This is a genomic window from Roseovarius sp. TE539, from assembly GCF_003298505.1.
Classification (GTDB): Bacteria; Pseudomonadota; Alphaproteobacteria; order Rhodobacterales; family Rhodobacteraceae; genus Roseovarius.
Window position 1 is genome coordinate 1 of sequence record NZ_QNGB01000007.1, and the last position, 111,518, is coordinate 111,518.

At 64.4% G+C, this 111,518-nt stretch carries 105 protein-coding genes and 2 tRNA genes (1 of these 107 running past the window's edge); 65 read left to right on the forward strand and 42 right to left on the reverse strand.

Annotation, left to right across the window (positions count from 1 at the left end):
* Positions 1-250 precede the first annotated feature (250 nt).
* The 6 genes from DQW77_RS06460 to DQW77_RS06485 form a co-directional block, all read right to left on the reverse strand.
* Positions 251-1,396 (reverse strand): iron-containing alcohol dehydrogenase, encoded by a 1,146-nt coding sequence (locus tag DQW77_RS06460; RefSeq protein WP_113257389.1) that lies wholly within the window; start codon positions 1,394-1,396, stop codon positions 251-253.
* Between the two features lie 61 nt (positions 1,397-1,457).
* Positions 1,458-2,819, reverse strand: coding sequence for a glutamine synthetase family protein (locus tag DQW77_RS06465; RefSeq protein ID WP_113257390.1), 1,362 nt, complete (start codon positions 2,817-2,819; stop codon positions 1,458-1,460).
* A gap of 74 nt (positions 2,820-2,893) precedes the next feature.
* The gene (locus DQW77_RS06470) at positions 2,894-3,931 is read right to left on the reverse strand and encodes a TRAP transporter substrate-binding protein (protein ID WP_113257391.1); all 1,038 of its coding nucleotides are present in this window, start codon (positions 3,929-3,931) and stop codon (positions 2,894-2,896) included.
* A 48-nt stretch (positions 3,932-3,979) separates the two neighbouring features.
* Positions 3,980-5,302, reverse strand: a complete 1,323-nt coding sequence (locus DQW77_RS06475; RefSeq protein ID WP_113257392.1) for a TRAP transporter large permease subunit — start codon at positions 5,300-5,302, stop codon at positions 3,980-3,982.
* Positions 5,292-5,897 carry a TRAP transporter small permease subunit gene (locus DQW77_RS06480; RefSeq protein WP_113257524.1) on the reverse strand — a complete coding sequence of 202 codons (606 nt, stop codon included), beginning with the start codon at positions 5,895-5,897 and terminating at the stop codon, positions 5,292-5,294. Before DQW77_RS06480 ends, DQW77_RS06475 begins: the two co-directional genes overlap by 11 nt.
* Positions 5,890-6,663 (reverse strand): N-formylglutamate amidohydrolase, encoded by a 774-nt coding sequence (locus tag DQW77_RS06485; protein WP_113257393.1) that lies wholly within the window; start codon positions 6,661-6,663, stop codon positions 5,890-5,892. Before DQW77_RS06485 ends, DQW77_RS06480 begins: the two co-directional genes overlap by 8 nt.
* Before the next feature lie 187 nt (positions 6,664-6,850).
* Here DQW77_RS06485 and DQW77_RS06490 point away from each other — a divergent pair, with 187 nt between their 5' ends.
* The 9 genes from DQW77_RS06490 to DQW77_RS06530 all read left to right on the forward strand — a co-directional run bounded on the left by DQW77_RS06490 (position 6,851) and on the right by DQW77_RS06530 (position 15,424).
* A complete protein-coding gene (locus tag DQW77_RS06490; RefSeq protein ID WP_113257394.1) occupies positions 6,851-7,717 on the forward strand; it encodes a MurR/RpiR family transcriptional regulator in 867 nt (288 codons plus the stop codon).
* Between the two features lie 131 nt (positions 7,718-7,848).
* On the forward strand, positions 7,849-8,919 hold the full coding sequence (locus tag DQW77_RS06495) for an extracellular solute-binding protein (RefSeq protein ID WP_113257525.1): 1,071 nt from the start codon (positions 7,849-7,851) through the stop codon (positions 8,917-8,919).
* A gap of 161 nt (positions 8,920-9,080) precedes the next feature.
* Positions 9,081-10,205, forward strand: a complete 1,125-nt coding sequence (locus DQW77_RS06500) for an ABC transporter ATP-binding protein (protein ID WP_113257395.1) — start codon at positions 9,081-9,083, stop codon at positions 10,203-10,205.
* A gap of 3 nt (positions 10,206-10,208) precedes the next feature.
* Positions 10,209-11,072: an ABC transporter permease gene (locus tag DQW77_RS06505; protein WP_113257396.1), complete on the forward strand. Its 864-nt coding sequence runs from the start codon at positions 10,209-10,211 to the stop codon at positions 11,070-11,072.
* Positions 11,073-11,085: 13 nt separating this feature from the next.
* On the forward strand, positions 11,086-11,934 hold the full coding sequence (locus DQW77_RS06510; protein ID WP_113257397.1) for an ABC transporter permease: 849 nt from the start codon (positions 11,086-11,088) through the stop codon (positions 11,932-11,934).
* Positions 11,935-12,307: 373 nt separating this feature from the next.
* The gene (locus tag DQW77_RS06515) at positions 12,308-12,502 is read left to right on the forward strand and encodes a hypothetical protein (RefSeq protein ID WP_113257398.1); all 195 of its coding nucleotides are present in this window, start codon (positions 12,308-12,310) and stop codon (positions 12,500-12,502) included.
* Positions 12,503-12,711: 209 nt separating this feature from the next.
* Positions 12,712-13,710: a tRNA dihydrouridine(20/20a) synthase DusA gene (gene dusA / locus DQW77_RS06520; protein WP_113257399.1), complete on the forward strand. Its 999-nt coding sequence runs from the start codon at positions 12,712-12,714 to the stop codon at positions 13,708-13,710.
* Between the two features lie 89 nt (positions 13,711-13,799).
* Positions 13,800-14,636, forward strand: coding sequence for a sulfite exporter TauE/SafE family protein (locus DQW77_RS06525; protein ID WP_113257400.1), 837 nt, complete (start codon positions 13,800-13,802; stop codon positions 14,634-14,636).
* Positions 14,630-15,424, forward strand: a complete 795-nt coding sequence (locus DQW77_RS06530) for a hypothetical protein (protein ID WP_113257401.1) — start codon at positions 14,630-14,632, stop codon at positions 15,422-15,424. Before DQW77_RS06525 ends, DQW77_RS06530 begins: the two co-directional genes overlap by 7 nt.
* Positions 15,425-15,456: 32 nt before the next feature.
* Here the strand turns inward: DQW77_RS06530 and DQW77_RS06535 are convergent, their stop codons facing one another.
* The 4 genes from DQW77_RS06535 to DQW77_RS06550 all read right to left on the reverse strand — a co-directional run bounded on the left by DQW77_RS06535 (position 15,457) and on the right by DQW77_RS06550 (position 19,553).
* Entirely contained in the window at positions 15,457-16,659 is a 1,203-nt protein-coding gene (locus DQW77_RS06535; RefSeq protein WP_113257402.1) for an endonuclease/exonuclease/phosphatase family protein, read from the reverse strand.
* A 400-nt stretch (positions 16,660-17,059) separates the two neighbouring features.
* Positions 17,060-18,040, reverse strand: a complete 981-nt coding sequence (locus tag DQW77_RS06540) for a threonine/serine dehydratase (RefSeq protein ID WP_113257403.1) — start codon at positions 18,038-18,040, stop codon at positions 17,060-17,062.
* Positions 18,037-18,867, reverse strand: coding sequence for an alpha/beta fold hydrolase (locus tag DQW77_RS06545; protein WP_113257404.1), 831 nt, complete (start codon positions 18,865-18,867; stop codon positions 18,037-18,039). The genes DQW77_RS06540 and DQW77_RS06545 overlap by 4 nt, the downstream gene beginning before the upstream one ends.
* Positions 18,864-19,553, reverse strand: a complete 690-nt coding sequence (locus DQW77_RS06550) for a haloacid dehalogenase type II (protein ID WP_113257526.1) — start codon at positions 19,551-19,553, stop codon at positions 18,864-18,866. Before DQW77_RS06550 ends, DQW77_RS06545 begins: the two co-directional genes overlap by 4 nt.
* A gap of 200 nt (positions 19,554-19,753) precedes the next feature.
* Here DQW77_RS06550 and DQW77_RS06555 point away from each other — a divergent pair, with 200 nt between their 5' ends.
* The 3 genes from DQW77_RS06555 to DQW77_RS06565 all read left to right on the forward strand — a co-directional run bounded on the left by DQW77_RS06555 (position 19,754) and on the right by DQW77_RS06565 (position 23,669).
* Positions 19,754-20,182, forward strand: coding sequence for a peptidylprolyl isomerase (locus DQW77_RS06555; protein ID WP_113257405.1), 429 nt, complete (start codon positions 19,754-19,756; stop codon positions 20,180-20,182).
* Between the two features lie 120 nt (positions 20,183-20,302).
* Positions 20,303-20,932: a hypothetical protein gene (locus DQW77_RS06560; protein ID WP_113257406.1), complete on the forward strand. Its 630-nt coding sequence runs from the start codon at positions 20,303-20,305 to the stop codon at positions 20,930-20,932.
* 307 nt (positions 20,933-21,239) lie between these two features.
* The gene (locus tag DQW77_RS06565; RefSeq protein ID WP_113257407.1) at positions 21,240-23,669 is read left to right on the forward strand and encodes an FAD-dependent oxidoreductase; all 2,430 of its coding nucleotides are present in this window, start codon (positions 21,240-21,242) and stop codon (positions 23,667-23,669) included.
* A 162-nt stretch (positions 23,670-23,831) separates the two neighbouring features.
* Here the strand turns inward: DQW77_RS06565 and aroB are convergent, their stop codons facing one another.
* Positions 23,832-24,950 carry a 3-dehydroquinate synthase gene (gene aroB / locus DQW77_RS06570; protein ID WP_113257408.1) on the reverse strand — a complete coding sequence of 373 codons (1,119 nt, stop codon included), beginning with the start codon at positions 24,948-24,950 and terminating at the stop codon, positions 23,832-23,834.
* Positions 24,947-25,456 (reverse strand): shikimate kinase, encoded by a 510-nt coding sequence (locus DQW77_RS06575; RefSeq protein ID WP_404947927.1) that lies wholly within the window; start codon positions 25,454-25,456, stop codon positions 24,947-24,949. The genes aroB and DQW77_RS06575 overlap by 4 nt, the downstream gene beginning before the upstream one ends.
* A gap of 125 nt (positions 25,457-25,581) precedes the next feature.
* On the opposite strand from DQW77_RS06575, the gene DQW77_RS18010 reads away from it, so the two are divergent.
* From DQW77_RS18010 to DQW77_RS06590, 4 genes are all read left to right on the forward strand, one after another.
* Entirely contained in the window at positions 25,582-25,767 is a 186-nt protein-coding gene (locus DQW77_RS18010; protein WP_147094937.1) for a hypothetical protein, read from the forward strand.
* On the forward strand, positions 25,754-27,274 hold the full coding sequence (locus tag DQW77_RS06580; protein WP_113257528.1) for a hypothetical protein: 1,521 nt from the start codon (positions 25,754-25,756) through the stop codon (positions 27,272-27,274). The genes DQW77_RS18010 and DQW77_RS06580 overlap by 14 nt, the downstream gene beginning before the upstream one ends.
* A complete protein-coding gene (locus DQW77_RS06585; protein ID WP_113257409.1) occupies positions 27,271-28,224 on the forward strand; it encodes a site-specific tyrosine recombinase XerD in 954 nt (317 codons plus the stop codon). The genes DQW77_RS06580 and DQW77_RS06585 overlap by 4 nt, the downstream gene beginning before the upstream one ends.
* Before the next feature lie 137 nt (positions 28,225-28,361).
* Positions 28,362-29,669, forward strand: coding sequence for an HlyC/CorC family transporter (locus DQW77_RS06590; RefSeq protein WP_113257410.1), 1,308 nt, complete (start codon positions 28,362-28,364; stop codon positions 29,667-29,669).
* 104 nt (positions 29,670-29,773) lie between these two features.
* Here the strand turns inward: DQW77_RS06590 and arsB are convergent, their stop codons facing one another.
* Positions 29,774-30,826: an ACR3 family arsenite efflux transporter gene (gene arsB, locus DQW77_RS06595; RefSeq protein WP_113257411.1), complete on the reverse strand. Its 1,053-nt coding sequence runs from the start codon at positions 30,824-30,826 to the stop codon at positions 29,774-29,776.
* 127 nt (positions 30,827-30,953) lie between these two features.
* The gene (gene tyrS, locus DQW77_RS06600) at positions 30,954-32,207 is read right to left on the reverse strand and encodes a tyrosine--tRNA ligase (RefSeq protein ID WP_113257412.1); all 1,254 of its coding nucleotides are present in this window, start codon (positions 32,205-32,207) and stop codon (positions 30,954-30,956) included.
* Positions 32,208-32,270: 63 nt separating this feature from the next.
* Between tyrS and DQW77_RS06605 the strand changes: the two genes are divergently transcribed.
* Both DQW77_RS06605 and DQW77_RS06610 read left to right on the forward strand, forming a co-directional pair.
* Entirely contained in the window at positions 32,271-33,371 is a 1,101-nt protein-coding gene (locus tag DQW77_RS06605) for an anhydro-N-acetylmuramic acid kinase (protein WP_113257413.1), read from the forward strand.
* 21 nt (positions 33,372-33,392) lie between these two features.
* Entirely contained in the window at positions 33,393-34,148 is a 756-nt protein-coding gene (locus DQW77_RS06610; protein WP_113257414.1) for an aspartate/glutamate racemase family protein, read from the forward strand.
* 147 nt (positions 34,149-34,295) lie between these two features.
* Here the strand turns inward: DQW77_RS06610 and DQW77_RS06615 are convergent, their stop codons facing one another.
* The 3 genes from DQW77_RS06615 to DQW77_RS06625 form a co-directional block, all read right to left on the reverse strand.
* Positions 34,296-34,871 (reverse strand): polymer-forming cytoskeletal protein, encoded by a 576-nt coding sequence (locus DQW77_RS06615; RefSeq protein ID WP_113257415.1) that lies wholly within the window; start codon positions 34,869-34,871, stop codon positions 34,296-34,298.
* Complete coding sequence (locus DQW77_RS06620; RefSeq protein WP_113257416.1) at positions 34,861-36,180, reverse strand: M23 family metallopeptidase; 1,320 nt, start codon at positions 36,178-36,180, stop codon at positions 34,861-34,863. Before DQW77_RS06620 ends, DQW77_RS06615 begins: the two co-directional genes overlap by 11 nt.
* 193 nt (positions 36,181-36,373) lie before the next feature.
* Positions 36,374-36,835: a peroxiredoxin gene (locus DQW77_RS06625; protein ID WP_113257417.1), complete on the reverse strand. Its 462-nt coding sequence runs from the start codon at positions 36,833-36,835 to the stop codon at positions 36,374-36,376.
* A 129-nt stretch (positions 36,836-36,964) separates the two neighbouring features.
* Between DQW77_RS06625 and DQW77_RS06630 the strand changes: the two genes are divergently transcribed.
* The 7 genes from DQW77_RS06630 to uvrA all read left to right on the forward strand — a co-directional run bounded on the left by DQW77_RS06630 (position 36,965) and on the right by uvrA (position 48,715).
* Positions 36,965-40,375: a DUF3971 domain-containing protein gene (locus DQW77_RS06630; protein WP_258523728.1), complete on the forward strand. Its 3,411-nt coding sequence runs from the start codon at positions 36,965-36,967 to the stop codon at positions 40,373-40,375.
* Between the two features lie 14 nt (positions 40,376-40,389).
* A complete protein-coding gene (queA, locus tag DQW77_RS06635; protein WP_113257419.1) occupies positions 40,390-41,454 on the forward strand; it encodes a tRNA preQ1(34) S-adenosylmethionine ribosyltransferase-isomerase QueA in 1,065 nt (354 codons plus the stop codon).
* Positions 41,455-41,557: 103 nt separating this feature from the next.
* Positions 41,558-42,823, forward strand: a complete 1,266-nt coding sequence (locus DQW77_RS06640) for an MFS transporter (protein ID WP_113257420.1) — start codon at positions 41,558-41,560, stop codon at positions 42,821-42,823.
* Positions 42,824-42,914: 91 nt separating this feature from the next.
* Entirely contained in the window at positions 42,915-43,499 is a 585-nt protein-coding gene (locus tag DQW77_RS06645) for a DUF924 family protein (protein WP_113257421.1), read from the forward strand.
* 148 nt (positions 43,500-43,647) lie between these two features.
* Positions 43,648-45,042 (forward strand): dihydrolipoyl dehydrogenase, encoded by a 1,395-nt coding sequence (gene lpdA / locus DQW77_RS06650; protein ID WP_113257422.1) that lies wholly within the window; start codon positions 43,648-43,650, stop codon positions 45,040-45,042.
* Between the two features lie 137 nt (positions 45,043-45,179).
* Positions 45,180-45,749 (forward strand): class I SAM-dependent methyltransferase, encoded by a 570-nt coding sequence (locus DQW77_RS06655; protein ID WP_258523740.1) that lies wholly within the window; start codon positions 45,180-45,182, stop codon positions 45,747-45,749.
* 107 nt (positions 45,750-45,856) lie between these two features.
* Entirely contained in the window at positions 45,857-48,715 is a 2,859-nt protein-coding gene (uvrA, locus tag DQW77_RS06660) for an excinuclease ABC subunit UvrA (protein ID WP_113257424.1), read from the forward strand.
* 103 nt (positions 48,716-48,818) lie between these two features.
* Here the strand turns inward: uvrA and DQW77_RS06665 are convergent, their stop codons facing one another.
* The 7 genes from DQW77_RS06665 to DQW77_RS06695 form a co-directional block, all read right to left on the reverse strand.
* Positions 48,819-49,022 (reverse strand): DUF2892 domain-containing protein, encoded by a 204-nt coding sequence (locus DQW77_RS06665; protein ID WP_113257425.1) that lies wholly within the window; start codon positions 49,020-49,022, stop codon positions 48,819-48,821.
* 69 nt (positions 49,023-49,091) lie between these two features.
* Positions 49,092-49,751: a Crp/Fnr family transcriptional regulator gene (locus DQW77_RS06670; RefSeq protein WP_113257426.1), complete on the reverse strand. Its 660-nt coding sequence runs from the start codon at positions 49,749-49,751 to the stop codon at positions 49,092-49,094.
* Positions 49,748-50,623 carry a 3-hydroxyisobutyrate dehydrogenase gene (mmsB, locus tag DQW77_RS06675; RefSeq protein ID WP_113257427.1) on the reverse strand — a complete coding sequence of 292 codons (876 nt, stop codon included), beginning with the start codon at positions 50,621-50,623 and terminating at the stop codon, positions 49,748-49,750. Before mmsB ends, DQW77_RS06670 begins: the two co-directional genes overlap by 4 nt.
* Positions 50,620-51,669, reverse strand: coding sequence for an enoyl-CoA hydratase/isomerase family protein (locus DQW77_RS06680; protein ID WP_113257428.1), 1,050 nt, complete (start codon positions 51,667-51,669; stop codon positions 50,620-50,622). The genes mmsB and DQW77_RS06680 overlap by 4 nt, the downstream gene beginning before the upstream one ends.
* Positions 51,666-52,808, reverse strand: a complete 1,143-nt coding sequence (locus DQW77_RS06685) for an acyl-CoA dehydrogenase family protein (RefSeq protein WP_113257429.1) — start codon at positions 52,806-52,808, stop codon at positions 51,666-51,668. The genes DQW77_RS06680 and DQW77_RS06685 overlap by 4 nt, the downstream gene beginning before the upstream one ends.
* Before the next feature lie 85 nt (positions 52,809-52,893).
* Positions 52,894-54,027: a carboxylate-amine ligase gene (locus tag DQW77_RS06690; protein ID WP_113257529.1), complete on the reverse strand. Its 1,134-nt coding sequence runs from the start codon at positions 54,025-54,027 to the stop codon at positions 52,894-52,896.
* Positions 54,028-54,244: 217 nt separating this feature from the next.
* On the reverse strand, positions 54,245-55,744 hold the full coding sequence (locus tag DQW77_RS06695; RefSeq protein WP_113257430.1) for a CoA-acylating methylmalonate-semialdehyde dehydrogenase: 1,500 nt from the start codon (positions 55,742-55,744) through the stop codon (positions 54,245-54,247).
* A gap of 101 nt (positions 55,745-55,845) precedes the next feature.
* On the opposite strand from DQW77_RS06695, the gene DQW77_RS06700 reads away from it, so the two are divergent.
* From DQW77_RS06700 to coaD, 3 genes are all read left to right on the forward strand, one after another.
* Positions 55,846-56,742 (forward strand): LysR family transcriptional regulator, encoded by an 897-nt coding sequence (locus tag DQW77_RS06700; RefSeq protein WP_113257431.1) that lies wholly within the window; start codon positions 55,846-55,848, stop codon positions 56,740-56,742.
* Positions 56,743-56,798: 56 nt separating this feature from the next.
* Positions 56,799-57,233, forward strand: a complete 435-nt coding sequence (locus tag DQW77_RS06705) for a CBS domain-containing protein (protein ID WP_113257432.1) — start codon at positions 56,799-56,801, stop codon at positions 57,231-57,233.
* 223 nt (positions 57,234-57,456) lie between these two features.
* Positions 57,457-57,948: a pantetheine-phosphate adenylyltransferase gene (coaD, locus tag DQW77_RS06710; protein WP_113257433.1), complete on the forward strand. Its 492-nt coding sequence runs from the start codon at positions 57,457-57,459 to the stop codon at positions 57,946-57,948.
* Here coaD and gap (DQW77_RS06715) read toward each other — a convergent pair.
* From gap (DQW77_RS06715) to gap (DQW77_RS06720), 3 genes are all read right to left on the reverse strand, one after another.
* On the reverse strand, positions 57,941-58,942 hold the full coding sequence (gap, locus tag DQW77_RS06715) for a type I glyceraldehyde-3-phosphate dehydrogenase (RefSeq protein ID WP_113257434.1): 1,002 nt from the start codon (positions 58,940-58,942) through the stop codon (positions 57,941-57,943). The genes coaD and gap (DQW77_RS06715) overlap by 8 nt on opposite strands.
* 95 nt (positions 58,943-59,037) lie before the next feature.
* Positions 59,038-59,181 (reverse strand): hypothetical protein, encoded by a 144-nt coding sequence (locus DQW77_RS18180; RefSeq protein WP_181711205.1) that lies wholly within the window; start codon positions 59,179-59,181, stop codon positions 59,038-59,040.
* A 71-nt stretch (positions 59,182-59,252) separates the two neighbouring features.
* A complete protein-coding gene (gene gap, locus DQW77_RS06720) occupies positions 59,253-60,254 on the reverse strand; it encodes a type I glyceraldehyde-3-phosphate dehydrogenase (protein WP_113257530.1) in 1,002 nt (333 codons plus the stop codon).
* A 291-nt stretch (positions 60,255-60,545) separates the two neighbouring features.
* On the opposite strand from gap (DQW77_RS06720), the gene DQW77_RS06725 reads away from it, so the two are divergent.
* Positions 60,546-61,355 (forward strand): hypothetical protein, encoded by an 810-nt coding sequence (locus DQW77_RS06725; RefSeq protein WP_113257435.1) that lies wholly within the window; start codon positions 60,546-60,548, stop codon positions 61,353-61,355.
* Positions 61,356-61,360: 5 nt separating this feature from the next.
* On the opposite strand, the gene DQW77_RS06730 is transcribed toward DQW77_RS06725, so the two are convergent.
* Positions 61,361-62,098, reverse strand: coding sequence for a FadR/GntR family transcriptional regulator (locus DQW77_RS06730; RefSeq protein WP_113257436.1), 738 nt, complete (start codon positions 62,096-62,098; stop codon positions 61,361-61,363).
* A gap of 85 nt (positions 62,099-62,183) precedes the next feature.
* Between DQW77_RS06730 and DQW77_RS06735 the strand changes: the two genes are divergently transcribed.
* The 22 genes from DQW77_RS06735 (at position 62,184) to DQW77_RS06840 (ending at position 83,347) form a co-directional block, all read left to right on the forward strand.
* Positions 62,184-62,921 carry a DUF2182 domain-containing protein gene (locus DQW77_RS06735; RefSeq protein WP_113257532.1) on the forward strand — a complete coding sequence of 246 codons (738 nt, stop codon included), beginning with the start codon at positions 62,184-62,186 and terminating at the stop codon, positions 62,919-62,921.
* A 63-nt stretch (positions 62,922-62,984) separates the two neighbouring features.
* Positions 62,985-63,626, forward strand: coding sequence for a DUF1326 domain-containing protein (locus tag DQW77_RS06740; protein WP_113257531.1), 642 nt, complete (start codon positions 62,985-62,987; stop codon positions 63,624-63,626).
* The gene (locus tag DQW77_RS06745) at positions 63,623-64,138 is read left to right on the forward strand and encodes a DinB family protein (protein ID WP_258523746.1); all 516 of its coding nucleotides are present in this window, start codon (positions 63,623-63,625) and stop codon (positions 64,136-64,138) included. Before DQW77_RS06740 ends, DQW77_RS06745 begins: the two co-directional genes overlap by 4 nt.
* A gap of 8 nt (positions 64,139-64,146) precedes the next feature.
* The gene (locus tag DQW77_RS06750) at positions 64,147-65,286 is read left to right on the forward strand and encodes a dimethylsulfoniopropionate demethylase (protein WP_113257437.1); all 1,140 of its coding nucleotides are present in this window, start codon (positions 64,147-64,149) and stop codon (positions 65,284-65,286) included.
* A 107-nt stretch (positions 65,287-65,393) separates the two neighbouring features.
* Positions 65,394-66,389 carry an acryloyl-CoA reductase gene (gene acuI / locus DQW77_RS06755; protein WP_113257438.1) on the forward strand — a complete coding sequence of 332 codons (996 nt, stop codon included), beginning with the start codon at positions 65,394-65,396 and terminating at the stop codon, positions 66,387-66,389.
* Positions 66,390-66,396: 7 nt separating this feature from the next.
* A complete protein-coding gene (locus DQW77_RS06760) occupies positions 66,397-66,912 on the forward strand; it encodes a GNAT family N-acetyltransferase (RefSeq protein ID WP_181711207.1) in 516 nt (171 codons plus the stop codon).
* A 199-nt stretch (positions 66,913-67,111) separates the two neighbouring features.
* Positions 67,112-67,528 (forward strand): universal stress protein, encoded by a 417-nt coding sequence (locus tag DQW77_RS06765; protein ID WP_113257439.1) that lies wholly within the window; start codon positions 67,112-67,114, stop codon positions 67,526-67,528.
* 757 nt (positions 67,529-68,285) lie between these two features.
* On the forward strand, positions 68,286-68,750 hold the full coding sequence (locus DQW77_RS06770; RefSeq protein ID WP_258523778.1) for a division/cell wall cluster transcriptional repressor MraZ: 465 nt from the start codon (positions 68,286-68,288) through the stop codon (positions 68,748-68,750).
* Positions 68,751-68,753: 3 nt separating this feature from the next.
* Positions 68,754-69,752 (forward strand): 16S rRNA (cytosine(1402)-N(4))-methyltransferase RsmH, encoded by a 999-nt coding sequence (rsmH, locus tag DQW77_RS06775; RefSeq protein WP_113257440.1) that lies wholly within the window; start codon positions 68,754-68,756, stop codon positions 69,750-69,752.
* Entirely contained in the window at positions 69,752-70,099 is a 348-nt protein-coding gene (locus tag DQW77_RS06780; RefSeq protein ID WP_181711208.1) for a cell division protein FtsL, read from the forward strand. The genes rsmH and DQW77_RS06780 overlap by 1 nt, the downstream gene beginning before the upstream one ends.
* Positions 70,099-71,892 carry a penicillin-binding protein 2 gene (locus DQW77_RS06785; protein ID WP_113257442.1) on the forward strand — a complete coding sequence of 598 codons (1,794 nt, stop codon included), beginning with the start codon at positions 70,099-70,101 and terminating at the stop codon, positions 71,890-71,892. Before DQW77_RS06780 ends, DQW77_RS06785 begins: the two co-directional genes overlap by 1 nt.
* A gap of 34 nt (positions 71,893-71,926) precedes the next feature.
* Positions 71,927-73,411, forward strand: a complete 1,485-nt coding sequence (locus DQW77_RS06790; RefSeq protein ID WP_113257443.1) for a UDP-N-acetylmuramoyl-L-alanyl-D-glutamate--2,6-diaminopimelate ligase — start codon at positions 71,927-71,929, stop codon at positions 73,409-73,411.
* Positions 73,408-74,856, forward strand: coding sequence for a UDP-N-acetylmuramoyl-tripeptide--D-alanyl-D-alanine ligase (gene murF, locus DQW77_RS06795; RefSeq protein WP_113257444.1), 1,449 nt, complete (start codon positions 73,408-73,410; stop codon positions 74,854-74,856). Before DQW77_RS06790 ends, murF begins: the two co-directional genes overlap by 4 nt.
* Positions 74,857-75,939 (forward strand): phospho-N-acetylmuramoyl-pentapeptide-transferase, encoded by a 1,083-nt coding sequence (gene mraY / locus DQW77_RS06800; protein ID WP_113257445.1) that lies wholly within the window; start codon positions 74,857-74,859, stop codon positions 75,937-75,939. It begins immediately after the preceding gene.
* Between the two features lie 360 nt (positions 75,940-76,299).
* On the forward strand, positions 76,300-77,124 hold the full coding sequence (locus tag DQW77_RS18015; protein ID WP_147094938.1) for a hypothetical protein: 825 nt from the start codon (positions 76,300-76,302) through the stop codon (positions 77,122-77,124).
* Complete coding sequence (locus DQW77_RS06810) at positions 77,121-77,951, forward strand: tetratricopeptide repeat protein (RefSeq protein WP_113257447.1); 831 nt, start codon at positions 77,121-77,123, stop codon at positions 77,949-77,951. Before DQW77_RS18015 ends, DQW77_RS06810 begins: the two co-directional genes overlap by 4 nt.
* 76 nt (positions 77,952-78,027) lie before the next feature.
* A complete protein-coding gene (gene murD, locus DQW77_RS06815; RefSeq protein WP_113257536.1) occupies positions 78,028-79,428 on the forward strand; it encodes a UDP-N-acetylmuramoyl-L-alanine--D-glutamate ligase in 1,401 nt (466 codons plus the stop codon).
* Between the two features lie 138 nt (positions 79,429-79,566).
* Complete coding sequence (ribB, locus tag DQW77_RS06820) at positions 79,567-80,703, forward strand: 3,4-dihydroxy-2-butanone-4-phosphate synthase (RefSeq protein ID WP_113257537.1); 1,137 nt, start codon at positions 79,567-79,569, stop codon at positions 80,701-80,703.
* Between the two features lie 11 nt (positions 80,704-80,714).
* On the forward strand, positions 80,715-81,260 hold the full coding sequence (locus DQW77_RS06825; protein WP_113257448.1) for a 6,7-dimethyl-8-ribityllumazine synthase: 546 nt from the start codon (positions 80,715-80,717) through the stop codon (positions 81,258-81,260).
* Positions 81,257-81,745, forward strand: a complete 489-nt coding sequence (nusB, locus tag DQW77_RS06830) for a transcription antitermination factor NusB (RefSeq protein WP_113257449.1) — start codon at positions 81,257-81,259, stop codon at positions 81,743-81,745. Before DQW77_RS06825 ends, nusB begins: the two co-directional genes overlap by 4 nt.
* A 477-nt stretch (positions 81,746-82,222) precedes the next feature.
* Complete coding sequence (locus DQW77_RS06835; protein WP_113257450.1) at positions 82,223-82,561, forward strand: hypothetical protein; 339 nt, start codon at positions 82,223-82,225, stop codon at positions 82,559-82,561.
* Between the two features lie 342 nt (positions 82,562-82,903).
* Entirely contained in the window at positions 82,904-83,347 is a 444-nt protein-coding gene (locus DQW77_RS06840) for an MmcB family DNA repair protein (RefSeq protein WP_113257451.1), read from the forward strand.
* On the opposite strand, the gene DQW77_RS06845 is transcribed toward DQW77_RS06840, so the two are convergent.
* Positions 83,342-83,530: a DUF6324 family protein gene (locus tag DQW77_RS06845; RefSeq protein WP_113257538.1), complete on the reverse strand. Its 189-nt coding sequence runs from the start codon at positions 83,528-83,530 to the stop codon at positions 83,342-83,344. The genes DQW77_RS06840 and DQW77_RS06845 overlap by 6 nt on opposite strands.
* 307 nt (positions 83,531-83,837) lie before the next feature.
* On the opposite strand from DQW77_RS06845, the gene DQW77_RS06850 reads away from it, so the two are divergent.
* Positions 83,838-83,914 (forward strand) — tRNA-His (locus DQW77_RS06850).
* A 41-nt stretch (positions 83,915-83,955) separates the two neighbouring features.
* On the opposite strand, the gene DQW77_RS06855 is transcribed toward DQW77_RS06850, so the two are convergent.
* A complete protein-coding gene (locus DQW77_RS06855) occupies positions 83,956-84,273 on the reverse strand; it encodes a DUF6476 family protein (RefSeq protein ID WP_113257452.1) in 318 nt (105 codons plus the stop codon).
* Between DQW77_RS06855 and DQW77_RS06860 the strand changes: the two genes are divergently transcribed.
* The 4 genes from DQW77_RS06860 to DQW77_RS06875 all read left to right on the forward strand — a co-directional run bounded on the left by DQW77_RS06860 (position 84,272) and on the right by DQW77_RS06875 (position 87,848).
* Positions 84,272-85,324, forward strand: coding sequence for an RluA family pseudouridine synthase (locus DQW77_RS06860; protein ID WP_113257453.1), 1,053 nt, complete (start codon positions 84,272-84,274; stop codon positions 85,322-85,324). The genes DQW77_RS06855 and DQW77_RS06860 overlap by 2 nt on opposite strands.
* 136 nt (positions 85,325-85,460) lie before the next feature.
* Complete coding sequence (rpoH, locus tag DQW77_RS06865; protein WP_113257454.1) at positions 85,461-86,357, forward strand: RNA polymerase sigma factor RpoH; 897 nt, start codon at positions 85,461-85,463, stop codon at positions 86,355-86,357.
* A gap of 60 nt (positions 86,358-86,417) precedes the next feature.
* The gene (locus DQW77_RS06870) at positions 86,418-87,494 is read left to right on the forward strand and encodes an alpha/beta hydrolase (RefSeq protein ID WP_113257455.1); all 1,077 of its coding nucleotides are present in this window, start codon (positions 86,418-86,420) and stop codon (positions 87,492-87,494) included.
* 84 nt (positions 87,495-87,578) lie between these two features.
* Positions 87,579-87,848, forward strand: coding sequence for a DksA/TraR family C4-type zinc finger protein (locus tag DQW77_RS06875; protein ID WP_113257539.1), 270 nt, complete (start codon positions 87,579-87,581; stop codon positions 87,846-87,848).
* Positions 87,849-88,095: 247 nt separating this feature from the next.
* Here DQW77_RS06875 and DQW77_RS06880 read toward each other — a convergent pair whose 3' ends face one another.
* The 3 genes from DQW77_RS06880 to DQW77_RS06890 form a co-directional block, all read right to left on the reverse strand.
* Positions 88,096-89,916: a M3 family oligoendopeptidase gene (locus DQW77_RS06880; RefSeq protein WP_113257456.1), complete on the reverse strand. Its 1,821-nt coding sequence runs from the start codon at positions 89,914-89,916 to the stop codon at positions 88,096-88,098.
* A 124-nt stretch (positions 89,917-90,040) separates the two neighbouring features.
* Positions 90,041-91,636 (reverse strand): ATP-dependent DNA ligase, encoded by a 1,596-nt coding sequence (locus tag DQW77_RS06885; protein ID WP_113257457.1) that lies wholly within the window; start codon positions 91,634-91,636, stop codon positions 90,041-90,043.
* Complete coding sequence (locus tag DQW77_RS06890) at positions 91,633-92,634, reverse strand: ligase-associated DNA damage response exonuclease (protein ID WP_113257540.1); 1,002 nt, start codon at positions 92,632-92,634, stop codon at positions 91,633-91,635. The genes DQW77_RS06885 and DQW77_RS06890 overlap by 4 nt, the downstream gene beginning before the upstream one ends.
* Before the next feature lie 98 nt (positions 92,635-92,732).
* Between DQW77_RS06890 and DQW77_RS06895 the strand changes: the two genes are divergently transcribed.
* A complete protein-coding gene (locus tag DQW77_RS06895) occupies positions 92,733-93,563 on the forward strand; it encodes a fumarylacetoacetate hydrolase family protein (RefSeq protein ID WP_113257458.1) in 831 nt (276 codons plus the stop codon).
* Here DQW77_RS06895 and DQW77_RS06900 read toward each other — a convergent pair.
* Together DQW77_RS06900 and DQW77_RS06905 are read right to left on the reverse strand one after the other, a co-directional pair.
* Positions 93,502-94,503 (reverse strand): alpha/beta fold hydrolase, encoded by a 1,002-nt coding sequence (locus tag DQW77_RS06900; RefSeq protein WP_113257459.1) that lies wholly within the window; start codon positions 94,501-94,503, stop codon positions 93,502-93,504. The two genes, DQW77_RS06895 and DQW77_RS06900, sit on opposite strands and share 62 nt — an antisense overlap.
* Positions 94,504-94,507: 4 nt before the next feature.
* Positions 94,508-94,798, reverse strand: coding sequence for an SCP2 sterol-binding domain-containing protein (locus DQW77_RS06905; RefSeq protein ID WP_113257460.1), 291 nt, complete (start codon positions 94,796-94,798; stop codon positions 94,508-94,510).
* A gap of 72 nt (positions 94,799-94,870) precedes the next feature.
* Here DQW77_RS06905 and DQW77_RS06910 point away from each other — a divergent pair, with 72 nt between their 5' ends.
* From DQW77_RS06910 to DQW77_RS06930, 5 genes are all read left to right on the forward strand, one after another.
* Positions 94,871-95,434 (forward strand): tetratricopeptide repeat protein, encoded by a 564-nt coding sequence (locus tag DQW77_RS06910; protein WP_181711209.1) that lies wholly within the window; start codon positions 94,871-94,873, stop codon positions 95,432-95,434.
* A gap of 18 nt (positions 95,435-95,452) precedes the next feature.
* Positions 95,453-98,347 carry a helicase-related protein gene (locus DQW77_RS06915; RefSeq protein WP_113257461.1) on the forward strand — a complete coding sequence of 965 codons (2,895 nt, stop codon included), beginning with the start codon at positions 95,453-95,455 and terminating at the stop codon, positions 98,345-98,347.
* A gap of 13 nt (positions 98,348-98,360) precedes the next feature.
* Positions 98,361-98,750, forward strand: coding sequence for an RNA-binding S4 domain-containing protein (locus tag DQW77_RS06920; protein ID WP_404947926.1), 390 nt, complete (start codon positions 98,361-98,363; stop codon positions 98,748-98,750).
* 49 nt (positions 98,751-98,799) lie between these two features.
* The gene (gene fdxA / locus DQW77_RS06925) at positions 98,800-99,138 is read left to right on the forward strand and encodes a ferredoxin FdxA (protein WP_113257462.1); all 339 of its coding nucleotides are present in this window, start codon (positions 98,800-98,802) and stop codon (positions 99,136-99,138) included.
* A 274-nt stretch (positions 99,139-99,412) separates the two neighbouring features.
* Entirely contained in the window at positions 99,413-99,922 is a 510-nt protein-coding gene (locus tag DQW77_RS06930; RefSeq protein WP_113257463.1) for a CarD family transcriptional regulator, read from the forward strand.
* 77 nt (positions 99,923-99,999) lie between these two features.
* On the opposite strand, the gene cobS is transcribed toward DQW77_RS06930, so the two are convergent.
* Positions 100,000-100,752 carry an adenosylcobinamide-GDP ribazoletransferase gene (cobS, locus tag DQW77_RS06935; protein ID WP_113257543.1) on the reverse strand — a complete coding sequence of 251 codons (753 nt, stop codon included), beginning with the start codon at positions 100,750-100,752 and terminating at the stop codon, positions 100,000-100,002.
* A 76-nt stretch (positions 100,753-100,828) separates the two neighbouring features.
* Between cobS and cobT the strand changes: the two genes are divergently transcribed.
* On the forward strand, positions 100,829-101,845 hold the full coding sequence (gene cobT, locus DQW77_RS06940) for a nicotinate-nucleotide--dimethylbenzimidazole phosphoribosyltransferase (RefSeq protein WP_113257464.1): 1,017 nt from the start codon (positions 100,829-100,831) through the stop codon (positions 101,843-101,845).
* Here the strand turns inward: cobT and DQW77_RS06945 are convergent, their stop codons facing one another.
* Complete coding sequence (locus tag DQW77_RS06945; RefSeq protein ID WP_113257465.1) at positions 101,846-103,741, reverse strand: monovalent cation:proton antiporter-2 (CPA2) family protein; 1,896 nt, start codon at positions 103,739-103,741, stop codon at positions 101,846-101,848.
* A gap of 18 nt (positions 103,742-103,759) precedes the next feature.
* Positions 103,760-104,215, reverse strand: coding sequence for an Lrp/AsnC family transcriptional regulator (locus tag DQW77_RS06950; RefSeq protein ID WP_113257544.1), 456 nt, complete (start codon positions 104,213-104,215; stop codon positions 103,760-103,762).
* A gap of 151 nt (positions 104,216-104,366) precedes the next feature.
* Here DQW77_RS06950 and hppD point away from each other — a divergent pair, with 151 nt between their 5' ends.
* The gene (gene hppD, locus DQW77_RS06955; protein WP_113257466.1) at positions 104,367-105,473 is read left to right on the forward strand and encodes a 4-hydroxyphenylpyruvate dioxygenase; all 1,107 of its coding nucleotides are present in this window, start codon (positions 104,367-104,369) and stop codon (positions 105,471-105,473) included.
* Between the two features lie 109 nt (positions 105,474-105,582).
* Here the strand turns inward: hppD and DQW77_RS06960 are convergent, their stop codons facing one another.
* The 4 genes from DQW77_RS06960 to DQW77_RS18185 form a co-directional block, all read right to left on the reverse strand.
* Positions 105,583-108,306, reverse strand: coding sequence for a hypothetical protein (locus DQW77_RS06960; protein ID WP_113257467.1), 2,724 nt, complete (start codon positions 108,304-108,306; stop codon positions 105,583-105,585).
* Between the two features lie 144 nt (positions 108,307-108,450).
* Positions 108,451-109,731 carry an O-acetylhomoserine aminocarboxypropyltransferase/cysteine synthase family protein gene (locus tag DQW77_RS06965; RefSeq protein WP_113257468.1) on the reverse strand — a complete coding sequence of 427 codons (1,281 nt, stop codon included), beginning with the start codon at positions 109,729-109,731 and terminating at the stop codon, positions 108,451-108,453.
* A 117-nt stretch (positions 109,732-109,848) separates the two neighbouring features.
* The gene (locus DQW77_RS06970) at positions 109,849-110,853 is read right to left on the reverse strand and encodes a hypothetical protein (RefSeq protein ID WP_113257469.1); all 1,005 of its coding nucleotides are present in this window, start codon (positions 110,851-110,853) and stop codon (positions 109,849-109,851) included.
* A gap of 288 nt (positions 110,854-111,141) precedes the next feature.
* Positions 111,142-111,225: transfer RNA gene (locus DQW77_RS18185), tRNA-Tyr, on the reverse strand.
* Between the two features lie 134 nt (positions 111,226-111,359).
* Here DQW77_RS18185 and DQW77_RS06975 point away from each other — a divergent pair.
* On the forward strand, positions 111,360-111,518 hold the beginning of the coding sequence (locus tag DQW77_RS06975) for an RNA methyltransferase (protein ID WP_113257470.1). The gene runs 621 nt beyond the window's last position; 159 of the gene's 780 nt are visible here — the first part of the coding sequence; it begins with the start codon at positions 111,360-111,362; its stop codon lies off the right edge, out of view.

Consider the following 111,518-nt stretch of genomic DNA (forward strand, 5'->3'; position numbering starts at 1 on the left):
ACCAAAGGTTCGATGATCGCCCACTGCCTGTCTGTCAAAGTCCGTCTGCTCAAGATCGCCTCCCGTTTTTGATCTTGAATCAAACGAGAACCGATTTGGGAATCCCCTAAATGCAGACGCCGCCTAGCCCCCGTTGCCGTTAGCGTTGCGGCAGCGCTGCATCATCCGCACCGGTTGGGGCTGGTGCCGGTGCAGCCGCGCCGCCATCGGACGCACGGCCTTTCCCGCCCCGTCTACATCGCGGCCCCGTCTACATCGCGGCATTGAAAAGCGCGGTGAGATTCTCCTCAGTCAGCGTGACAGGGTTGCCGCCGCAGGACGGGTCCTTGATCGCCCCCTTGACGAGTGCGGGGACAGCATCCGAGGTCACGCCGAGCGCGGCAAGGCCGCGGGGCACGCCGAGGCTCTGGTTGAACCGGTCCACGAAGCTGCGGAAACCTGCGAAACCGCCTTCGAGTCCCAGGTAACCGGCAGCCCGATCAAACCGCGCACTGATCTCCGGCGCGTTGAGGTCAAGCACCGCCGGCATGCACACGGCATTCGTGGTGCCGTGATGGGTATTGAAATGCGCGCCAACGGGATGGCTCATGGCGTGGATGGCACCCAGTCCCTTCTGGAACGCGGTGGACCCCATCGCCGCCGCGCTCATCATGTGGGCACGCGCCTCGATATCGGTGCCATCCTTGAAGGCGCGGGGAAGGTTCTCGATCACCAGCCGCATCCCTTCGAGGGCGATCCCCGCGCTCATCGGATGGTAATGCGGGCTCGAGAACGCCTCGACGCAATGCGCGAAGGCGTCCAGCCCGGTGCCCGCGGTGATCGCAGGCGGCATTCCGACTGTCAGGTCGGGATCGCATATCACCGCGGCAGGAAGCATTTTCGGATGAAAGATGATCTTTTTCTCGTGGGTTTGCGAATTCGTCAGCACCCCGGCACGCCCGACCTCGGACCCGGTCCCGGCGGTCGTGGGCACGGCCACGATCGGTGCGATGACGGACGCGTCGGCGCGGGTCCACCAGTCTCCGACATCCTCGAAATCCCAGACCGGCCGGGTCTGTCGGGCCATGAAGGCCACGCATTTGCCAAGGTCGAGGCCCGAGCCGCCGCCGAAGGCGATCACCCCGTCATGCCCGCCGGAGTTATAGGCGTCCACGCCGGCGGCAAGGTTGATTTCGTCGGGGTTGGGATCGACATCGGCAAACATGGCCGCCTCCAGCCCCGCCTTGCGCAGTACCCCGAGCGCAGTCTCAGTGACCGCAAGCGCGGCCAACCCCCGGTCGGTGATCAGTAGCGGGCGGGTCATGCCGGCACCGGCGCAGGCATCCGGGAGTTCCGCGATCCGGCCAGAGCCGAAGCGGATGGCGGTGGGGTAGGACCAGTTTGCGGCGAGAGTCATTGGAATCCTTCTCGTGTGTCGGGCTGTTTGCGAAATGGGTCATGTTTGCTTTCGGCGGCGGTCAGGCCCGCTCAAAACCGCGCTGAAGCTCGTATCCGGTGACGACGCGGTCGAAATCCTCCTGTTCGATTTCCGCCGCACGCGAGTAATGATCCACGACGTCGTTCCCAAGCGCCGCGCGCAGCATCGCCGAGTTGCGGAACGTCTCGGTTGCCGCGCGCAAGGTGTGTGGTACGTCGGGAACGTCTTCCATCCCGTAGACATCGCCTTTTGCAGGCTCCGGCAGATCCAGCTCCTCGTCGATCCCGGCAAGACCGGCGGCCAATTGCGCCGCGCAGGCCAGGTAGGGGTTCATGTCCGAGCCCGGAATGCGGCACTCGATGCGCACACCCTTGCTGTCCTCGCCCACGAGGCGGAAACCGGCGGTTCGGTTGTCGATGGACCAGGCCGCCTTGGTTGGCGCGAATGTGCCGGGCACGAAACGCTTGTAGCTGTTGATATAAGGAGCCATCAGCAACATGCAGTCAGGCGCGTATTTCAAGAGCCCGGCGACATACCGGCGCATTGTCCGCGACATGCCATGCGCGCCGTCCGCGTCATGGAATGCATTTTCACCATCCCCGAACAGCGACTGGTGGATATGCGCGGCGCTGCCCACCCGGTCGGTATGCCATTTCGGCAGGAATGTGGCGGCATGGCCCTTCTGGGCCGCGATCTCCTTGACCGCATGTTTTGCGAGAGTATGGCGGTCGCAGGCAGCGAGCGCATCTCCGAAACGGATGTTCAGCTCCTCCTGCCCGGTCTCGGCCTCGCCCTTGGTGTTTTCCACCGGGATGCCCATCTCGAAAAGCGCGTTTCGGACCGGTCGGAGCACATGCTCGTCACGCGTGGACAGCTGGATCGAATAGTCCTGGTTGTATTTCACCAGCGGCTCCAGGTCGCGGTATCCTTCGGCGCGGATCTCGTCATAGGATCGCTGGAAGATGAAGAATTCCAGTTCCGTTGCCATCATCGGCACCAGGCCCTTGGCGCCAGCGCGTTGCATCTGGGCCTTGAGGATCTGTCGGGGAGCGTGGGCAACCGGCGCGCGGTGATGATGATCAAGGAAATCACACAGCACCAGTGCGGTGCCCTCAAGCCACGGCACCGGGCACAGCGTCTCCGGATCCGGTTTCAACACGTAATCGCCATATCCCGCGGCCCAGCTTGTCGCGGCATATCCGGCGGGCGTGTCCATCTCGAGGTCGGTGGCCAGCAGGTAATTGCAGCAATGGGTTTCCTCGATCCCGCTTTCGAGGAAATTCGCCACGTGAAACCGTTTGCCGACAAGGCGTCCCTGCATGTCCACGGCGCAGGCCAGGACCGTGTCGATCTCGCCGCTCGCGGCCTTTTTCTTCAGCGTGTCCAGGGGGAGGGCTGTCATGATTCAATCGCTCCGTTCAGGCTTTGGAAGGGAGGGGGCGCCAACGGCCCCCCCCGGTCCGGCAGGTGCCGCACTCAGCCGTAGCGGTAGGGCCGGCCGGCCTCCCGCATGACCTCGTTGTATTCCTTGATCTTGCTGACCACCTTCTGGCGCACCGGGCTTTCGCCGGCGATCTCGTCCCAGAAATCCTTGGCGGCGGCCTCGACCTGTTCCCATTCCTCGTCGGGAATCGTGGTGAGCTGCATCTTGTCGCCACCGACGCGCAAAGCGGCCTCGCCACCCCAGTACCACCATTGCCGGTAGTAATGCGAGCTGTCGAAAGTCACCTTCAGCAACTCCTTGAGGTTGTCGGGCAACTCTTCCCAACGTTCCATGTTGGCAAAGAAATGCCCGATCCAGGCCCCCGAGATGTTGTTGGTCAGGAAGTAATTGGTCACATCCGCCCACCCGACGGTGTAATCCTCGGTGATGCCGGACCAGGCGATACCGTCGAGTTCACCGGTTTGCACAGCGACCTCGATGTCCTCCCACGGCAGGGTCACGGGCACGACGCCGAACTGGCTTAGGAATCGGCCCGCGGTGGGGAAGGTGAACACGCGCTTGCCTTCCAGATCCGCGAGGCTGCGGACCGGATCCTTGGTTGCGAAGTGGCACGGATCCCACGAACCGGCCGAGATATGCTTGACGCCGACCTTGGCGTATTCCTCCTTCCAGATATCATCGAGCCCGTACTGGTTGAACAGCACCGGCACATCGAGCGAGTAGCGCAGCGCGAACGGGAAGTAGCCGCCGAAAACGCGCACATCGGTGGGCGAGGCCATCGAGTCGTCATCGGACTGTACCGCGTCGATCGTCCCGCGCTGCATGGCGCGGAACAGCTCGCCCGTCGGTACGAGCTGGTCTGCGAAGTACAGTTCGATCTGCATCTGGTCGCCGGCGATCCTGTTGAAACTGTCAATCGCCGGCTTGATCACGTGCTCTGCCAGCGCCGCCCCGGCATAGGTCTGCAACCGCCAGGTGATGGTGGATTGCGCGACGGCGGGCGCAGCGAGCGGCGCGGCGACGGCGCCGGCGCCTGCGGTCTTGAGGAACTTGCGTCTTGTCGTTGTCATAGTCTTTCTCCTTGTTGTGGTTTCGGCCCCCGGTCGGGGCTCTTCTGGTTATTTTCCGTAAATCTGGTCGGGCAGCCAAAGCGCGATCTGCGGAAAGATCATCACCAGCGAAAGCGCCACCAGCATGACGCCCACGAAAGGGGTGATCGAACGGTAGATGTCCCGCAGCCCGATCTCGGGCGGGGCCATGGCGCGCATCAGGAAAAGGTTGTAGCCGAAAGGCGGTGTCATGTAGGCGATCTGTGTGGTGATCGTGTAAAGCACGCCATACCAGATCAGGTCGAAGCCGAGCGCCCCGACCAGCGGCACGTAAAGCGGCGCCACGATGACCAGCATCGCGGTGTCATCCAGAAACGTGCCCATGAGCACGAAACTGAGCTGCATCAGGATCAGGATCATCCAAGGGCTGAGATTGAGCTTTTCGGTAAAGAGCCCCTCTATCGCGTTCACCGCTCCCAGCCCGTCGAAGATCGCGCCGAAGCCGAGCGCCGCCAGGATGATCCACATGAACATGCACGACACGGCCAGTGTGCTGCGCACCGAGGTTTCGAACACCTCGCGCGTCATCCGCCGCTTGAGCACGGCGGCCAGGAATGCCGCGATCGCGCCGATGGCAGAGCTTTCCACCAGCGACGTCCAGCCCTTGACGAAAGGCACCATCATGACCGCGAAGATGACAAGCGGCAGCACCCCCGCGCGCAGAAGGCGCAGCTTCTCCGTCATCGGCACATTGCGCTCGTCTTCGGGAAGGACGGGGCCCAGATGCGGTTGAATCCGGCAGCGCAACCAGATGTACAGGATGAAGAGTGTCGCCATCAAAAACCCCGGAATCACGCCCGCAAGCCAGAGTTGGCCCACCGGTTGCCGCGCGATCATCGCATAAAGGACCAGCACCACCGAGGGCGGCACGAGAATACCGAGGGACGACCCGGCCTGCACGACGCCGGTGACCATTATCTTGTCGTAGCCGCGCCGCAGCAATTCCGGCAGGGCGATGGTCGCGCCGATGGCCATGCCTGCGACACTCAGCCCGTTCATCGCGGAAATCAGCACCATCAATCCGATCGTGCCGATGGCCAGACCGCCCCGTACCGGCCCCATCCAGACATGGAACATGCGATAAAGGTCGTCGGCGATGCGGCTCTCGGACAGGACATAGCCCATGAAAATGAACATCGGCAGCGTCAGCAAGGGATACCATTTCATCAGTTTCATCGCCGCCGAGAACGGGATTTCCACACCTCCCGTACCCCACAGGAGCACCCCGGCGAGTGCCCCCACGAAGCCGATGGCGCCAAAGACGCGCTGCCCGGTCATCAACATCAGCATCATGCCGGCGAACATGATCAGCGCGATCATTTCATGCGACATCGGGTTCGCCCCCGCTCAGCCGTTCTAGATCACGGAAGAATTCGGCGATGCATTGCAGGATCATCAGCAGCACGCCGACACAGAGCACGACCTTGATCGGCCAGATCTGCGGTCGCCAGGCGGTCGGGCTGCGTTCCAGAAATCCGATCTTCTCGCGTGCGCCGCTGAGGCCATCGGTCAGGAAGGTCGCGAACAGGTCGCCGAAGAAAACGAAGGGGTCGGTTCCGAAATAACCCAGCGAATACGCGGTCGAACTTACCGCGCCCAGGAACAGTATCACCAGGTAATAGAGCAGGAAAAAGATCGTGACGGCGTCGACCCACGCCTTGGTCCGCGGTGACCAGTCGCCATAGAACAGGTCCATCCTTACATTCGATCCCAGCTGAATCGAATAGGGCCCTCCCAGGACATAATAGGCCACCATGACGAATTGCGCGGTTTCCAGGGTCCATGCGGCAGGCGTCAGGAACGTCTTGGAGAACGAGGACCACAACAGCACGCCCATCAGAACGAACACAAGGTACATCGTCATTCGCCCGAGCCAGCGGTTCATCCCGTCGATGGCACGGATGTAACGTTTCATCGCCCTATGCATCATGCGTCACCACGAGCTTCAACTCGGCCAGGGCCGGGCACAGCAGGTCAAGCAGTTCCCGGGCGGTTCCGTCCTGATCGGCGGGGGTTGCGATCAGGTCGTTGCGCAGTTCGATCATCACGTTCGGCAAGCCGCCCGCGACTCCGTGCAGGCGCAGCGTGTGGGTCACGCCGTCTGCGGGACCGTAAGGTGCGTTGCGCTCGATCCGGCGCCCTGAAATGTCCGCGCTCCGCGCCAGTATCGCATCGGCGAGTCGGGTATCATCGTCGTGAAGGATCCCGACTTCCACGTCACGGGGCTGGCCCAGCCAGGTTGGGGTGAAACTGTGAATGGTAACCAGGGCAAAGCGGTGCCCGGCCTTGCGGCGTCGATCCAGAAGGTTGGTCAGCGCCCGGGCGAAAGGGTCATAGACCTGCCGTACCCGCGCGGCGCGCGCGGTGGCGTCCAGCCCGACATTGCCCGGCACCTCGATGAATTCGGTTCTTTCCGGCATGGCGTCCGGTGCGCCGGGCGGGCGATTGCAATCATGCACCAGACGCGAGATCCGCCCCGAGATCATCGGCGCATCCAGTGCCATTGCCATGCGCCGCGCCACCGCCTCGGCGCCTGGATCCCACGCGGCATGGCTCTGTCTTGCGTCCTCGCTCAGCCCGAGCCCGTGATACTCTGCCGGAATGTGATTCGAAGCATGTTCACATACGATGACCGCCGGGCCGGTGCCGCCGGCGCTCAGGATTTCAAAGGCGTCATCGTCATTTCCGGCCATCCTTGCCCCCGTTTCTGGAAAAAGCTTTCCACGTGATACGTTTTGCGTCAATATTTTTCCAGAAACGCGGCGGAAGAAATCCGTTTCGGCAGGCCGCACCGCAAATTCCGTCTGTGACACCATCGCAAGAGGTCCGCCCGTGACCGACGATCCCCCCACCGACCCGCACGTCGCTTCACCAGGCCCGATGGCCGCCGTCACACCGACGGTACGCCAATTGTTGCGCAGCCATTACCGGGAGTTGACACTGTCCGAGCGCAAATTCGCCAACGCACTGGTGCAGGATTATCCCAATGCCGGGCTCGCCTCGATCACCGCAGCGGCCGAGAGGGCGGGCGTTTCGGCACCGGTGGTGGCGCGGATGGTGCAGAAACTGGGCTTCAAGGGGTATCCGCAATTCCACCAGGCACTCCTGCAAGAGCTTCAGGCCAAGGTTTCGGGGCCGACGGAGCGCCGCGCCGTATGGGCCACGGAAGCGCCGGAGTCGCATATGCTGAACCGGTTTGCAGGCGCGGTGACGCAGAACCTTACCCAGACCTTTGCCAATGTCGACACCGCGCAGTTCGATGCGGCCGCGCGGCTGCTGGCAAGTGATGCCGGAATCTACATCGTCGGAGGCCGGATCACGCGGTCGCTTGCCGAATATGCCTTTACCCATTTCCAGGCCATCCGCGAAGGCGTCACCCACTTGACCTCGTCTCCGGCCACTTGGCCGCATTACGTGCTGGACATGGAAGAAGGCGATGCGCTGCTGATCTTCGACATGCGGCGATACGAGGAGAATCTCCTGCGCCTGGCCGAAATCGCGTCGGAGAGGCGGGTGCGGGTGATCCTGGTGACGGACCAGTGGGCAAGCCCGGTCGCGGGGCTGGCCGAGGCGACGTTTCATTGCTGGGGTGAAATCCCGTCGGCGTGGGATTCCAACATCGCCACGTTGTCGCTGGTCGAGGCACTCATCGCCGCCACCCAGGAGGAACGCTGGCCCGAAGCGCGCGAGCGTTTCGAACAACTCGACAGCCTTTTCGAAATGACGCGCCTCTTTCGACGACCGTGAAAGATCGTTCAAGGGACACTGAAATGGAGACCGCGAAAGGAGAACTTGCTTTTCATCAAACCGTCACTGATCCTGCGCTAACACGCGAAAACGAACAAAACCGATCATGCTGCAACAATCAGGGAAAACAAATGAAACATTCCACCTACCTGACATGCGCCGCGGTCCTCACCGGATCTCTGGTGCTCGTGCAACCGGCCGCGGCAGAAACGCTGCGCCTGCTGACATGGGGCAACTACGCGCCCGAAACCGTCATCGCCAAGTTCGAGGAAGAGACTGGCCATACCGTTGAAGTCACCCTGTCGAACAACGAGGAAATGATCGCCAAGCTGCGTGCCACCGGCGGCGGCGGGTTCGACCTTGCCCAGCCCAGCCAGGACCGGATCACCGGGCCGCAGATGGAATTCGGCATCTACAAGCCGATCGACCTGTCGCAGATCGACGAAAGCCAGTTCATTCCCTCGATGCTGGCGGCCACCAAGGGCAACACCACGGTGGATGGCGAAGTCTATGGTGTGCCCCATGTCTGGGGCACGAGCGGACTGGTGGTCAATACAGCCGAGGCACCGGATGTCACCGATTATACCGATCTCTGTGACGATGCGGTGGCGGGCAAGGTGTCCTACAGGCTCAAGCGCCCGACGCTGATCGGCTTCGCCTTCGCGATGGGCATGGATCCTTTCGCCGCCTATGACGACGCCGATGCCTATACGGAAATCATGGAGAAGGTGGGTGAGAAGCTCATTGATTGCAAACCCAACGTCAAGGCGTACTGGGGCGGCGGTGACGAGCTTATGAATCTCGTTCGCTCGGGCGAGGTGGTTGCCTCAATGGCCTGGGATACCGGCGGCTGGAAGCTGAATGCCGACAATCCCGACATCACCTTCGTGGCCCCCGAAGCCGGCGCGCTAGGCTGGATCGACACTTTCGTGCTGCCCGCCAAAGGCCGCGCCGACGCGGCCGCTTATGACTGGATCAACTTCGTCATGCAGCCCGAGATCGCGGCGATGATCACCGACACGGCAGGTAACTTCACAGCGTCGAAGGGAGCTGACGAATACGTTTCGGCCGAACTCAAGGCGCGCTATCAGGCGAGCTTCCCGCCCGAGGCCGTGGACAACATCAAGTGGTATCCGCCGGTGCCGGCCGGACTCGAGGCGATCGAAGGCGGTATTCTGGACAGGGTCAAGGCGGCGCAGTAACCGCCCGCCTCCGCGCCCGCCTGCGCGAACAGGGCAGGCGGGCGCGGCCATGCCGGCCAACGGTCGGGCGGTGATCGCCAAACCGGCCGGGCCCGGCATGAAACCACATCAATGCCCCGACACGCATGAATTCGCCCCCCCGCGCAGGAGGTATCCGCCCGATGAGCGCACCCGATCTGGAATGCAGCGCGCTGATGAAACAATTTGACGGCGTGACGGCAGTGGACGACGTGTCCTTCACCGTGCCACGCGGGTCGTTCTTCTCGATCCTGGGGCCGTCGGGCTGTGGCAAGACGACGATCATGCGGATGATCGCCGGTTTCCTGGAACCGACATCCGGAGACATCCGCATCAGGGGCGGTTCGGTCATTGATGTGCCGCCCAACAAGCGCAACGTGAACATGGTGTTTCAGCATCTCGCGCTGTTCCCGATGATGAACGTGGCCGACAATATCGGTTACGGCCTTCGCCGAAAGCGCCTGCCACGCGCCGAGATCGCGCATCGGGTCGATGCCGTGCTTGAGCGGATCGGCCTGCCGGGGATCGGCCCGCGCCAGGTGGCCGAACTTTCGGGCGGACAGAAGCAGCGCGTTGCCATTGCCCGGTGCATGGTCCTGGAACCCGATGTGCTGCTGCTGGACGAGCCGCTTGGCGCGCTGGACCTGAAGCTGCGCGAACGCATGAAAATCGAGCTGAAGGCGTTGCAGGCCGATTTCGGCACCACTTTCGTATACATCACCCACGACCAGTCCGAGGCGCTGGTGATGTCGGACCGTATCGCGGTGATGAATGCCGGCCGGTTCGAGCAACTGGGCAATGCGCGCGACCTCTACTACCGACCGGAGACGGCCTTCGTCGCCGGGTTCGTGGGGGATTCCAATCGCTGGCGCGGGCGTGTCGCGCGGGTGTCGGGCGGAATTGCCGAGATGCAGGCCGACGACGGGCTGACTCTGCGGGCCGCGCTGCGCGGCGTCTCGGCAGCGGGTGACCGGGCCGAAATTTTCGTGCGGCCCGAACTGGTCCTGCCGGGGCACGACCCGGCCGATCTGGCCGGCTGTGACAACCGGCTGTCGGGCGAGGTGACCGATATCCTTTTCAACGGCGCCGCCAGCCGTGCCCTTTTGCGTTGCGTGGAAACCGGGACCGTTCTCGAAATGGCGTTGCCGCAATCTGGCCGCTTCGCCGGGTTGGGGCGCGGCGACCGGGTGCAAGTTGGCTGGGCTGCGGATCAGGCCGCCTGCTTTCCCGAACGCGGCACCGATGCCGGCCTCGCCGGGGCGGGCTGAACCATGCGCGCCGGAACCCGCCTCGGCTTTGTCCTTCTGATCGCCCCGCTGCTGTTGTGGCTTGTGCTGCTGATCGTGATTCCCCATGTCGACCTGGCGCTGCTGTCGCTGCGCGAGCGGGTCGGCGTGGGAGAATACGCGGTCAGCATGGCCAACTACCGCACCTTCCTTGACGAGCCCCTTTATCTCTGGACTTTCCTGCGCACCGCCGTGATGGCGGTTCTGGCCACCGCGATCACGCTGGTGATCGGGTTTCCGGTGTCGTTCTATATCGCCAAGATCGCCCGCGGCCGGGTGCAGTCGGCGCTTTTCCTGCTGTGCCTGGTGCCCTTCTGGGTGTCCGAGCTGGTGCGCACCTTCGGCTGGATGATCCTGCTGCGCGAGACCGGCCTGATATCGGGGCTGCTGCAATGGCTGGGCCTGACCGACGGCCCGGTCGAGATGTTGTACAATGACGCGGCGATGATGGTCGGGCTGGTTTACACCTCGATGCTGTTCATGGTGGTGCCGCTGGTCACGACGCTGGAATCGCTTGACGACGGCATCATCGAGGCGGGTTATGACCTGGGCGGATCGGGGCCGAGCGTGCTGCGCGAGATCATCATCCCCCACGCCGTGCCCGGCATCGTTGCGGGCTCGATCGTGGTGTTCATGCTGAGCCTCGGCAACTACCTGACGCCGACGATGCTGGGCGGCAAGGACAGCCTCTGGTTCACCGAGCTGATCTATTCGCAGTTCATCGTCCGCTTCAACTGGGAGTTGGGCGCGGCTTTCGGGTTCCTGCTGCTGGTGCTGTCGTCGGTGATCGTCTGGGCGATGCTGCGGCTGACCGGGCAGACACTGGAAAAGACGATGGGGTCCGCATGAGGAGGCACGCACGATGATTCCGTCGATGCCGCGCCCGCTCGCCTATCGCCTGATCTACGGGGCTTATGTCACGCTGTTCTTCGTCTATCTGGCATTGCCGCTGGCGGTGGTGGCCGTCTTTGCCTTCAATGACAGCGTGTTTCCGGCGCTGCCCTGGGAGGGCTTCACCTGGAACTGGTTCTTCGGCGACGCGCGCCCGCAGATCGGGGTGTTCCACGAGCGGCGGATCCTGAGGGCGATCGGCACTTCGGTGCTTGTGGGCGCCTGTGTCTCGGCGCTGTCGCTGGTGGTGGGCACGAGCAACGCCTTCCTATTCAACCGCTACCGGTTCCGTGGACGCGGTCTGCTTTACGTGCTGATGCTGCTGCCGCTGGTGATCCCCGGCATCGTGCTGGGCATCTCGATCCTGGTGTTTTCCTCGACCGTGGCGAACGCGGCCTGGGATGCCTGGGAATGGGATCTGGTGGCCTTGCGCCCGGGGTTGGTGCTGGTGATCCTGGGGCAGTTTTCCTTCATCACCACGATCGCCACTCTGGTGATCTCGGCGCGGTTGCAGAAGTTCGACCGCAGCCTTGAGGAGGCGGCGCTGAACCTGGGCGCCGGACGGCTGACGGCGGTGCGCACGGTGACTCTGCCCTTCCTGGCGCCGGCGCTGGTGGGGGCTTTCGTCGTGGCATTCCTGATGAGTTTCGAGAATTTCAACACCACATTGATGCTCGTGGGGTCGGATGCGCCTCTGACCATCGCCATGTTCGATCGTCTCAAGGAAGGCTCGACACCGCTGCTGAACGCGGTGTCGCTGCTGCTGATGCTGGGATCGAGCGTGCTGGCCCTGACGATGATCGTGTTTCAGCGCCGATAGCGCGGGATGCGCCGGGCGGCCGCGCGAAAGACGGGCAAGGCTTGTGGCCTTTGACGATGGCCCGGTTCACGGGGCTTCACGGGCAGGACAAGCCCCGGGCACGACGCCTGGTCCGGCCACACTGAACGTTATCTCCGCCAAGGCCGCGGGAAATTTGCGCAGATAGGACGCCGGGCGTGCCGATGAAACCCGCGAGTTGGCCGAAGGGCCAATGCGTCGGTGTCATCGGTTCATCTGGCCGGTTGGATCAGCCGGAGATTTTCCGGGTTGTCGCCGGGCACCAATTGGGTCACCGGCCGGTCCGGTGCTTTGTTCGGTAGCCCGAACCGGTTCGCACGACGCGCCGCATGTGGCTCGGCGCGCATCAAGGCGCATGTCGGTCAGCATCGGACGGGTCGAGGTGGCCGATCCGTTCCTTGCCCGGTTCGCGCCGGGGCGGTTTCCCTATCTCGCAGATTTCGGCTATAGATCGGGCAATGAGGTGGCCACAGGTCAGGGGGCGGGATACGGACATGCGTGCCGGCGCCAGCCCCTGGTCGATCCGGGTCTCCGCCGGGACAGGGCTTGAGCCTGCGGCGTCGCCGCGGCTTCGGATCGTCGCGAATGGCGGCCCTATCGTGTGATCGGGACGCGAGTGAGTCACAGGGGGGGGTGGTTGGAGGCTATTTTCGTGTGCGCTATGTGTGCGGCGCGTTGTCGTGAGACGGGGCAAATTCGGGGATTTCGGGGCGTGGCCCGACGTGGCAGGACCCAAGGCCAACGGTTTGAAGATAAAAAATGAATATGAAACAACACGCTAGATTGTCGGTGGCGCCTATGATGGACTGGACGGACCGGCATTGCCGGTATCTTCACAGGCGGTTCAGCCGACATGTGCTGCTCTACACGGAAATGGTGACCGCGCCCGCGCTTGTCCGTGGAGGGGCGCTGCACCTGCTGAAGCATTCTCCGCAGGAGCATCCGGTGGCGTTGCAACTGGGTGGGTCGGACCCCCAAGAGCTGGCGCAGGCGGCCCGGCTCGGGGCGGAAGCGGGCTATGACGAGATCAACCTGAACGTGGGCTGCCCGTCAGACCGGGTGCAATCGGGGACGTTCGGTGCCGTGCTGATGAAGGATCCCGGCCTTGTCGCTGAGTGCTGCGCGGCGATGATCGCGGCACAACCCCGGGAGGTGACGGTGAAATGCCGCATCGGCGTGGATGACCAGGATCCCGAGGCGGTTCTTCCCGCCTTCCTGTCGCGGGTGGCCGGCGCCGGCGTGGGCCGTTTTGCCATCCATGCGCGCATGGCGTGGTTGCACGGGCTCAGCCCCAGGGAAAACCGCGATATCCCGCCGCTCGATCACGATCTGGTGCGGCGCATGAAGGCGCGGTTTCCGCATCTGCACATCTCCGTCAACGGCGGGGTCGAAAGCCTTGATCAGGCCGGGGCCATGCTGTCCTCCGGGCTGGACGGGGTGATGGTGGGGCGTGCCGCCTATCACCGCCCGGCAGAAATCCTGGGGGCCGCGGACCGGCGGATTTTCGGTGCCGCCGGCCCAGATGTGACACCCGAGGCCGCCGCGCGGGCCATGCTGCCGTATATCGAGGCGCATCTGGCGCAGGGTGGCAAGCTTCATCAGGTCACGCGCCACATGCTCGGGCTGTTCGCGGGACGGCCCGGCGCCCGCGCCTGGCGGCGGCGGCTGTCCCAGGGGGCGGCGCGGGCCGGCGCGGGCCCCGGGGTTGTCGAGGCGGCGCTGGCAGAGGTGTCCGGCAGCACGGCCACCGCCGTCTGATCCGGCCTGCCGCAAGCCTGGCTGCCTCTGTCTTTCCCTCGCCGGTTTGGCGGTGTAAGGCTGCGGCCGATCCCAGACGGAGACATCACATGGCGCCCCCCTTTCCCGAGACCGGCCTCCTCGTCCAGATGCTGGTCATGCTGCTTGCCATCGGTGCCTTCGGCGGTGTTCTGGCCGGTCTTCTGGGCGTGGGCGGTGGCATCGTTCTGGTGCCGGCATTCTTCTATGCCTTCAAGACCCTCGGCTATGACGGGCCGCAGCTGATGCAGATCTGCCTGGCCACCTCCTTGGCGACGATCATCGTCACCTCGGTGCGGTCGGTCCTGAGCCATAATAGGAAGGGCGCGGTGGACTGGGGCATCCTGAGGACATGGGCGCCCGGGATCGCGATCGGGGCGGCGTTCGGGGTTCTGGTGGCTGCCGGGCTGCGCTCGAACACCCTGCAGGGCGTGTTCGGCGGGCTGGGGCTCGTGATCGGCGCTTACCTGGGCCTCGGACGGCAGGACTGGCGCCTCGGACAGGAAATGCCTGCCGGGTTCACGCGGGCCGCGATGTCTCCGGTTCTGGGGTTCCTGTCGGTGCTGATGGGCATCGGCGGTGGCAGTTTCGGCGTCCCGCTGATGAGCCTTTACGGCCTGCCCATACATCGCGCGGTCGCCACGGCAGCGGGGTTCGGCGTGACGATCGCGGTGCCGTCGGTCATCGGGTTCCTGTTTCTTGAAATCGCGGCGGAAAACCGGCCACCCTTCACTGTCGGCGCGGTGAACCTCGTGGCTTTCGTGATCGTTATCGCCATGACGTTGATCAGCGCTCCCTGGGGGGTGCGGCTGGCTCATGCGATGGACCCGAGGCCATTGAAGCGGGTGTTCGCGGTCTTCCTGACACTGGTCGCCCTGAACATGCTTCGCAAGGCACTGGGATGGTAGGGGCGGTGCTGCGCGATGTCGGCTGGAAGCGGTTTTCGGCCGAGACGGCGGTGCTCGACTGGGCGGTCGCGGCCCGTGCTGCGGCCCTGCCGCGTATCGCCGATCCCGCGGAGCGGGACAAATGGCTGCAATGCGAGGGCACATGGTTCGTCGGTGTGGACAGCCTGCCCAACGATCCCGACGGCGCGGTGCCGGGCGGTGCGCCTCTGCCGGGGGCGGCGCGGGCGGCCGCGCGTGCGCTTTACGGCGATCTGCCGCTCCATGCCGGGCAGGTTTCGGTCACATGGCCGGGGTATCCGCGCCCCCGCGCCGGCGAGGGCGGGGCCGCGTTCAGGTACCGGCGCGATCGCGACGCAGCGCATGTGGACGGCCTGCTGCCCGCGGGCGAGGGCCGCCGCCGGATGCTGAAGGAGCGTCATGCCTATATCCTCGGCCTGCCCCTGACCCGAAGCAGCCCCGGGGCCAGTCCGATGGTCGTCTGGGAAGGCAGTCACCACGTGATGCGCCGCGCCTTCGCGAGTGCCCTCGACGCCACCGTGCCGCGCGACTGGGGAAACGTGGACCTCACGGAGACCTACAAGGCCGCCCGGCGCGAGGTGTTCGGAACCTGCAGGCGCGTCGAAGTGCCCGCAATCCCCGGCGAGGCGTACCTGGTTCACCGTCTTTGCCTTCACGGCGTGGCTCCGTGGGGGGAGGGGGCCATGGCCCCGGCCGAAGGGCGCATGATCGCCTATTTCCGTCCACAGTTCCCCGATGACGCGCGCGACGACTGGCTGACCGCGCCCTGACGACAGGGAGCCGGCAGCGGGTTGCGGCGGGATCAAAGCAGGGTGATGTGTGCCATGATCTGACCGTGATCCGAGGCCAGCTTGTTGTAAGGTGCCTCGGGATGGGAGCCATCGGTCAGGTGATCGTTGAAGACACTGAAATAGCTCATCTCGCCGATCCGACCGGGATTCTCGGGGTGGAAATCGCGTGACATGAAGATCTGGTCAATTGATTCGAAAACCCCGCCGAAAGCCGCCGTGTAAACCGTGTCGCGCAGGGATTTCCGCACAAAAAGCGTTTCGGCGGAGTGCAGTCGCACCCGTTCGACATCCTCGGTGATCTGACGGTTCTCCGCGTCGCTGTAGCGGTCGTCGCGGTCCCGGGCGTCATGGCGCAGCATCCACGCGTAATTGCGAAACGGTGCCTCGCCGGCGATGATCTCCGAGCTGACCGAATGCTGACCGTCGTTAAAATCCCCGAGGACCATCACGGGCCGGCCGGCGCCGATCTCCTCCACGATGGCCCGGCGCAGGACCCAGGCCTCGGCCATGCGCCGCACGGCCGCGCGCAGGCTTCCCATGGCGCGGCCCACCGGATCATAGCGGGTCAGGTCCTCCTCCGGGGCATGGCCTGCGTCTTCCGGGGTGACATATTCGCCAAGCTTGGATTTCAGATGACAATTGAAAACGGTGATCTCGCGCCCGCCCACCGGCACACGCACCTTCAGCACCGGGCGTGAAAGGCGCCGCAAAACGTAGTGCCCGGCATCTCCCGACCCTTCCGTGCCGCGCAGCGGCTGGAACGGGATCACCACCGGGTCGGCCAGGTCCTGTATGACCTCCGGCGCTGCGGAAAATCCCAGCCGCGACATCACCGCCAGGCCCGGACGCCGCTTGCCCGGTTCGCCCGAATCGGCGGCATTGGGCGCGAAGGCGAGGGCCGCATCGTCATAGGGGCCTGTCGCCAGCTTGCGAAAGATAACCTTGCGGTGGTAGCGCTTCGACCGGTCCGGGATGACAGCCTCGTTGAGGGCTGTGGCGCGGCGGCTCGTCTCCGCGATCACCGCGCGCAGGGGGGCCTCGTCGAATATTTCCTGGAATCCGACGATATCGGCATCCATGCTCAGAAGCTGGTCGGCCATCCAGTCCTCCTTCCACGCGAACTCCTCGGGGGTGTAGCTCTGGAAAGGGTAGTATTCGCTGTCCGGACCGATCAGGTTCTTGACGTTGAAACTGGCAATTGTGAACTCGCTCATCCGCGGACTCCTGACCCTGATGCAAGCGAAGGGAAGCACCAAAGCAGGTGCCGCGCAAGCCACCGCGCGCCGTGCCGATGGTGCTCGGGTTGCGGCGCCCTTCAAAAGGTGCGCCTTTCAGGCGCGCAGTCCTATCTCGTTGCCGGCCTTCGGCCGTCGCCTCGGGACGCCTCCGGCGGGAGTATTGCAGGAAAGATGAAGACGGGCCTGGGATCTTCATCTTTCCAGAAATACTCCTGCAAGCCGTCATTGTCGCGCCCACGGTGCGGGAGAAAATGCCGACGGACAGCCCCCTTGGCTTGCATGAGCGGCACCCGGGCGAAGGACATGTGGCGCAGCCGGGCTTCGGCAAACGGGTCCGGCGAGGGAGACCGCCTTCGGCCCCCGGTTCAAGGGGTGGTCAATCCCCGAACCGCCCCAGGGCCTGGCGGAACATCGCGGCATCCACGTTGCCCCCGGAAATGGTGCAGATCACGGTGTCGCCGGCAATGTCGTCCCTGCGGAACAGAGCCGCCGCCAGCGCCACGGCTCCGCCCGGTTCCGCCACCAGCTTGAGCCGCTGGAACGCCAGCGCCATGGCCCGCAACGCCTCGGTTTCACTGACCACGAGTCCGGGGCCGCACAATCGCCGCATCACCGGAAAGGTGAGAGCGCCGGGCGCAGGCGTCAGGATCGCATCGCAGACGTTGTCCGATTGCCGATCGTTGGTCTCGATCCGTCCCGATCTCAGCGACCGCGCGACATCGTCGAACCCTTCCGGCTCGCAGGGACGCACGCTGAGGCCCGGCGCCTCGGCCTCCAGTGCAAGGGCAATACCGGAACTCAGCCCGCCACCGCCGCAGCAGACCAGAACGTCGGCGGCCTGCACGCCCCTTGCGCGGGCCTGCGCGGCGATCTCCAGCCCGCAGGTGCCTTGACCGGCGATCACCTGCGGATCGTCATAGGGCTTGACCAGGGTGAGTCCGCGATCGCGCATGATCGCTTCACCGATCGCTTCCCGGTTTTCGCCGCCCGCGCGGTCATACAGGATCACCTCGGCACCCAGTGACATCGTGTTGTCGATCTTGAGCTGCGGCGCATCCCGCGGCATCACGATCACTGCCGGCACCCCGAATTCCGCCGCCGCCCGCGCCACCCCCTGTGCGTGGTTGCCCGAGGAATAGGCGATGACGCCCCGTGCCCGGACCGCGGGGACGAGCGCCGACAGCGCCGCGCGCCCGCCGCGATACTTGAAGCTGCCGGTATGCTGCAGGCATTCGGGTTTCACCAGGACCCGCCGACCCGCGATCTGGTCGAGAAACGGCGAGGACAGAAGCGGCGTGCGCCGCGCGTGGCCCTCCAGCCGCGCGGCGGCGGCGCGGATCATCGCGATATCGGTCATTCCACGCGGTCCAGAACGGCGCGGATCGCGGCCAGCGCCTCGGGTTCGTCCAGAAAGGGCACATGCCCGCGGTCCGGCACCTCGGCGGTGACGAGCGCCGGGTTGCGCCGTTTCATCTCGGCCACGGTTCCGGCGCTCAGCAGGTTGGAATTGGCGCCGCGGATCACGGCCACGGGCAAGGGTGCGATTGCGTCGAAAAGCGGCCACATGTCCGGTGCGCCCTCGGCGCCGGCCTCGATCACCGCGTCGCGCAGGCGCGGATCATAGGTGATTCGCACCCCGTCGGGCGTTTCGACATGGTTGCCCGAAAGCTCTGCCAGCCAGCGCTCGTGCGGAACGCCCCGGAACATGCCCGCCTTGGCCTGCGCCACCTCGCGGGCAAGGGCCTCCAGCGTCGGCGCATCCGGGTCGCGCCCCAGATAGAGCATGATCGCGTCCAGCCCGGCCGGATCCAGCTCCGGTCCGATATCGTTGAGGATCAGGCCAAGCAGCCGCTCCTTGGCCGTCGCGGCCAGAAGCATCGCGATCAGCCCCCCGCGGGATGTGCCGATGACCACCGCGCGCGCCACGCCCAGGTGATCAAGCAACTCCAGGGCATCGCGCGCCTCCACCGGGATCGAGTAGCTCAGGTGATCCTGTGCCCGGTCCGATTGCCCGCGCCCGCGGTAATCCATCCGGATCAGGCGCACGGCAGGCAGGTGCGGGGCCACGAAATCGAAATCGCGCGCGGTTCGGGTGAGGCCGGCAAGGCACAGCACCGGCAGGCCCTCGCCCTCGTCCTCGTAATGAAGGCTCAGGCCGTCCGAGGTGATGAACCGACCCGTCACAGGCGCGCCGCCAGATCGGGAATGCCGCTCAGGTCGTCCAGAACATGATGCGGCCGCGCCGGCAGGCGGTCCACCGGCTCACCCGCCCGGTTGACCCATGCGGTGACGAACCCGTACCCGGCGGCGGCACTGGCATCCCATCCGTTGGACGACACGAACAGCACTGCGCCGGGCGGACAGCCGAACCGCGCGCCGACCATGTCGTAGACTTCGGGTGCCGGCTTGAAGATGCCGACGCTCTCGACCGACAGGATGTCGTCGAGACATGCACCGATCCCCGCCGACCGCACCGCGGCGTCCAGCATCCCGGGCTCGCCGTTGGACAGGATCGCGGTCGCACGCCCTGCCTCCTTGAGGCTCGAAAGCATACCCGGCACCTCGGGGTAGGGCGCGAGCTCGCGGTAGAGCTGCAACAGACGCTCGCGCAAGGCCGTGTCACCGGCCAGCCCCTCGGCCTCCAGCGCCCAGTCCAGACCATCCTGCGTGACGGTCCAGAAATCGGTATGCGCGCCCATGACCGCGCGCAGCCAGGTGTACTGGAGCTGCTTCAGGCGCCATTTTTCGGCGATCGCCGGCCAATGCGCCGCGAACCGGTCAAGGCCGGGCTCCTGCGCCGCCTGTCGCGCGGCGGCCGCCACGTCGAACAGGGTGCCGTAGGCGTCGAAGATACAGGTCGTGATCGGCATCGCTTCCCCCTTCATTTCATTATGCAAGACTGTCACCATTCGGCGGCGTCGAAAAGGCCCATTCGCCACCGTCGCCCGCGTGCCGCGACCGGTTTGCAATCCCTGACCGCGTTGATTAAATTGATCCGGATCGCACAAGCACCCGCGCGCAATCGGCGGCCTTGCAAACCAACCCTTCCCACGACAGATTGGATACCACCATGACCCAGGTGAAATCGGGCGACACAGTACGCATTCATTACACAGGTACGCTCACCGATGGAGAGACCTTCGATTCCAGCGATGGCCGCGACCCGCTGGAATTCACCGTCGGCTCCGGCCAGATCATTCCGGGCCTCGATGCCGCGCTGCCCGGCATGGCGGTCGGTGAAAAGAAGACCGTTCAGGTGCCCGCGGACGACGCCTACGGCCAGCCGGACCCGAACGCCCAGCAGGCCGTGCCGCGCGCCGACATCCCCGAGGACATCCCCCTCGACCTCGGCACCCAGCTTCAGGTCCAGACGCCCCAGGGGCAGGTGATGCCGGTCACGGTGGTCGACGTGACCGAGGAACAGGTCACGCTGGATGCCAACCACCCGCTGGCGGGCAAGGACCTGACCTTCGCGATCGAACTGGTTGAAATCGCCTGACCCTGACGTCCCGCTCCGGCGGGGCTGAAGGCAAGGGAACGGGGCGCGCGGGGGCAACCTTGTGCGCCCCTATTTTCGCGCTATACCCCACGTACCCATCCAACATGCCGGAGTGCCGCAATGCCCACCGCCAGCGAAAGGCTTCTGACCCGCATCCGCGAGCTACAGGACGAATTGGAGGCGGAATTCGAACGTCGCCGCACCGCCTTCCGGTACAGCCTCGAAAATGGCCGCGTCGTCTTCGAGGCCGAGGCCCGCCGACGCCACCGGGAAATGCGCGTGCGGTTGCTGACCTTCCTCCGGCGGACCCGGCCGATGACCGCGATCACCGCCCCGGTGATCTATGCCATGATCGTGCCTTTCGCGCTTCTGGATCTGTTCGTCACGATCTATCAGCGCATCTGTTTTCCGGTCTACGGGATCGAACGAGTCCGGCGCCGTGATTTCATCAGGATCGATCGCCACCACCTTGCCTACCTCAACGCGCTGGAACGGCTCAACTGTGTCTATTGCGGATATTGCAACGGGCTGATCGGCTACGTGCAGGAGATCGCCGGCCGGACCGAGGCCTATTGGTGTCCCATCAAGCATGCGGCCCGTGTCGGCGCACACCATGCCTATTACGCGCAATTCGTCGATTACGGCGACGCGGACTCGTATCGCGAGGGCCTTGCTGCGTCGCGCGCCCGCATTACCCGCCCGGGCCTGTCCGGTTTCCGGACCGGCACCAGCCCCGATCCGGAGGCGTGACTGGGGGACCGGAACGCAAACCGCACACCAAAGCATGTTGCGCCGGATCGGAATCACCCGCCCGTCGTGCCAGCGACGGGCACGCCCCCGCCCGCCCCCAAGGCGGGCGCGTTCCGCGCCCACCCGGGCGGACGCGTGCCCGTCTCCGAGACGTGTCCGATTGAACGCAACAGGCCCCAGTGGCGCCGCCACGCCGCGGAATTCCTTCTGAAATGTTGTATCACCGCGACGCGTTTTGTCGGGAAACGGCAATCGCGGGCATGAAAACGCCGCCACCCTGAGGCCGAGTCAAGTCAGGGAACCCCACATGAAAACCCATGCACAGGCCGTCGTCATCGGTGGCGGCGTCATCGGATGCTCGATCCTTTACCATCTTGCCAAGGCAGGCTGGAGCGATGTTGTCCTGCTGGAACGAGACGAGCTGACCTCGGGCAGCACGTGGCATGCCGCGGCCAATATCCACGGCCTGCATGACAGCGCCAACATCAGCCGCTTGCAGCATTACACGATGAACCTCTACAAGGAGCTTGAAGCCGAGACGGGACAGAGTTGCGGCGTATTCCAGCCCGGCAGCCTCTATCTCGCGCAGACCGAGAACCGTGAACATCAGTTGCGGCTTCAGGCCGCCAAGGCACGGCTCTATGGCATGAATTTCCACGAGGTCGGCCGCGACGAGGCCGAGCGTCTGCACCCGCTGGTCGATTTCGACGGTATCCGCTGCATCATGTGGGAGCCGGATGGCGGCAACGTGGACCCTTCCGGTGTGACCAACGCCTATGCCGCGGGCGCACGTCAGCGCGGCGCGGAAATCCACCGCTTCACCCCTGTCACGGCCACCACGCGGCAACCTTACGGCAACTGGATAGTTGAAACGCCGAAGGGCGATATCAACACTCCCTGGGTCATCAACGCCGCGGGCCTGTGGGGCCGCGAGGTGGCCGCGCTGGCCGGGATCGAGGTGCCGTTGCAGCCCACCGAACACCAGTATTTCGTGACTGAAACGATGCCCGGTGTGGCGGATGCGGGGCGCCGCCTTCCATCGGTCGCCGATCGCGACGGCGAATACTACCTGCGTCAGGAGGGCAAGGGCCTTCTGATTGGTGCCTATGAGCGCAACATGAGATTCTGGGCCGAGGACGGCACGCCGCTCGATTTCGCGCATGACCTGTTTCCCGACGATCTGGAGCGGATCGAGGAAAACATGATGCGGGCCATCGACCGCGTGCCGGCGGTGGCCGAGGCGGGCATAAAGCGCGTCATCAACGGCCCCATGATCTGGTCCCCCGACAGCAACGTGATCCTCGGGCCGGTGCCGGAACTCGGGGGGTATTTCATGTGTGGCGGCATCATACCCGGTTTCTCGCAATCGGCGGGCATGGGGCTGATGGTGGCGCAATGGATCACGACAGGCGAGATGCAGTATGACATGTTCGCATGGGACATGGCGCGCTTCGGCCTGTGGGCCAATGATCGCAGCTTCGTCATGTCCCGGGTCGAGGATGTCTACACCCACCGTTTCGCCATCCATTATCCGAACGAGGAACGTGCCGCCGGCCGCCCCTTGCGTACCCGCCCCGTCTACGCGCTCCAGAAGGAGATGGGCGCGGTCTTCGGCCTCAATTACGGTTGGGAACATCCCCAGTGGTTTGCCGATACCCCCGGCAAGCAGGACACAAACGGTTTCACGCGCCAGAACTGGTGGGGCCCCGTGGGCGAGGAATGCCGGATGCTGCGCCAGCGCGCGGGGATCATCGACATCTCCAACTTTGCCAAGTACCGCGTGAAGGGGCCGGGGGCCGAGGAGTGGCTGAACGCGGTCTTCGCCAACCGGATGCCGCGCGACGTGGGCCGGTCCTGCCTTACGCCCCTCATTTCCGTGCGCGGCGGCATTGCCGGAGACGCGACAGTGACCCGCGTGGCCGAAGACGAGTTCTGGGTCGTTTCATCGGGCATGGCCGAGCGATATCACAAGCGTTTCTTCGACATGGTTCCGCTGCCGGCGGGGACACTCTTCGAGAGCATGACCGAGGCGATGTGCGGTTTCAACGTGGCCGGTCCGAGATCGCGAGACCTTCTGCAGCGGATGACCAACGCGTCGCTTTCGACACCGGATTTCCCTTTCATGCGCTCGGCGCGGATCGAGCTTGCAGGCATTTCCTGTCTTGCCCTGAGGGTCAGTTTCACCGGGGATCTGGGTTGGGAACTGCACTGCGCCACCGAGGATCAGGAGGCGCTTTACCGTGCGTTGCTGGAATCGGGCCGCGAATTCGGGGCCGGGCCGGTGGGGGCAAGGGCATTGATGGCGATGCGTGTGGAAAAGGGGTACGGCTCATGGAGCCGCGAGTACAGCCCCGAGTACTTCCCGCACGAGGTCGGGCTGGCGGGGCTTTGCAAGATGGACAAGGATTTCCTTCACAAGTCGGCCGCGCAACGCGCCATGGCCGCCCCTCCGAGAGAGGATCTGGTGTTGATGCGAATTGACGAGGATGCGGTCAACGCCTCGGGCGCCGATGCCACCGGCGGAGAGCCGATCATGCATGACGGCGCGCCGGTGGGCCGGGTCACATCGGGCAGTTACGGGTATACGGTGGGAATGAGCCTTGCGCTTGGCTATGTGCGCCACGGGTCGGCCGCCCCCGGTGATTCGGTCGAGGTGATGGTGCTTGGCCGGCCGCACAAGGCCGAGATCCTGCATGAGCCGCCATTCGACCCCTCCGGCGAGAAGCTGCGCGCCTGATCCGGCGATTTCTCGCTGCGGCCCGACGCGGGTGACATGGACGCCGTTTGCCGGTGTGGCCCGGTGTCCGCGCATCGCCGGGATCGACATTCCTGCCCCGTGTCCCCCGGAATTCTGGCTGGAAACCCTGGACGGATGCACAAAACGAACGGAACTCGCGGATCAGGCCCTGCGTGCGGCCAGCGCGTCATCAAGCAGATCGCGCACGTCCGAAGCGGGCACATCGCCGGTCACGAAAGCCTGCCCGATGCCCCGTGCCAGCACGAATCGCAACTGCCCGTCCACGACCTTCTTGTCCTGCGCCATGAGCTCCAGAAGCTTTTCGGATTCCGGTAAATCGCCCTCGATATCAGACAGGTCAGCCTTCATTCTCATGTTTCTGAGATGCGTTCTGACACGCCCCGGGTCTTCCTGGCTGCACAGACCCAGCCGCGCCGACAACTCGAAGGCCAGCGCGCAGCCGATCGCCACACCCTCGCCATGCAGAAGGCGGCCGGAATACCCGGTGGCCGCTTCCAGGGCATGACAGAATGTATGGCCCAGATTCAGAAGCGCCCGGTCTCCCTGTTCGGTTTCATCGCGCACGACGATATCCGCCTTCATCTCAACCGAGCGTTTTACCGCCGAAATCCGGGCCGCCGCGTCACCCCCGGATATGCGTGAGCCATGTTCTTCAAGCCATTGAAAGAAAATGGCATCGCCAAGAAGCCCATATTTGATGACTTCGCCATACCCGGCCAGGAAATCACGTCTCCTCAGCGTGGACAGGACATCCGTATCGGCCAGGACCAGGCTTGGCTGATGGAACGCCCCGATCAGGTTCTTGCCCTGCGGTGCGTTGATTCCGGTTTTTCCCCCGACCGAGCTGTCGACCTGCGCCAGAAGGCTGGTCGGAACCTGGACAAAGCGTACGCCGCGCCGCAGAATCGCTGCCGCGAACCCGACAAGATCTCCGATCACCCCGCCGCCAAGCGCCACGACGACATCGTTTCGTTCCACCTTCTGGGCCAGAAGCCACTCGACCGTCTGCTCGAGGAAGCCCCAGGATTTCGTGGCTTCGCCGGCGGGAAGTTTCAGGAAAACCAGGGAGATCCCGCCTTTTTCAAGCCCGTCGCGCAGCGCCTCAAGGTGAAGTTGGGCGACGTTTTCATCCGTGATGACAGCCACCCGGGGGCGTGCCAGCAGGGGTCCCAGGAATGCGCCCGCCTGTTCCAGAAGGCCGGGGCCGATCCGGATATCGTAAGCCCGATCACCCAGAGGCACATGCACGGTTTCGGTCATTCTCTTGTCTCCAGAACATCCGGTCGCGCCCGAAGCGCCTTGAGGACCCGCTGGGCCATGGCCTCGATGGAATATCCCGATCTGGAGGCAACGGACAGGTCAGCCTGCGCATAGATCGGGACGCGGGTTTCGTAAAGGTTCTTCAGCGTTTCGAAAGGATCAGAAGTGGCCAGCAAGGGGCGGGTTTTCTTGTGTTTCACGCGTGACCACAGAAGTTTCAAGTCGGCGTTCAGCCACACCGAGATTCCCTTTTCCGAGATCAGTTTACGGTTGCGTTCTGACAGGAACGCGCCGCCCCCGGTGGACAGGACTCCGCGCTGGCTGTCCAGTAACCGGTCCAGGACTTCTGTTTCGCGGTTGCGGAAGAATGCCTCGCCGTCACGTTCGAAAATCTCGGCAATGGTCATGTTGGCGGCTTTTTCGATCTCGGTATCCGAATCCAGGAACGGAACCTGCAACCGGGCTGCGAGGGCCTTGCCCACTGCCGTCTTGCCAGCGCCCATCATGCCGATGAGGACAACCGTCTTTTTCAGTTCGAAGCGTTCAGTTGCCGCCAACAGTCGGCGCTCCCATGCCAAATTCAAGGTCGGGCGACGGAATGACGTGATCTTGCCCGAAAGGCCAGTTATAAATGACCAAAGGCAAAAACCAACCCTGCAGGCATCCAATCGTGCGACTCTTCAAGTGGCTGTTATATATTGTTTTTCTGGCATTCGCGGCGCTGGTTGCCTATGCTTATGTCGGCCCCTTTTTCGGCGTGGACTTCGCCCCTCCCACCGATGAGATTCGTGAGGAAATCATTCTTGAAACCGGCTGAGGCCATCTTTGCGACGGTACTCGCGGCCGGCCCGGCGGCCGCACAGCAGCAACCGCTTTCGGCAATCGAGTGGCTGAACGACCCGGTTCCATTGGCCGCGCCGCGCCTGCCGCCTGGTCAGGAACCTCCGGTGGCGCCAACGGTCATGGTGCCTGACGTATCGGTCATGCCGTTGGGGGAAAGCCGCCCGGATGGTGTGGGGCTTTTGCCCGCCGGTGTGACAGGTTTGCCCGCCACGCTTTGGGCGGCGAGTTCCGAAACCACCCTCATCGACCTGTGGTCCGGAATTTCGCATGAACCGCTTCCGGCCGTTCAGGCCCTTTATTACACCCTGCTGTTATCGGAAGCCGATGCCCCGGAGGGCGACGACGGGCGTTTTCTGCGCGCCCGGGTAGAGCGGCTGGCGATGCTGGGGGCAGTGGAGCCCGCGATCGCGCTGCTGGAACGCGCCGGCCCGGCCGAGCCGGCCCTGTTTGCACCGTGGTTCGACCTGACACTTCTGAGCGGAGGGGAAGGACGGGCGTGTAACGCCTTGCGCCGGCAACCGGAACTGAGTCCCGGGCATGCGGCCCGAATTTATTGCGCCGCACGGGCCGGTGACTGGAACACGGCCACAGTGATTTTCGAGGTGTCCCGGGCCCTGGGGTTGCTTTCCGCGCCGGTGTCGCGCCTTCTTGATCTATTCCTCCACCCCGGGTTGGCCGAGGGAGGGGTGCCGCTGGCACCGCCAAGGTCGCCATCGCCGCTGGAATTCCGCCTGCACGAAGCCGTCGGGGCCTCCCTTCCCACCCACAGCCTTCCGCGCGCTTTCGCGGTGGCGGATTTGCGTTCGGTCGCCGGGTGGAAGGCGAAGCTGGAGGCGGCCGAGCGTCTGGCACGCACCGGTGCGGTGTCGCCCAACCGCCTCCTTGGCCTCTACACCGAGCGAAGCCCTGCCGCGTCCGGGGGGGTCTGGGACAGGGTCGCGGCGATTCAGGCCCTCGACAGCGCCCTTGGCAATGCGGACCTGACGAGGATCGCGCGCGCGCTTCCCGCGGCCTGGGACGCGATGCAGGCCGTTCGGCTGGAGGTTCCGTTCGCTCAACTTTTCTCCGCGCGTCTTGAAGATTTCGACCTGCCTTCGGATTCCGCCGGTCTGGCATGGGAAATCGGCCTTCTGTCAGACGGCTACGAGACTGTCGCGATGCGCCCCGGCAGCGGGCGGGAGGCCCGGTTCCTTGCAGGTGTTGCCCATGGGGAGCCGCCTCTGGAGTTGGCGGAAAACACGCTGGAAAGGGCCGTGGGTGATGCTTTTGCCACCACCCGTGCGGCACCGGCGGATCGCGCGCTGCTGGAGCAAGGCCGATTGGGCGAGGCGATCCTGCGGGCAGCCAACCGCCTTGACGCGGCCGGACGTGGTGACGGGGCTGCCATCGTGTCAGGGCTGGCGACGTTGCGCGCCGTGGGGCTGGAGGACAGCGCGCGGCGGTCCGCACTGCAACTGCTGTTGCTGGACTGGCGCCGATGACAGGCGGTGCAACATGGATCGAGGCATTTCTGGAGGCCCTCGCGGCGGAGCAGGGCGCGGCGCGCAACACGCTTGAAGCCTACGCACGGGATCTCAGGGATTTCTCGGGCTGGCTCGTGTCGAGGGGAGAGGACATTGCATCGGCGTCACAGCCCGACATCGAGGCCTATCTCGTTCATTGCGACGCGCAAGGCCTGGCTCGGGCGACACGCGCAAGGCGCCTTTCCGCCATAAAGCAAATCTATCGTTTCGCCGTGGAGGAGCGTCTGCGCGAGGACGATCCCGCGATCCGTATCCGTGGTCCGGGACGCGACAAGCGCCTGCCGAACACCTTGAGCATGGACGAGGTCGAGCGCCTGCTCGAGGCGGCACGGCGTCCGGGGCGCGACCGTCAGCGCAACATCTGCCTGATGGAGCTTCTCTATGCGACCGGAATGCGGGTGAGCGAACTCGTCTCGCTGCCCGTGGCGGCAGCGCGTGGCGATCCGAACATGCTTCTTATCCGTGGCAAGGGCGGCAAGGAAAGAATGGTGCCTCTCTCTTCGCCTGCACGTGCCGCCACGATTGACTGGCTGGCCGAACGGGATGCCGCACAGGCCGCGCGGCGCCGCGACGGATACCCCGAGTCGGCTTTCCTGTTTCCGACCCGCTCCAGGGCCGGTCATTTGACGCGCCACAGGTTCTATCTTCTTGTCAAGGAATTGACCGTAATTGCGGGCGTGGATCCGGCCAGGGTGACACCGCACACCCTCAGGCATGCGTTTGCCACGCATCTGCTCCAGAACGGCGCCGACCTGCGCGCCATCCAGACCCTCCTGGGCCATGCCGATGTGGCCACCACCGAGATCTATACACATGTCCTTGAGGCGCGTTTGAGGACGCTGGTACTGGATCACCACCCGCTGGCGAGGGACGGCACCGATGACGGTACATCGACGGAAACAGGTTAGGGGGCGAACGATACCTCGCGTGCGGTCCTTCCGCATCGCCGGAACCGGAAAGACGCGCAGGCGGGACGGCTCTTAATCCCTTGAACGGGCGGCCTGCCCGGCCCATAAAAGCAAGCGAAACAAGGGCATCTGAACTCATGGAAAGCACGATCCCGATACTTGACGCGGCGTTCTGGGTGACGACCGGCGCCATTCTTGCGCTTCTGGTGTTGTCCGGGCTCTTTTCCGGGAGCGAAACGGCGCTGACCGCTGCCTCGCGCGGCAAATTGCGGGCGCGGGCCGACAAGGGCGACGGCGGTGCGCAACGGGCGCTCGACATCACCGAGGACAATGAGCGGCTGATCGGCTCCGTCCTGCTGGGAAACAACCTTGTCAACATCCTGGCCGCATCATTGGCGACGGCACTTTTCACACGGGTGTTCGGGGAAAGCGGCGTGGCCTTGGCAACACTGGTGATGACACTTCTGGTCCTGGTCTTCGCAGAAGTGCTGCCCAAGACTTACGCGATCACCAATGCCGAGGCCGCAGCATCCCGGGCCGCACCTGCCATCAATCTGGTAATAAAGGTTTTTTCACCAGTCGTATCAGCGGTTCGTTGGTTCGTGCGCGGGATCCTGCGCATGTTCGGGGTGCAGGCCGACCCGGACAGCCAGATCCTTGCCGTCAGAGAAGAGATCGCCGGCGCTCTCTATCTCGGACATTCCGAAGGGGTGGTCGAGAAGGAAGACAGGGACCGGATCCTGGGTGCGCTGGACCTTGGCGAACGGGCGGTGGAAGAAATCATGCTCCACCGCAGCCAGATCGAGATGATCAATGCCCGTTCGACCCCGGACTCCATTCTGGAGCAATGCCTCAACAGCAATCATACCCGGTTGCCCATTTATCGCGACGATCCCGACAATATCGTCGGGGTGGTGCATGCCAAGGATCTTCTGCGCGCCATGCACAAACTCGCCACAAGCGACGACGAAACGAGCAAATCTCTGGACTCCTTTGATATATGCGATTTGGCACGAGAGCCTTACTTCGTGCCGGAAACGACGACGCTGGACGACCAGATGCGGCAGTTCCTGCGCATGCGAAGCCATTTCGCGCTGGTGGTGGACGAGTACGGCACCCTGGAGGGCCTGATCACGCTTGAGGATATCCTCGAGGAAATCGTCGGAGAAATTACCGACGAGTTCGATCCGGACGCAGATCACCCGATCCGGAAAAGTGACGACAATCAATTTCTAGTGGATGGCGCGATGACGATCCGCGACCTCAACCGCGCCACCGACTGGAACCTGCCCGACGAGGAGGCGAACACGGTCGCGGGGCTGGTCATTCACGAGGCGCAGATCATCCCGGAGGTCGATCAGGTTTTCAGTTTCCATGGTTTCCGCTTCGAGGTCGTGGCGGTTAAGGATCACCGGATCACCAAGCTGAAGATCCGGCCCTTGTAAGCGGCGCGGGATGACCTGCCCGGGCAGGGGTTTTCAAGAGTTCCGCGGGGTCCACGGCGGATTGGCCTTCAAGATGCCCTGTCCAATGGCTCGCGCGACGCGGGTCAGCCCGGGAACCAGTGCCGGGTGCGGTTTGCGAATCCCACGAGCGAGAGCATCACCGGCACCTCGACGAGCACGCCCACCACCGTGGCGAGCGCCGCGCCCGAGCCGAGGCCGAAGAGGCTGATGGCCACCGCGACGGCGAGTTCGAAGAAATTCGACGTGCCGATGAGCGCGCAGGGGGCGGCGACGTTGAAGGGCACGCGCCACGCCCGGGCGAAGCCGTAGGCCAGAAAGAATATCCCGTAGCTCTGCAAGAGCAGCGGCACGGCGATGAGCGCGATCACCAGTGGCGTGTCGAGGATCACCTGACCCTGAAAGCCGAAGAGCAGGACCACCGTGACCAGGAGCCCGAGAATGGTGAGCGGCTTGACGTGGGCGCGGAACGCCTCGACCGCAGGTTCACCGCTCTGCCGCATCAGGCGGTTGCGCGTTGCGATCCCGGCAGTCAGCGGGATGAGGATATAAAGCACCACCGAGATGAGCAGCGTCTCCCACGGCACGGCGATATCGGTTACCCCCAGTAGCAGCGCGACGATGGGCGCGAAGGCAAAGATCATGATGACGTCGTTCACGCTGACCTGCATGAGGGTATAAGTGGCGTCGCCGCGGGTGAGCTGCGACCAGACGAAGACCATCGCGGTACAGGGCGCGGCCCCCAGCAGGATCAGCCCCGCCAGATAGGCTTGCGCATCCTCGGGCGGGATAATTCCGGCGAAGACATGGTTGAAAAACAGAACGCCGAGCGCGGCCATGGTGAACGGCTTGATCAGCCAGTTGACCGCGAGGGTGATGACGAGGCCCTTGGGCCGCTCGCCGACCTGCCGCAGCGCGCCGAAATCGACGCCCACCATCATCGGGTAGACCATCGCCCAGATGAGAAGCGCCACGGGCAGGTTGACGCGGGCGATCTCGGCCGCCGCGAGAGTCTGGAAGAGGCCGGGCAGCAGATTGCCCAGCACCAGCCCCGTGCCCATGGCCAGCGCCACCCAGAGCGAGAGCCATCGCTCGAACGTGCCCATTCCGCCGGGGGTGTCTGCGGTGTGATCACTCATGGCGCGAGGGATAGGGCCGCATCGCACGGGGCGCAAGCGGGAGCTGTGTGAAGGTTCCATGACGGGGCCGGGTGTGCCGAAGTCTTGAAAAGACTTCGGTCCGATTTCTTTCGAAGAAATCGGCGGCTCAGTCGGCGAGTTTCACCAGCGCGTGGCGCTTGCGGCCCGCCGAGAGCTTGATCGGGGCAGCGAGCGCGCCCGCGTCGAGCATCAGCCCGGCGTCGGTCAGCGGCGCGTCGTCGAGGCGCGCGCCATTCTCGGCGATGAGGCGCTTGGCCTCCTTGCCCGATTTGGCAAGCCCCGCGCGCACGATCAACTGTACCACCGAGATCCCGTCCGCAACCTCTGCGCGGCCAAGTTCCAGCGTCGGCAGGTCGTCGCCCACGCCGCCCTTCTCGAACACCTCGCGGGCCGTGGCCTCGGCGGCCTGCGCGGCCGCGCGTCCGTGCAGCAGCGTCGTTACTTCATTGGCCAGCGTGATCTTGGCCTCGTTGATCTCGGACCCCGCGAGCGCGCCGAGGCGCACGCATTCGTCGAGCGGCAACTCGGTATAGAGCCGCAGGAACCGGCCCACATCGGCATCCATGGTGTTGCGCCAGAACTGCCAGAATTCATAGGGGCTGCACATCTCGGCGCTGAGCCAGATGGCGCCGCTTGCCGTCTTGCCCATCTTGGCGCCGTCCGCGGTGGTCAGCAACGGTGAGGTCAGCCCGTAGATCTCGTGATCGAGTACCCGTCGTGTCAGGTCGATCCCGTTGACGATGTTGCCCCATTGGTCCGAGCCGCCCATCTGCAGGCGGCAGCCGTAGCGGCGGTTCAGTTCGAGGAAATCATAGGCCTGGAGGATCATGTAATTGAATTCCAGAAACGACAGCGATTGCTCGCGGTCGAGACGCGATTTCACCGATTCGAAGCTGAGCATCCGGTTGACCGAGAAATGCCGCCCGATATCGCGCAGGAAGGCGATGTATTTCAGATCGTCCAGCCACTCGGCGTTGTTGAGCATCAGTGCGCCGGTGGGGCTTTCATCATAGGTGACATAGGCCGCGAAGACCTGCCGGATCCCGTCGATATTGGCCTGGATCGCCGCATCGTCCAGCAACGGACGTTCATCCGCGCGAAAACTGGGATCGCCAACCTTGGTCGTGCCGCCCCCCATCAACGTGATCGGCTTGTGCCCTGTTCTCTGCAGCCAGCGCAGCATCATGATCTGGATGAGCGAGCCCACGTGGAGCGAGCGTGCCGTCGCGTCGAAGCCGATATAGGCCGGGACGACGCCCTCGCTGAGCGCCTCGTCGAGGCCCTGGTAATCGGTGCAGTCGGCCAGAAAGCCGCGATCGATCATGATACGCATGAAATCCGATTTCGGGTGGTAGGTCATGGCGCTTGTTCCCCGGCGTTTGGCGCGGCATGTATAGGGCCGTGGCGGGCAAAGGAAAAGGCCATGTTGAAAGACGATCCGCTCTGGGTGCTGGGCGCGATGTCGGGCACCTCGATGGACGGGGTAGACGCGGCGATGCTGCTGACCGACGGGGAGGCCATTCACGGCTTCGGCAGGACCGGATATCGCGCCTATGACCCGGACGAGCGCGCGGTGCTGGCCGCGGCGCAGGGCCGATGGCCGGACGAGGATGTGACCGAAGCCGAACGTGTGGTGCAGGCTGCCCATGCGACGCTTCTGTCATCGTTCGAAGGCGTTGGCCTGGTCGGGTTTCATGGCCAGACCCTCGCGCATGATCCGCAGGGGCGTGGCACCCATCAGGTGGGTGACGGTGCGGCGCTGGCTGCGGCGCTGGATCTGCCGGTGGTCTGGGACTTCCGCAGTACGGATATCCGCTTCGGCGGCGAGGGCGCGCCTATGGCGCCCTTCTATCATTTCGCCTGTGCGCAATGGATCGGGGCGCCCGGGCCGCTGGCCTTTCTCAACCTGGGAGGGGTAGGAAACCTGACATGGGTCGATCCGCGCCATGCCCGGCCCGAGGATGCGGGCGCGCTGCTGGCGTTCGATACCGGGCCAGCGAATGCGCCCATCGACGACCTTGTACAGGCCAGGCGCGGGATGCCCTTTGACCGGGACGGCCGGCTTGCGGCGCGTGGCCGCGTGGAAGAGGGCGTGCTGGAGCGGTTTCTCCAGGATCCCTTCTTTGCACGGATGCCGCCCAAGTCGCTGGACCGGGGCGCCTTTCGGGCGATGGCCGCACGGGTTGCCGACCTTGGTGACGAGGATGCGGCGGCGACCTTGACGGGCATGGCGGCTGCGGCCGTCCTACGCGGGATGGAGCACTGCCCGGCGCCCCCCGTCCGTCTGCTTGTCACCGGTGGCGGGCGTCACAACCCGGTGATGATGCGGATGCTGGCGGCCGCTCTGGACTGCCCGGTGGAACCGGTCGAGACGGTCGGGCTTGACGGAGACATGCTGGAGGCGCAAGCCTTCGCGCATCTGGCGATGCGGGTGGCACGGGGCCTTCCGACCTCGTGTTGCGGGACCACGGGGGTGCGTGCGGCGGTCTCGGGCGGGATGCTGAGCCGCCCGCGCACGGGTTGAATGAGGGCAGGGAGACGGGTGATGCGATACGAGCTGGATCAGGGTGCGGGCGGCGCGGGACGGGCCGGGCTGATCGTGCTGAGCACTGACGAAACTCTGGAATTCGAGGCCCGTCAGGTTCTGGCGGGGCGGCCGGTGAACCTGCTTCACAGCCGTATCCCGGCCCAGCATCATGTCACGCCGGAGCTGTTGCGCCGGATGGAGGCCGAACTGGCGGCCACCGCCGAGCGGTTGCCCGAAGGGCTGGACGTGATCGGCTATGCCTGTACTTCCGCGGCCACCCTGATCGGCCCCGCCAGGGTGGCCCGACACCTGCACGAGGCGCATCCCGGCGTCCCGGCAACCGATCCGATGAGTGCCGTGATCGCCGCCCTGCGGGTGCTTGGCGTGGAGCGCATCGGCCTGGTCACGCCCTATTTAGACAGCGTTACCGCCCCGATGCGGGCGCACCTGGAGGCCAACGGAATCACCGTGGCCCGTGATGTGAGCTTCGGAGAGAAGAACGACCGGACGGTGGCGCGAATCGCCGAAAGCTCGACCCGGGAGGCGATGCTGGAAGCCGCGGGCGCGCCGGGCGTGGAGGCGGTGTTCGCAAGCTGCACCAACCTGCGCAGCTTCGGCGTGATCGAGGAGGTCGAGGCGGCGCTGAACCTGCCGGTGATCAGTTCCAATCTGGCGCTGATCTGGCACATGCTGGGCCTGATGGGCTGTGACACGCGCGGCTGGGGCCCGGGGCGGCTGTTCTCGCACCCTGCCGCCGCCTTGCAAGAAGCCTGAAACAGGCTCTCACCGGGCGGCGGCCCGTCATCACGAGAGTCACAAGAACCCGCCGCAGGGCTTCATCTTTCTTCAAATACTCTTCCGAAGGGCGATCCGGGCCTGTGCCGGTGCCATTCCTGGTCAGGTGTCGGCACCCGGCCGGGGTCAGGATTTTCCGGCGGCCTCGGCGGGTTGCTGCTTTGGCTGTTGCGGTGCGGCGGCCTGCGCCGGTTTCTTTTCGGTGGCGCCACCGGCGGCCGTGGAGGCCTTGGCGTTCAGGGGATCGTCCTGACGCTGGACCGATCCCTCGAAATGGGCACCGGATTCGATCGCGATGGTCTTGTGGATGATGTCGCCCTCGACCCGCGCCGTCGAGGTCAGCCGGACCTTCAGTCCCCGCACCCGGCCGATGATGCGGCCGTTGATCACCACGTCGTCCGCGATCACCTCGCCACGTACGGTCGCACCTTCGCCGATGGTGAGAAGATGTGCCCTGATATCGCCCTCGACGGTGCCTTCGACATTCACGTCGCCGGTGGTCTTGAGGTTGCCGTTGACGGTCAGGTCCGACGACAAGGTGGAGGCGGGCGGCTTTGCCTTCGGAGTCGCGGCAGACTTGTAGTCGCTGCCGGCGGAACTGTCACTGCGTGTCTTTTCCGAAGGGGCGGCGCTCTGTGCGGGCTGCCTTGCGGTGTCCGCGGCCTTCGGGCCGGGCTCGTTGATCTTGCTCTTAGAAAACATCTCTGGCTGCCTTGATATAGGTCATGGGGTTTATGGGCTTACCGTCCACCCGGATCTCGTAGTGTAGATGCGTTCCGGTGGAACGTCCAGTATTGCCCATATCACCGATCCGGTCCCCGCGCGAGACCCTTTGGCCCTCCTTCACGCGGACGCGCGACATATGGGCGTAACGGGTTTCGACGCCGAAATCATGCCTGATCTTTACCAAGCGTCCGTACCCCGAAAGCCAGCCGGCATGGATCACCACCCCGTCGGCCGTGGCGTGTATGGGGGTGCCGTGCGGGGCGGCGAAATCGGCGCCGTTATGCATCCGGCCCCAACGGCGCCCGAAGCCCGAGGTGTAACGGAAACTCTGCAGCACCGGTTTGGAGAACGGCGCCTTCTGCGCCGCGATGCGATAGAGGTTGAGCCGGTCCATCTGGTCCAGGATCAGGTTGGCGCGCAGCGTGTCGGCCGAGGGCGCCTCGCCGCGGGTTGAGAAAGACAGCGGCGTGAGCGGCCCGCCCTGACCGGAATAGCCCTCGCGCACCCTGTCCAGCAGGGTCTCGGGATTCAGGCCGGCGGCGCGGAACATCTTGTCCAGCGGCGCGACCGAGATGCTCATCGCGTCTTCGAGCTGTGCGAAGATCTGGTCGTTCTGATCCTGCATCAGCTTGATTTCGTGTTCCATTTCCTCAGCCCGGCGCAGGGCGGCACGGGCATTCGCATTGATCCTGTCGCGCTCGCCGGCGGTGTCGGAAAGGGCCGCGGTGAGGAACTCCAGCGTATCGGTGCCATTTCCGTCATCGGCCATTCCGGGCCCCCGGTTGCCCGAGTCCGCGAGCTTGGCACGCAGCGTGTCTGCGCGCGCGCGCGCAGTGTCGCGTTCGGCCATGGTGCGCCGCAGGGTCTTCTGGATCACCTCGATACCGGTTTCCATCTCACGGCGGCGCGTTTCGGATGTCAGCAGCGCCGTCTGCATCCGCGATATCTGTTTCAGGGCGGTATTGAAGCGCTCCTGCGCCTTGACCGCTTCACGCGCCCTGGCGTCGCGTTCCTGCGAGATTTCATTGAGGCGCATCTCGTAGGTGCGTTGATCACGCTTGGCCTGTTCGCGGAAATTGCCGGATCCGATGCTGTCCATCAGGACGATGGCGGTGGCGACGATCGACCATGCCACGAACAGGGATACCCCGGTGAAGGCGACGAGCTGTGCGCCGGGGCGCAGGCGGACAAAGCGCGTGTCGGTGTCTGATCGGAGGAAAACCCGTCTTTCGGGAAAGAAACGCTCGAGAAGCGCGTGCAGTTTGATGGCTATGCGTGTTCGCACGTTCCGATGTCTCCGCAGTTTCTTCCGACGGAACGCCGCTCTCGTTTCCGTGAGCGGCGTGTCCCGGATTGATTAACCGCTGATCCGCGTTTGGGCAAGATTTTTGGCAGGCCGGGGCGGCACCGGGACACAAGCTGCGCAAGACCGGCAAGAAATTGCCGAACTTCAGCGCCTTCGGTCCGGGCCTGCGGGCCTACAGCTGCCGGGCGGCTTCCAGCACTTCCTCGGCATGGCCGGGGACCTTGACCTTGCGCCAGACGCGGGCGATCCGCCCGTCACCGCCGATCAGGAACGTGGATCGTTCGATGCCGAAGAAGGTCTTGCCGTACATGCTTTTTTCCTTCCACACGCCATAATCCTCGCACACCGTGCCCTCGGCATCCGACAGAAGCGGCACCGAAATCCCGTGCTTGTCGCGGAATTTCTCATGCTTGGACACAGTATCTTTGGAAATGCCCAGAACGGTGACACCGGCATCGGCGAAATCCCGAGCAAGCGCCGTGAAGGCGAGCGCCTCCTTGGTGCAGCCCGAGGTATCGTCGCGCGGGTAGAAGAAAAGCACCGCCGGCGCGGGGCTCAGACTGCTGAGGCTGACTTGCTCGCCACCGTCGCGGGGCAGGGTGAAGTCGGGGGCGGTTTCGGCGGTTTCCGGCATGTGTGTTCTCCTGCTTGCAATTCGCATTTCCAACAGTGCGCTTTCATATTAGGACGCGGAAGGCGAGAATAAAGCCGGCGAAGACCGCAGGCCCCTGGCCTGCCGTCATGGTGTGGCCGGATGGAGCGGATGGAAAACCAAGATCAAAGCGCCCTGCGGGACCATCACCGCCGGCGCCGCCGAAGACGGGCGGGCCTGGTGTCGCTGTTCAGCCTGGCGCTTGTCGCCGGGGCGGGCGCGGTCCTGGCATGGTCCTACCTGGGGACGCCGCTTTCGGCGCCGGACTGGATGCGCGACCGGATCGAGGCGCGGCTCGATGCCGCGGTGCCCGATCTGCAGGTGGATCTGGACGAGGTGACCCTGGTGGTCGAACGCGGATGGCGGCCGCGCGTGAGGGTGCGCGACGTGACGTTGGCCACCGATGGCGGCGCTCCTTTGGCAACGCTTTCCGAACTGGGTGGCAGTGTCGCGCTGCGGCCGCTCCTGCGGGGCGAGCTGCGCCCCGGCACGATCCGGGTTTCCGGGGTTCGTCTGGTCGTGCGCCGCGGCAGTGGCGGCTCGGTGGACGTCTCTACGGAAACGCGGGCCGGTGACGGGGCCGCAGCCGGGGCGCCGCCGGATGGAACGGAAAGGACGATGGATCTTCTGGCCTTGGCCGGGCGGATCGATGCGGCCTTGCAGCGTCCCGATTTCGCCTCTCTTGACAGGGTGGAACTGGGCAATCTGACGGTGCGCTACGAGGATCGGCGCACCGGGCAGGCCTGGACGCTGGACGGCGGCCGCATGGAACTGGAGCGCAACGACGGTGAATTGCAGTTGCGCGGCGATTTCGCCCTTCTGGGCGCCCGCGCCTATGTGACGACCCTGGAGATGAATTATGCCAGTCGGATCGGCGAGGCCGGGGCCCGCTTCGGTTTCAGCTTCGAGGACATGCCGGCGGGCGACATTGCAGGACAATCCCCTTCGCTGGCATGGCTGGGCGCCCTGGAGGCGCCGATCTCGGGATCGCTCAGGGCGTCGGTGGATGCGGCGGGCGCGCTTGGCCCACTCAACGCGACACTTCAGATCGGGGCCGGGGTGGTGCAACCCACGGAGGCCACCAAGCCGGTGCCCTTCACGTCCGCACGCAGCTATTTCACTTATGATCCGGTGGCCGAGAGCATGCGGTTCGACGAATTGTCGGTCGAAAGCAGATGGGGAGATCTGCGCGCCGAGGGCACGGCCTTTCTGCTGGGCGTGGAAGAGGGCGATGGCTGGCCGAGCGAATTGCTGGCGCAGATCAAGGTCACCGAGATAAGCGCCAATCCGGCGGATCTCTACCCGGCACCGGTGACGATGGACGAAGCCAGCCTCGACATGCGGCTCAGGCTGGATCCCTTTACCCTGGACGTCGGGCAGGTGGCCCTTTCGGATCAGGGGCAGCTTCTGGTGATGGAGGGCGCATTCGAGGCCCGCGAGGAGGGCTGGAATGTGGCGCTGGACGGGCGAATGGACGCAATCTCGCCCGATCGCCTGCTGGACCTGTGGCCCGTGAGCGTGAAGGCCAAGACGCGCGAATGGATAAACGAAAACGTCCGGCAGGCGAAGTTGAGCAATCTTCAGGTGGCGGTGCGATCGGCGCCCAAGCACCGGCCCGACCTGTTCCTCGGGTTCGATTTCGAGGGGCTGGAAACACGCTTCATGAAGACAATGCCGCCGATCCGAGAGGCGGCCGGGCATGCCTCGCTCTACGATCAGCGGTTCGTGATTCATGCCGAACGTGGGCATGTGGTCGCCGCGCAGGGTGGACGGGTGGATATTTCCGGCACCAGTTTCGAGGTGCCGGACGTGCGTGTGAAGCGCGGCCCGGCGCAGGTTCTCTTGCGCACCGAAAGCACGATAACCGCGCTTCTGTCGCTTCTGGATGAGGATCCGTTCAACTTTCTGTCAAAGGCGGGGCAGCCGGTGACGCTTGCCGACGGACGGGCCGAGATGTCCGGGCAGCTTGATTTCCTGCTCAAGCAGAACCTGCAACCCGAGGAGGTGGCGTTTGACGTGTCGGGCATGCTCGGGTCGGTGCGCAGCGAAGTCCTGGTACCGGGGCGTGTGCTCGCCGCGGCGCAGCTTGAGGTGACGGCCGACAACCGGCTGCTTACCGTGGGTGGACAGGGCCGGATCGACCAGGTGCCGGTGAGCGGCGTGTGGGAAAATCCGCTGGGCCGGCCGGGCGAGCCGGCAACCGGCAGCAGCCTCACGGGGCAGATCGAATTGTCGGAACGGTTTGCCGATGCCTTCCGCCTGGGCCTGCCACCCGGGAGCATCTCCGGGCAGGGCCGTGGACGGTTCGAGATCGACCTTGAGCGGGACAGCCCGGCGGCATTCCGCTTCGGGTCCGACCTGGCCGGAGTGGGGCTGAAGCTGGATCGGCTGGGCTGGGAAATGACCCCGGAGCAGACCGGCGCGCTGGAGGTGAGCGGACGATTGGGTGAGCCCCCCGAAATTGATCGCCTCAGTCTGAACGCGCCGGGCATGGTGGCGCTTGGCAGCGTATCGCTTACACCGGCTGGGCAACTGGACAGGGCGCTGTTTTCGCAGGTCGAGGTTGGCGGATGGCTGAAGGCGCCGGTGGAGCTGGTTGGTCGTGGCCCGGGCCGTCCGCCGGCCGTGAAGGTCACGGGCGGCGAAGTGGACATGCGCCGGACCACGCTGGCGGGCAATCCCGATGCCCCCCCGCCGGAGTTGGCGGAGGCGGAGGCTGGCGCGCCGGTCACGCTTGAGCTGGACCGGCTACAGATTTCAGACGGAATCGCGCTGACCGGGTTCTCGGCCGATCTCGACGCGGTCGGCGGGCTGGAAGGCACCTTCACCGGCCGTGTCAATGACGGCGCGGCGATCAACGGTCGGGTGGTGCCCCGTGACGGGCGTAGCGCCTTTCGTATCGGATCCGAAGACGCGGGCGGCGTTCTGGGCTCGGCCGGGCTGTTGAGACAGGCGCGCGACGGAACGATGGACCTCGTGCTGGTGCCTGGCAAGGAGCCGGGCAGCTATGAAGGGCAACTTCTGGCCCGCAACCTCAGGCTCAAGGATGCCCCGGCGCTGGCAGCCCTTCTCAACGCGTTGAGCGTGGTCGGCATTCTTGAGCAGCTGGAAGGCGATGGCATTCATTTCGGGCAGGTCGATGCGCGCTTCCGCCTGACGCCCGAGCGCGTCACATTGCAGAGCGGCAGCGCGGTGGGCGCTTCCATGGGCATTTCCATGGATGGCTATTATTCAATGGAAAGCGGGCTGATGGACATGCAGGGCGTGGTTTCCCCGCTATACATGTTCAATGCGATCGGCGGGCTTTTCACGCGCCGGGGCGAAGGGCTTGTGGGGTTCAACTACGTGCTGCGGGGCACGGCGGAGGAACCGCGCGTGCAAGTCAATCCATTGTCCATTCTGACGCCGGGAATGTTCCGCGAGATTTTCCGCCGGCCGCCGCCCGGGGTGAGCCGCAACAGCACCCGCGGTGACGCCCCGCCGGAGCGCGACCCGCAGATCGAGGACCGTCAGGGGCGATAAAACGGGGCAGGAAAGTGAAACTGAGCGATTTCGATTTCGATCTTCCCGAGCGGCTGATCGCCACACGGCCCGTCCGCCCGCGCAGCGCCGCGCGGCTGCTGGTGGCCGAGGGCGACATGATCACCGATGCAACCGTGGTCGACCTCGGGAGCTGGCTGCGACCCGGAGATCGGCTGATTCTCAATGACACCAAGGTGATACCGGCGCGCTTGTCCGGAGAGCGCCACCGAACGGGCGCCGCGGGCAAGAGCGTGGCGCGTATGGAGGTGACCCTCCTGGAACCCGGTCCCGACGGCGATTGGCGGGCGATGGTCAAGCCGCTGAGGAAACTCCATGAGGGCGAGACGGTGACTTTCGGTGCGGGGCTGGAAGCGACATGCGTGGCGAAAGACCACGGTCAGGCGATCTTGCGCTTCAATCTCGAGGGGAACGATTTCGACGCCGCCCTGAACGCTGCCGGTGCGATGCCGCTGCCGCCCTATATCGCCGCGCGGCGAGCGGCGGACGCGGCCGATCAAGAGGATTATCAGACCGTCTGGGCACGCCGCGCGGGGGCCGTCGCGGCGCCCACGGCCTCGCTCCATTTCGATGAGGCGCTGTTGGCCGACCTGGCCGCGCAGGGGATCGCGTTTACCCATGTCACCCTGCATGTCGGGGCCGGAACCTTCCTTCCGGTGCAGGTTGAGGATGTCACGACCCACCGGATGCATGCCGAATGGGGCGAGGTGAGCGCGACCGCCGCCGCGGAAATCTCCGCGACCAGGGCCGCGGGGGGACGGATCATCCCGGTCGGCACGACCGCGCTGCGCCTGATCGAGACCGCCGCGCGCGCGGCCGCGCGCGCAAACGACGGCGTGACCGCATGGACCGGCGAGACGGACATATTCATCTATCCCGGTTTCGATTTCCGTGTGACGGACGCGCTGATCACCAATTTCCACCTGCCGCGTTCGACCCTGATGATGCTGGTTTCGGCCCTGATGGGGCAGGGCCGGGTCCGGCGCATCTATGACCACGCGATCGCGCGGGAATACCGTTTTTTCTCTTACGGGGACGCATCCTTGTTGATCCCGCCGTAAAACACCGTATCGGGACCAATTGCGACGCGAAGTGAGTCGCGTCATGCCAAGCAGGCGATATCGGGCTTGCTAGGCTGGGGACCGAAACACCGGGAGAAACGCAATGATCAAGGTGCTCGGGAGCGCATGGGCCCTGCTGCTTGGCATGATGCTTCTGCAGGTCGGGAACGGCATGCAGGGCACGCTGCTGGGCATCCGCGGCGAGATCGAGGGATTTTCCACCTTCGAGATGTCGCTGGTGATGTCGGGTTATTTCGTGGGATTCCTGTTCGGGTCGCGCATGGCACCCGAGATGATACGCCGCGTCGGGCATGTGCGGGTCTTCGCGGCGCTGGCCTCGATGATCTCGGCGGTGATGATCCTCTACCCGGTTCTTACCGATCCCTTCGCGTGGGGGGCAGGGCGCATCCTCGTGGGGTTCTGTTTTTCCGGGGTCTACGTGACCGCCGAAAGCTGGCTCAACAACGCCGCCGACAATCAGAACCGCGGCAAGGCGCTGTCGCTTTACATGATCGTTCAGATGGCCGGCATCGTCAGCGCACAGGCGCTGATTCTCGTGGCCGACCCGGGCGGCTTCATCCTGTTCATCGTGCCCTCGGTCCTGATTTCGCTGGCCTTTGCGCCGATCCTTCTCTCGATCAGTCCAACACCTGCCTTCGGCACGGCCAAACCGCTGAGCTTAAGGAAGATTCTCAGGATTTCGCCACTCGGCTGCGTGGGCATGTTCCTGCTGGGCGGGGTTTTCTCGGCGCAGTTCGGCATGGCGCCGGTCTTTGGCGCCGAGGCGGGGCTGAGTGTCGCGCAGATTTCGGCCTTCGTGGCCACATTCTTTGTCGGGTCGCTGGTATTGCAATATCCCATCGGCTGGCTGTCGGACCGGATGGACCGCCGGCGGCTTATCCTCGGGGCGACCGTGATCTGTGGCCTCGGTGCGCTGCTGGGTTTGCTCTTTTCAGGGATGTTCGCGATGCTGCTGGTCGCGGGGGTGATCATCGGCGGGATGTCCAATCCGCTCTATTCGCTGCTCATCGCGCACACCAATGACTTTCTGGATCATGACGACATGGCCGCGGCCGCTGGCGGCATGGTGTTCATCAACGGGGTCGGCGCGGTTGCCGGGCCGGTCATCACCGGGTGGATCATGGGCCTCATCGGGCCGCGGGGATTCTTCCTTTACATCGTGCTGCTGATGGTCGCGCTGGCGGGATATGCCTTGTGGCGCATGACCCGTCGCCCCGCGCCGGCGGTCGAGGAGACCGAAAGCTACACCACGGTCATGCCGTCCGCATCGCCAATGGCCGTGACCTTCGCACAGGAATTCGATATCGAGGCGGCGCAGGACGACGATGATACCGCTAGCGTGACGTAATATGACTCAATTGTTGCAAGACGTTACTGTTAATCTTGCATTTTTCGGCGTTAACGTTTCTGAATGAAGGGGCGAAGCAGGGAGTGAACCGATGGTGACGCCGGACGAGGTGCTTGGTTTCTGGCTCGACGAGGTGGGCGAGAAGGGCTGGTATGAACAGTCTGACGCGCTGGACCGCGAAGTGCGCGACAGGTTCGAGGAGGCCTGGAACGCGGCGCGCGAGGGCACGTACGGCCTGTGGCTGACATATCCCAACGGCACGCTGGCCTACATCATCCTGATGGATCAGTTCCCGCGCAACATGTTTCGCGGCAGTGCGCGGGCCTTCTCTACAGATCGGCATGCGCTTGCCGCCGCGAAAGCGGCGATCCATCGCAAATGGGATCTGCGCACCGACGAGCCGGCGCGGCAGTTCTATTACCTGCCGCTGATGCACTCAGAGAACCTCTGTGATCAGGAGCGTTGCGTGCGCCTGCTGTGCGAACGGATGCCCGAAACCGGAGCGGACAATCTTCTTCATGCCCGCGCCCACCGGGAGGTGATCCGGCAGTTCGGCCGCTTTCCCTATCGTAACAGCGCGCTCTCCCGGGGGACGACCGGACCCGAGCGCGCCTTCATCGAGGCAGGCGGATACGGTGCCACGCTGCGCGATCTGCAACAAGCTGACGCCGCCTGAACCGACCCGCCACAACCGATTAACTTGGCAGGCGCCCTGCGCAGCCGGTCATGCCGCGCTGCGGCATTTCGATGCGACTCCACCCCTCGCGTTGTCACGGGCGGCAGGATAGTTTAATACCAAACTAAATCTGGAATCGGAGGGGCGCATGGCACCCAAATCTTTCGACATGATCGTGATCGGGGCCGGCCCCGGCGGATACGTTGCCGCGATCCGCGGCGCGCAACTGGGCCTCGACGTGGCCATCGTGGAGCGTGAACACATGGGCGGGATCTGCCTGAACTGGGGTTGCATCCCTACAAAGGCGATGCTGCGCTCGGCCGAGGTTTTCCATCTGATGCACCGGGCCGGGGAGTTCGGGCTGAAAGCGGACGGGCTGGACTACGATCTTGACGCGGTGGTGAAACGGTCCCGCGACGTGGCCAAGCAGCTCAATTCCGGGGTCGGGCATCTTCTCAAGAAGAACAAGGTGACCGCGATCATGGGCGAGGCCACGGTGCCCGCCAAGGGGCGTGTCAGCGTCAGGACCGACAAGGGCACCGAGGATCTGGAGGCACCCAACATAGTGCTGGCCACAGGTGCACGGGCACGCGAATTGCCCGGTCTGGAGGCGGATGGTGACCTGGTCTGGACTTACAAGCACGCGCTCAAACCGCCGCGGATGCCGAAAAAGCTGCTGGTCATCGGGTCGGGCGCGATCGGCATCGAATTTGCCAGCTTCTACAACACGCTGGGCGCCGAGACGACGGTGGTCGAGGTGATGGACCGCATTCTGCCGGTCGAGGATGCGGAGATTTCCGCGATGGCGAAGAAATCGTTCCAGAAGCAGAAGATGACGATCATGGAAAAGGCCATGGTCAAGGAGCTGGAGCGCGGAAAGGGCAAGGTGACCGCCCATATCGAAACCGCCGGCAAGGTGGAGAAGCACGAGTTTGACGCGGTGATTTCCGCCGTCGGCATTGTCGGAAATACCGAGGGGCTGGGCCTTGAAGAGCTGGGCGTCAAGGTCGAAAAGAGCCATGTGGTCACGGACCCGCATTGCCGCACCGGCGTGGAGGGCGTTTATGCCATCGGGGATCTCGCCGGCGCGCCCTGGCTGGCGCACAAGGCCAGCCACGAGGGCGTGATGGTGGCAGAACGGATCGCCGGCGGCGACCCGCACCCGGTGAGCCCCGACAGCATCGCCGGCTGCACCTATTGCCATCCGCAGGTCGCGAGCGTCGGCATGACCGAGGCACAGGCCAAGGAACACGGCCTGAAGATACGGGTGGGGCGGTTCCCGTTCATCGGCAACGGCAAGGCGCTGGCCATGGGTGAAGCCGAAGGGATGGTCAAGACGATCTTCGACGAGGGGACCGGAGAGCTTCTGGGAGCTCACATGATCGGTGCCGAGGTCACGGAACTGATCCAGGGCTACGTGGTGGGCCGTCAGCTTGAGACCACGGAAGAAGACCTGATGCATGCGGTATTCCCGCACCCCACGCTGAGCGAGATGATGCACGAAAGCGTGCTGGATGCCTATGGCCGCGTGATCCATATCTGATCCCCGGCGCCTGCTGGCGCACGGATCGCCGCGGTGGGCACACCTTCACATTGCGCCGTGAAACCGGGGTGCGTGCTTTCCTTGCGCCGCCGCGCGGCGCGGTGCACAGTGGTGCGCGGGCAATGCAAGGGGTTGGAGTGGCAAGTCTTAACCGTATCGTGATGCAGCGCAGCACGCGGAAATGGCTGGCCGAGCTGGATCTTGCGGCAATGGACGCGGCGGAAATCTCGGGCAAGTTCGGGCGGCGTTTCGAATTCCGCAGCTACGAGCGATTCCGCTACCCCAAACACGATATCTGCAAGGGGCCGGTGATCGCACCGGACGGCACGGTCCGAAAGTTCGATATCGTGCTTGCCAATCAGGTCTGGGAGCATCTGGACCGGCCCTTCACGGCGACCTGCAACGTGACCGAGATGCTGCGCCCCGGCGGGTATTTCTGGTTGGCCGTACCGTTTTTCATTCCGTTTCACGGGGCACCCGTGGACTGTTCGCGCTGGTCGGCGAGAGGGTTGCGAAATCTTCTGGAGGAGGCCGGTTTCGCGCCCGAGGCGATCCGCGCCGAACAATGGGGCAACCGCCGTGCGGCAATGCGCAACCTGGAGGCGGAATGGCCGCCGGTCCATGATCCCGAACGCGACGACCTGACCAATGATCCCGATTTTCCCATATGCGCCTGGGCGCTTGCGCGCGTTCCTCCGGACAGCTAGCGCGGAACAGGCCGGCGCGCGGCGCATGTTCACTCATTGTTCGCAATTTCGGCTTGGAAGACTCCGTGCCTTCGACTATCTCTTGATCATGCAAGGCGGGGGTCAGCATGGGTGAGCTCAAACATATCGAGGTTCGCGGCGCACGGGAGCATAATCTGTCGTCAATCGACGTCGACATTCCGCGTGACGCTCTGGTGGTGATCACCGGGCTGTCGGGATCCGGCAAATCGAGCTTGGCGTTCGATACCATTTATGCCGAGGGGCAGCGCCGGTATGTCGAAAGCCTGAGCGCCTATGCGCGTCAGTTCCTCGACATGATGGAAAAGCCGGATGTGGACCATATCAGCGGCCTGAGTCCCGCGATCTCGATCGAGCAGAAGACCACCTCGAAGAATCCGCGCTCGACCGTGGGCACCGTGACCGAAATCTACGATTACCTGCGGCTTCTCTTCGCGCGCGCCGGCACGCCGTATTCACCGGCCACGGGCCTGCCCATCGAGGCTCAGCAGGTGCAGGACATGGTGGACCGGGTGATGGCGATGGAAGAGGGGCTGCGCGCCTATCTGCTGGCCCCGATCGTACGTGACCGCAAGGGAGAATACCGCAAGGAATTCCTGGAGTTGCGCAAGCAGGGATTCCAGCGGGTGAAGGTTGACGGTGCGTTTCACGATCTGGACGACCCGCCCGTTCTGGACAAGAAGTACCGGCACGACATCGACGTCGTGGTGGATCGCATCGTGGTCAAGGACGGGCTGGAAACGCGGCTCGCCGACAGTTTCCGCACCGCCCTGGATCTTGCGGACGGGATCGCGGTCCTGGAAACCGCCCCCCGCGAGGGTGAGCCGGAGCGGCACACCTTCTCGGAGAATTTCGCCTGCCCGGTGTCCGGCTTCACCATATCCGAGATCGAGCCGCGCCTGTTCTCGTTCAATGCGCCGTTCGGGGCCTGCCCGGATTGCGGGGGCCTTGGGGCCGAACTGTTCTTCGACGAGCGCCTGGTGGTGCCCGACAGCAACCTTCAGGTCTATGACGGGGCGCTGGCGCCGTGGCGCAAGGGCAAGTCGCCGTATTTCCGCCAGACCATCGAGGCGATCGCACGCCATTACGGTTTCGACATGAAGGCGCGTTGGAAGGATCTGCCGGCGCATGTGCAGCAGGTTTTCCTTTACGGGTCCGGCGAGGATGAAATTTCCTTCCGCTATGACGAGGGCGGGCGCGTCTATCAGGTGACGCGCAGTTTCGAAGGCGTGATCCCCAACATGGAACGCCGCTACCGGGAAACCGACAGCGCCTGGATCCGCGAGGAGTTCGAACGCTACCAGAACAGCCGGCCCTGCGGGGCCTGCGGCGGCTACCGCCTGCGCGAGGAGGCGTTGGCGGTGAAGATCGCCGGGCGCCATATCGGGCAGGTGGTGGAATTGTCGATCCGCGAGGCGCATGAATGGTGCGCGCAGGTGCCCGAAACGCTGAGCGCACAGAAGAACGAGATCGCGCGGGCCATCCTCAAGGAAATCCGTGAGAGGCTGGGATTCCTCAACAACGTCGGGCTGGAATACCTGACGCTGTCACGCAACGCCGGCACCCTGAGCGGCGGGGAAAGTCAGCGCATCCGCCTGGCCAGCCAGATCGGTTCGGGGCTGACCGGGGTTCTTTACGTTCTCGACGAACCGTCGATCGGGCTTCATCAGCGCGACAACGGCCGGCTTCTGGAAACACTCAAGAACCTGCGCGATCAGGGCAACACGGTAATCGTGGTGGAGCATGACGAGGAAGCGATCCGCGCCGCGGACCATGTCTTTGACATCGGGCCCGGCGCCGGGGTGCATGGCGGCCGGGTGGTCAGCCATGGCCCGCCCGAGCATATCGCCGCCGATCCCGCCTCCATCACGGGGCAATACCTGTCGGGCACGCGGGAGATCGCGGTTCCCGCGGCCCGGCGCGCGGGCAACGGCAAGGCTGTCACGGTGGTGGGGGCCAACGGCAACAACCTGCATGACGTGACGGCGGAGTTTCCGCTGGGCCGCTTCGTGTGCGTGACCGGCGTGTCCGGCGGCGGCAAGTCCACATTGACGATCGAGACCCTTTTCAAGACGGCCTCCATGCGTCTCAACGGCGCGCGCCAGACCCCGGCGCCCTGCGAAACGATCAAGGGGCTGGAACATCTGGACAAGGTGATCGACATCGACCAGCGCCCGATCGGGCGCACGCCGCGGTCCAACCCGGCCACTTACACGGGGGCGTTCACCCCGATCCGTGACTGGTTCGCGGGGCTGCCCGAAGCCAAGGCGCGCGGCTACAAGCCGGGGCGGTTTTCCTTCAACGTCAAGGGCGGGCGCTGCGAGGCGTGCCACGGGGACGGGCTGATCAAGATCGAGATGCATTTCCTGCCCGACGTCTATGTCACCTGCGAGACCTGCCAAGGGGCGCGTTACAATCGCGAAACATTAGAAATAAAGTGGAAAGGCAAGAGCATAGCAGATGTTCTTGACATGACGGTTGAAGATGCACAGGCGTTCTTCAAGGCCGTGCCGAGCATCCGCGAAAAGATGGATGCGCTGGCGCGTGTCGGGCTGGGGTACATCAAGGTCGGTCAGCAGGCGACAACGCTGTCGGGCGGTGAGGCGCAGCGCGTGAAACTGAGCCGCGAACTGGCCAAGCGATCAACGGGGCGGACGCTTTATATCCTCGACGAACCGACGACGGGGCTGCATTTCGAGGACGTGAAAAAGTTGCTCGAGGTGCTGCATGAACTTGTGGAGTCGGGCAACACGGTGGTTGTGATCGAGCATAATCTGGACGTCGTGAAGACCGCGGACTGGATCATCGACATCGGGCCGGAAGGCGGCGACGGGGGCGGCGAGATCGTCGCCACCGGCACGCCTGAGGATGTGGCAGCCATCGACCGAAGCCACACCGGGCGATACCTCAAGGACATGTTGTCAGGGCGTCGCGTGGCGGCGGAGTGATGTGCCGCCCGCGCCGCAACCCGTCCTCATGTTTCACCCCGACCGGACGTCGTGCCATCCTGCGCCATCCACGGATCAGGCCAAGATGACAGCGTCGCAAGGGCTACTTCTTGTCCAGCGGGCAGGTCGAGATGCCCAGAATCGAATAGAGCGGGCAGGACGACATCAAGCCGGTCACGAGTGGAACGATGCCGATGAGGTATAGCCAGCTGTAGGCGCCGTCGCGGTTCAGGAAGAAAGCCGCGATGAGAGCAAGGCCCAGAACGACGCGGGCAATGCGATCAAGTTTTCCGACATTGGTGGTCATGGATGATTTCCTTGTGTTGACTGTCTGGCCACTGCCTACACCCTCGGCGGGCGCACGTCTGTGACCGCGTCACGTTTGCGTCCGGAGAATGGATTCGAGCGCGGGACGGTCCAGAAGGGTCACGGTGCCGCGCCCCGTGGCCACCCAACCCTTTCGCGCCCACGTTTCCAGCCGCCGCGAGACGACCTCGCGGGCGGTCCCGACCTGTGTGGCCAGCGCGGCCTGCGTGATCCTGAGGGTGTCTTGCGTTCCGGCCTCGGCCAGCAAGCGTTCCGCGAGGCGGCTTTCAACCCGCATGAAGGAAACCTTTTCAAGAAGTTGCATCATGCTCTGAAAGCGGGTTGCGAAAGCGTGGAAGACAAGTTTGCGAAACTCGGGCGAGGTTTCTATGAGGTTCAGGAACATCTCCCGCGGGAGCATGACAACCCGGCTGGGCATGGCGGTCACGGCCTCTGCGGTGTAGTCATCCGCGCCCAGCAGACCCATGGTGCTCTGGATGCAGGATTGCCCGGGCGCCACCGAGTAAAGCAGGATGTCCCGACCGGTGGCGCCGGTCAGGTGAACGTCGATACGGCCTTCCAGCACGATCACGTAGCCCTGCACCGAATCGCCCGGCCGGAACAGGGTCGTGCCGGCGCCCATGTCCGCGGGGTGCAGGCCGGCAAGGCGGGACCGGGTGCCGGGTTCGAGCGTGTCCAGCTCGGGCGCGGACCCCAGCCATCCGGTCATTCGCCTCGTCCGCGCCCGACGAAACGCGGCAGCATGGCCGAAAAGTCCTTGCCCTCGCCGTCTTCGTTCTCGACGAACTGCGCGTAGAGCTTCATCGCGGCCGCGCCGAGCGGCGTGTCGGCATCCGCGCCTTCCGCCGCCTGCATGGCCAGCCGCAGATCCTTGAGCATCAGATCCGCCGCGAATCCGGGCGTGTAATCGTTGTCCGAGGGGCTTTTCGGGCCGATGCCGGGGGCCGGGCAATAGGTGTTCATCGACCAGCTTTGCCCCGAGGACGTGGACACCACGTCGAACATCGCCTGACGGTCCAGACCCAGCTTGTCAGCCAGCGCGAACGCCTCGCAGGTGACGATCATCGTGGCACCGAGGATCATGTTGTTGCAGATCTTCGCCGCCTGCCCATTGCCCGCAGGCCCGCAATGCACCGCCTTGGCGCCCATGACCTCGAAGAGCGGCCCCGCCTTGGCAAAGCCGGCCTCGTCCCCGCCGACCATGAAGGTCAGGGTGCCGCCCTGCGCGCCGCCGACGCCGCCGGAGACCGGCGCGTCCAGCGCCGACAACCCGGCCGCCTGTGCTTTCTCGGCTACCGCGCGGGCACTGTCCACGTCCACGGTCGAGCAGTCCAGATGCACCGCGCCGGGTTCCATTGCGGGGATTATCTCGTCGGCCACGGTGCGCAGGATGTTGCCGTTGGGCAGCATGGTGATCACGACCTCCGCTCCCTCGGCCGCCCCTGCGGCGGTTTCGGCCATGCGCACCCCGGGCACCGTGACAGCGGCCGTGTCATGGCCCGTGACGTCGTGGCCCGCCGCGGCAAGGTTGGCGGCCATCGGCCCGCCCATGTTGCCAAGTCCGATAAATCCGATCTTCATTGCGTCTCCTCCTCGAAATTGAGTTCATCCGCACCGAGCGGGGCCAACATCGCCTCCACTGCGGAGTCCGGCAGCGTGTCCAGTCGGTGCTGCCATTGCGGATTGCGGTCCTTGTCGATCACCGCGGCGCGTATTCCCTCGAGGAAATCGCCCATTTCCATGGCGCGGTGCGTGTAGCGGTATTCCTGCGTCAACGCCGCCCGTATATCGGCACCGGTGTTGCTGCGCAGGGCGCGGATCATCCGTAGCGCGCAGGCCATCGAGAGGGGCGAATTCCGCCCCAGGGCTGCGCGGGCCTCGGCGGCGGCGTCATCTTCGAGCTTGTCCAACGCCTGCGCAATACCTTCGAGGCCGCTCCGGGCGAACGCGTCATGCACCGCCCGCGGCAAATTTGCGAGCTTGCCGTCCGGCGGTGTTGTGGCGGCTTCGGGCAGAACTTTAACTTCGCCAGTAATGCAAATTATTTCAGATAGTTCGGCCCATTTATTGAAGTCGATATGCATATCCGCGAATCCTGCGAGGATGGCATCGGCCGGGCCCATGCGCGCGCCTGTCAGGCCAAGATATTCACCCATCCGCTGCGGTGCGCCGGCCAGTATCAGCGACCCGCCGACATCCGGAACCAGTCCGATTCCGCACTCCGGCATCGCGATGCGGCTGCTGTCGCAGACAACACGGTGCGACCCGTGACAGCCGATGCCGACACCACCGCCCATCGTGAAGCCCTGCATGAGGCTGACCACCGGTTTGGGGTATTCCGACAGCTTTGCATTGAGCCGGTATTCGTCGCGCCAGAACCGGCGGCCGTAAGCATAATCCCCGGCGCGTCCGGTTTCATAAAGCTGCTGGATGTCGCCACCGGCGCAAAATGCCTTTTCACCTTCCGCGTCGATGAGCACAACTGCCACGGCATCATCCGCGCGCCAGTCGTCGATTGCCGCCTCGATCGCAAGGCACATGTCCCAGGACATCGCGTTGAGTGCCTTAGCGCGAGTGAAGGTAATGCGCCCGGCACGGCCCTCGGTTCGGATGTGAATATCGCTCATGCCTCCTCCAGAAGTTGCCTTGCGACGATCAAGCGCATGATTTCATTGGTTCCTTCCAGGATTTCATGCACTCGCAGATCACGTACCAGCTTTTCGATGCCGTAGTCGGCAAGGTAGCCGTACCCGCCGTGCAATTGCAGGCACTGATTCACGGTTTCCGACCCCTTTTCGGTAACGAGCTTTTTCGCCATCGCGCAGAACTTGGTGGCGTCCGGCGCCCCGGCATCGAGTTTCCAGGCCGCCTGGCGCAGGAAGGTGCGCGCCGCCTGAAGCCCGATTTCCATGTCCGCAAGACGGAACTGGAGAGCCTGGAACTGATCTATGGGTTTGCCGAACGCCTTGCGCTCGGCCATGTAGGCGCGCGTGAGGTCAAGCGCGTGTTGTGCGGCGCCAAGCGAGCAGGCGGAAATGTTCAACCGCCCGCCATCGAGGCCATTCATCGCATATGTGAAACCTTCGCCCTCGCTACCCACCAGATTTCCCTCGGGAATGTCGCAATCGTCAAACTGCACTTGGCGGGTTGGCTGGCTTCTCCATCCCATCTTGTCCTCCAGGCCGCCGAAGGACAGGCCCTTGGTGCCATCCTCGACATAGACCGTGGAGATGCCGCGCGGGCCGGCCTCGCCGGTGCGTACCATCACGACATACGCGTCCGAGTAGCCCCCCCCCGAGATGAATGCCTTGGTTCCGTTCAGACGGTATCCGGCATTGGTCCGCTCGGCCCGGGTCTTCAATGCCACGGCATCGGAGCCCGACCCCGGTTCGGTCAGGCAATAGGACAGGAACGTCTTCATCGAGATCACGTCCGGCATCACCCGCGCCTTGAGGTCATCCGATCCGAAGGTGTCGATCATCCTGGCGCACATGTTGTGGATCGACAGGAATGAAGCGACCGAGGGGCAGGCCATGCTCAGCGCCTCGAATACCAGCGTCGCGTCAAGCCGTGACAGTCCCGAACCGCCGCCTTCCTCGCTCACGTAGAGGCCGCCGAAGCCCAGCTCCCCCACCTGCGGCCACAGCTCCTTGGGGATGGTGCCGTCCTGCTCCCACTGGCGGGCGTGGGGCGCGATGTTTTCCTGCCCGAAGGCATGGGCCATGTCGAATATGGCCACCTGTTCTTCCGTGAGTGCGAAGTCCATAGAGTTCTCCAGAGACGCTGAATTGAACGTCTGTTTAATTACCAGTTGTTGCAGCCGCGTTGCAAGCGCGCGCCCGGGCCTTCCCTCACAGGTCGGCGTGATACTCCTCGATCAGATGGCGCACGACCTGTTGCAGGGCATGCCCTGTATCGTAGCCCGCTTCCATCGCCTCGACATACACGCGGCGTTGCCGTCCGGCGCTGCCCCCGGTGGCGGCCATGGTGCGGGCGGCTTCCACTTCGGCCACGCATTCGAAAAACAGCGCGTCTTCCTGTGTCAGTTCGATCAATTCCTCGATCAGGTCACTCATCGGAACGATCTCGCCGCGGCCGAAATCGATCAGCCCCTCGCGCCCGCCATAGCGCTGCGCGCGCCAGCGGTTTTCGGAGATCAGGAAGGTGTCGTAGATGCGCCAGCGCTGATTGCGCACCGCGAGCCTGCCGAGCATGCGCGCTATGCACTGGATCAGCGCCGCGAGCGTCAGCGCGTGTTCGAGGCGCGGCTGCACGTCGCAAATGCGCGCCTCCAGCGTCGGGAACTTCGATGAGGGGCGCAGATCCCACCAGACCTTGGAGGCATCTTCGATCACGCCGAGATCCACGAGGGCCTGGACCGTGCGTTCGAATTCGGCGAAGCTTTCCATGCGGGGCGGCAGGCCGGTGCGCGGCAGGTTGTCGAATACGGTAAGGCGGTAGCTGTCCAGCCCGGTATCCTGTCCTTGCCAGAACGGCGAGGAACAGCTCAGCGCCAGCAGATGCGGCAGGAAGTACCGGAGCTGGTTCATCATGTCGATGCGCCGGTCGGGCCGGTCGATGCCGACATGCACATGCATGCCACAGATCAGCATCCGCCGCACCACACCCGCGAGGTCCTGACGCAGCGCGTTGTAGCGTTCCTTGTCGGTGTGGTGCTGCTCGCGCCAGTCGGCAAAGGGATGGCAGGACGCCGCGATCGGGGCGAGATTGAATTTCGCGGCCTGCCGGCTGACACAGGATCGCAGCCGGCGCAGGTCTTCGCGGGCCTCGGCAATGTTGCCGCACACCTTGGTCCCGATCTCGATCTGGCAGTTGAGGAATTCCGGCGCCACCTGATCCTGGAGTTCTTCGGCACAGGCCCGCATCAGCCCGTCCGGCGCCTCGGCAAGGGCAAGACTGTCGCGGTCCACCAGAAGGTATTCCTCCTCGATGCCGACGGTGAAATCCGTCTCGCTCTGTTCCATGGGGTCCTCCCGGCTGCCTGTCCAGAAAAGCGCGGAACGGGACGCCTGCCAAGAGGAAATCGCCCCGGTGGCACGCATCGTCCCGATCCCGCGCGCCATGCCATGACGCGGGTCTCCGGGCGTCATTCCGGGGTGATTTCTCCGGGTTACGGCCTGTGGTCGGGATGTTGCCACGGCGAAGCGTCCCGCCCGCGCAGGGCAGGCGGGGCCGGCCCGGTCAGTCCATCGGCCGGAAGTTGAATTCGCCTCCATCCTTGATACCGCTGGGCCAGCGCGAGGTGACCGTCTTGGTGCGGGTGTAGAACTTGAACGCGTCCGGCCCGTGCTGGTTGAGGTCGCCGAACATGGATTTCTTCCAGCCGCCAAAGGTATGATAGGCCAGCGGCACCGGGATCGGCACGTTGACGCCCACCATGCCGATGTTGATACGGTTGGCGAAGTCGCGCGCCGCATCCCCGTCGCGGGTAAAGATCGCTGTGCCATTGCCGTATTCATGATCCATCGCGAGGCCGAGCGCCTCCTCGTAGGATCCGGCGCGCACGGTGCACAGGACAGGGCCGAAGATTTCCTGCTTGTAGATGTCCATGTCCGGCGTGACGCGATCGAACAAGTGCGGCCCCACGAAGAAGCCGTCCTCGTAGCCCTGCAGGGTGAAATCCCGGCCGTCGACCGCCAGTTCCGCGCCCTGCGCGACACCCGAATCGACCAGCCCCAGGACCCGTTTCTTCGCCTCGCCGGTCACCAGCGGGCCGTAATCGACGTCGTCGCCGGCAGTCCAGGGTCCGACCTTGAGCTTCTCGACGCGCGGCGTCAGTTTCTCGATCAGGCGGTCCGCGGTCTCCTCGCCCACCGGGACGGCCACGGAAATCGCCATGCAGCGCTCTCCCGCGGCGCCATAACCGGCACCGACCAGCGCATCGGCAGCCTGATCCATGTCGGCGTCGGGCATCACGATCATGTGGTTCTTGGCCCCGCCGAAGCACTGCACGCGCTTGCCGTTGGAACATCCCCTGCCATAGATGTACTCCGCGATCGGCGTGGACCCGACAAAGCCGATGGACTGGATCACGTCATGGTCGATGATGGCGTCCACCGCTTCCTTGTCGCCGTTGACGACCTGGAGAAGACCCTTGGGCAGGCCGGCCTCTTCCATCAGTTCCGCCAGCATCAGTGGCACTGACGGGTCGCGCTCGGACGGCTTGAGGATGAACGCGTTGCCGCAGGCAAGCGCGGGCGCGAACATCCACATCGGGATCATCGCGGGGAAATTGAAGGGGGTGATCCCTGCCGTCACGCCAAGGGCCTGCTTCATCGAGTACATGTCGATACCGGGGCCGGCGCTGTCGGTGTACTCTCCCTTGAGGAGCTGTGGCGCACCGATGCAGTATTCGACAACTTCCAGGCCGCGCTGCACGTCGCCCTTTGCGTCGGGGAATGTCTTGCCATGCTCGGCACTGAGCGCCTCGGCCAGCTTGTCCATGTCGCGGTTCAGCAGGCGGACGAATTCCATCATCACGCGGGCGCGTCGTTGCGGATTCGTGGCGGCCCATGCCGGCTGCGCCTTGGCAGCGATGGTGACGGCGCGATCCATTTCCTCGGTCGAGGCCAGCGGGCATTTTGCCTGCACCTCGCCTGTGGCGGGGTTGAACACATCCGAGAAACGGCCCGATGTGCCGCTGACGTGTTCGCCCCCGATGTAATGCGTGAGTTCTTTCATGGGAATCCTCCTTGCGATCACGCTGAGGATACTATTGCAAAAATCATCGGAAAAGAGGCATTATTCCAAAAGAGATTTTGCAAAAATGCGGGAGGTTCGCCATGCGGCCCCACTGGGACGACCTCAGGATATTCCTGGCGGTGGCCCGTCGCGAGAGCCTTTCGGGCGCTGGCCGGGTTCTCAAGGTCGATCCGGCAACGGTAGGACGGCGGATTGCCCGCCTGGAGGAGGCGGTGGGGGCGGCCCTGTTCGCGAGATCGCCCACCGGCTACACGCTGACCAATGACGGGCAGCGAATGCTGCGCCACGCCATGAGCGTCGAACAGGCAATGAGTGCGGCACTGGAGGATATCGGCGGGCAGGCGGACCGATTGAGCGGGCAGATCCGGCTGGGCGCGCCGGATGGCGCGGCGAATTTCCTGCTGCCAAAGGTCTGCGCCGACATCGCCGCCGAGAACCCTGATCTGGATGTGCAGATCGTGGCGCTGCCGCGGGTCTTCAACCTGTCCAAGCGCGAGGCGGACATGGCCATCGGAGTGAGCCCGCCGACCGCCGGGCGGCTGAGTGTTCAGAAACTGACGGATTACAAACTGCATCTGGTGGCCTCGAAACGCTATTTGCGCAACGCGGCACCGATCAGGGATGTCGAGGATCTCAAGGGGCGTCCGGTGGTCGGGTACATTCCCGACATGATCTTCGACAAGGAACTCGACTATCTGGGCGACCTCGGGATCGAGCGCGTGCCGCTGGCCTCGAACTCGGTCTCGGTGCAGTTCAACTGGATACGGCAGGCGGCGGGGCTGGGCGTCATGCACGATTTCGCCATGCCGCATGCCCGGGGACTGGTGAAGGTGCTGCCCGACCGTATCAACCTGACCCGCGGCTTCTACCTGATCCGCCATGACGACGACAGGCGGCTCGAGCGCATGAACCGTTTCGCCGCGGCGCTGGCAGAGGGCGTGCGCGCCGAGGTTGCGCGACTGGAAGCGCTGACTTGACAGGGATAACAGTAATGTGAACGCTGGATGGGCACGCAATTAATCAGGGGGCTGTCATGCTGGTCCAACAGATACTCAAGAACAAGGGTGACGACCGGGTGGTCACGATAGCCCCGGGTACGCTGGTCGCGGATGCGGCGCAACTGCTGGCCGAACGGCGTATCGGCGGCCTCGTGGTATCGCGGGACGGAGAGGTTGTGGACGGCATCCTGTCGGAACGCGATATCGTCCGCTCGCTGGCGGTGCGCGGGGCGAACTGCCTGACCGAGACGATCGACGAGATGATGACCCGCAATCCCGTCTGCTGTTCCAAGCATGACACGTCGGACGCGGTGCTGAGCCGGATGACCGATGGCCGCTTCCGTCACATGCCCGTGGTCGAGGACGGCAAGCTGGCCGGGATCGTGACCATCGGAGATGTTGTTTCGGCGCGATTGCAGGAACTGGCGATGGAAAAGGATGCGCTGGAAGGCATGATCATGGGGCATTGAACGCCCCGCCGAGCGGTCGAGAATTCCGGACTGTCGCGTGGAACAAGAACCGCACAGTTCGGTGTTTCCTTCAACACGCGATGCCATGCAGGTGCGGACAGACCGGGATGCCGATGCGGGCGTCGCGGGGGAAACCCGGACAATCACCAGATCCGTGTTTCTACCACTTGCATTCTGCGCTGCGGTATTGTCGTGTTGCGCCGTTAAATGACGGAGCAGGCCCATGCGCATAGGTCTTTATCCCGGCACGTTCGACCCGATCACGCTGGGCCATATCGATATCATCCGCCGCGCCGCGGCACTGGTGGATCGTCTGGTGATCGGGGTTGCGATCAACCGCGACAAGGGGCCCCTTTTCGATCTGGAGGAACGGGTCGCGATGATCGAGGCGGAATGCGCCTCGCTCAGCCGCGAAACCGGGACCGAGATCGTCGCCCACCCTTTCGACAACCTGCTGATAGACTGTGCCCATGACGTGGGGGCGCAGCTTATCATCCGCGGATTGCGTGCCGTGGCCGATTTCGAATACGAGTTCCAGATGGTGGGCATGAACCGGGCGCTCGACAGCTCCGTCGAGACGGTGTTCCTGATGGCCGATGCCGATCACCAGGCGATTGCCAGCAAGCTGGTCAAGGAAATCGCCCGTCTCGGCGGGGACATCTCGAAATTCGTGACCCCGCCGGTGCGCCGGGCGCTGCGCGACAAATTCAGCTGAGCGCGCCCATTTCCGCCGCAACGTCGACCATCCGGCAGGAGAAGCCCCATTCGTTGTCATACCAGGCGAGCACACGGCACATGGTGCCGTCCATGACGCGGGTCTGATCGGGGGCAAAGATGGAGCTGGCCGGGTTGTGATTGAAGTCCGACGAGACAAGAGCGCGGCCGTCCACATCGAGAACCCTGCCCAAAGCGCCTGCCGCGGCGTCGGAGACGGCAGTGTTGATCTCCTCCACGGTTGTAGGGCGGGCAGCCTCGAATGTCAGGTCCACGCAGCTCACGTTCGGCGTCGGTACGCGGATCGCGGTGCCATCCAGCCGGCCGTCGAGCTCGGGCAGGACAAGACCGACCGCACGGGCCGCGCCGGTGGTGGTGGGAATGGAATTGAGCGCCGCCGCACGCCCCCGGTAGAGATCCTTGTGCATCGTGTCGAGCGTTGGCTGATCGCCGGTGTAGCTGTGGATCGTGGTCATGAAGCCGCGCGTGATGCCGACACTGTCGTTGAGGGCCTTGGCCAGAGGGGCCAGGCAGTTCGTCGTGCAGGAGGCGTTGGAAATCACCCGGTCCTGCGGGGTCAGTGCATGTTCGTTGACACCGAAAACAACCGTGCGGTCCGCCCCCGCCGACGGCGCGGATACCAGAACCCGCCCGGCGCCGGCCTCGAGGTGCCAAGCCGCCTTGTCGCGTGCCGTGAAGACACCGGTGCATTCCAGGACCACGTCGATCCCTTTCCACGGCAGGTCTTGGGGCTCGGAAACGGCAGTCACGGAGATCGGTCCGCGGCCGGCGTCGATGGTGTTTCCATCAACCCGGATCCCGCCCGGGAAACGACCGTGGACGCTGTCAAACTCCAGCAGGTGGGCATTTGTTTCGACCGGCCCCAGATCATTGATCGCGACGATTTCGATGTCCTTGCGGTCATGCTCGATGATGCTGCGCAGCACATTTCGTCCGATGCGGCCGAAGCCGTTGATGGCAAGCCTGATCGTCATGTTGTCCTCCGTTTTGGCTTTGTTAGCGCTAACAACACAAATGCACCGGCGGTGTCAATGGGCAATGCCGGTCTGACGTCAATCGTGATCGTCTCTCAGCGCCAGAATGCGAGCCATTCAATGAGAACGGTCAGCTTCCGGGCCAGGAACACCGTGGCGTCCCAGCCAAAATAGTGGAAATCCACGGCCAGCCCGGTGAGAATGACAACCCCGAGGCCGAGGGCGATCTTGTCGGTCATCTGAAGCGTCCGGCACTACGAATGGTCCGCGGGGTATGCCCCACGCAACGCGGTGGTGCAAGGCGCGCGGGTTATTGGAGTCGGCCCATTGCCACGGCCACGTCGGCCATCCGGCAGGAAAAACCCCATTCGTTGTCATACCAGGCCAGCACCCGGACCAGGCGGTTGCCGGTGACGCGGGTCTGCTCGGGTGCGAAGATTGAACTTTCCTCGGTATGGTTGAAGTCGACGCTCACCTTGGGTTCCGGGTCGTAGCCCATGACGCCCTTCATGTGGCCGGCGGCGGCCTCGGCCGCAGCCTCGTTCACATCCGACGCGGTGACGTCCCGTGCGGCGACAAAGGTCAGATCGACGGCTGAGACGTTGGGCGTTGGCACACGGATCGCGGACCCGTCCAGCCGACCTTGCAGCTCGGGCAACACCTCGCCCAGTGCCTTGGCGGCGCCGGTCGATGTGGGGATCATCGACATTGCCGCGGCGCGGGCGCGGTACAAGTCGTCGTGCCGGCGGTCCAGTGTCGGCTGATCGCCCGTGTAGGCATGAATCGTGGTCATGATGCCGCTCTCGATCCCGATCGCTTCGTGCAGCACCTTGGCCAGCGGCGCGAGACAGTTGGTGGTGCAGGAGCCGTTCGAGATCATCCGTTCTCCGGCGCGCAGATCCCCGTGGTTGACACCATAGACCACCGTGCGGTCCACATTCTTGCCCGGGGCCGAAAGCAGCACTTTTCCGGCCCCGCGTTCAAGATGCTTGCCCGCCTTGAGGCCATCGTTGAACTTGCCCGTGCATTCCAGCACCACATCGACGCCGTCCCAATCCAGTTTGTCCATGTCGTAGGTCGAGAACATCTGCATCGGTCCGCGGCCCAGATCCATCGTGTCACCCTCGATCGTGATCTCGCCGGGGAACCGTCCGTGGACGCTGTCGTATTTCATGAGATGCGCGCTGGTTTCGAGCGGACCCGTGGCGTTCACCTTCACGACCTTGATGTCGTTGCGGGTGCTCTCGGCGATGTGCGCAAGGGTGGCGCGGCCGATTCGGCCGAAGCCGTTGATCCCGACGGTGATGGTCATGGGCGTGTCTCCTGCCTGCGTGAACCTGCCCGCGATATAGACGGGCCGGCGCGAAGCGGAAAGGTGAAAATCGACCCATGCCAACGTGTTAGCGTTAAACCCGGCCTGCTTTGACGTGGCGGTGTCGTGGTTGCGCTAACGCCACATCGCCTTTTTGCTCCGGCCTGTCCCGGCATTCCCGCTTGGGCGGGAATCAGCACCTTGACGGGATAGCACGGCGTTCCGGTTTGCGCATGGCTCGGGGTATGGCAGAAATGTACGGGCCATGCAGCGCGGCCGGAGGATCAGGCGATGATAGATGAAGCAGAGCTTTTCGGGACGCCCGGTCAGACGGCGCTGATGCGGCGTGGCGCGGCCGCCCGGATCCTGCTGGGCGACAACCCGCGTTTCAGCTGGTATGGCCGGATGACGGCCCTTGGCGATCCCGGGGGCGACACGGCGGAGGTGTTGGCGGCGCTGGCGCGGTTGCAAGGGGCCGGGGTATGCTATTTCTACCCCGAGGACCGGGCGGAACGCCTGTTTGCCGATCTTGCGGCCCGCGGTTTCGCCACCGACCGCCATGAACATTTCATGGGCTCCGATACGGCCCTTTCCGCGGCCCGGGCGGCGCTGAACGACGTGCCGCTGCCGGCAGACCTGACCCTTGCGGCCGTCGGCTGGGATACGCCCCGGGAGGTTCTCGTGGCAATCGCGGAACTCTGTTGCGAATGCGGTGTCATGCCGGTGCCCGGGAGCGTGATGCGGGGGGTGGCGCTTGACGGGATATGCCTTTTCGCCACCGACCCTTCGGGCGGGATCGCGGCCACGGCCTCCTGCTTTCGGATGCATCACCCGGCGAGTCGCCGGGCGCGGGTGGCGATGTGGGGCCTTCTGGCAACCCGGCCGGACCGGCGCGGGCAGCGTATCGCGCTGCATCTCGGGGCGCGGGCGATGCTGCACATGCATGACCGTCACGGCATGCGCGCCTTCATGACCGGAGTGAAGGCCGACAACGCGTCATCGTCCGCGATCTGTTACCGTCTCGGGGTATCCGCCACGGGGATGATCTATGCGCAGTGCCTTGACGAAACGTTGCTCGGCGGGTCTTCCATAACCCGCTGATCGGCTCAGTCGGCGCCGTTGCTGGCGCGCGCGGCCATGACACCGCGCCCAAGGGTCAGCGTGTAGGCCTCGAGCGCGTGCAGGGCGGTCTCGGCGGCGCCTGCGTCACGGGCTTCCAGCGCGTCGGTGATCCGCGTGTGAAGGCCGACGATTTCCTCGCGGGAGCGGGCGGTGAAGGTGATCATGTTCATCAAGGGCTGCATCGCCTCGACAGCGCCGGCAAGCTGGTAGCTGAGCACCGGGTTGCCGGCCGCGTCCACAAGCGCGCGGTGGAAGGTGACATCGGAATCGCAGAAACTCTCGTCGCTCAGGCCCGGCTGGGCCTGACGATGGATTTCGGCCCGCATGGTGGCCAGATGATCGGGGTCCCGGCGCGCCGTGGCGATCGGCGCGCATGCGCGTTCAAGGGCATACCGCGCCTCGCAGGCGGTTTCGAAGCTCACGTCGTTCATACCGAGCAGGAGCGTCGCGGTGGTGATATGCTGGCCGTAGGCTTCCTCGTAGCTCAGCCGCCGCACGAAGGCCCCGCCGAAAGCGCCGCGCGCCGTGCGGATCAGCGATTGCGCCGCCAGCCGCTTGAGCGCCTCGCGCACGGTCGGACGGGACACGTCGAACTGCTCGGCAAGCTCGGCCTCGGAGGGCAGGCGCTCATCGACGATGAGGGTGCCGTCGACGATCGCGTCGCGGATGGCCCCGGCGATCTGGGCCGAGAGATCGGCCTCGCGTGAAGTTCTCGTTTTCATTTGTCTTACATTTAAATGTCTGACATTTTGGGCGCAAGGGGCGAGTCACGCCGGGGGAAAGATGGTTTCGGCACGGATCAGACGGATGACCGGCGCGCACTGGCTGCTGTTTTTCGCGGCCATCCTTGCCGCGTGGACGGCGCTTTACGCCATGGCCCTGCCGGCGGATTTGCGCGCCGCGGGCCGGATCTACGGTGCCGGATTCTGGGAGAGCCTGTGCATGGTGACACCGGACGCCGCGGGCTATGCGCGCGTCACACTGATGTGGGCGCTGATGTCGGCGGCGATGATGGCGCCCACGGCGCTGCCCGCGCTGGCGACCTATGATGAATTGCCGGCCGGTAACGACAAGGGTTTCGGCGCCCTGGTGGCAGGGTACCTCTTGGTCTGGCTGGGATTTTCGGCGCTGGCGGCTGGATTGCAGATGGCCTTGTTCGCAGCGGAACTGGTCAGTGTCTTCGGCGACAGCCGCTCCGGTCTTCTGTCCGCCGCGTTCCTGGCACTGGCCGGGCTTTACCAGTTCAGCCCGGCCAAGGAGGTGTGTCTTGCCAGGTGTCGGGCACCGCTGACATTCTTCTTCCAGCATTGGGACGAAGGGCCGTGGCGCAACGGCCTCAGGCTGGGGCTGGTGTGCCTGGGGTGTTGCTGGGCACTGATGCTTCTGGCCTTCGTGGGCGGGGTGATGAACCTTGCCTTCATGGGGCTGGCGACGGTGATCATGGTCATGGAAAAACTGCCCGATATCGGGCGCCCGATCACAGGACCCCTGGGTATCCTGCTGCTGTTTGGCGCGGTCGGGATGCTCGTGACGACTTTGATTTGACACAGGAGGAGGCCCGAGATGGCATCTGAGAAGTTGGATACGCCGGTGAAGATCGACAATCGGATGCCGGGGGCGCCGAAATCGGGGCATGGATCGGTACCGTGGTCCATCAAGGGGGAACTTATCCTCAATTGCAATTGTACCGTCTTCTGCCCTTGCGTGATCAGCCTCGGGGATCATCCGCCCACGGAGGGTTACTGCATGGGATGGGCGGGGATCCGGATCGACGAGGGCCACTACGGCGAGGAGGACCTTGGCGGACTGAATGTCGGCCTGTTGCTGGAAATTCCGGGAAAAATGGCGCGCGGCAACTGGAAGGCCGCGGCCTATATCGACGATCGCGCCAGCAATGACGCCTATCACGGGCTCGTGGACATCATGAGCGGCAAGGCCAGGGGCACGACCGGCCTGTTCAAGATCCTGGTGAGTGAATTCCTCGGTGCCGAGCGGGCGCCGATCACCTTCGAGACAGAGGGCAAGACGCGCCGCCTGATGGTGGGCCGGGCGATCAACGGTGCCATCACTCCGGTGGCGGGCAGCGATGGCGATGACATCGTGGTGACCAACACCAAGTACTGGATGGGCCCGGACATCACCGTCGCCCGCGCGGACCAGGGCAAGGTGCGCGCTTTCGGCCGGGTGTGGGATTTCGACGGGCGCAGCGCGGAAATCTGCCAGATCGACTGGAAAGGCCCGGACAAATGATCGTCACGCCGTCGTGGTGCGCCATGATGGCGCGTTATAACACCTGGCAGAACCGAAACCTTCTGGATGCCGCAGACGATCTGGACGAGGCTTCGCTGAGGCAGGACCGCGGCGCGTTCTTCGGGTCCATAGCCGGCACACTCAATCACCTGCTCTGGGCCGACCTTGTCTGGATGTCGCGCTTTGACGGTGGCGAGGCGCCGACGGGCGGCATTCCAGAGAGCGCCGGGCTGTGGCCCGACTGGGGCAGGTTCCGTGCCGCGCGCGCGGCGGCTGACCGGCGCATCATGGGCTGGGCGGACCGGCTGGAGAGTGACCACCTTGCCGGCGACCTGGCCTGGTTTTCCGGGGCCGCCGGGCGCGAGTTGAACCGGCCGCTGGCACTTTGCGTCGGGCATTTTTTCAACCACCAGACCCACCATCGCGGTCAGGTGCATGCCATGCTCACCGCCGCGGGCGCCGCCCCGGGGCCAACCGATCTTTTCGTGATGCCGGAGGATATCGGCCTGTGACCCCGACCATGACCCGCTCTGCCGCTGCCCCCGCCGTATCGCCGCCGATCCTGTCGCTGTCGCGACGGCTGCGCCGCACGCCGTTTTCGGAGGGTGTCGAGGCGGCCGGTGTGAAAGGCTACACCGTCTACAACCACATGCTGTTGCCCACCGTTTTCCGCAGTATCGAGGAGGATTACCGCCATCTCAAGGAGGCGGTCCAGATCTGGGACGTGTCCTGCGAGCGCCAGGTGGAACTGCGCGGGCCGGACGCCGCGCGTCTGATGCAGATGCTGACCCCGCGCGACCTGCGCGGCATGACGCCGGGGCAATGCTTCTACGTGCCCATCGTCGACGAGACCGGCGGCATGCTGAACGATCCCGTCGCGGTCAAGCTGGCCGAGGACCGGTGGTGGATCTCGATCGCGGACTCGGACCTTCTTTACTGGGTGCGTGCGATCGCGCATGGCTGGCGTCTGGACGTGCTGGTGGACGAGCCCGACGTCAGCCCGCTGGCCGTGCAGGGGCCGCGCGCCGACGACCTGATGGCGCGGGTGTTCGGCGAGGCGGTACGCGGGATCCGCTTTTTCCGGTTCGGCGTTCTCGATTTCCAGGGCCGTGACATGGTGGTCGCGCGCTCGGGCTATTCCAAGCAGGGCGGCTTCGAGATCTATGTCGAGGGATCGGAGGCGGGCATGCCGCTCTGGAATGCGTTGATGGAGGCGGGCCGGGATCTCGACGTGCATGCGGGCGGCCCCAACCTGATCGAGAGGATCGAGGGCGGGTTGCTGAGCTATGGCAACGACATGACCGATGACAACACCCCGCATGAATGCGGGTTGGGACGGTTCTGCAACACCCACACGGCGATCGGCTGCATCGGGCGTGATGCGCTCTTGAGGGTGGCCAAGGAAGGCCCCGTGCAGCAGATCCGCGCGATCGCGATCGACGGGCCGGCGGTGCCGCCCTGCGTGGACTGGTGGCCGGTGCTCTCTGAACGGGGCAAGCGGGTGGGGCGCATAAGCTCCGCCGCGTGGTCGCCCGACCACCGGACCAACGTGGCCATCGGCATGGTGCGGATGACCGATTGGGAGGCGGGCACCGAACTGCGCATCGCGGCACCCGACGGCGAGCGGCGCGGTGTCGTGCAGGAGTGCTTCTGGGCCTGAAGGAGGAGCGGGGGCGCTGCCCCCGTCGCCCTTGAGGGGCGACTCCCCCGAGGTACTTGAGGCCAGATGAAGCGGGGCGTGGCCCCGTATGGAAAAAGGAGAACGGGATGTTCAACGCGTTGATCGTGGACAAGGACGAGGAAAGCGGCCAGACAAGCGCGGCGGTGCGGCAGATCTCTCAAGAGGACCTGCCACAGGCCGAGGTGACCGTGGCGGTGGAGTATTCCACGGTCAATTACAAGGACGGCCTGTGTATCGGCCCGGGCGGCGGGTTGGTGCGGCACTACCCGCATGTGCCCGGGATCGATTTCGCCGGGACCGTCGAGACGAGCGACGACGACCGCTACAAGCCCGGTGACAAGGTGGTTCTGACCGGCTGGCGCGTGGGAGAGGCGCATTGGGGCGGCTACGCGCAGAAGGCCCGGGTGAAGGCCGACTGGCTGGTCCCGCTTCCCGAAGGACTTGATACCCGCCAGGCGATGGCCGTGGGCACCGCGGGGCTGACCGCGATGCTGTCGGTCATGGCGCTGGAGGAGCACGGGCTGGCACCCGGGCACGGGCCTGTCCTGGTGACAGGGGCCGCTGGCGGCGTGGGCTCGGTGGCGACCGCGATCCTGGCCGGGTTGGGCCACGAGGTGGCGGCGGTCACCGGACGGCCGGAAACCGCGCAATACCTCGAGGGGCTGGGGGCCGCGCGGATCGTCGCGCGCGACGAGTTGACCGAGGTGACCAGGAAGCCCCTGGAGGCCGAGCAGTGGGCCGGCTGCGTGGACGCGGTGGCGGGCGCGATGCTGGGCCGGGTTCTCAAGCAGATGAAATACGGCACCTCGGTCGCGGCGGTCGGGCTGGCCGGCGGGCCGGCCATCGAGGGGGCGCTGATCACGCCTTTCATCCTGCGGGGTGTGAACCTTCTGGGAATCGACAGCGTGATGCAGCCTTATGAGAATCGCCTGCGGGCGTGGCGGCGCATCGCGGCGGATCTGCCGATGAACCGTTTGGAGGAAATGGTGCAGCCCGCAACCCTGCACGATCTGCCGGATCTGGGTCGTGACATCCTGAAGGGCCAGGTGCGCGGCCGTGTTGTCGTTGACGTGAACGCCTGAGCGGCGGATGGGTGTGCCCGCGGACCTGAGCATACGGCCTGCGCGCGACGAGGATTTCGACGCGCTCTGGCCGGTGCTTCGCACCGTTATCCGGGCCGGGGACACCTATGCCGTCGATCCACGGATGTCGCGCGGGCGGGCTTTCGAATGGTGGATGCAGGCCCCGCGCGCCACCTATGTCGCGGAGCGGGACGGCGGGATCGCCGGCACCTATTACCTGAAGGCCAACCAGCAGGGCGGTGGGGCGCATGTCTGCAACTGCGGATATATCGTCGCGGTCCCCGCGCAGGGCAGGGGCGTGGCGCGGGCCATGTGCCGGCATTCGCAGGCGGTTGCCCGCGACCTGGGGTTTCGGGCCATGCAGTTCAATTTCGTTGTCGAGACGAATGTCGGCGCCATCGCGCTGTGGAAATCGCTCGGTTTCGGGACAGTGGGGCGGCTTCCCCGTGTTTTCGATCATCCGCAACACGGGCTGGTCGATGCTCTGATCATGTTGAAATGGTTGGACGGGGAGGCCGGGTGAGGTGACGGGCTGCCGTTTTTTGCATCTGAATCGGCGCAGCTGATTGATTTCCAAGCGGGACACGCGTTACCGTCTCCGCCGGGGCACCCTGCGGAGACGCCGCAGGCCCCCGGGGTGCCAAAGCGCGCAGAATCCCTTGCCGGGGGGGCCCTGGACGGGAAAGACGCTCAACACACCGCGCGCAACAGGAGGGATAGACATGTTCAAGAAGATCATGACGCCGGTCGATCTGGCGCATAAGGGCGATCTGGAAAAGGCGCTGCAGGTTTCGGCCGATCTGGCCAAGCATTACGGGGCCGAGGTTGTCTTTGTGGCGGTCACCGCCGCAACACCGAGTTCCACGGCCCACAATCCGGCCGAGTTCGCCCAGAAGCTGGATGCTTTCGCGTCCGAGCAGGCCGACAAGCACGGCATTTCGGCCAGTGGCGATACCGAAATCAGCCACGACCCGACCACCGACGTTGACGATGCCCTGCTCAAGACCGTGGGCAAGATCGGGGCTGACCTGATCGTCATGCAGAGCCACATGCCCAATGTGATGGATTATGTCTGGCCGTCCAACGGCGGCAAGGTGGCCGAGCACGCCAAGTGTTCCGTCATGGTCGTCCGCGGCTGAGCAGCGGATCAAGAAGCCGGGCGGCCGGGTCAACCCGTGCGCCGCCCGGCTTCGCCCGGTGCGCCCGTTCCTGAGGCGACGCCCGATATTCCCCTTGTGACAATCCGTATGCCGCCCCTGCATGGGAAACCATGGGCACAGGTGGTGTGCTTGCGAGTTTTGCGGTGGTCCGAGCCCCCGGAAGAAGCGAATCAGGTTTTTGATTCGCCTTGAACGGTTGAATCCCGGCCCGGGTTCAGGGTATTGCACTCTTCTTTGCAAAAAAATCGGGAATTCATGGGAATTATTCTTTAGCCGTCAATCTCACCATATATTGTGTTGCAAGATAAGAAACACGCAAATTAATGCGTTGATTGGGCTGACAGTATGAGATTTTTCTTGTTTTCAAGGGGTGCCGGCGCAAGAAGATATGACTGCTTGGCAAAAATTTAGTTGATTTCCATGAAATCCCATGGCATCCCTTTATGCACGATGAGGACGGGCAGAAGGGGCACATAAAGAACCCCACAAAAGAATCTCCCAAGTCAGGTTTCATGCAGGCACCCGCTTCATCAGAACGAGAGATCCGGCGCGCGGGCGAGCAGACATCCCCCCAGGTGGCGCGCGCAGTCGGACAGCCCGCGAGCAGCGGGACGAGGGCGGCGGATTGGGCAGTGGCAGCAGCTCAATCCGCCGTTTCGTGTTCAGGGCAGAGACCTGGGGCCGCGAGGGACAGGTGGACCGCAAGCTGAGGTTCATAGGCGAGAGCCGCCACAAGGTGGACAGCAAGGGGCGGGTGTCCATCCCGCACCTGTTTCGTCGCGTCCTGGAGGCGGGAGACCCCGATTGGGTCGACGGCAAGAACCCGCAAATCCATATCGTCTACGGAGACGGCAAGCGCGATTTTCTGGAGTGTTTCACCCTGCGCGCCATGGACAAGATCCATGCCAAGATCGAAAGGATGCCGCGCGCCGACAAGCGCCGGCTGGCGCTTCAGCGCCTTTATGTCACCCATGCCTTTCCGACCTCGGTGGACGAGACCGGGCGGCTGGTCCTTCCGGCCAAGCTGCGCGACAAGATCGGACTGGCGGGCGAGGCGTTTTTTGCCGGCACCGGCGAGGCTTTCGAGATATGGAAGCCCGAAACCTACGAGGCGGTGATCGCCGAGGAACTGACCGCGGATGACGCCTTCGACCCCGACGTCGATGCGTCGATGTATCTGAGCGGGGACGAGGAGGACTAGCCGATGGCATCCGCGGCCCACGCGACACCCGGAGACGCCCCCCATGTTCCGGTTCTGCTTGGTCCGTTGCTGGAGGCGGTTGCGCCCGTGCAGGGCACTTGGCTGGATGGTACTCTGGGCGCCGGCGGCTATGCGCGGGGGTTGCTGCGGGCAGGTGCGGCGCATGTGATCGGACTGGACCGTGACCCGGCCGCTCTTGAGATGGCGCGGACAGGCTGGGCCTCCGATTGCGCGGGGCGGGTCACTCTGGTTCAGGACGTGTTTTCAAATCTCGATGCGCACGGGCAAGGCCTGCAGGGCGTGGTGCTGGATCTTGGTGTCTCATCGATGCAGCTTGATCAGGCGGCGCGGGGGTTTTCGTTTATGCGTGACGGTCCGCTTGACATGCGTATGGGAGGCGAGGGGCGCAGTGCTGCCGATCTGGTCAACGATACCGACGAGGGAACCCTGGCCGACATCCTTTACCTTTACGGCGAAGAGCGTGCCAGCCGGCGCATCGCGCGCGCGATCGTGCGTGCGCGGTCCGAGGCCCCGATCGTCACCACCGGTCAGTTGGCGGAAATCGTGGAGAAATGCCTGCCCCGGGGCAAGCCCGGACAGGTCCACCCCGCGACCCGGAGTTTCCTGGCCATCCGCATCGCGGTCAACGACGAATTGGGCGAACTCTCGGCGGGTCTGGCCGCGGCCGAACGGGCGCTTGCGCCCGGCGGGCATCTGGCCGTCGTGACCTTTCATTCCATCGAGGACCGCATGGTGAAGCGGTTCATGCAGTCGCGTTCGGGCGGTGGCGGGCGCGGCAGCCGTCACGCCCCGGAGATCGAGCATCCCGAACCGCAATTCATTCAGGCCACGCGAAAGGCGCTAAGCGCCGACGCGCAGGAAGTGGCGCGAAATCCGCGCGCCCGTTCGGCCCGGCTGAGGGTCGCCACCCGCACGTCTGCCGCCGCCCGGCCACTGGATCGGCGCACATTGGGTCAGCCGTTGCCAAGGGGGGGCGTGTGATGCGTGGACTGCTCTATGTCTTCAGTGCGCTTGCGGTGATCGGGCTGGCCTTCTGGGCCTATCACGAGAATTACAAGACCCAGGCCGCCCAGGCCCGCGCCGAGGCGCTTGAACGGAAGATCAGTCTTGCCCGTCAACGCTTGCGCATGCTGAACGCGGAGTGGGCCTACCTGAACCGCCCGGACCGTCTGCGCGATCTCGCGGAGTTGAATTTCGACAGTTTGGGGCTGCTTCCGTTGCAGCCGCATCAGTTCGGCCGGGTCGATCAGGTTGCCTATCCGCCTCGTGTGCGCGCGCCGCTCAGCTTCAATAATCCTGTCGATGTGTCCGACCCGGAGGCCCAGTGATGATCCGCACCCCGCTTCGACCTCTGGCGAGAATCCTCAAGGCGCGCGAGAGTGGCGGCAATCCCGACGCGATCGAGCGCGATAACATTCGCCGGCGCCACGAGGAGATGCACGACCGGGACCGCAGGCGTGCCGAACGCCGGCTGCTGGTCACGGGGGCAATGTTCTTCTGTGCCTTCGCGGTGATCGGGACCCGCATGGGCGTCCTGGCCTCGTCTCCTCCGCCGGCGCCGCGTGCCAGCGCGAAAGGAGCCGAGATTCTCGCGCAGCGGGCCACCATAACCGATCGGCGCGGCCGTATCCTGGCAAGCAATTTCGACACTCACAGCCTTTATGCCAAGCCCCGCCGGATGATCGAGCCACGGCGCGCGGCAAGAGAGCTGGCCAAGATCTTCCCGGATCTCGATGCTGCGCGGTTGCAACGCAGTTTCACTGGCAAAAGCAGTTTCGCCTGGGTCCGCAAGACGATCAGCCCGGAGCAGAAGCAGGCAGTCCATGACATCGGCGAACCGGGATTGCGGTTCGGACGCCGCGAGATGCGCCTTTATCCCAACGGGGCGGTTGCGGCGCATGTTCTGGGGGGTGCCGGCTTTGGACTCGAGGCGGTCGCGGGGGCCGAAGTTCTCGGAATCGCCGGGATAGAAAGCTATTTCGACGATCGCCTCCGCGACCCGGCGCGCGGGCATGAACCGCTGGTTTTGTCGCTGGACCTGTCGGTGCAGGCGGCCGCCGAAAGGGTGCTGTCCGGCGGCATGCGGCTTCTCAATGCCAAGGGCGCCGCGGCGGTGATGATGGATGCCCATACCGGCGAGGTGATCTCGCTGGTATCATTGCCGGATTTCGACCCCAACGACCGGCCCGACCCGCCCACGGGCGAGGATGCGAAGGCAGGCGAAAGCCCGCTTTTCAATCGCGCCGTGCAAGGCCGGTACGAACTGGGATCGACCTTCAAGATATTTGCCGTCGCGCAGGCGCTGGAGTTGGGGCTCGTCACGCCCGAGACGATGATCGACACGACCGGCCCGATCCTCAAGGACGGGTTCCGGATCAGGGATTTCAAGGACTACGGTCCGCGGCTGAGCGTCGAGAAGGTGATCGTGAAGTCGTCCAACCTGGGCACCGCCCGGATCGCGGCGGATATCGGAATCGAGCGCCAGAAGGATTTCCTTCGTCAGCTCGGGTTCTTCGATGCGACGGGCCTCGAACTTATCGAGGCCGCCGGTGCGAAGCCCCTGTTGCCGCCACGCTGGAACGAGCTTTCGACGATGACGATCGCCTATGGTCACGGGCTGTCAGCCAGCCCGCTTCATCTGGCTGCCGGTTACGCGGCCATCGCCAATGGCGGGCGCAAGGTGACCCCGACACTGCTCAGGACGCGGGCGCCGCAGGAGGGGCCGCGAATCATGTCGGAAGACACCGCAAGACAGAGTTGGCGCATGCTGCGCGGGGTCGTGGCCGATCCTGAGGGTACCGCCACCATGGGCGACGTGTCCGGCTATTTCGTGGCCGGCAAGACCGGAACCGCAGAAAAGATCAAGCCCGGCGGAGGGTATTACGAGGACAGGATCATCGCCACCTTCGCCAGCATCTTTCCGGCTCACGATCCACGTTACGTCCTGGTGGTCACGCTGGATGAACCGGTCGAGACGTCCGGCAGCGAACCGCGGCGCACTGCCGGCTGGACGGCGGTGCCGGTGGCGCGCGAGATCATTCGCCGGACAGCGCCGCTGCTGGGGTTGCGACCCGAGATTGAACCGCCCCGGCTTGCTGATATAAGGCGAACATCTGATTGAGGCGGCCGCCGGGCCGCATGCCGGGGGCGCGATCATGGTTGAATTTGAAAGATCACTTGCGGATCTCGGGCTGACCGCGCGGGGCGGGCGCACCCCGATGATTTCCGGGCTCGCCGTGGACAGCCGCGAGGTGCGCGAGGGGTATCTTTTCGCGGCCTTGCCCGGCACGCGGCTCCATGGCGGCGAGTTCATCCAGTACGCCCTGAGGATGGGGGCGGCCGCGGTTCTGACCGATGCCGAGGGCGCGCGCATCGCCCGGCTTGCGCTCGAAGCCTCGGACGCGGCGCTGGTGGTGGCGGAGGATCCGCGTCAGGCGCTGGCCTGCGCGGCGTCGCTTTGGTTCGGGCCGGGGCCGGAAACAATGGTGGCCGTCACCGGCACCAACGGCAAGACTTCGGTGGCCAGTTTCACAAGGCAGATCTGGGAGGCCTTGGGCCTCGAAGCGGTCAATATCGGCACAACCGGCGTCGAAGGCGCGCGCGAGGCGCCGCTGGCCCATACAACTCCAGAACCGATCACGTTGCACCGTCTTCTGGCCGGGCTCAGGGCCGACGGCGTCACCCATGCGGCGATGGAGGCATCCAGTCACGGGTTGGCCCAACGGCGCCTGGACGGGGTCAGCCTGGTGGCCGGGGCCTTCACCAATCTCAGCCAGGATCACCTGGATTATCATCCGACGCTGGAGGCGTATTTCGATGCCAAGGCGGGGCTGTTTACCCGTGTTTTGCCGCAGGATGCGACGGCAGTGATCGACACGGATGACCCCCGCGGCCCGGAGATGGCCGATCGCGCCCGTGCCCGGGGGCTTCGGGTTCTGACTGTCGGCCGCGAGCCGTCGGCGGACCTGCGCATCGGTGCGCAGCGCTTTGGCGCCGAGGGGCAGACCCTGCGGTTCGAATGGACCGGCGCGGCATATCAGGTCGATCTGGGTCTGATCGGAGGGTTCCAGGCCGGCAATGTCCTGATTGCGGCGGGGCTGGCCATCGCCACCGGTGCCGATCCTGACCGCGTGTTCGAGACGTTGCAGGAGATCCGTACCGTACGGGGCCGGATGGAGCTTGCAGCGACGCGCGGTAGCGGCGCGGCGGTTTATGTGGACTATGCCCATACACCGGATGCCGTGGCAACGGCGCTGAAATCGCTGCGCCCGCATGTTCTGGGCAGGCTGGTCGCCATAATCGGCGCGGGAGGAGATCGCGACAGCGCCAAGCGGCCGCTGATGGGGCAGGCGGCGGCGAAACATGCCGACGTGGTTATCGTGACCGACGACAACCCGCGCAGCGAGGATCCCGCGCTCATCCGTGCCGAGGTCATGGCGGGATGCCCCGAGGCGCTGAACGTTGGGGACCGCGCCGAGGCGATACTGCGAGGTGTCGATGCACTCGGTCCCGGGGACGTGCTGCTGATCTCGGGCAAGGGCCACGAGACCGGGCAGACCGTCGGCGAGGACGTGCTGCCGTTCGATGATCGCGAACAGGCTTCCGTGGCCGTCACGGCGCTGGACGGGGGCGTGGCATGACCCTGTGGAGTGCCGCGGACGCCGCCCGCGCCACGGGCGGCGAAGCTTTCGGGGACTGGAAGGCGACAGGGGTGTCCATCGACACCCGCACGATCGCCCCGGGCGACCTTTTCGTGGCGTTGACCGCCACCCGCGACGGGCATGATTTCGTCGTGCAGGCCCTGGAAAAGGGGGCAGCCGCCGCGATGGTCAGCCACCGGCCCGAAGGCGTGCCGGCCAATGCGCCATTACTTGTCGTGGAGGACGTGCAGTGCGCCCTTGAGGACCTGGGGCGAGCCGGCCGGGCGCGGAGCGCCGCACGCGTGGTTGCGGTGACCGGATCGGTGGGCAAGACCTCGACCAAGGAGATGTTGCGCGCGGTCCTGTCCGCGCAGGGCGCCACACATGCGGCGGAGGCAAGTTACAACAACCATTGGGGCGTGCCCCTGACTCTGGCGCGGCTGCCGCGGACGGCGGAGTTTGCCGTGATCGAGATCGGCATGAACGCGCCGGGTGAAATCGCTCCGCTCAGCCGCATGGCGCGCCCGCATGTGGCGATGATCACGGCCATCGCTCCGGCCCATCTGGACGCATTCGACGATATTTCAGGCATCGCAGAGGAGAAAGCCTCGATCTTTGCCGGGCTGGAGCCGGGCGGCAAGGCCGTCATCAACGCCGATACCGATCACGCCGGCATCCTGTTCGAAGCGGCCCGCGCGGCCGGCGCCGAGATCGTGGATTTCGGCGAGACGGCGGCGCATTTCCGCCTGACGCGCGTGAGACCCGGGACCGATACCACAGTGGCCGAGGCGCGATCGGGGGGCGCAGACGGAACCGACATGGTGTTCAAGGTCATGAGCCCCGGCCGTCACTTTGCCATCAACGGTCTGGGGGTGATCGCGGCGGTGGCCGCGCTCGGCGCCGACACGGGGATGGCCGCGCCGGATCTGGCACGCTGGCAGCCGCCTTCCGGGCGCGGCACGCGTGAAGTGCTGGAGCTTGACGACGGAGACGAAAGCTGGACGCTCGAACTGATCGACGACGCTTTCAACGCTAACCCGGCCTCGGTCGAGGCGGCGCTGGACGTTCTGGCAGCGTCACGGCCCCGGGACGGTGTCGGACGTGTCGAGAAGGGCAGGCGCATCGCCGTTCTGGGGGACATGCTGGAACTGGGGGCAGAAGAAATGGCGATGCACGCGGCGCTGGCAGAACTGCCGCAGATCGCCAAGGTCCATACCGTGCATTGTGCAGGCCCCCGGATGCAGGCCCTCTGGGCCGCCCTGCCGGAGGAAAGGCGCGGAGTCTGGGTGCAAAGCGCCGAAGAACTGGCGGCCGGTGCGCGCCGCATGGTAGACGCGGGCGACGTGGTGCTTGTGAAGGGCTCCAAGGGCAGCCGGATCAGCCTGTTCGTGGACGCGTTGCGCCGCGCGAGCCGACGTCTCGCGGCGCAAGAAAGGGACTCTTAAATGCTCTACTGGCTTACCGCCCTCTCTGATGGTGGGGATTTTTTCAATCTGTTCAGGTATATAACCTTCCGCGCTGGTGGGGCTTTCATGACCGCGCTGATCTTCGGGTTCCTGTTCGGACCGCCGTTGATCAATGTCCTGCGCAAGCGTCAGGGCAAGGGGCAGCCGATCCGTGGCGACGGGCCCGAGTCGCACCTGGCCAAGGCCGGCACCCCGACGATGGGGGGATTGTTGATCGTCGGTGCGCTGCTGACCTCCACGTTGCTCTGGGCCCGGCTTGACAACGCCTTTGTCTGGCTGGTCCTGTTCGTGACAATGGCCTTCGGCGCAATCGGGTTCGCCGATGATTATGCCAAGGTATCCAAGCAGAACGTCTCGGGCGTGCCGGGCAAGCTGCGGCTGGGGCTGGGATTCCTGATCGCTGCGATCGCGGGCTGGTGGGCAACCACGTATCATCCCGATCCGCTTCAGGCGCAGCTGGCGCTGCCGGTCTTCAAGGACACGCTGATCAATCTGGGGCTCCTTTTCGTGCCCTTCGCCACCATCGTGATCGTCGGCGCGGCCAATGCCGTCAACCTCACCGACGGGCTCGACGGGCTGGCGATCATGCCGGTGATGATCGCCGCCGGCACGCTGGGCATCATCGCCTACGCGGTGGGGCGGGTGGACTTCACCGATTACCTGGATCTGCACTACGTCCCCGGCACCGGGGAGCTGCTGATCTTCACCGCGGCGCTCTTCGGCGGGGGGCTGGGCTTTCTGTGGTACAACGCCCCACCGGCGGCGGTCTTCATGGGCGATACCGGCAGCCTCGCGCTTGGCGGGGCGATCGGGGCCATCGCGGTGGCCACCAAGCACGAGATCGTGCTCGCCGTCGTCGGCGGGCTCTTCGTGGTCGAGGCGCTCTCGGTGATCGTGCAGGTGCTCTATTTCAAGCGCACCGGCAAGCGGGTCTTCCTGATGGCGCCGATCCACCACCATTACGAGAAAAAGGGCTGGGCCGAGCCCCAGATCGTGATCCGCTTCTGGATCATCGCGCTGATCCTGGCGATGATCGGGCTGGCGACGCTCAAGGTGCGGTGAGGGAGCGGGTCCGGCCCGTGATGCCGCTGAGTTGGGCCGCGCCATCGCATGTCCGCGGACAGGCGATCCAACGATGTTTCAGGGCAGTTTATGTCCGCTGTCCCGCCAAACATGCAATCGGCGTGCTGGCTGAGCCAAATCCCCTGTCCGGGGGGCGGACATGCGATGGCGCGGCGGCGTGCAGGCACGCCCCGGTTTCACGCCGGAGACGAGGGCCGGGGCACATGTGCACACCCATTCAGTGCCCCGCCCGGGCTGGCCCCGGGCAGCCCCCGACCCTCCCCCCGGGAGGGGGCTTCACCCCCTCCCAGGGTCAGGGGCTGCCCTTCCCTTTTTGCGTGTGTCGGGTAGGGTGGCATTATGAGCAACGTTTCGAACAGCCATCGCGTTTTGCAGGAGCTTGTTAGCCTTGAGGCTTGGCACAAACCATTGGAGCCGAACACGGACAGCCCGTTTCGAGTAGCGCTGAGCTTTCGTGATGCGCGTTATTCTGGTGATGCTGAGACACCTATCGAATTCCAGGTAGAGTTAAAGCGAGCAACGCTTGTGGTCGTCTGTGACAGTAATCTCAGGGTCCCGAAGGGGACAAAGGTACGTGTTTATCCTCCTTGGGAGAAAAGCTATCGCCGGATTCAAGGTGACACGAGAGATCAATCCGCGTCATCATCGGACCGCCTATCCACAAGTGTGACGGCTGACAGCATCAAGGGACCTGCTGGCAGCGTTTCAACCGAACACGGCAGAAGCGGAAGCGAAAGCCATGAACGAAGAACCGAGACCGAATACACTCAAGTCATAAGACAACATATCCAGATGCAGTATCGGCAGTCTGGTGATGAGCATCACTGGGATTGTGATCCGATCAATGCCGAGACCCTTCGTGGCTCTGCCCATACCGGGGATGATCCTGTAATGGAACTACGGCCAACAATCGACCGGCGACTGGAGGATTTGGGTGTCAGGGTATTCCTGAAGTGTAAAGCAGAAGACTTTGATATTAAAGACATTCGGATGAAGAAAACAGTTATGGAACAGTTAGCGGGCGAAGACATGGAGAGGCGCAAAAGATTGGCCAAGGAGGTAATCAAGTACAAACTCGCGGAGGTTGACTTGGAGGTGGTCGATCTTGAATCTAGTTTCGGTGAAGTGGTTATAGCTGACATCGTTGCGATCCCTGAAAAATGACAACTCTCGAGCACGCCTTGCAGGACCTGTTCAAGCCGGGCCCTATTGAAATCCAGAAGCTGGTCGAAAGACATTTCGAGGGAGATGACGAGCACAAAGCGCGACTGGGTGTCGAATTCGCAGGGGCTGCCTTCGGCACGAACCATCCAGACTATAGCCTGCACCTCAACAACCTCGCGCTCGTGGTGCAGGCGCAGGGGCGGCATGCGGAGGCCGAACGGCTCTACCGACAGGCGCTGGAGATCGACCGCGCGACCCTCGGAGAGGAGCATCCGGACCATGCCAGCGCCCTCAACAACCTCGCGGGCGTGGTGCATGCGCAGGGGCGGTATACGGAGGCCGAGGGGCTCTATCGCGAGGCGCTGGAGATCGGCCGCGCGACCCTGGGCGAATGGCATCCGGACTATGCCAGCAGCGTCAACAACCTCGCGGGCGTGGTGCGGGCGCAGGGGCGGCATGAGGAGGCCGAGGGGCTCTACCGCCAGGCGCTGGAGATCGACCGCGCGACCATCGGCGAGGGGCACCCCACCTATGCCAGCGGCCTCAACAACCTCGCGGGCGCGGTAGAGGATCAGGGGCGGTATGCGGAGGCCGAGGGGCTCTACCGTCAGGCGCTGCAGATCGGCCGCGCGACCCTCGGGGAGGGGCATCCGGACTATGCCATCGACCTCAACAACCTCGCGGGCGTGCTGATCAAGCTGGACCGGGCGGCGGAGGCCCGGCCGCTGCTGGAGCAGGCGCTGGCCATCTTCCGCGCCACGCTGCCCGCCGATCACCCGCAAATCGAGAATACTGAGCGCGGCCTCGCCGCCCTTCCCGACGGCTGAGCGCCGTCCTCGCCCTCTGGCCAAGCCGGCCGCGATCGGGTAGCCACGAAGGCGTTCGCGAGGGAAGGGGCCGATGATGATACCAGTGCGCGGGGTCGAGGGGCATGACGTGGCGGTTCTGGGCCTCGGGCGCTCAGGCATCTCCGCCGCCCGCAGCCTGCGCGCCGGCGGCGCCCGCCCGCTCTGCTGGGACGACAACCCGGCCGCGCGCGAGATGGCCGGCGAGGAAGGCTTCGACATTCGCGACCTGTCGCGCCCCGGCGCCTTCGAGGCGGTGGCGGCCCTGATCGTCTCGCCCGGCATCCCCCATCTTTATCCCGCGCCCAACCGCGTCGTCGCCGCCGCCCTCGAGTCCGGCGTGCCCGTGGACAATGACATCGGGCTCTTCTTCCGCTCGCTGGCGACGGCGCAATGGAACGGGTTCGACACCACGCCGAGGGTCGTGGCGGTCACCGGATCGAACGGCAAATCCACCACGGCCGCGCTGATCCATCACGTTCTTCAGGAGGCCGGCAAGCCCGCGCAACTGGCTGGAAACATCGGCCGCGGGGTACTGGACCTGGAGCCGCCGGGCGATGGCGGCATCATTGTGCTGGAGCTGTCCAGCTACCAGATCGAGCTGGCCCGTGCCCTCACGCCCGACGTGGCGGTGTTCACGAATCTGTCGCCCGACCACCTGGACCGGCACGGCGGTCTGGGCGGCTATTTCGCGGCCAAGCGCCGGCTCTTTGCCGAGGGCGGACCGGACCGCGCGATCATCGGCGTGGACGAGACCGAGGGCCGTTTCCTGGCCGGGCAGGTGGCCGAAGGACCGGGCGACGATCGGGTGATACGCATCTCCGTGCAGCGCAAGCTGACCGGTCCGGGCTGGCACGTCTTCGCGCGCAAGGGGTTCGTGTCGGAATACCGCAAGGGCCGGCAGGCAGGCTCGATCGACCTGCGTCCCATCGCGGGCCTTCCGGGGCAGCACAATCACCAGAACGCCTGCGCCGCGTATGCCGCGGCCCGCACGCTGGGGCTGGCGCCGAAGGTGATCGAGCGCGGCTTCGCCTCGTTCCGGGGCCTGCCGCATCGCAGCCAGATCGTTTCCCAGGCGGATGGAATCACTTGGGTGAATGACAGCAAGGCCACGAATGCCGATGCCGCGGCCAAGGCGCTCGGGGCGTTTTCCAGGATCCGCTGGATCTGCGGCGGGCTGATGAAGCAGGGCGGTCTTGCGGCGCTGAAGCCCGGCCTTGGCAGCGTTGTCAAGGCGTATGTCATCGGCCGCGAGGCAGCACGGTTCGCACTGGAACTCGAGGGGGTCGAGGCCGAGATTTGCACCACGATGGAGCGTGCCGTCGCCCGCGCCCGCGCCGAGGCGGAGCCGGGCGATACCGTGCTGTTGGCCCCCGCGGCGGCGAGCTTCGACCAGTACGACAATTTCGAGAAACGCGGTGAGGATTTCATCGCCTGCCTGGATGGTGACCGGTGGTAGGGCATGTTGCGCCGGATCGGGATCACCCGACCGGGCGGCGCAAAGGTGGAGACCGTGCACGCAACTCCGCTCTGGCCATTGCGCAAAGGCTGCGCTATCTGGCAGCCTGCCGTATTCGAGAGACCTGAAAGGCGCAGCATGACCGATACGCTCCCCTTCGAGAGCCCGGGACCCGTCGAGGCCGGCTGGCGCGACGCGATCTCGCCAACCGAGGAGATCATAGCAGATGCGCGCGCCGGTCGCATGTTCATTCTCGTTGATCACGAGGATCGTGAGAACGAGGGCGATCTGGTCATCCCGGCCGAGTTCGCGACGCCGGAAGCGATCAATTTCATGGCCATGCAGGGGCGCGGCCTGATCTGCCTGCCGATGACATCCGAGCGGATCGACCGGCTTGGCCTGCCGATGATGGCGGTGAACAATTCCTCGCGGCATGAAACCGCCTTCACCGTGTCCATCGAGGCGCGCGAGGGCGTGACCACCGGTATCTCCGCGGCCGACCGCGCCCATACCATCGCCACCGCGATCAATGATCAAAACAGCAGTGCCCATATCGCCACGCCGGGTCATGTCTTTCCCCTGAGGGCGCGCAATGGCGGGGTGCTGATCCGCGCCGGCCATACCGAAGCGGCCGTGGACATCTCGCGTCTGGCCGGTCTCTACCCCGCCGGGGTGATCTGCGAGATAATGAAGGATGACGGCACCATGGCACGGCTGCCCGACCTGGCCGTTTTCGCACGTGATCACGGCATGAAGATCGGCACGATCTCCGATCTGATCGCTTACCGCCACAAGCATGACAATCTGGTGCGCGAGGTGCGCCGCGAAACCGTCACGTCGGCGCATGGTGGAGAATGGCTGATGCGGCTGTTTGCCGATCAGATATCCGGAACCGAACACGTGGTGCTCACCAAGGGCGACGTATCCGACGGGGCGCCTGTCCTGGCAAGGGCGCATGCGCTCAACGCCATGGAGGATGTGCTCGGGATTGGCGGCAACCCTGTCAAGAAGCTGCCCCGCGCGATGGAGATCATCGGCCGCGAGGGACGTGGTGCGATATTCCTCTTCCGGCAGCCCAGGCCCCGGTTGCAGGGAGAGATCGACGACGACGAAACGCCGCGCACGATAAAGCAGACCGGGCTTGGCGCGCAGATCATGTCAACCATGGGCGTTCACGAACTCATCCTGCTTACCGATAGCCCCAATACCCGATATCTGGGGCTGGATGCCTACGGCATTTCGATCGTCGGAACCCGGTCGATCAGCGAGGATTGAAGGAAAGTCACATGGCCGAAACAGAATATTCCCTTCCGCGCCCGGAATTCGACCGGCCGGTGAAACTCCTGGTCGCGGTGGCGCCGTTCTATCGGGATATTGCCGACAACCTCATCGCGGGTGCAACCGCCGAGATCGAGGCCGCGGGCGGCAGTCACGACCTGATCGAGGTGCCGGGCGCGCTTGAACTGCCAGCGGCCATCGGCATTGCCGGACGGATGTCCAATTTCGATGGTCATGTCGCGCTTGGCTGCGTGATCCGCGGGGAAACGACGCATTATGAGACTGTCTGCAACGACAGTTCGCGCGGACTGTTGCTGCTGGGCCTGCAAGGGCTCTGCATCGGCAACGGCATCCTGACCGTGGAAAACCGTGAACAGGCCGAGAGCCGCGCCGACCCCTCGCGCATGAACAAGGGCGCCGGCGCGGCCGCGGCGGCGCTGCACCTGATCGCGCTGACACGCCATTGGGGCGGACCACGCAAGGGGGTGGGCTTTCTTCCGGAAGCCGAGGAATTGAAACTGGCTGATCTGCCCAGGGAAACCCCCACAGCATGAGCGCATCCGACGCCCCACTGTCCGGAAACCGCCGCCGGCAGATGAAATCCGCCGCGCGCCTCTATGCTGTGCAGGCCCTTTTCCAGATGGAGCATTCCGGGCAGGACGCGCAAGAGGTGCGTGCCGAGTTCCTTGGCCACCGTTTCGGCCTTGCACTCGAGAAGGACGGCCCCGAGCTTTCCGATGGCGACATCGATCTTTTCTCGGCGATCCTCGAGGATGCTGTCACATGGCAGGGCAGGATCGACCAGATGACAGACAGGGCCCTGGTGGCCAAATGGCCGATCGCCCGCATCGATCCGACGCTGAGGGCGCTTTTTCGCGCCGCCGGCGCGGAACTGGTCAACCCCGGCACACCGCCGAAGGTGATCATAATGGAATACGTCGATGTGGCGCGCGCTTTCTATCCTGAGGGACGGGAGCCGGGTTTCGTGAATGCCGTCCTTGATCACATGGCACGGGAGGCCCGACCGGAACATTTCTGAATTTGCCCCGAGGCATTCGAAACGCTCCCGGCAACGTCGTATCTTCCGCATTTTCGCCGGGCCCGGCAGCCGATTTCGACAGGCGTGGCTGCGCCACCCACGTCTGTTTTGCGTTCGGGCCACGCAGGCCCCGTGGCGCTGACCTTCGCCTCCGTCTCCGGCGTCATTGGCTGGACAATGACAACCTCCCCCGGAGTATTTGGAGAAAGATGAAGACCCCCCGGTCCGTCTTCATCTTTCCTGCAATACTCCCGCCGGAGGCGTCCCGAGGCGCCGGCCGAAGGCCGGCAACGAGACAGGACTGCGCGCCTGCAAGGCGCACATTTCGGGACAGGCTCGCGCCTGTGCATTGGAGAAGAGGTGTCGGACCAGGACCGGGGGCGGGACGACACGCCGCACCGGTCGGATGCTGCCGGGCCCCTTGCGATATGGCGCGCACAGTATAAGATCAGTCCTGATCCAAAAGGGAGTTGCGCCATGCCGAAACTCATCCGTCTTTACATCACCCACGTCGCCATAGGCTTCGGGAACGCGGCACTGTTCGTGGCTATGCTGCTGTGGTTCGACATCGCCAACCTCTGGCACCTGGTCACTCACTCCGACAAGGGTCTGCTTGCGGTTGTGATTCTCTGGATTTCAAACGGAATCATCTTTGCCGGTGTCCAGTTCGGGATCGCCGTCATGCGTCTGAAGGATGACGACGACGATCACCGCGGTGGCGGCACGGCTCAGCACGCGATGAGTCGGGAGCATGCGACCATCCCGGTGCGTGTCGATGACGATCGTCGCAAGCAATCTTTCCTGGGCCGGCGATGAAATCGACCGGACCCGGCAGGGCGACGCCATTGAAGCCCGAGCGCATTTCCCGGATGTCTCCTTTATTCGGATGTCCACGAAAACAGGGCCTTATTGGCCGCAGGGTGTGACGGGCCCGCACGCGACCGTTTGGTTCTCTCATTCCCGAGGACCTGTTCGTACAGGTGGGCGCCGGGTAACCGGACCACGGCCCGGACAGAGCCAGCTCCCTCGGAATTGCTTAAGGCCACCGGAATGCAACCGTTCACGGGAAGGGCAGCACCCGCCACAGGTTACACCTAGGCCCTGAGGCCGGTCACGGCAAGGGGTTGCCTGCGTTCTTCTTTTGTTCATAATCGTGCCATGACGGGACTGACCGAAATCACCTTGCCGCAGGGCCGGCTGCTTGCCCGCGGCGTTTGCCGGCATCTGCTGAGCCACGATTTTGCCACGGTCGAGGAATTCGTCCCGGAGCGTGGCAAGCGGTTGGACGTGATCGCGCTTGGCCCCAGGGGCGAGATCTGGGTGGTGGAATGCAAGTCCGGCCCGGCGGATTTCCGCGCGGACGACAAATGGGGTGGTTATCTGGAATGGTGTGATCGGTTTTTCTGGGCGGTCGATGCCGCCTTTCCGACCGATATGCTGCCCGGCACGACCGGCCTGATCATCGCGGATGCCTATGATGCCGAGATTGTCCGGACCGGACCGGAAACACGGCTGCCCGGCGCCCGGCGGACCGCACTGACCCGCAGGCTTGCGCGGCTCGCGGCGCGGCGCCTTCAGGGCCTTAAGGATCCGGGGTCATGAAGTCTTGCCGCGGGCGCGCTGCGCTGCCGCAGAAATTTCCTGGGCAATTTCATCTGCTTCCTCGGGGGAGAAATCCATGGGGATCTCCGTGCCCTGCGACTCCACGAAGATGCGGACCATGCCCTGGTCGGTCGGGCCGATCTGCAAATTTGCTTCGGTGTCGCTTTCGCTGTTGATGCCCATGTCTGTCTCCGGTTCACCGCATCGGGGGTATCGCGAACCTTCCGGATTGGCAAGCCGCGTTGCGCCCCGCCCACGCATGTCGTCGTGGTCCTGACTGCCGAGCCCGGCATGTTCGAAAGGGCGGGTGCGCGCCCGGGGCGGTGTTTCCTGTCTCGGGCCGGGTCTCCTGACGGCGGGGCCCGGGGTTCCCGGGGCATGGTGCCGGGCAGATGCAGTCCCCGGGTGGTGATCGGAATCAACAAAGCTGCCCGATTGATCTGCAACAGGCTTGCAATCGCGATGCGCAAAAGATAAATCGCCGCGCAGTGCCGCCTTAGCTCAGTAGGTTAGAGCGCTTGATTGTGGATCAAGAGGTCCCCCGTTCGAGCCGGGGAGGCGGTACCATTCCTAGTGGCGATGGATCGCGACGGCCATAAGGGTACCGGTCAATCCGGGGCGACATGCCTGATCGCGATGGTTTGCCTGCGCTGCCCGGTTTCCGCGTCGAATATCAGTATCATGTCATCTTCGGTAACCACAGCGTACCAGTCACCGCCTTTGGTGAAGGCGACCGGGTCGGATCCGTCGGGCAAGGTGATTGAGTCCGGAAGGTCGGGGCCGAATGCCTCCGAGAAGCGGGTGACAAAGAGCACCACGATCATTATGAATCCCAGGATCATCGTGCCTGTCAGGACCGTTACCAGAAGGCGCAGATACTTCACCAAGCCCGGATCGACCGGCTGACTCGCGGGGTCGTCATTCATGGGGTCCACCCGTTTGAGCTTTGCCATCGCGGCCAATCCACCGCCCCGCCTTGATAAGGCGCTTTCGCGTGATGCGCCAGAGGCAGAGTCATTGTCGCGCACGCGGCTCGCCCGGTTGATCGCCGATGGTGCGGTCCGTGTGAACACCGTGATGGTCACGGATGTAAAGGCGCATGTGTCAGAAGGGGACATGGTGGAGGTCACGCTGCCGGACGCGACCGAGAGCCATATCGGGCCCGAACCCATCTCGCTTGATGTGATGTTCGAGGATGACGACCTGATCGTCATCGACAAGCCGGCCGGTATGGTGGTGCATCCGGCGCCGGGCAGCCCGGCGGGCACGCTTGTGAACGCCCTGCTTCATCATTGCGGGTCCACGCTTTCGGGAGTGGGGGGGAAGAAGCGCCCCGGCATTGTCCACCGGATCGACAAGGACACCAGTGGACTGCTGGTTGTCGCCAAGACCGACCGGGCCCATCACGGGTTGGCCGCGCAGTTCGAGGCTCACAGCGTCGAACGGGTCTACCGCGCCGTAATCCACGGGGTACCGGGCGCCGCGGATCCAAGGTTGCGGGGCTTGCGCGGGGTCACCTTCGGGTCCGATGGCACCATGCGCATTGCAACCCGGCTGGCCCGGCACCGGAGTGACCGGCAGCGCCAGGCGGTGGTCGAGACGGGCGGGCGGCACGCGGTGACACGGGTAAACGTGATCGCGACGTACGGGATGCCCGCCGCCGCCGCACTGGTGGACTGCCGGCTTGAAACGGGCCGAACGCATCAGATACGGGTCCACATGGCCCATGTTGGCCACGGGTTGATCGGCGATCCGGTGTATGGCGGGCGGCGCCGGCTACCGGCCCGCGCCCTGCCGGCGGAAGGCGTGCGCGCGGCAGGGATGTTCGCAAGGCAGGCGCTTCACGCCGCGGTTCTTGGGTTTTGCCATCCCGTGTACAACAGTCATCTGCGTTTCGAATCCCCTTTGCCCGCGGACATGGCGGCTCTGGTCCGGGCGCTCGGCGGGGGTGACGGACCGGCGAGCACAGTTGCGTGACCGGTTGCGGTCCGCTCTTTAAACTGCGACGGAAATCCGCCCATCATGCGTGCAGACCATGGGGCAGGAGGCTTGAAAGGTCTTAACCGGTTACCTAAATGTATGTTAACAAGCTAAACATCGGAGGGATAGAGGCATGAGCAATTACGCAAATCTTCCGGCGCCGACTCCGGAAGGCGGATTGAATCGCTATATGCAGGAAATACGCAAGTTTCCGCTTCTGGAGCCGGAAGAGGAATACATGCTGGCCAAACGCTGGGTAGAGGAACACGATACCGAGGCCGCGCACAAGATGGTTACCAGCCACCTGCGACTCGCCGCGAAGATCGCCATGGGGTATCGTGGCTACGGATTGCCGCAGGCCGAGGTGATCTCGGAGGCCAATGTGGGCCTCATGCAGGCGGTGAAGCGTTTCGACCCCGAAAAGGGCTTTAGGCTGGCGACATATGCCATGTGGTGGATCCGCGCCAGTATTCAGGAATACATCCTGCGCAGCTGGTCGATGGTGAAACTGGGCACCACGAGCGCCCAGAAGAAGCTTTTCTTCAACCTGCGCAAGGCCAAATCCAAGATCGGCGCGCTCGAGGAAGGAGACATGCGCCCGGAAAACGTGCGCCAGATCGCAGCTGATCTCGGTGTGACCGAAGATGAGGTCATTTCGATGAACCGGCGGATGTCCGGCGGGGACGCGTCTCTCAATGCCACTGTCGGCAGCGAGGGCGAGGGCACCATGCAATGGCAGGACTGGCTCGAGGACGAGGATGCCGATCAGGCCGCCGATTACGAGCGTCAGGACGAGTTGGAGGCGCGGCGCGAATTGCTGGGAGAGGCGATGGACGTGCTCAACGATCGTGAACGTGACGTCCTGAGTCAAAGGCGCCTCAGCGATCAGCCCGTGACGCTCGAGGAGCTCAGCGGACAATATGACGTGAGCCGCGAGCGTATTCGCCAGATCGAGGTGCGGGCCTTCGAGAAACTCCAGAAGCGAATGCGGAGCCTGGCGCAGGAAAAGGGCATGCTTGCCCCGTCGTAACGGCTTGGCCCAGGGCCGCGAAGATATTAACCTGCAGAAGACCCATGAAAGCGGCCCGCCATGACGCGTCAGCCTGATGAAATCCGGCCCGGGGCCGGGATAGTGGCCCCGGGCCTCTTGGTGCTGCTTTGCATCGTGCTGGCGGCCTGTACGGCGAGACCGGCTGCACGCATGGCCCCGGCCGAGCCGGCCGCAGACATCCAGCCTGTCTTCATCGCGACGCAGCGGCAACCCGACCGGCCCGGTGAACTTGGCGGTCCGCGCGCGGACCGGGTCCATTATCTGCGCGCGGCGGTGTCTGTGCCGCCGGGGCACGAGCCCGGCCGCATAGAATGGCCCCCTCTCGGTGCCGATCCGGACCCCAAACGACATTTCGCCCTCTCCCGGATGCAGGTCTTTCGCGACGCCGGGAGTTTCGCCCGGGACGTGCGCAATGCCCGTACCGGCCGCGAAACCCTTGTCTATGTTCATGGTTTCAATGCCAAGCTCTCGGAATCCATTTACCGGATGGCGCAAATGCGGGCGGATTTCCGGCCGCGAATGCCTTCGGTCCTCTATGCTTGGCCGTCCGCCGGTGATCCGCGCGGATATGTTTATGACCGCGACAGCGTGCTTTTCGCCCGGGACGGGCTTGAGGAAACGCTGCAATTGCTGACCGCGGGCAAGGACGAGCGGGTGTTCCTGCTGGCCCATTCGATGGGGGCGCAACTGGTCATGGAAGTCCTGAGGCAATCGGCACTGCGCGGCGACGGGCGACTTCTGTCGCGCATCAGTGGCGTCGTCCTGATGTCCCCGGACATCGACCCGGAGGTCTTCCGCCGTCAAGCCGAGGCGATCGGCCCCCTGCCACAGCCGTTCATGATTCTGATCGCCCGGCAGGACCGGGCGCTCGGACTGGCCGGCTTCCTGACCGGACGCAAACCGCGGCTCGGTGTCATCGACAGCCGTGAAAAGGTTGCGGGGCTGAATGTGAAGGTTCTCGATTTCACGGCGCTTGCCGACGGTGAAGGGTATGATCACTCGGTTCCCGTCACGTCCCCCGCCGCGATTACCGTGCTGCGCGGTCTGATCGCGCAGGCCGATCGGGCCGGCGCGTCCGGGTTCGCGGATTACATGGTGCTGGAGGCCCAGTATTGATATCGGCAACCGGGCGACCACCGGGATTTGCAGACGGGCGCCGGTGGGGGTATCCTCTGCACCGGTCACATGACGGAGGATCCCATGGCCGGAGGATGGACGCGCGACGGCGCGGTAAGTGAACAGATCGAAGCGTCCATTGAGGACGAACTGGCGCGGATGAAATCACGGCGTTACCCGCGTGGGGAAAGCCTGAGCCAGTGTGCAGATTGTGACGACCCGATTCCCGAGGCGCGGCGCCAGGCCGTCCCCGGTGTCAAGCTGTGCATCGATTGCGCGGCCGAGCGTGATCGCACCGGCCCGTCCCGTCCTGGCGTGAACAGGCGAGGATCCAAGGACAGCCAGTTGAAATAGGGGCGCTGCCCCTCTTGGCCTTCGGCCAATTCACCCCGGGATATTTTCGGCCAGAAGAAGCAAGGGTTTCTTAACCGGAACGCGAGACAGTTGTCGGGCGGTACAGGCGGGGACGCCGATGACCGCGCCAGGAGAAGCACTCCGGGTGCTTCGCACGGGAGGGCGCTTGGCGCCTTCCCGTGTTTCTTTCGGCCGGAAACATCCCCGCTGGAGGCGTCCGTGCTTGCGTTGAAGCGCGGCGACAGGATCAGGTTTCCATCGCCTCCAGTTCGTCGATCATGCCTTCTATCATCGCGAGCCCCTTGTCCCAGAAGGCCGGATCGGTGGCATCGAGGCCGAAGGGCGCCAGAAGCTCTGAATGGTGTTTCGAGCCACCGGCTTTGAGCATCTCGAAATACTTGTCCTGGAAGCCGGCGGGATTTTCCTCGTAGACGGCATAAAGCGCGTTCACCAGGCCGTCGCCGAAGGCATAGGCATAGACATAGAAAGGCGCGTGGACAAAATGAGGGACATAGGCCCAGAACGCCTCGTACCCTTGCATGAAGTCGAATGCCGGCCCGAGGCTTTCCGCCTGCACCGACATCCACAGCGCGTCGATGTCGTCGGGCGTCAGCTCCCCGTCCCGGCGCGCGGTGTGCAGCTTGCATTCGAAATCGTAGAACGCGATCTGCCGCACCACGGTGTTGATCATGTCCTCGACCTTGCCGGCCAGCAAGATCTTTCGCTCCGTCCCGTTCGAGGCGTTGTCGAGCATCCGGCGGAAGGTCAGCATTTCGCCGAACACGCTGGCCGTCTCGGCGAGGGTCAGCGGCGTCGAGGCAAGAAGCTCGCCCTGTTCGCCTGCCAGTACCTGGTGCACGCCATGGCCCACCTCATGCGCGAGCGTCATCACGTCACGCGGTTTGCCGAGATAGTTGAGCATGACGTAGGGATGCACGTCGGTCACGGTGGGATGGGCGAAGGCGCCCGGTGCCTTGCCGGGCTTGACGCCGGCGTCGATCCAGCCCCGCTCGAAGAAGGGCGCGGCCAGGTCGCCCATCCGGGTGTCGAATGCCGTGTAGGCATTCATCACGGTTTCACGCGCCTCGGCCCAGTTCACGGTTCTCGGTTCTTCGATGGGCAGTGGCGCGTTGCGGTCCCAGACCTGCATGCGGTCGAGGCCCAGCCATTTGCGCTTGAGTTCGTAGTAGCGGTGCGAAAGACGTGGATAGGCCGCGACCACCGCGTCGCGCAATGCCTGCACCACCTCGGGTTCCACGTCGTTGGCAAGGTGGCGCCCGGTTTGCGGCGTCGGCATGCCGCGCCACCGATCGACGACCTCCTTTTCCTTGGCGGCGGTATTGTGGACGCGGGCGAAGATCCGGATGTTTTGCCCGAACACGCGGGCCAGTTCGCGCGCGGCGGTTTCGCGCCTGTCGCGATCTGGATCGGTAAGCAGGTTGAGAGTGCTTTCGATTCCCAGGTCCTCGTCCGCCACGGTGAACCTTAGCCCGGCGATGGTTTCATCGAAGAGCCTTTCCCAAGCGTCCCCCACCACGCCCATGTCGTGCAGGAACCTCTCCAGTTCGTCGGACAGTTGATAGGGCTTCATCGCGCGGATGCGGCGGATCACCGGTTCATACCGCGCCAGGTCCGGATTTTCGTCATACATCGTCTGAAGCGCGTCCTCGTCGAGGCGGTTGAGCTCCAGAGTGAAGAATACGAGCGGCGTGGTGTAGCTGGTGATCTTTTCCTGACAGTCCGACAGGAATTTGGCGCGGCCCCCATCGGTCGTTTCCTGGTGGTAGCGCAGACCGGCGAAAGACATGATTCGCCCGGCGATGTTGCTGATCTTCTCGTCGCGCCGGATGCATTCGAGCAGGCCATCAGCATCAAGGGTATCCAGCTTGTTCTCGTAATCGGTGGCGAAGTCGGCACAGGCCTTTTGAAGCCAGCCGAGATCACGGGCCAGTTCAGGCGCGTTCTCGCCGGAATAAAGGTCGCTCAGATCCCATTCCGGCAGGTCGCCGAGATGCTCGGAACCGGATGCGGCATCGGCGTCGCGGGCGGGCCGGGGCAGATGGATCATGCGTAAAACCTCCTGTTGCAATCTGCCCACAGATAGGCGCGCAGGGCGGCGGGCTCAAGGCGCGAGTTGGCCGCAATGCGCCGGGTGCGGCATTCCCGGCCGGGCGTGTCCGCGATCCGCGCCGCTAACCGTGGTGCGCCAGCATGTCGCGCAGGTCGCCGAGTGTGCTGGCCTCGGCCAGAGGCTTGTCGTGGCGCCACCGGGCCATGCGCGGAAACCGGAGTGCGATACCGGATTTGTGCCGGGTGCTCGCGTGGATGCCCTCGAAGGCGATTTCGAAGACATGCTCCGGCCGGACCTGGCGAACGGGTCCGAAGCGGTGCAGCGTATTGCGCCTCACCCAGTGCGTGATCTTGCGGAACTCCGCGTCGGTCAGGCCGGAATAGGCCTTGGTGAATGGCACCAGCGTTTCACCACTCCAGACCGCGAAAGTGAAATCGGTGAAAAGGTTGGCACGGCGGCCATGGCCCTGCTGGGCGTAGATGAGCACGCCGTCCAGAGTCAGCGGATCAAGTTTCCATTTCCACCAGCCGCCGGTGCGTCGGCCCGCGTGGTAGGGGCTTTCGCGGTGCTTGAGCATCACCCCTTCGGCGCGCATGGTCCGGGCTGTGGCGCGCAAGGCGGCCAATTCGTCCCAGCTGCGGAAACCGAGATCGGGCGACAACTGCAATGGCGCATCCGGGGGCAGGCCGCCGAGGAGGTTTTCGAGCGCCGCCCGCCGCGCCGCGAAGGGGCGGGCACGGATGTCCTGCCCGTCCGTTTCCAGAAGATCGTAGGCCCGCAGGATGACCGGTGCCTCGGTGCGCAAAGCCTTGGGGACCGTCTTGCGGCCGATCCGTTTCTGCAGCGTGCTGAACGGCAGGGGGGTGCCATCCGCGAAGGCCAGGATTTCGCCGTCGAGCACGGTACCTTCGGGCAGGATGTCGAGTGTTTCCGCGAACTCGGGAAACCGATCGGTCATAAGATCCTCGCCACGCGACCAGACATGGTGTGCTCCGCCCCGCAGAATGAGCTGGCCGCGGATACCGTCCCATTTCCATTCCGCGTGCCAGTCTTCCGGGGCGCCAAGCGCGGCGGGATCTTCCTCCTCGAGCCCACGGGCGAGACAGAACGGATAGGGGCGCGAACGCGACGACGTGTCGTCCGGCATTTCGACGAGAGCATGGTAGCTGGTGGTGTCCGGTGTCCAGTCGCCCATGAGACGGTGCGCGAGCTCGGACGCGTCTTGCCCGGTCGCACGGGCCAGCGCACGGGTCATCAGCTTGCGGCTGATACCGACGCGGAACCCCCCGGTGAGCAGCTTGTTGAAAACCAGACGCTCCGTCGGGTCCATGCGGTTCCATGCATCCAGTATGGCGGCCTTGCGCACGGCCTCATCGGTGTGGTCGAGTGCCCGAAGACGGGCGATCCATATCGAAAGGCCGTCATCATGTGTGGCGGCGGGCGCGGGCAGAATCAGAGAAATGGTCTCTGCCAGGTCCCCGACGATGCCGTAGCTTTCCTCCAGAAGCCAAAGAGGAATTCCGGCGCGTTCGGCAGCCCATTCGCGCAGCCGGGCGGTGGTGACGGTGCGGCGCGGCCGACGCCTGGAAAAAAGCGCGATGGTCCAGAGCTTGTCGTCGTCGGGCGCGGTACGGAAATACTCGGCCAGTGCAGCGACCTTGGCAGTCGTGCGCCTGGTCTGGTCGATGGTTTCGAAAAGGGCCGAGAACCGTTTCATGAGGTGTCGTCCTCATCGAGGGAGTCGCCCGTGAATTCGGCCGGGACGATCCGGACGTCGTAGCCCTGTTCGCGCAGCCAGCGCGCAAAGGCATCCGTGTAGCCGTGGGTCACATGAACGGTTTCCGCGCCGGTCTCCGCGATGGCCCGGTTGAGCCCGGACCAGTCGGCGTGGTCGGAGATGACGAAACCACGGTCTGCGCCGCGGCGGCGGCGTACCCCCCGCAAGCGCATCCATCCGCTGGCAAGCCCTGTCGCGGCAGGACGGAAGCGGCGGGCCCACGTGGCCGAAAGCGCGGAAGGTGGTGCGAGCACGAGCGCGCCGGGATGATCCCGGGCCAGTGTCCCGGGGGTGACGCGGATCGTCTGCGGCAGGCGCAGGCCCTGGGCCCGCAACACGTCGTTGGTGTTTTCGACCGCGCCGTGTGTCAGGATCGGGCCGGTGCCCGGGTCGAGCATCGACAGCAGGCGCTGTGCCTTGCCGAACGCGTAGGCGCCCAGAAGGCTGAAGCGCCCCGCCGCTTGGTTGGCGCGCCACCACGCGTTGATTTCCGCCGCGACCACAGCCTGTGGCGCCCAGTCGAAAACCGGCAACCCGAAGGTGCATTCGGTCACGAAACCGTGGCAGGGCAGCGGCTCGAAGGGTTCCGAAAGCCCGTCCGCCTCGATTTTGTAATCGCCGGAGACGACCCAGACTTCGCCACCGACCTCGACCCGGATCTGTGCCGATCCGGGCACGTGACCGGCGGGATGGAACGAAACGTCCGCCCCTCCGATCCTTCGGGTCTCGCCATAGGGCAGGGTATCCAGTGTGATCGCTCCGAGGCGATGGCGCATCACCGGCGCGGTGCCATCGGTGGCAAGGTAGCGGGCATGGCCCGGACGTGCGTGATCGGCATGACCGTGGGTGATCAGGGCCCGGTCCACGGGCTTCCACGGATCGATGTGGAAATCGCCCGCGGGACAATACAGCCCGGAATTCGTGACTTCGATGACCATGCCGGTAGGATAGGTCTGATCACCCGATTGGCCAGCCCTTGCGGATGCCATGCAGGCCTCTATTGTCCGGGGAAATTTCAGGGCCGGGAGGTGAGGAAATGCGATTTGCGAGATATGGAGAACCCGGTGCCGAGAAACCCGGCGTTCTGGACCGGGACGGTGGGTTGCGTGACCTGTCGGGTCTGATGGATGATCTGGCCGGTCCGGTTTTGGTGGAGCTGCCCCGCGTTGATCCGGACACGTTGCCGCTGGTCGCCGGTTCGCCGCGGCTGGGCCCGCCCGTTGCCGGGGTCGGGAAGTTCATCGGAATCGGGCTGAACTACTCCGACCATGCGGCGGAGGCTGGAATGAAACCGCCGGCCGAGCCGATCGTGTTCATGAAGGCCACCTCGTCGATCGTCGGGCCGCACGACGTGGTCAGCCTGCCGCGCGGTTCGGAAAAGTCCGATTGGGAGGTGGAGCTTGGCGTTGTGATAGGCAAGCCGGCCAAGTACGTGGATGCCGCGCGGGCCCTGGATCACGTGGCGGGCTATTGCATCGTCAATGACATTTCCGAACGCGCCTTCCAGACCGAGCGATCGGGCCAGTGGACCAAGGGAAAGAGCTGCGACACCTTCGGCCCGGTCGGGCCGTGGCTGGTGACGTCGGACGAAATCGGCGATCCGCAGGCGCTGGAGCTGTCACTTGACCTCAATGGCGAGCGGATGCAGACCGGCACCTCCGCCGCGATGATCTTCACGGTCGCGGACATCATCGCCCACCTGAGCGAAATGATGACCCTGCATCCCGGTGACGTGATTGCCACGGGCACGCCGCCCGGTGTCGGAATGGGCATGCGGCCTCAGCGTTTCCTGCGCGAGGGTGATGTCATGGAGCTTCGGATTGCAGGGCTGGGCGTTCAGCGTCAGGCTGTGATCCGCGATCCGTGAGTGCCGCCGCGCCGCGGTAGAACGCGCTCATCATCTCGAAAATGCGCAGTCGTACATCGGGCCGTTCCATCATCACTTCGTGACGGGCGTTCTCGAACATTTCGAGCCGGGCCCCGGGCCATCGAGCCACCCGGTCGCGTATGCGGTCCACATCGACGATCTCTTCACCATCTCCGGCCAGTGCCATGCAGGGAAGGGGCGGTGAAGGACGCCGCGAGAGCACACGTGATTCGCGCAATGCCTCGTAAAGCCATCGCAGGCTTGGCCCCCCGAGCCCCAGTTCCGGGTGCGCGCGTGTCTGATCGACCATGAGTTGATACATCTCGGCATCTCCGGTCAGCTTGTTGCCCTCGAACTCCGCAGTCAGGACGTAGCTCTCCGGAACGGTCCCCGGCGCATAGGCCTGTCCCATGCCGAAATGGCGCCCGCCCCATGAAAGCGACCATGCCACGGGGCGCAGCGCGCCGGACAACTGGATGCCCCACATCGGGGCGGAAAACACGCAAGATGCAACCGGAAGCTCCTCCATCACCGCGCGCAGGCCGATCGCCCCGCCCATCGAGTGCGCCAGCAGATGATACGGACGCGGCAGGTTCAAGTCTCCGGCGGCGCCCACAAGCGCGGCCACGTCGCGCTGATAATCGGTGAAGTGATGGACATGGCCCGAGCGTTCATCGTCGATCAACCTGTCTGCAAGACCCTGACCTCGCCAGTCCACGGCGATCGACGAAAGTCCGCAGGCCGCGAACGCACGGGCGACATGATCATACTTCTCGACGTATTCGGTCCGGCCTGGAAAGATAAAAACGGTGCCCTCCGCGCCATCGGCCATCCAGCAGCACATGCGAAGGCGCACGCCGTCATCCGCGTCGATCCAGAAGGATTGCGCCTGCGGCGGGCCGTCGGCCATGCCTTCCGCGAAGAACGGTGCCTTTTTCATGCCGTCAGGCCAGGACGCTGCCCAGTTGCATGGCAAGCGACATGTCGCCGTCCACGGTCAACTTGCCGGACATGAAGGCGGCGGTGGGATCCTGATCGCCCTCGAGGATGGCCTGGAAGGTGTCGGCATCGGCGGTCAGGGTGACATCGGTATCGGAATCCTCCGCGCGGGCACCATCGCCGTCGATCACCACAGCGCCTTCGCCTTCGATCACGAATTTTGCCGATCCGTCGAAGCCCTTGTCGCCAAGTTTGTCGTTCAGGGCCGATACGGCCGCGTCAATCACGTTGCTCATCCAAGAATCCTCCGCATTTTAATCCGGCCGGGGGGTGTGATTCCCGGCCAGCCGCGCTAACATGAGAATGTTATGAGGCGTCGATGGAACAATCTCAACCGTGCCGTTGCGACACTTGGGGCGATCGCCGTTATTTCCCTGTCCGCAGCCGCGCAGGAAGCCGCGAAGATCGATTCGCTTTTTGACCGGCTCAAGAAGGCCGATCCGGCCGACGCGAAGCGCATTTCGGCGGATATCCGCATGGAAATGTCGAAGTCCGGTTCGGCGTCGATGGACCTGCTGCTCAAGCGCGGCCGCGAAGCGCTTGAGGCCGGTGAAACGGACGCGGCGATCGAGCATTTCACCGCTTTGACGGACCATGCGCCGGATTTCGCCGAAGGGTTTCACGCTCGGTCCATCGCCTATGCCAGGGCCGAGCTTTTCGGGCCTGCCGTCGCGGATATCGAACGGGCGATTTCGTTGCGACCGCGGCACTTTCCCGCGATTTACGGTCTGGGGGCAATCCTGGAGGAATTGGGCGAAACGGATCTGGCCTACGAGGCCTACGCACGGGTCCACTCTATACATCCGCATTTCGAAGACGTAACCACGAAACTGGAGCGTCTTGGCAACGAGGTCAGGGGCTCCGAACTCTGAACCGACGGGAGTTGTCCAATGGTCGAGCAGTCAAGGACACTCGCGGTCCTGGGCCCGACAAATACAGGCAAGACCCATTTCGCCATCGAGCGGATGCTGGGGTACAGGACCGGGGTCATCGGCCTGCCGCTCAGGCTTCTGGCGCGTGAGGTCTATGACCGTATCGTGGCGGTGCGGGGGCCCTCGGTGGTGGCTCTGGTGACCGGCGAGGAACGCATCGTGCCGGGGCGGGCGCAATACTGGGTCTGCACGGTCGAGGCGATGCCCGAAGGGATGGGCGCCGATTTCGTGGCCGTTGACGAGATCCAGCTTTGCGCCGACCCCGAGCGCGGGCATGTCTTCACCGATCGGCTTCTGCGTATGCGTGGCCTGCAGGAAACGCAGTTTCTGGGCGCCGGCACGATGCGAGGGACCATCGCCGCGTTGGTGCCGGGGGTCGAATTCGTGGGGCGCGAGCGCATGTCGCAGCTTGTCTATGCCGGGCCGCGCAAGATTTCCAAGATGCCCCGCCGCAGCGCGATTGTCGGGTTCTCGATCGAAAACGTCTATGCGATGGCAGAGCTTCTTCGCCGGCAGAAGGGTGGAGCGGCGGTGGTGATGGGCGCGCTGAGCCCAAGGACACGAAACGCCCAGGTGGCGCTTTATCAGAACGGCGACGTCGATTACCTCGTGGCGACCGACGCCATCGGCATGGGTCTGAACCTCGACATTGATCATGTGGCCTTCTCGGCGCTGTCGAAGTTCGACGGGCGCAGGATGCGCGCACTTGCCCCCAACGAGCTGGCCCAGATCGCCGGTCGGGCGGGGCGCGGCATGGCCAACGGCACCTTCGGCGTGACCGGCGAAGCGCAGGAGATCCCCGAAAGCACCGCCCGTGCGATCATGGATCACCGTTTCACCCCGATCCGGAAACTCGAGTGGCGCAATGCCAGGCTGCCGTTCGGCGATCTGGACGCGCTGATTGCCGCGCTCGAGGCCCGCCCGGAGGATCCGCGCCTCGTGCGTGCGCGGGAGGCGAATGATCTTGGCGCGCTCAAGGGGTTGGCCGGACAGGCCGAGGTGCGCGCCCGAGCCGGTGATGCGCCCTCGGTCCGGTTGCTGTGGGATGTCTGCCGAATTCCCGATTTCCGCGGCATCGGAGATGCCGAACATGCCGGGCTTCTGGAAAAGATCTTCTGCGACCTGCACCAGAACGGAACGGTTCCAGAGGATTGGCTTGCCCGTCAGGTGCAGCGCCTGGACCGTACCGATGGCGACATCGACGCGCTGTCCAAAAGGCTGGCGTATATCCGCACCTGGACCTATGTGTCGCAACGAAAAGGCTGGACCGGGGATGAAATCCATTGGCGCGAGGCCACGCGCGCGGTAGAAGACCGCCTGTCGGACGCGCTGCACGAGCGACTGACCCAGAGATTTGTGGACCGGCGCACATCCGTGCTTCTGCGCCGGCTCAAGCAGAAGGAGGCCATGGTGGCCGAAGTGAACGAGAACGGCGAAGTGACCGTCGAGGGACAATTTGCCGGTCGTCTGGAAGGTTTCCGGTTCATCGCCGACAAATCCGCGACCGGCCAGGAGGCAAAGGCGTTGTCGCAGGCCAGCCTGCAGGCGCTTGCCCCTCATTTTCACCTCAAGGCTGACAGGTTCTATAACGCACCCGACACGGAACTGGACTTTACCGATCAGGGCGGGCTGATGTGGGGCGATCAGGCGGTTGGCAAGCTCTCGGCCGGGGCTGACCCTCTCAAGCCTCGGGCCGTCGGTTTCGTGGACGAGGAAGCCGGGGCAGAGGTGGCGCAGAAGGTGCAGCGGCGCCTGCAGCATTTCATCGACCGCCGTGTTGCGACGCTGTTCGAGCCGTTGGTCAACATCCAGCGTGATGAGGCGCTGACGGGTCTGGCGCGCGGCTTCGGGTTCCGCATGGTCGAGGCCCTCGGCATCATCCCGCGTGCCGAGGTGGCTGACGAGGTCAAGGCGCTGGATCAGGACGCACGCGGGCAGTTGCGCAAGCACGGGATCCGCTTCGGGCAGTTCACGATCTTCATGCCGCTGATGCTCAAGCCCGCGCCGACGCGGCTGCGCCTGGTGCTCTGGGCGCTGCATGCCGGGCTTGATACCTTCCCCGAAGCGCCGCCGCCCGGGCTGGTGACAGTACCGGCCGGCGATGCGGACGCGGCATCGCACCTGACCATGGCCGGCTACCGGCCCGCCGGCGCGCGGGCAATCCGTATCGACATGCTGGAACGTCTGGCCGACATGCTGCGCGCGCAGGACAGTCGCGCCGGGTTCGAGGCGACGGCCGACATGCTGTCGATCACCGGCATGACGCTGGAACAGTTTGCCGACCTCATGGAAGGTCTGGGCTACAAGGCCGACCGCGGGGAGCGCGAACGGATCAAGCCGGTGGACCGGGCGGTCGTATCGTCGGGGTCCGGGACACCCGAAGCCGCGGATCAGCCCGCCGCATCCGCGCAGGACGTGGGCGGGCAAGGCGACACCGGGACAAGTGCCGAAAACACTGTCGCGGCGATTCCCGACACGGGAGAGGCGCCGGTGGCGGCCGAACCGGCCGAGGACACCGAAGTTCCCGCCGAAATCCCCGCGGCAAGCGAGGGCGAGGTGCTGCCCGGAGAAGCTCCGTCGGCGGACCCGGTAGAGGCGGAGACCGAGGTGTTCTATACCTTTACATGGGCCGGTCGTGCACGTGGCGGCAAGGCCACGAAAACCGCGGATCGGGCCGGCGGAGGCCGCGGCAAGGGCCGGGGCGCCGGCAAGGGCAAGGCCAGGGGCACGCCGGTCGGCGAAAAGGCTGGCACGGGGTCACGGCCTCATGGCGGCAAGCCGCGCAAGGAAGACAAGATCGACCCCGACAATCCGTTCGCGGCGGCGTTGATGGGACTGAAGGACAAGTCATGACGGTGCGGGCGGCGTGAGCGTGGCCGAGGACCGAATACGCCTCGACAAGTGGCTCTGGCAGGCGCGGTTCTTCAAGACCCGTAGCCTGGCAGCCAGGATCGTGGGCGGCGGGCATGTCCGGGTGAACGGCTCGAAGGTGATCAAACCGGCCACCGTGGTGGGGCCGGGGGATATCCTGACCTTCGCGCAGGCGCGCGAGATACGTGTGGTGCGCATCGTCGCCGCGGGTCTGCGCCGCGGACCTGCGTCGGAGGCGCGCGGGCTTTATGACGATCTGGACCCGCCGGAAAGGCGCTCCGAACGGGACAGGGTTCCGAACGCGCCGGGATTTGAAGGAAAAGGACGCCCCACGAAGCGCGACCGCCGCAAACTCGACCTTGAACGCAAGGCGGCGCTTGATTGATCCCCTTGGCTGGATTACCTGTCCCTGAAATCAACGACGAGACGCGGACATGACCTATATCGTCACCGACAACTGCATCGAATGCAAATATACCGACTGTGTCGAAGTGTGCCCGGTGGATTGCTTCTACGAGGGGGAAAACATGCTTGTGATCCACCCGGACGAGTGCATTGATTGCGGCGTGTGTGAACCCGAGTGTCCAGCCGATGCGATCCGCCCGGATACGGAACCCGAGATGGAAAAATGGGTTGAGTTCAACCGCAAGTACTCGGAAATGTGGCCGGTGATCATCACCAAGAAAGATGAGCTTCCGAATGCCGAGGAACGTGATGGCGAGGATGGCAAACTGGAGAAGTATTTCTCGGACGCGCCGGGCGAGGGCGGTTGATGCATATCCATGGTGGCCGTGATCAGGTGTCGGGACTCCATCCTGAGGCGTGACGCGGCGGCGTTTCGGTCATAGATTCCGCATTTGCATCTTTTTCGGATGCGGATTTTGTGATATATAATCGTTACAAATGTGAAGTCCTGCCCTATATCCATATGCCCGCGCTGCCGCCCGGGAATGGAATTCTTTGCGTCTGAACCATGTGTTTCAGCGGGAATGGTCCCGCTGTTACCGGCGTCGGCGCCTTGACGGGCATACCGCGAGGAAGATCTGAATGAGCAAAAACAAGACGTCCGAGTTTCGTCCGAACGATTATGTGGTCTATCCCGCGCACGGGGTGGGGCAGATCATGTCGATCGAGGAACAGGAGATCGCCGGCCTTTCGCTGGAGCTGTTCGTGGTGTCGTTCGAGAAGGACAAGATGACTCTCCGCGTCCCGACCAACAAGGCCACCGAGATCGGCATGCGTTCCTTGTCGAGTCCCGATGTCGTATCGCAGGCGATGAAAACCCTGAAGGGCAAGGCGAAGGCCAAGCGCGCGATGTGGTCGCGCCGTGCGCAGGAATACGAACAGAAAATCAACTCCGGCGACCTGATTGCGATCGCGGAGGTCGTGCGTGACCTGCACCGCACGGATGAACAGCGTGAGCAGAGTTACTCCGAGCGACAGCTTTACGAGGCCGCGCTTGAGCGTCTCACGCGGGAAATCGCGGCGGTCAGCGGCGACGACGAGGTCATGGCCGCCCGGCAGGTGGACGAGGTGCTGATTTCCCGCGCCGCCTGAGCGGGTTGCCGATACGATCCAAACGGCAGGTATTGTCGGAAACACGATCCGCGCCCTTTCGGGCGCGGATCTTGCCTTCAGGCTGCCAAGGCGATCAAGACAGCGAGTTCCGTCAGTTGCTGTGCCGCACCGAGAACGTCGCCGGTCTGCCCGCCAATCCTGGATCGCGCCATCAGGCCAACAGCCAGCAGCGCCGCCGCCGCCCAGATCAATGCGACGAAACTGCCGGTGAGAACAAGGCACACCGCGCATCCCAGCCCCGCGGCAATGGCGGCCGTTACTCCGGGCACCTTGCCCACGCGCCGCGAAAGCCCGTCTTTGCGGGCCGGCGGCAACACCGACATGAGGATCGGCATGCTTCCGCGTGATAGGGCCGCTGCCGCGACGATCCCGGCCAATGCAGTGCCGGGGCCGGACTGAAACAGCAGCCAGAGTGCGCTCCACCTGGCCGACAGCACGAGAAAGAGCGCGAGAACGCCGAAAGTGCCTGTCCGGCTGTCCTTCATGATTTCCAGCCGGTCCGTCCGTGTCCATCCGCCCCAGAACCCATCTGCACAATCGCTGAGCCCGTCCTCGTGCAGCGCGCCGGTAAGCCCCGCCGAAGCGGCCAGCGTAACCAGAGCGACCAGTGGGGCGGGCATCCCGATCCGGAGGGCGGCCAGCCCGGCAAGCCCGGCCAGGGTGCCGATCACCAGCCCCGCCAGGGGATACGCCCAGGCCGCCGCTGCGGCGCGATCCGCGTAGCTGTGGCGCACCGGCAGGCGGCTGAGCAGCGAAAGGGCCGTCGCGAGATCCCTGAACACCATCAGGCGCAGGTCGTTTTTTGCCATGAACCGGACCTTTTCGGCTGTGTGGTCATGGGTCTGTGCGATACACATGTGCCGAATGGCATGCAACGGGGGCCGGATGACCGATGATTTCGAGACACTCGCGCAATTCGCGTCCGTTCTGGAACGGGCACCTCACCCCGACGAGACGGCGTACGACTCGGCCCTTGCGCGCAATCTCGACCTGACCAAGCCGCCGGCCGCTCTGGGCCGGCTGGAAGACCTGGCATCATGGTATTGCGGTTGGCGCGGCAACCCCCGCGCCGAGATCCGTGCGCCGCAGGTGATCGTGTTCGCGGGAAATCATGGCGTTGCGGCGCGTGGGGTTTCAGCCTTTCCGCCCGAGGTGACGGCCCAGATGGTCGAAAACTTTCGGTCCGGAGGCGCGGCGATCAATCAACTCGCGGAGTGCGCCGGCGCAAGAATGGATGTGCATGCCCTGTCGCTGGAGGCGCCAACGGCAGATTTCACCCGAGCGCCTGCAATGACCGAAAACGAGGTTGTGACGGCATTGCGCAGAGGGTGGGAGGCTGTTGATCCGGCGACTGATCTCTTGGTGGCAGGTGAGATGGGAATAGGAAACACGACCAGTGCTGCGGCCATTTCCTGTGCGCTTTTTGGCGGTGTGGCAGCCGACTGGACGGGGCAGGGCACTGGCATCGACGTGGATGGCCTTGCGGGAAAGACGCGGGTCGTGGCGGATGCCGTGGCACGCCACGCGGATGCGGGCGGGCAGGGGCTGGAGGTGCTGCGCCGCCTTGGAGGGCGCGAGCTGGCCGCCATCGCGGGCGCGGTGGCAAGGGCCCGGGCACTGCGCATTCCCGTGATCCTGGATGGATTCATCTGCTGTGCCGCTGCCGCGTGCCTTGAGCGGGCGCGGAAAGGGGCGCTGGATCATGCGATTGCCGGCCATGTCAGCGCGGAATCGGGTCATGCGCCGTTGCTGCGGGCGCTCGGGAAGGTGCCGCTCCTGTCGTTGGGCATGAGGCTGGGCGAGGGGTCGGGCGCGGCGCTGGCCATTCCTGTTCTGAGGGGCGCCTTGGCGTGTCACAGCAGGATGGCCACTTTCACCGAGGCCGGGGTTTCGGGCCGCTGATCAGTCGTCGCCTATGTGTTCGGTGTCCTCGATCTGTGACAGAAGCATCGTCTCGAGATCTTTTTCCAGTTCGCGTGCCCGGGCGATATAGGCCGCGTTATCGACGGTGGGAATGTCGGGATCCCAGAGGGTGGCCAGTTCACGGACGGAATTGCGATCATGCTGGTAAAAGGTTCTTTCCAGTTCGGCGGCCTCGAATTCGGTCAGGCCCAGATCCTCGAGCACATAGCGCCCCGCGCGCAGCGAGCTGTCGAAGAGCTCGCGCACGATATGATCCGCGCCGGCCTTGTAGAGGCGGAAGACATGGGTGCGGTCACGGGCGCGGGCGACGATCTTGATATCGGGGCGCTCGCGCCGAGCATAGGCCACAATCCGGGTGGTCGCGTCGGCGCTGTTCAACGCGGCCACGAGAACCTTCGCCTCCTTCAGACCGGCCGCGTGAAGAAGTTCCGGTCGGGTGGGATCACCGAAGAACCCCTTGATTCCGAAACGGCGCATGCGTTGGATCGTGCCCAGGTCGTGATCCAGGACCACGGTGCGAAAACCGCTGGACCGCACGAGCCGGTTCACGATCTGACCGAAGCGCCCGATACCGGCGATGATGATCGGGGCCTGTTCATCAATCTGATCGGCCTGCTGGGTTTCGCCTGTATCCTCGATACGGTTCGACAACCAGTCGTAGATGATGAACAAAAGCGGCGTGATCAGCATCGACATCGCCACGATCAGCAGCAATGTCTGGGTCATCTGGGGCGGCAAGACGTTTTGTTGACCGGAAAAGGAAATCAGCACGAATCCGAACTCGCCGGCTTGTGCCAGCGACAAGGTGAAGAGCCACAGGTTGCGCCCGCGAAGCTCGAACGCGCGTCCGAGCAGATAAAGTATCGTGCCCTTGAGCAGGATGATCCCAAGTGCCAGCCCGAGGATCAGAACCGGCTGCGCAAACAGGATCGAGAAATTTATCCCGGCGCCGACGGTGATGAAGAAAAGGCCCAGCAAAAGGCCCTTGAAGGGTTCGATATCGCTTTCGAGCTCATGCCGGAACTCGCTGCTGGCAAGAACCACGCCCGCCATGAAGGCGCCGAGAGCGGGCGAGAGCCCGACAAGGTTCATCAGGAAGGCGATGCCGACCACGATGAGCAAAGCAAGGGCCGTGTACATTTCGCGCAGGCGTGCGGCGTGGATGAAGCGGAATACCGGCCGGGTCAGGTACACGCCGGTCAGGATGATCGCCCCGACGACAGCCAGCGTCACCAGAGTGACCCCCCAGCCCGGAAGCCCTTCCACGAAGGAAAGCGCCGCCTCGTGGGCTCCGGCGGGGCCATGTCCATTGCCATCCGCGCGGTCTTCCAGCACCTCGCCCAGCACGCGTTCGGGCGGCTTGGGCATTGCCAGAAGCGGCAGGAAGGCGAGCATCGGAAGCACGGCGATGTCCTGCGTGAGCAGGACCGAAAAGGCAGACCGCCCTCCGCCGGTCTGCATCAGCCCCTTCTCGCTGAGGGTTTGCAGCACGATCGCCGTTGAAGAGAGCGCAAAGATCATGCCGATTGCAAGCGACACGCTCCAGACCTGTCCGAGTGTCAGCGCCCCGACCATCACCGCCAGCGTGGTGACAGTGATCTGGAGGCCGCCAAGCCCCAGCAAGCGATGCCGCATGTCCCACAAGGCACGCGGTTCCAGTTCCAGCCCGATCAGGAACAGCATCATGACGACGCCGAATTCGGCGAAATGCTGCAACTCTTCGTTCTCGTGGCCGACAAATCCGATTACAGGGCCGATGAGGATGCCCGCCGCCAGATAACCCAGCACCGACCCCAGCCCGAGGCGGGCCGCGATCGGCACCGCGATCACAGCAGCCGCAAGATAGATCGAGGCCTGGAACAGAAATCCTTCCATAAAGGTTACCTTTGCGGGTCAGGTTGGCAATGGTGCGTCCGGTTTGCATTGATCCATCACGATCTGGCTGTGCACCTTGGTGACGGCTTCGTGTGGCAAAAGAACCTCGTGGATGAGGCGGTTGAGCGCCACGAGATCGCTGCAATAGACGCGCAGCAGGTAATCCGCATCGCCGGTGAGTGTCCATGCACTGACGATTTCCGGGCGGGTGCCGATCAGGCGCGAAAAACCGGCGGCTTGTCGTGGACCGTGACTGTGCATCTGCACCTGTACGAAGGCTTGCACGGCGAGGCCCAGCTTATCGGGATCAAGCCGGGCCGTGTAGCCACGGATGATGCCGCTTTGTTCCAGGCGTTGCCGCCGCCTTCCCGCCTGGCTGGCCGACAGGTTCAGCAGGTCGCCCAGTTCCTGCGCGGTCAGGTGCGCATTGTGCTGGATGGCCGTGATGAGCCGTGTGTCTATTTCATCGATCATGTGCGGATATTTATCCATAATCGTAACAAGGATGCAAATTCTTCGCATCCAGTTCGGTAAATGCGATCAGGTTTGCGCATAAAATGTGCTTTCCCGGTGATAGGTTCAATGCAGAAGAGCAGACAGTTTCAGGTTCGACAGGAGGTACCAAATGGGTCCGTTCCCTCATGACGCGCCACAGGCGAAGATCACCACCGAAAACCCGGCCGGCACCGATGGCTTCGAGTTTGTCGAGTTTGCCCATCCCGATCCGCAGGCGCTGCGGGACCTGTTTGCCACGATGGGCTATGCCTGCGTGGCCCGGCACCGGGACCGGCCGGTCGAATTATGGCAGCAGGGAGACATCACTTATGTTCTCAATGCCGACCCCGACAGCTTCGCGGCACGTTTCGCGGCTGAGCACGGTCCCTGCGCCCCGTCAATGGCATGGCGCGTTGTGGACGCGCGGCACGCGTTCGAGCATGCCGTTCAGCAGGGTGCCGAGCCTTACGAGGCCGGCGACAGGACCATGGACGTTCCCGCGATCCGGGGAATCGGCGGCTCGTTGATCTATTTTGTCGACCAGTATCACGATACCTCACCCTACAACGCCGAATTCGAGTGGTTGGCACAGTCGAAGCCTGATGGCGCGGGTTTCTATTATCTGGATCACCTGACCCATAACGTGCAGCGCGGCAACATGGACAAGTGGTTCCGGTTTTACCAGAAGCTGTTCAACTTCCGCGAAATCCGTTTCTTCGATATCGAAGGCAAGTATACCGGCCTCTTCAGCAGGGCGCTGACCTCGCCTTGCGGGCGTATACGAATCCCGATCAACGAGGACCGAGGCGAGACCGGCCAGATCGTCGCCTATCTGAAGAAATACGGCGGTGAGGGCATCCAGCATATCGCGGTGGGATCAGAGAACATCTACGATTCGACGGACCGGATCGCCGCCAACGGCCTGCAATTCATGCCTGCCCCGCCCGACAATTACTATGACGGTTCATTTCACAGGGTTAAGGGCCACGATGAACCGGTCGAGCGGATGAAGAAAAATGGCATCCTGATCGATGGCGAAGGTGTGTTGGATGGCGGCGAAACCCGAATTCTCCTTCAGGTTTTCTCGAAAACCGTGATCGGGCCGATCTTTTTCGAGTTCATCCAGCGCAAGGGGGACGACGGATTCGGCGAGGGCAATTTCAAGGCTCTTTTCGAATCCATAGAACGCGAACAGATCCGGCAAGGAGAGATCACGACCGCGCAGCATGAGGCTTGAGCACGCTTCAGAGACTGTCGAGGTCAAGCAAAAATGCCCCGGAGACGGGTGCGAGGCCGACCGGGCGGGCGTGCGACGGGCAGGTGCCTCCGATCCGGCGCGACGTGCCCTAGCCGCGGGGCATGCGCAGAATCACGCTGCGACCGCCTTTGACATAGCGCAGCTCTTCTTCGCTGATAGCGGCGACCTGCCCGCCGTCGAGCCTGTCACCCACCTGAACCTTGCGGTAGCGGCCGCTGGACAGCCGTACCAGCGCCCTGCGATCCTCGGCCGCGCCATAAATGCCGATAAGGTTGACTTTGCGCAGGTTGAGGACATTGCGCTCGGTTGCCTGCTTGGCCACCGTGGCAGAAGAGGGGATGTCCGGCGCCAGCGCCTGTTCGGCCGCGGCTTCAAGCCGATCCTCGTCAGCGGCGCGCAGCCGCGATACCGTCTCCCGGAACCCTTCAGGCCGCGGGCGCGGGGTGAGTGAAACCGCGACCGCCTGCGGTTCGACATCGTTGAAGGGGCCGAGATCTGGGTTGGCGACAGCGCCATCGCGGTCCTCGATGGCGGTGTCCGTTTCGGAGTCCGGTGCGTCCGCCTCGGTGTCATTGCCGTCAGGGACGGACTCGGCCTCGTTCGCCGCAGCACTGTCTTCGATGTCGTCCGGACGGATGCGGGGCCTCAGATCGAATGGCGGGTCGTCAGGCGCTTCGGCACCTTCCTCGGCGGTTTCCGGGCCGATCTCACCGGGGCGCGTCCGGGGACGCAGCGACGCCAGTGTTTCGATTTCCTCACCGCTGACAGCCCCGGCAACGAATTCGGGCCGTTCGGGGAACTCCGGCGGCGTCACCGGGGGAGGGCCGGCAAATATGCGTACACCCTCAGGTGACAGGGCGCCATCCTCGGTGGCCTCGACAAGCTCCGGCGGCTCAGGTGGTTCGGGGCGTGTGCCGGGCGGCGGTGGCGCGATGGGTATCGGCGGTGGCTCGTCGGGCAGCATGAGTGCCAGTTCGGGGCGCGCCACCCCATCCTGCGCGCGCAGATCCCGGTCTATCGACGTCTTGTAGAACGCGTCGAGTCCCGCGCTTGCCGGCGGCCTCGGTGTTTGAGGCGCCAGTTGCCATATGCCCGTTGCCGCGTAGCGCGCCGCCGCTCCATCGGGTGATTGTTGCCCGTCGCCGCCACCTGTCAGGGCATCGCGCACCGCGTCGTCTATTGCGGGGTCCGGGCCATCCTGTGCGTCCGGCCCGGGCAGCGCAGCCATGTCTTCGGCGTTTTCCTGAACGGGGGGATCTTCTGCCGCTGCATCTTCAGTGGGCAAATCGGGTGCGGCAGGTTCTTCGACAGCGACGACGGGCGGCACCTCGATCGTTTCCGCATCCGACCCCGCCGAGGGCACATCGGCAAGTTCGGTTTCATCCTGCCCGCCGGGCAAGAAGCGCGACAACCCTTCGTCCATGAAAATGGAGGCCCACGCGGCGACCCCGGCAAGTGCCAGCAGAAGCAATGCGCTCAGTACCAGCCCGATGAAACGGGACTTGTCCTCGGTACGCCCGCGCGCGCCGAAGACCGTCATTCGTTGGGCTTCCTCGCTGGCCTTGGTGGTTCCGGCTGCCAGTGCCCTGCGCGATCCGCGATTGCTCGTGAAGGATGCGCCGAAGCCCTTGCCGCCGCTTCTTGCGGCCTGTGCGGAGGCCGTTGCACGGGTGTCTCCACCGGGGCCGGTCGGCTTTTTCGCCGCCCTGGCCTTTCGCCCGTTGCCGGATCCCAATGCAGCACCAAGGCCCGAAAATGCCTGACCGGCTCTGCGCAGGAGCCGCACAGCGGCCGCCGGCTTTTCCGTTTCAGCCGTAGAAACGCCGGGTGCGGGCACCGCCCCCCCGGATGACGTGCCGATGGTGCCGGTCTCCTGGTTTGCGGAGGGCGTTCTCGCGGGTTTTTGCGCGGCCTCGGGTTTTGTCCTGCGGCCCCACTTGCCCTTCCCCGCGGAGCCCGATGCCGAAGCGCCATTGCCCGGTCTCGGTCCGGATGGCTTGCGCCCGGGGAGCACGGAAATTCGCGACTCGGCCGTGAGCGGTTGCGTTGGCGCCGGTCCGGATTGGCGGCTAGCCCGAATGCTGGAGAAGGCGACGGCGGGTGCGTCGGCCGGTTCCGCATTTGCGCCGGTCTGTGCCGGCCCGGGGCCACCGCCTTGCAACTCCGGTTCGTCGCCCACCTCTTGCCCGGCTTCGTCCGGGACGGTCGTGGCAGGCGGTTCAGCCTGCGAAGAGTCCGCAGGAGTGCCGGTTTCGCCATGGCTGGCCGGTGCAATTATGCGGATCGGCGCTGTTTCACGTTCCACGTCCTCGCCAGCGGGAAGAATTTCCGCGGCGTGACGTGTCTTTCCGAAAAAAGGCTCACCGACGAAGCTGCCAGCCTCCGGGATCGCAACGAAACAGCAGGGTGCGAATCGATGCTCCGCGGCGAAATCTTCGGCTTCGTCGAGCGTTTCGCGCGCCACCGCCGCGACATACACATATCCGCCCCCGACAGACCAGTCATACGAGAGATCCTCCACCGCATACGGGGTCGCGCCTTCAAGGGATTCGCGCACCGCTTGCGCGGTTGCGTCGGCGCCGCGCGCGGAATCCTCGAAGGTCAGGTAACGGATCTGCTCGTTGGGAATGACCAGCTTGCTGAACATTCCCGACGGCTCCAACGCGACCGCAGTTTCACGCAGCTTTGCCAGTTCCTCTGCCAGAGCGGTATTTTCGAGCGTCACCTCCCCGACGCGCTGCCAGCCCGGAAATGACCGGTGCAGAAGTCCAATGCCTTCGAAAGACAGCGTCAGGGCGAAATTCGGTTTCATTTGCACCGTTCTTTCAGCGGTATCCCCCAGCGGAGGCTTCCCCCCACAACATTCGGATTTTACAGCACCTTCCCGCCGAATAAAAGGAAAAGCCCGGATGCCGCGCCGCCATCCGCCGACGACGGGCCATTCAGGGCCGCCCCCTCAGCGCGCCGCCTTGGCAAGTGCCTGTTCGAGATCGGCTATCAAGTCGTTCGCGTCCTCGATGCCGATGGAGATGCGCACGACGTCCGGTGCGGCGCCGGCGGCTTTCTGCTGTTCGGGCGTGAGCTGTCGGTGAGTGGTCGACGCCGAGTGGATGATCAGGGAACGGGTGTCGCCGAGGTTGGCCACATGGCTGAACAGTTCCAGACTGTCCACCAGCTTGACGCACGCGTCATACCCGCCTTTCAGAGCCACGGTGAACAATCCGCCTGCGCCCTTAGGGCAGGTTGTCTTGACGCGATCGTTGTAGGGGGAGGACCTGAGCCCCGCGTAGGTCACGTGATCCACCGCGGAATGCTGTTCCAGCCAACCGGCGACCTTCTCGGCGTTTTCGCAATGTCTCTGCATCCGCAGGCTCAGGGTCTCGATCCCCAGCATCGTGTAATGCGCGGCCTGCGGATTGAGTGTCATGCCCAGATCACGCAGCCCCACCGCGATGCCGTGAAAGGTGAATGCCAGCGGCCCGAACGTTTCGTGGAATTTCAGCCCGTGATAGGCCGGTTCCGGTTCGCTGAGCGAAGGGAATTTGCCGCTGGCGGTCCAATCGAAGCTGCCTGAATCCACCACGCATCCGCCTGTTACCGTTCCATTGCCGGTCAGGAACTTGGTCATCGAATGCACGACCAGGGTTGCACCGTGCTCGATCGGGCGGCACAGGTATGGCGTGGCCGACGTGTTGTCGACAACAAGCGGCAGCCCGGCCTTGTCGGCCAGCTTGGCCAGCGCATCGAGATCGGCGATGTGGCCACCCGGATTGGCGATGGATTCGCAGAATATCGCACGGGTGTTGTCGTCGATCGCCGCGCGGATCGCGTCCGCGTCGTCGATATCGACGAATTTCGCCTCCCAGCCGAACCGCTTGATCGTCTGTGAAAACTGCGTCACCGATCCCCCGTAGAGGCGGGTGGACACCACCACATTGCACCCCGGCTGCATCAGCGGGAAAAGTGCCATGATCTGCGCAGCATGCCCCGAAGAACAGCAGACGGCCCCGGCGCCGCCCTCCAGCGTGGCCATGCGTTCCTGCAGGGCCGCCACTGTCGGGTTTGTCAGCCGTGAATAGATATACCCGACCTCTTGCAGGTTGAAGAGGGCGGCGGCGTGCTCGGCGTCGCGGAAAACATATGCGGTGGTCTGGTAGATCGGCGTCTGCCGGGCGCCGGTTGCCGGGTCGGGCCGGGCGCCTGCGTGGATCTGCAACGTGTCAAAGCCGTAGGCCATCTTTGTCCTCCCAAGGGATATCGGTTCAACGCCAAGGTTTACGGTATCGCGAGAGACGCCACAACTGGTCACGCTGCCGGCGACGGAACGGTCGCTTCCGTGACCGCGTGGGCATCACTATCTCATCCAGAAGCCGTTGCGCTTGATCCTGTTGCGGATGGCCTGTTCCTTGCGCGGCAAGTCGTCCTGGTCAAAAAGCGCGCGCACCTTCCGGCCGCGGCCATGGTAGATCATGAACTTCATCGCATCGTGGGATTTCAGTACCTTCTTGATCCTGTTCGGCGCGCTCACCGCTTCGAGCACCTCGACCGCGCGATCCGATTCGCGCGCGTAAAGCAGCGGCAGCAACCGGTAGTGGCATGTCACTTCACCATCCAGAAGACCTTTGGGCAGGGTATCGCGCCCGCCTCCCAGGGAATGGATCACGAGAGGCAAAGCAACCTGATCCAGCCAGGGATCGAGAGACTGGCAGACCAGTTCGGGCGGCGGATCATCCCGTATCGCGAGGGCGTAGTCCAGAAACCGCTGGCCGAAAATGCGCGGACATTCGTAAAAGAAAAAACCGGCGTTGAAGTAGAGGTAGCGGCGCCAGAATTCGTCCGGATAACCTTGATCGAGCGAAGAGTCGAAATCCAGCCGGAACTTGTCGTAGAGAGATTTCCAGATCCGCGTGTAGCCCGGGCCGTACAGTTCGATCTCCGGCCATGTCCCCTCGCGGCGCAGCGATGCGGTCGGCCGCCCGAATTCGAACGGCACGCGCGACAAGCTGTCGAGGATCAGGGTGTCGGTATCGAAGAAGACGAAGGGTTCTCCCTCGGGTAGGGAAAGCAGCGCCTCGATCTTGTTTCCATAGGGATAGCTGCTTCCGAAATGGTGGCATTCGAATGGCAGGATCTCCGCGCCGAGTTCTTCCAGCAGAGCGCGGCACTCGGGGTTGCGAATGGCAGGATCGCCCTGCCAGAGCAGACCGGGTTGCGGCTCCGCGATCAGCAGTCGGCCGGAGAAATCCGGACTCATCGCTCTGAGCGAGGCTGCGAACAGGACCGCCTCGTACTGAAGCCGGCCGCCCTGCGCGATCACAACGATGTTGAAGGATTGGATGTCATCTGCCGTTGCGGCCATACTTGCCCCGGTGGTGCCACTGCCTCGTTGCGCCCACTATAGGATGGTTGCAGGATCGGCAGAAGGGGCAGTTTTCGGGGAATGCGACAAAGTGGATCCCGCCTGCAGCTCGCACGGACATGACGGCAGGATTGCAGAAGCCTGTGACCAGTATCGCAACCCTTGGCGATGAGATCGGAGAAGGCGGCAAACCGACCAATGCCCGCGCGAGACTTGTGCACAAATGCCCGTCTGCACGCCCCTGGCCCGATGAAGGAATCCGGGTGTTTCACGATCGTCTTGGAAAAGTGGTGGGCGACCTAGGAATCGAACCTAGCGTGCGTCTCCGCGAGGGAGTTACAGTCCCCTGCCACACCTTGCGGCCTGTCGCCCACTTCCGGCGGGGATGCGCCGGGCGTGGAGGGCTGATTACTAGCGCCGCCGAGACCCGTCAACAGGAAATTGGCTTGCACGCAGCGGCTCTCCGGCGCATGGTCAGGCGCTCGGATAACAGGGCATTGTGAGCGATGAAGAAACCCCGCTGGGTGATCGAAAAGGAGCAGGGCAGGCGTGCCGCCGCGGCCGAGACTGTCTGGCTCTTTGGGCTGCACGCGGTGCGCGATGCCTTGGGCAATCCGGCGCGCGACAAGCGCCGGCTGATCGTCACGCGCAATGCCCAGAGCCGC

Excerpts from the sequence above, each read along its gene's own strand:
- gap (WP_113257434.1), bottom strand. The coding sequence starts at position 58,942 with ATGACGATCAGGCTTGCCATCAACGGCTTCGGCCGCATCGGACGAAAT.
- DQW77_RS06855 (WP_113257452.1), bottom strand. The coding sequence starts at position 84,273 with ATGAATGACGACCCCGCGAGTCAGCCGGTCGATCCGGGCTTGGTGAAG.
- DQW77_RS06750 (WP_113257437.1), top strand. The coding sequence starts at position 64,147 with ATGACCCGCTCTGCCGCTGCCCCCGCCGTATCGCCGCCGATCCTGTCG.
- DQW77_RS06845 (WP_113257538.1), bottom strand. The coding sequence starts at position 83,530 with ATGGGCATCAACAGCGAAAGCGACACCGAAGCAAATTTGCAGATCGGC.
- DQW77_RS06610 (WP_113257414.1), top strand. The coding sequence starts at position 33,393 with ATGCGATACGAGCTGGATCAGGGTGCGGGCGGCGCGGGACGGGCCGGG.
- DQW77_RS06625 (WP_113257417.1), bottom strand. The coding sequence starts at position 36,835 with ATGCCGGAAACCGCCGAAACCGCCCCCGACTTCACCCTGCCCCGCGAC.
- DQW77_RS06685 (WP_113257429.1), bottom strand. The coding sequence starts at position 52,808 with ATGGACTTCGCACTCACGGAAGAACAGGTGGCCATATTCGACATGGCC.
- DQW77_RS06515 (WP_113257398.1), top strand. The coding sequence starts at position 12,308 with ATGTCGGTCAGCATCGGACGGGTCGAGGTGGCCGATCCGTTCCTTGCC.
- uvrA (WP_113257424.1), top strand. The coding sequence starts at position 45,857 with ATGGGTGAGCTCAAACATATCGAGGTTCGCGGCGCACGGGAGCATAAT.
- DQW77_RS06585 (WP_113257409.1), top strand. The coding sequence starts at position 27,271 with ATGACAGGCGGTGCAACATGGATCGAGGCATTTCTGGAGGCCCTCGCG.
- lpdA (WP_113257422.1), top strand. The coding sequence starts at position 43,648 with ATGGCACCCAAATCTTTCGACATGATCGTGATCGGGGCCGGCCCCGGC.
- DQW77_RS06670 (WP_113257426.1), bottom strand. The coding sequence starts at position 49,751 with ATGACCGGATGGCTGGGGTCCGCGCCCGAGCTGGACACGCTCGAACCC.
- cobT (WP_113257464.1), top strand. The coding sequence starts at position 100,829 with ATGACCGATGATTTCGAGACACTCGCGCAATTCGCGTCCGTTCTGGAA.
- DQW77_RS06590 (WP_113257410.1), top strand. The coding sequence starts at position 28,362 with ATGGAAAGCACGATCCCGATACTTGACGCGGCGTTCTGGGTGACGACC.
- DQW77_RS06725 (WP_113257435.1), top strand. The coding sequence starts at position 60,546 with ATGATAGATGAAGCAGAGCTTTTCGGGACGCCCGGTCAGACGGCGCTG.
- mmsB (WP_113257427.1), bottom strand. The coding sequence starts at position 50,623 with ATGAAGATCGGATTTATCGGACTTGGCAACATGGGCGGGCCGATGGCC.
- DQW77_RS06860 (WP_113257453.1), top strand. The coding sequence starts at position 84,272 with ATGGGGTCCACCCGTTTGAGCTTTGCCATCGCGGCCAATCCACCGCCC.
- DQW77_RS06825 (WP_113257448.1), top strand. The coding sequence starts at position 80,715 with ATGGCCGAAACAGAATATTCCCTTCCGCGCCCGGAATTCGACCGGCCG.
- DQW77_RS18015 (WP_147094938.1), top strand. The coding sequence starts at position 76,300 with ATGAGCAACGTTTCGAACAGCCATCGCGTTTTGCAGGAGCTTGTTAGC.
- DQW77_RS06760 (WP_181711207.1), top strand. The coding sequence starts at position 66,397 with ATGGGTGTGCCCGCGGACCTGAGCATACGGCCTGCGCGCGACGAGGAT.
- DQW77_RS06965 (WP_113257468.1), bottom strand. The coding sequence starts at position 109,731 with ATGGCCTACGGCTTTGACACGTTGCAGATCCACGCAGGCGCCCGGCCC.
- rsmH (WP_113257440.1), top strand. The coding sequence starts at position 68,754 with ATGGCATCCGCGGCCCACGCGACACCCGGAGACGCCCCCCATGTTCCG.
- dusA (WP_113257399.1), top strand. The coding sequence starts at position 12,712 with ATGAATATGAAACAACACGCTAGATTGTCGGTGGCGCCTATGATGGAC.
- DQW77_RS06930 (WP_113257463.1), top strand. The coding sequence starts at position 99,413 with ATGAGCAAAAACAAGACGTCCGAGTTTCGTCCGAACGATTATGTGGTC.
- DQW77_RS06730 (WP_113257436.1), bottom strand. The coding sequence starts at position 62,098 with ATGAAAACGAGAACTTCACGCGAGGCCGATCTCTCGGCCCAGATCGCC.
- DQW77_RS06950 (WP_113257544.1), bottom strand. The coding sequence starts at position 104,215 with ATGATCGATGAAATAGACACACGGCTCATCACGGCCATCCAGCACAAT.
- DQW77_RS06870 (WP_113257455.1), top strand. The coding sequence starts at position 86,418 with ATGACGCGTCAGCCTGATGAAATCCGGCCCGGGGCCGGGATAGTGGCC.
- DQW77_RS06690 (WP_113257529.1), bottom strand. The coding sequence starts at position 54,027 with ATGGAACAGAGCGAGACGGATTTCACCGTCGGCATCGAGGAGGAATAC.
- DQW77_RS06555 (WP_113257405.1), top strand. The coding sequence starts at position 19,754 with ATGACCCAGGTGAAATCGGGCGACACAGTACGCATTCATTACACAGGT.
- DQW77_RS06630 (WP_258523728.1), top strand. The coding sequence starts at position 36,965 with ATGGAAAACCAAGATCAAAGCGCCCTGCGGGACCATCACCGCCGGCGC.
- mraY (WP_113257445.1), top strand. The coding sequence starts at position 74,857 with ATGCTCTACTGGCTTACCGCCCTCTCTGATGGTGGGGATTTTTTCAAT.
- arsB (WP_113257411.1), bottom strand. The coding sequence starts at position 30,826 with ATGAGTGATCACACCGCAGACACCCCCGGCGGAATGGGCACGTTCGAG.
- DQW77_RS06810 (WP_113257447.1), top strand. The coding sequence starts at position 77,121 with ATGACAACTCTCGAGCACGCCTTGCAGGACCTGTTCAAGCCGGGCCCT.
- DQW77_RS06500 (WP_113257395.1), top strand. The coding sequence starts at position 9,081 with ATGAGCGCACCCGATCTGGAATGCAGCGCGCTGATGAAACAATTTGAC.
- DQW77_RS06700 (WP_113257431.1), top strand. The coding sequence starts at position 55,846 with ATGCGGCCCCACTGGGACGACCTCAGGATATTCCTGGCGGTGGCCCGT.
- DQW77_RS06790 (WP_113257443.1), top strand. The coding sequence starts at position 71,927 with ATGGTTGAATTTGAAAGATCACTTGCGGATCTCGGGCTGACCGCGCGG.
- DQW77_RS06840 (WP_113257451.1), top strand. The coding sequence starts at position 82,904 with ATGACGGGACTGACCGAAATCACCTTGCCGCAGGGCCGGCTGCTTGCC.
- DQW77_RS06560 (WP_113257406.1), top strand. The coding sequence starts at position 20,303 with ATGCCCACCGCCAGCGAAAGGCTTCTGACCCGCATCCGCGAGCTACAG.
- DQW77_RS06575 (WP_404947927.1), bottom strand. The coding sequence starts at position 25,456 with ATGATGGGCGCTGGCAAGACGGCAGTGGGCAAGGCCCTCGCAGCCCGG.
- ribB (WP_113257537.1), top strand. The coding sequence starts at position 79,567 with ATGACCGATACGCTCCCCTTCGAGAGCCCGGGACCCGTCGAGGCCGGC.
- DQW77_RS06765 (WP_113257439.1), top strand. The coding sequence starts at position 67,112 with ATGTTCAAGAAGATCATGACGCCGGTCGATCTGGCGCATAAGGGCGAT.
- DQW77_RS06510 (WP_113257397.1), top strand. The coding sequence starts at position 11,086 with ATGATTCCGTCGATGCCGCGCCCGCTCGCCTATCGCCTGATCTACGGG.
- DQW77_RS06665 (WP_113257425.1), bottom strand. The coding sequence starts at position 49,022 with ATGACCACCAATGTCGGAAAACTTGATCGCATTGCCCGCGTCGTTCTG.
- DQW77_RS06605 (WP_113257413.1), top strand. The coding sequence starts at position 32,271 with ATGTTGAAAGACGATCCGCTCTGGGTGCTGGGCGCGATGTCGGGCACC.
- DQW77_RS06885 (WP_113257457.1), bottom strand. The coding sequence starts at position 91,636 with ATGAAACGGTTCTCGGCCCTTTTCGAAACCATCGACCAGACCAGGCGC.
- DQW77_RS06745 (WP_258523746.1), top strand. The coding sequence starts at position 63,623 with ATGATCGTCACGCCGTCGTGGTGCGCCATGATGGCGCGTTATAACACC.
- DQW77_RS06875 (WP_113257539.1), top strand. The coding sequence starts at position 87,579 with ATGGCCGGAGGATGGACGCGCGACGGCGCGGTAAGTGAACAGATCGAA.
- DQW77_RS06960 (WP_113257467.1), bottom strand. The coding sequence starts at position 108,306 with ATGAAACCGAATTTCGCCCTGACGCTGTCTTTCGAAGGCATTGGACTT.
- DQW77_RS06525 (WP_113257400.1), top strand. The coding sequence starts at position 13,800 with ATGGCGCCCCCCTTTCCCGAGACCGGCCTCCTCGTCCAGATGCTGGTC.
- DQW77_RS06880 (WP_113257456.1), bottom strand. The coding sequence starts at position 89,916 with ATGATCCATCTGCCCCGGCCCGCCCGCGACGCCGATGCCGCATCCGGT.
- DQW77_RS06785 (WP_113257442.1), top strand. The coding sequence starts at position 70,099 with ATGATCCGCACCCCGCTTCGACCTCTGGCGAGAATCCTCAAGGCGCGC.
- DQW77_RS06680 (WP_113257428.1), bottom strand. The coding sequence starts at position 51,669 with ATGAGCGATATTCACATCCGAACCGAGGGCCGTGCCGGGCGCATTACC.
- DQW77_RS06945 (WP_113257465.1), bottom strand. The coding sequence starts at position 103,741 with ATGGAAGGATTTCTGTTCCAGGCCTCGATCTATCTTGCGGCTGCTGTG.
- DQW77_RS06540 (WP_113257403.1), bottom strand. The coding sequence starts at position 18,040 with ATGACCGATATCGCGATGATCCGCGCCGCCGCCGCGCGGCTGGAGGGC.
- fdxA (WP_113257462.1), top strand. The coding sequence starts at position 98,800 with ATGACCTATATCGTCACCGACAACTGCATCGAATGCAAATATACCGAC.
- DQW77_RS06490 (WP_113257394.1), top strand. The coding sequence starts at position 6,851 with ATGGCCGCCGTCACACCGACGGTACGCCAATTGTTGCGCAGCCATTAC.
- DQW77_RS06970 (WP_113257469.1), bottom strand. The coding sequence starts at position 110,853 with ATGGCCGCAACGGCAGATGACATCCAATCCTTCAACATCGTTGTGATC.
- gap (WP_113257530.1), bottom strand. The coding sequence starts at position 60,254 with ATGACCATCACCGTCGGGATCAACGGCTTCGGCCGAATCGGCCGCGCC.
- DQW77_RS06910 (WP_181711209.1), top strand. The coding sequence starts at position 94,871 with ATGAGGCGTCGATGGAACAATCTCAACCGTGCCGTTGCGACACTTGGG.
- DQW77_RS06780 (WP_181711208.1), top strand. The coding sequence starts at position 69,752 with ATGCGTGGACTGCTCTATGTCTTCAGTGCGCTTGCGGTGATCGGGCTG.
- hppD (WP_113257466.1), top strand. The coding sequence starts at position 104,367 with ATGGGTCCGTTCCCTCATGACGCGCCACAGGCGAAGATCACCACCGAA.
- tyrS (WP_113257412.1), bottom strand. The coding sequence starts at position 32,207 with ATGACCTACCACCCGAAATCGGATTTCATGCGTATCATGATCGATCGC.
- DQW77_RS06740 (WP_113257531.1), top strand. The coding sequence starts at position 62,985 with ATGCCGGGGGCGCCGAAATCGGGGCATGGATCGGTACCGTGGTCCATC.
- DQW77_RS06465 (WP_113257390.1), bottom strand. The coding sequence starts at position 2,819 with ATGACAGCCCTCCCCCTGGACACGCTGAAGAAAAAGGCCGCGAGCGGC.
- rpoH (WP_113257454.1), top strand. The coding sequence starts at position 85,461 with ATGAGCAATTACGCAAATCTTCCGGCGCCGACTCCGGAAGGCGGATTG.
- murF (WP_113257444.1), top strand. The coding sequence starts at position 73,408 with ATGACCCTGTGGAGTGCCGCGGACGCCGCCCGCGCCACGGGCGGCGAA.
- DQW77_RS06905 (WP_113257460.1), bottom strand. The coding sequence starts at position 94,798 with ATGAGCAACGTGATTGACGCGGCCGTATCGGCCCTGAACGACAAACTT.
- DQW77_RS06505 (WP_113257396.1), top strand. The coding sequence starts at position 10,209 with ATGCGCGCCGGAACCCGCCTCGGCTTTGTCCTTCTGATCGCCCCGCTG.
- DQW77_RS18010 (WP_147094937.1), top strand. The coding sequence starts at position 25,582 with ATGACCAAAGGCAAAAACCAACCCTGCAGGCATCCAATCGTGCGACTC.
- murD (WP_113257536.1), top strand. The coding sequence starts at position 78,028 with ATGATACCAGTGCGCGGGGTCGAGGGGCATGACGTGGCGGTTCTGGGC.
- cobS (WP_113257543.1), bottom strand. The coding sequence starts at position 100,752 with ATGGCAAAAAACGACCTGCGCCTGATGGTGTTCAGGGATCTCGCGACG.
- DQW77_RS06535 (WP_113257402.1), bottom strand. The coding sequence starts at position 16,659 with ATGAGCGAGTTCACAATTGCCAGTTTCAACGTCAAGAACCTGATCGGT.
- DQW77_RS06530 (WP_113257401.1), top strand. The coding sequence starts at position 14,630 with ATGGTAGGGGCGGTGCTGCGCGATGTCGGCTGGAAGCGGTTTTCGGCC.
- DQW77_RS06640 (WP_113257420.1), top strand. The coding sequence starts at position 41,558 with ATGATCAAGGTGCTCGGGAGCGCATGGGCCCTGCTGCTTGGCATGATG.
- DQW77_RS06495 (WP_113257525.1), top strand. The coding sequence starts at position 7,849 with ATGAAACATTCCACCTACCTGACATGCGCCGCGGTCCTCACCGGATCT.
- coaD (WP_113257433.1), top strand. The coding sequence starts at position 57,457 with ATGCGCATAGGTCTTTATCCCGGCACGTTCGACCCGATCACGCTGGGC.
- DQW77_RS06705 (WP_113257432.1), top strand. The coding sequence starts at position 56,799 with ATGCTGGTCCAACAGATACTCAAGAACAAGGGTGACGACCGGGTGGTC.
- DQW77_RS06695 (WP_113257430.1), bottom strand. The coding sequence starts at position 55,744 with ATGAAAGAACTCACGCATTACATCGGGGGCGAACACGTCAGCGGCACA.
- DQW77_RS18180 (WP_181711205.1), bottom strand. The coding sequence starts at position 59,181 with ATGACCGACAAGATCGCCCTCGGCCTCGGGGTTGTCATTCTCACCGGG.
- DQW77_RS06890 (WP_113257540.1), bottom strand. The coding sequence starts at position 92,634 with ATGGTCATCGAAGTCACGAATTCCGGGCTGTATTGTCCCGCGGGCGAT.
- DQW77_RS06735 (WP_113257532.1), top strand. The coding sequence starts at position 62,184 with ATGACCGGCGCGCACTGGCTGCTGTTTTTCGCGGCCATCCTTGCCGCG.
- DQW77_RS06470 (WP_113257391.1), bottom strand. The coding sequence starts at position 3,931 with ATGACAACGACAAGACGCAAGTTCCTCAAGACCGCAGGCGCCGGCGCC.
- DQW77_RS06460 (WP_113257389.1), bottom strand. The coding sequence starts at position 1,396 with ATGACTCTCGCCGCAAACTGGTCCTACCCCACCGCCATCCGCTTCGGC.
- DQW77_RS06645 (WP_113257421.1), top strand. The coding sequence starts at position 42,915 with ATGGTGACGCCGGACGAGGTGCTTGGTTTCTGGCTCGACGAGGTGGGC.
- DQW77_RS06835 (WP_113257450.1), top strand. The coding sequence starts at position 82,223 with ATGCCGAAACTCATCCGTCTTTACATCACCCACGTCGCCATAGGCTTC.
- DQW77_RS06550 (WP_113257526.1), bottom strand. The coding sequence starts at position 19,553 with ATGCCGATCACGACCTGTATCTTCGACGCCTACGGCACCCTGTTCGAC.
- aroB (WP_113257408.1), bottom strand. The coding sequence starts at position 24,950 with ATGACCGAAACCGTGCATGTGCCTCTGGGTGATCGGGCTTACGATATC.
- acuI (WP_113257438.1), top strand. The coding sequence starts at position 65,394 with ATGTTCAACGCGTTGATCGTGGACAAGGACGAGGAAAGCGGCCAGACA.
- DQW77_RS06895 (WP_113257458.1), top strand. The coding sequence starts at position 92,733 with ATGCGATTTGCGAGATATGGAGAACCCGGTGCCGAGAAACCCGGCGTT.
- DQW77_RS06475 (WP_113257392.1), bottom strand. The coding sequence starts at position 5,302 with ATGTCGCATGAAATGATCGCGCTGATCATGTTCGCCGGCATGATGCTG.
- DQW77_RS06565 (WP_113257407.1), top strand. The coding sequence starts at position 21,240 with ATGAAAACCCATGCACAGGCCGTCGTCATCGGTGGCGGCGTCATCGGA.
- nusB (WP_113257449.1), top strand. The coding sequence starts at position 81,257 with ATGAGCGCATCCGACGCCCCACTGTCCGGAAACCGCCGCCGGCAGATG.
- DQW77_RS06900 (WP_113257459.1), bottom strand. The coding sequence starts at position 94,503 with ATGAAAAAGGCACCGTTCTTCGCGGAAGGCATGGCCGACGGCCCGCCG.
- DQW77_RS06485 (WP_113257393.1), bottom strand. The coding sequence starts at position 6,663 with ATGGCCGGAAATGACGATGACGCCTTTGAAATCCTGAGCGCCGGCGGC.
- DQW77_RS06615 (WP_113257415.1), bottom strand. The coding sequence starts at position 34,871 with ATGTTTTCTAAGAGCAAGATCAACGAGCCCGGCCCGAAGGCCGCGGAC.
- DQW77_RS06915 (WP_113257461.1), top strand. The coding sequence starts at position 95,453 with ATGGTCGAGCAGTCAAGGACACTCGCGGTCCTGGGCCCGACAAATACA.
- DQW77_RS06480 (WP_113257524.1), bottom strand. The coding sequence starts at position 5,897 with ATGCATAGGGCGATGAAACGTTACATCCGTGCCATCGACGGGATGAAC.